We start from the raw sequence: 113,163 nt of genomic DNA on the forward strand, positions 1-113,163 counted from the left end.
GAGCAGAGGACTTTGCAAACCATCGACAACCCGTTCGGCACGAGGTTGTCACCCATGTCTTAGGTACACGATGTTACCTATGTCTTCGGTATGGACAGAGAGAAAATGGTACGGTTGGTGGGAATCGAACCTACGACCTCAGGTGCCACAAACCTGCGCTCTAACCAACTGAGCTACAACCGCACAAACAGCGTCCAGGACGCTGTAGGGGGTCACATACGAGCACTCGGCGTTTTTTTCAAGCCCTTTTCGACATGGACAAAAAAAGACCGGAGCAAAGCCCCGGCCCTTTCATTTCAATGATGCGGATTGCCCCGGATCAGGCGACCTTCAGCGAGGACATGGCCTTGTCGGCGGCTTCCTTGCCCTGCTTGGTAACAGTCTCGGCAACCTTCTTGGCGGCTTCCTGCATGGCCTTCGCCTGCTCGACCGTCACCTCGGCTTGCTTGCGCAGGAAGGCGGTCTGGAGTTCGACGAGTTCGGCAACCGACTTCACGCCGAGCAGCGCTTCCATATGGGAAAGCGACATGTCGGCATTGGTCCGCAGGGCCTCGATGGCCTTGAGGCCGAGTTCGACGGTGCCGGCCTGGGCGGTCTGCATCGTGTTCTCGACGGTCTTGCTGGCTTCCTCGGCGGCAGTCTTCATCTTGGCGTAGGCGTCCTTCGACTGCGCAGCACCCTTTTCGGCGAAGTCGCGGAAAGTCTCGGTGAACTTCGACGGGTCGAAAGCCGAGAAGGAGAAGACGTCGCTCTTGTTTGCATTTGCCATTTCGATGCACTCCTGTGTTGGGACGTTTAAGGCGCCCGAATGGATTGGATGATCCTTATATAGCACCTCTTCTTGTGCATTGCAACATTATTGTGCGTCGCACAATTGTCGGAACGGTTAACCGTGTTTTCCGAAAGCCCTGTGCCGTGCTGGACCCTCGCGGCACCCGGAGATATTAAGAATCTGTTAATTGCCGAATAACGCGGCGGTTGCTAATTTGGGTCTATCATGCCTGTTCAGCAGTACCCGTTCATCGACGTCGCCGTGCACGAGAGTGTCCGCGGGCGGTTTGCGCGCGGCGAAGCCCTGGTGCTGTTTTCCGCCGGGCTCGAGCAGGTGCTCTGGGCGAACGGCGCGGGCGCGCGCTTCTTCGGCAACGGTTCGATCTACGATTTCCTCGACCAGGGCCCCGACCGCGGCGACCTCGCCTTCCGCCAGATCGAATCGACCGCGCGGCAGTTGCAGAAGGTCGGCGACCAGCGTTCGCTGCTTCTCCGGCTGACCCAGGGTTTTCAGCGCGTTCCCGTTCAGGCGGCCGCCGAGATGGTCGAGATCCGCTCGGGCGAGCCGGTGGTGCTGCTCGCAATACCGCCGACAGGCCGACGACCGAGTGTCGACGAGTGCGCGAGCGAGATGCTGACCGGGCTCGACGATCCGGACACGCATATGGCGATGCTAGCCGCCGACGGCCGGATCATTGCCGCCTCGCCCGCCTTTTCCGGCCTGTCGATCACCCCGCAGACCGCGCGCACTTTGGTGGCACTCGTCGATGCCGACCGTGACCGGCTGGTGAAGCGACCGATCCCGACCGGCCGCGGTTATCTGCCGGCAGCAATCGGCAAGGTCGCCGATGAGCCGGCGCTCTACCTCCTCTTCGCGGTGGAGACGATCCTCGGCAATCTCGATCCGAGCGGTGGCTTTGAAGAGCCGGCCGCCGAAGTGGCAGCGCCCGAGGAGCCGCAGGTCGAGGATGCCGCCGCCGATTACGGCGCGGTCGTGGACGCGATCGGCGATATCGAGGAGATCGAGACGCCGCCCGAGGTCCTGACGCCCGAAGCCGAAACGACAGAGACAAAAGAGGTCGCAGTGGAGGAGACTGCCCCTGCTGCCGCTGCGACGCCGGAATTTCCGACCGAGCAGACCACGACAGCCGCCGAGGCGGCGGTCGAGGAGGAAGAGCCGCAGCAAAAGGCGGAATTGCCGATGCCGGCTGAAGCGCCTGCCGTTTCCGAACCGGAGGTCTCCACGACGGGGGCAACATCGGACCGTGACTTCGCCTATCGTCCGAGCAGCCGGGCCTCGCGCTTCGTCTGGAAGATCGACGCCGAAGGTCGTTTCAGCGAAGTCTCGAAGGAGTTTGCCGAAGCCGTAGGGCCGCATTCGGCGGCCATCGAAGGGCGGACCTTCGTCGAGGTCGCGCAGACGTTCAACCTCGATCCGGAGGGAAAGATCGCCGACCTCCTGAAGCGTCGCGACACATGGTCCGGGCGCACCGTTTTCTGGCCGGTGGAAGGCACGACCTTGCGTGTGCCCGTCGACCTCGCTGCGCTCCCGACCTATGACCGCAACCGCGATTTCGACGGTTTCCGCGGCTTCGGCATCGTGCGACTGGCGGACGCCATCGTCGACGCCGCCGGCACCGGTCTGGCGCTCGGGGCGCCCTCCGAAGACGTCTCGCCGGCGACCGGAGAGCCCGCCGCAGAGCCTCCTGAAGCCGCAGCAGCGGAGCCGTCGCAGACCTCCGTCCCGGCAGAAACCGCAGCAGAACAAGAGGAACGGCCACGTCCGGAAAGCGAGCCGCCGGCGCTTCTCATCTCCGAAACGCCCGGCAAGCGGCATTCCGACAAGGTGGTGCAGCTCGAAGAACGACGTGCGCGCGGCCGCGACGGCCTCACCCCGGTCGAGCAAGCGGCCTTCCGCGAAATCGCCCGTCGGCTCGAGGCGAGCGGCCTGATCGGCGCGGAAACGCCGCAACAGGAAGAAACACGCGACGGCGCTGCGGAGCCGCCAGTCGCCGAGCCCGGTCAGCCCGAGCCGGAGACCCCGGTGTCTGAAACGGAAGAGCAGACCGCTGCTGTCACGGAGATGCCCGCTGAATCCACCCCGGCTCAGCCGGCGGAGGAACTCTCGCCGACTGCATCTACTGCCTTGCCGCGCAGCCGACGCGACATCGGGCTTTCGCCCGACGTCATCGACCTGATGCCGGTGGCACTGCTCGTCCATGTCGGCGACCGGCTGATTCACGCCAATCCCGAATTCCTGAACCTCACGGGCTACAGCTCTCTGGAAGCGCTGGCAGAGGCCGGCGGCCTCGACGCGCTGCTTCAGCGCCAGGAGCTGGAAGGTGCCGCCGAGCAGGCAAGCGGCATGGTGGTGGTGCGCGCCGACGACCAGTTGGTGCCGGTCACCGCACGCCTGCAATCGGTGCGGTGGGAACAGTCGAGTGCGCTCCTGCTTGCTCTCATCCCCACCGAAGCTCCGGTGAAGGCAGCACGGCCCCCTGTCCAGCTCACCGTCGTCGAGCCGGCGCCGAAGCCCGCCGACGAGAACCATGCGCTGAAGGCGGAAATCGAGGAACTGCGCGCCATACTCGAAACGGCGACCGACGGCGTCGTCGTGCTCAGTCCCGAGGGCGACATCCGCTCGATGAACCGTGCGGCAAGCGCCCTCTTCAACTTCGACGAGGCGGAGACCCGAGGCAAACCCTTCGTGATGCTCTTCGCCCATGAGAGCCAGAAGGCGGTTCTCGACTATCTGGCGGGTCTCGCCGGACATGGCGTCGCAAGCGTGCTGAACGACGGGCGCGAGGTGATCGGCCGCGAGGCGTCCGGCGGGTTCCTGCCGCTGTTCATGACCATCGGCAAGCTCGCCGCCTCGAACGGCTATTGCGCCGTCATCCGCGATATCACGCAATGGAAGCGGACCGAGGAGGAGCTGCGCAACGCCAAACGCGCTGCCGAGACCGCCAATACCCACAAGAGCGACTTCCTCGCACGCGTCAGCCACGAGATCCGCACGCCGCTCAACGCCATCATCGGCTTTGCCGACATGATGGCCGGCGAGCGCTTCGGCCCGATCGGCCATCCGCGCTATACCGAATACGCCAACGACATCGTTCGCTCCGGCCGCCACGTGCTCGACATCGTCAATGACCTCCTCGACATCTCCAAGATCGAGGCGGGTGAAATGGAGCTCGACTTCGAGGCCGTCGGCCTGAACGAAGCCGTTGCGTCTGCCGTTTCGCTTGTTCAGCCGCAGGCGAACACGCAGCGCGTGATCATCCGCACTGCCCTGTCGCAGTCGGTGCCGAACGTGGTCGCCGACCTTCGTTCGATCAAGCAGATCGTGCTCAACATCCTGGCGAATGCCATCCGCTTCACCCCGTCGGGCGGACAGATCATCGTGTCGACCTCCTACGAGAGCAACGGCAGCGTTGTCCTGCGCATCCGCGACACCGGCATCGGGATGTCGCGCACCGAACTCGAGATGGCGATGAAGCCGTTCCGGCAGGTCGCCGCGGGCGGGCGCGGCCGCAGCGACGGAACCGGGCTCGGCCTGCCGCTGACCAAGGCAATGGTCGACGCCAACCGGGCGAGCTTCGCGATCCACTCGGCACCGAACGAGGGCACGCTCGTCGAGATCACCTTCCCCTCGCCGCGCGTCCTGGCGAACTGACGCCGCGCGCGGCGGCAATGCCGCCGGTTCCCTTCCTAGCCCGTTTCAGCTAGATGGTCGTTGTGGGCGCCCGTCACGGGCGAGGCATCTGGTATCGGAGACGAAGGACTTGTCGGTCGAAACGCCCGAAGCAGCGACAGGATATGCAAGACCGGCGCAAGGCCGCGTCGGGGTTGCAGCCGTCTCGGCGATCATCGCCGCGGTCGTCGTGACCATGCCGATCGTCGCGATCTTCGTGATCGGGCTCGGCGGCGGCGGCGACTGGCAGCACATGCTGACCAATGTCGTGCCGCGGGCGACCGGCCGCACACTGGCATTGCTTGCCGCCACCGGCGTCTTCACCGGCATTTTCGGGATCGGAACCGCCTGGCTTGTCGCCTCCTGCGATTTCCCGCTGCGGCGCCTTCTCTCCTCCGCACTGGTGCTGCCGCTCGCCATCCCCTCCTATCTCGCGGCCTACGCCTTCGGCGAATTCCTCGATTTCACCGGGCCGGTACAGGGCGCCTATCGCGCGCTCTTCGGATTCCAGTCGGCTCGTGACTACAGCTTTCCCGACATACGCTCGCTCGGCGGGGCCGTGCTGGTGATGTCGGCGGTTCTCTACCCTTACGTCTATCTCGCCTGCCGCTCGATGTTCGTCATGCAGGGCCGCGCCGCGGCCGACGTTGCGCGCACCCTCGGCGCGGGACCGCTCAGGGTCTTCACCCGCGTGCAGATCCCCATGGCACGGCCGGCGATCATCGTCGGGCTGACGCTCGTCATGATGGAGACGCTGAACGATATCGGCGCGGTCGAATACCTCGGCGTCAACACGCTCACTTTCTCGATCTACGACACCTGGCTCAACCGGGGCAGCCTTTCGGGCGCGGCGCAGATCGCCTGTGTCATGCTTGTCTTCGTCGTCGGCCTGCTGGTCGTCGAGCGTCGCGCCCGGCGCCTGCAGCGCTTCTCGTCCAACAAGACGACGGCGGTCGTTCCCGACGCCGTGCGCCTGACGCTCACGGGCGCCCGAAGATGGGCCGCGACCGTCTTCTGCAGCATCCCCGTCCTCGTGGGTTTCGTCACGCCGGTCGCCGTTCTCTCCGCCTTCGCGCTCCGCCGTCTCGACGATTTCGCCGATGCGCGCCTCCTGAAGGCGCTCGGCCACTCGATACTGGTGTCCTCCGCCGCCGCGATCGTGACGATCCTGCTCGCCTTCATGCTCGCCTATGCATCGCGGACCGAACGCACAGCGCTGACGGCGGGCGCAAGCCGCCTCGCCTCGCTCGGCTACGGCGTGCCGGGCACGATCCTCGGCATGGGCGTGCTGATCCCGCTCGCCGCGATCGACAACGCGGTCGACGGCGCGCTGCGCTCAACGTTTGGCATCTCGACGGGCCTGCTGCTTTCCGGAACCGGCTTTGCGATCGTCTATGCTGCGACGGTGCGCTTCCTCACCATGGCGGAGGGGACGATCGACGCCGGCTTCCACAAGCTCTCGCCGCACCTCGACATGGCGGCGCGGGCGCTCGGGCGCACACGTTTCCAGGCTTTGAAGGAAGTGCTGCTGCCCAACATGCGGCCGGCGGTGCTGACGGCCGCGCTTCTCGTCTTCATCGAGACGATGAAGGAGTTGTCGGCGACGATCCTGCTCCGGCCCTTCAACTTCAACACGCTGGCGACCCTCGTCTACGAGGATGCCTCGCGGGCCAAGGTGCAGGACGCTTCCGTCGCCGCGCTCATCATCATCGTCGCCGGGTTGATCCCGGTCGTGCTCGTCTCGCGCTCGCTCGAGAACCGGGGCTGAGCGCCCCGGTCACGCGAGACGATCAGGACTTGAGCTCTGCAAGATCAGCGAAAAGGTCGAGCGCTTCCGGATTGGCGAGCGCCTCCTTGTTCTTGACTGGCCGACCGTGCACGACGTCACGCACGGCGAGCTCGACGATCTTGCCGGACTTCGTCCGCGGGATGTCGGAAACGGCGATCACCTTGGCCGGCACGTGCCGCGGCGAGGCGCCGGTGCGAATGCGGTTCTTCACTTTCTTCACCAGGTCCTCGTCGAGGCTGACACCGGTCGCGAGCCTGAGGAACAGCACGACACGCACGTCGTCGTCCCAGTCCTGCCCGATGCAGAGCGCCTCGACCACCTCTTCCAGCTGTTCGATCTGGTTGTAGATCTCCGCCGTGCCGATGCGCACGCCGCCCGGGTTGAGCGTGGCGTCCGAACGCCCGTGAATGATGATGCCGTCATGGCTCGTCCACTCGGCGAAATCGCCGTGGCACCAGACGTTGTCGAAGCGCTCGAAATATGCGGCGCGGTACTTCACCCCGTCCGGATCGTTCCAGAACATCACCGGCATCGACGGGAAGGCCCTGGTGCAGACCAGCTCGCCCTTCTCGCCGCGCACCGGCTTGCCCTCGTCGTCCCATACGTCGACGGCGAGGCCGAGCCCCGGTCCCTGGATTTCGCCGCGCCAGACGGGTTTGAGCGGATTGCCGAGGACGAAGCAGGAGACGATGTCGGTGCCGCCGGAGATCGAAGCGAGATGGATGTCGGACTTGATGCCCTCGTAAACGAAGGAAAAGCCCTCGGGTGAGAGCGGCGATCCGGTCGAGGTCATCAGCCGCAGCGACGACAGGTCGTGGGTGGTCTTCGACGTAAAGCCCCCCTTGCGCACAGCGTCGATGTATTTGGCGGACGTCCCAAAAATCGCAAACTTCTCGGCTTGCGCATAGTCGAAGAGGACGTTGCCGTCCGGATAGAAGGGCGAACCGTCGTAAAGGCAGAGGGTGGCGCCCGAGGCGAGACCCGAAACGAGCCAGTTCCACATCATCCAGCCGCAGGTGGTGAAGTAGAAGAGCTTCTCACCGGCGCGTAGACCGCAATGGAAGCGCTGCTCCTTCAGGTGCTGCAGAAGCGTCCCGCCGGCCGAGTGCACGATGCATTTCGGAATGCCGGTGGTGCCGGAGGAAAAGAGGATATAGAGCGGATGGGAGAATGGCAGCCGTACGTATTCGACGGCCCTTGCTTCATAAGGCGTCACGAAGTCGGCAAGCGTCCTGCCGTTCGAAAGCCCGTCTGCGAGGCCGACTGCATCGCCCGCATAGGGAACGACCACGACCGGGCACCCGAGCTTCGCGGCGACCGCACGCACCTTGTCGGCGACATCCTGTTTCTTGCCGTTGTACCAATAGCCGTCGCAGCAGATGAAGAGCTTCGGCTCGATCTGACCGAAGCGGTCCAGCACGCCCTGCTCGCCGAAGTCCGGGGAACAGGAAGACCAGATCGCCCCGAGGGAGGCCGCGGCGAGCATCAGCGCCACCGTCTCCGGCATGTTCGGCATCATCGCGGCGATACGATCGCCCTCCCCGATGCCGAGGCTCCGGAAGGCCTGTTGCAGGCGCGAAACCGTCGATCGCAACCGGTCCCAGGACCAGCGGTCTTCCGTCTTGTCTTCGCCACGGAAGATGATGGCATCGCCCTCGCCCGTCAGCGGCAGCAGGTTCTCGGCGAAATTGAGCCTGGCATCCGGGAAGAAGCGGGCTTCGAGCATGTCGTCGCCATCGACGAGCATGCGCTCCCCCTTCTCGCCCTTGACGTCGCAATAGTCCCAAACGGCCGACCAGAAGGCACCGCGGTCCGCGATCGACCAGTCGTAGAACGCGTCATAGTCGCGGAAATCGCGTCCCGTGCGTTCACCGCACCAGTGCATGAAATGATAAAGGGGGGTCGACTTTCGGAATTCCTCAGACGGCGACCAAAGCGGCATTTCGTGTTGCATGGTGTACTCCTCACGTCCTTTGCCTGTATAGCAGTTTGCACCGCAATATAAAGAGCGCAGGTGCAGCAGCCGGGTGAATTGCCACCGCCCGGCATTTGCGATATCCGCGGTCGAGACGCCGCATCGCCAAAGCGGCGGAACGGGCTTACATTCGAACATGACCGACGAACGGAACAAGAGCGTGCCCAGGAAGAGAACCAGGCAGAAGCGGAAGACGGAACGGCTCCTGCAATGGGGCCTCGTCGCCGTCCTCACCGTCCTTTCGGTCTATCTCGTCTCCCGCCTCGCCGCCCCCTATCTCGTGTCGAGCAGCCTCGTTCGATCAGCCCTGGAACGGGCCGTCGCCGAATGGACCGGGCACACCGTCCACATCAAGGGCGCTCCGGAAATCTCCTTCTTCCCCGAACCGCGGATCACCCTCAATGCCGTGCGGATCAGCAAGCCGACCGCAGAGGGCGAGAAGGTGCTCGCCGAAATCGAACGGCTATCCGCCTCTTTCGGCTTGCTCGACGCGGTTCGTGGCTCTCCGGAATTTCGCGAGTTCCGTCTGGGGCACCCCCGCGTCTTCGTCGAGCGCGACCAGCAGGCGCGGCTCGACTGGGCGAGCGAGGGGCGTCTCAGCAGCGCGGTGAAGAGCGTTCGTCCGCGCGAGGGCGGACACCAGACACTGGACGCCGACGCCGACGCCGAGGTCGGCTCCGTGACGGTCGAGGAGGGTAGCATCGCAATCCATGACCAGGCCTCGCGACGAACCTTCGTCGTCGACGGCATCTTGGCCGACGTCTCGTGGCCGCGGCTTTCCTCCGCGCTCACCGCCTATGTGACGCTCAGGACCGGGGGCCGCGAGGCCCGGCTGGATCTCTCGACGCCGCAACCGCTGCTGCTCTTCGGCGGGCGCGAGGCGTCAATCGGACTTGACTGGACCTCGCCGATCCTGACCGCCTCCTTCGACGGACGGGCAAGTCTCGCCGGCGACGATCTGGTTTCCGGCGCCATGAAAGCCAGCAGTCGCGACGTCAAATCGCTTGCCGCCCTGAGCGGCGTGCACCTGCCGGGGATCGAGACGGCGCAAACCGCGAGCGTTTCCGCCGAACTCGTCAGGACCGGCCGCGACCTGCGCTTCGACCAGCTGGAACTCACGGTCGACGACGCCCATGCGACCGGGATACTGGAACTCTCGCCGCCGGAGAGCGGGCGGCGTCGGCTCTCCGGCACGCTCGCCTTCGACCGCATCGACGTGACCCGCCTGCTCGACGCCTTTTCCCAGAAGGATGCCTCCGGCGAAACACCCCCGCGCCAGCTCGATTTCGATCTGTCTCTTTCGGCCGGCCAAGCGCGGCTCGCGCCATTCACGATCGAGAATATCGCCGCAAGCCTGCTCGCCACACGCGACAAGATTCGGTTCGACATTGCCGACGGCACCTTCGCGAGTGGTCGGCTGCAGGCGCGGCTCGACGGTGCCGGCCCGAGTTTTGCCGGCGGCGGAACACTGCAGCTTTCGCTCGCCGACGCGGACTTGTCGGATCTTGCCGAACGCCTCGCGGTCAAGGGGCCGCTGCCAGACGGTCGCGGCTCGCTCGAACTCGCCCTCAAGGCCGACCGTCCTATATGGACGGCAGGCCCCTCCGGCATCGACGGCACGATACGAGTTGCAGCCAGCGCCGGCACCTTGCGTGGCGTCGACACCGCGGCACTGCGTCGCCTCGCCGGAGAAAAGCCCTTCTTCCACCTCAGCGAGGCAATCGGCGCCGACCTGCCCTTCGACACACTGGTCTTCGCAGCGCACTTCTCCGCAGGATCGGCGACGATCGACGAGGCGCGGCTCAAGGGGTCGTCGGACGACCTGCAGCTGTCCGGCATCATTCCCTATGCGAGCCAGGGGCTTGCGCTTTCAGCCACTCTCTCGCCGCCGGCCACTGCCGGGGACGCGGCGGCACCGCCGCTTCGCTTCTTCATCGGCGGTTCCTGGCCCGATCCCGTGATGTCGCCTGCGCCGTAAGGAACGCCGTCAGGCCTGGGTCGCGGCGACGTGCTCGTCGCGCAGGCGCTGCAACTCGCGCTGTTTGGTGGTGATCGAGGCGATGATGACGCCGATGGTCACGACGCCAATGAGGATGGTGCAGACGGCGTTGATCTCCGGCGTGACCCCGAGGCGAACCTGCGAATAAATCTTGATCGGCAGGGTCGTCGCTCCTGGCCCGGTCGTGAAGCTCGATATGACCAGATCATCGAGCGACAGCGTGAAGGCGAGCATCCAGCCGGAAACGACGGCCGGCATGATGAGCGGCAGCGTGATCCTGAAGAAGGTTCGGACCGGCGGGCAGCCGAGGTCGAGCGCCGCCTCCTCGAGGCTGCGGTCGAAGGTCAGGAGCCGCGACTGCACGACGATCGCCACGTAGCACATGGTGAAAGTGACATGGGCGAGCGTCAGCGTCAGCATGCCGCGATCGAGGCCAACCGCCACGAAAAGCAGAAGCAGCGACAGGCCGGTGATCACCTCCGGCATGACGAGCGGCGCGTAGACCATGCCGGAAAACAGCATCCGTCCCGGAAACCGGCCGTAGCGCACCAGCGCCAGTGCCGCCAGCGTACCGAGTACGGTGCCCAGCGTGGCGCTGATCAGGCCGACGCGGATCGTCACCCAGGCGGCATCGAGCAGGCCCTGGTTCTGCCAGAGTGCACCGTACCATTTGAGCGAGAAACCGCCCCAGACGGTGACGAGCTTCGATTCGTTGAAGGAATAGATGATGAGAATGACAATCGGGAGATAGAGGAAGGCGAACCCGATGGTGAGGACGGTGGCGTCGAACTTGCCCGGTTTCATGGCGTCACCTCACACCTTCTGCTGCTGGTTCTGGAAGATCATGATGGGAATGACCAGCAGCAGCAGCAGCACTACGGCGACCGCGGAGGCGAGCGGCCAGTCGCGATTGCCGAAGAACTCCGTCCAGAGTGTCTTGCCGATCATCAGCGTATTCGGGCCACCGAGCAGGTCCGGGATGACGAACTCGCCTGTGATCGGGATGAAGCAGATCATCGAGCCGGCGATCACGCCGGGGATCGACAGCGGGAAGGTGATGCGCCAGAAGGCCTTCCACGGCGGGCATCCGAGGTCGCTTGCCGCCTCCAGGAGCGTGCCGTCGAGCTTTTCGAGCGCCGAATAGAGCGGTAGCACCATGAAGGGCAGATAGGAATAGACGATGCCGATGAAGATCGCCGTCTCGGTGCGGAAGATCTGCACCTGCTGGTCCGGTCCATAGATGTGCAGAGCCTGCAGCACGAGCGTCAAAAGCCCCTCCGGCTTGAGAATGCCGATCCAGGCGTAGACGCGGATCAGGAACGAGGTCCAGAAGGGCAGGATGACGAGCATCAGCAGCGTCGGCCGGATGGTGACGGAGGCCCGCGCCATGCCGAGCGCGATCGGATAACCGATCAGGAGCAGAAGAAAGGTGGAAATCACCGCGATCCGCAGGGACGACAGATAGGCGCTGTAATAGAGCGGATCCTCGGTGAGGAAGAAGTAATTCTCGAGATCGAGCTGCGAGACGAAGTCGCGGAGCGCGGAAAAGCCCTCGAACACGGGGACGTAGGGCGGCATCGCGATCGCAGTGTCGGAGAGCGATATCTTCACGACGATCAAGAAGGGTGCGAGAAAGAAAAGCGCCATCCACACATACGGAACGAAAACGACGAGCCAGCGTGCCGGGCTTGCCTTGGGGAGTGATATCTCTTCTTCCATCGTTCTCTCCTCAGCGCGTCAGCACGAGGCCGGCATCGGCCGGCCACGTCAGCCACACCATGTCGCCGTAGGTGATCGGCCGGTCGACGAGACGGGAGATATTGGCCTGCGCGGCGCGGAAGGTGCGCCCGTCCTCCAGCTTGACGACGAAGACCGAAAAGTCGCCGAGATAGCCGATGTCCCAGACCTCGCCGTAAAGCGCATTGGTCGCGGTCTCCTCCGGAGTGTCCAGCGAGATGCGCACCTTTTCGGGACGAACCGCGAAAGCGACACTCGCGCCGGGCGCCACGTCGCATTGCTGCTCCACCACGGCCGTGAAGCTTCCGTAGGAGACCCTGGCCACTTCGCTGCCGTTGCGGCCGTCGTTCGTGCGGCCTTCGAAGGTGCCCTCGACGATGTTGATGTCCCCGATGAAATCGGCGACGTAGCGGCTGTTCGGTGCCTCGTAGATCTCGGCCGGCGTCGCCACCTGCACGATGACGCCCTTGTCCATGACGGCGATGCGGTCGGACACCGTCATCGCCTCTTCCTGGTCGTGGGTGACGATCAGGAAGGTGAGGCCGAGCGTCGTCTGGATGTCGATGAGCTCGAACTGCGTCTCCTCGCGCAGCTTGCGGTCGAGCGCGCCGAGCGGCTCGTCGAGCAGCAGCACCTTCGGACGCTTGGCGAGCGAACGGGCGAGCGCCACACGCTGGCGCTGGCCGCCCGAAAGCTGGTTCGGCTTGCGCTTGGCGAACTGCTCGAGCTTGACGAGCTTCAGCATCTCCTGGACGCGCGCGTCAATCTCGCCTTTCGGCAATTTGTCCTGTTCGAGCCCGAACGCGATGTTCTTCTCGACGGTCATGTGCGGGAAGAGCGCGTAGGACTGGAACATCATGTTGGTCGGGCGGCGGTAGGGCGGAACGCCGGAGATGTCCTTGCCCTGCAACAGGATTCGTCCCTCGGTGGGGTCTTCGAAGCCCGCCAGCATGCGCATGAGCGTGGTCTTGCCGCATCCCGAAGGCCCAAGCAGCGAGAAGAACTCCCGCTCGTAGATGTCTAGAGTGAGATTGCTCACCGCCGTGAAGTCACCGAAGCGCTTGGTGACGTTTTCGAAGCGGATGAAGGGCACCGCATTCGGATCGGTCCATGGTGAGAATTTACGTTTTACCGGCCCCAGAGACTTCGCCATTGCCCGACCCAAATTCCTGAAAAATACCCGATTAACCCGTGAAAACGACACCGGGCGCGTCGATGCGCGCCCGGTCAGTTCGCCTGCGGGTCAGTTGCCCGTTTTTATCTGTGTCCAGACCCGGTTGAGGACACGCTGTTCCTTGGGGCCATAGGGCGAGATGGTGAAGAGCTTCTTCATCGTCTCCGGATCGGGATAGACGGAGGGATTCTTGAAGACGCTCTCGTCGAGCAGGGGCTGTGAGGCAAGGTTGCCGTTCGCATACTGCACGTAGTTGGACGCCTTGGCGATAACGTCGGGCTTCATCAGGAAGTTGATGAACTCGTGGGCTTCTTCGACGTTCTGGGCGTCCGCCGGGATCGCCAGGTTGTCGAACCACATATAGGTGCCTTGCTTCGGGATGACGTATTCGATGTGGACGCCGTTGTTGGCCTCCTCGGCGCGGGCCTTGGCCTGCAGGACGTCGCCGGACCAGCCGATGGTCATGCATATGTCGCCGTTGGCGAGGTCATCGATATAGGAAGAGGAGTTGAAGGTCTTCACCGACGGACGGATGTCCATATAGACCTTGCCGCCCTCTTCGAGCTCGGCCGCATCCTTGCTGTCCGGGTTCTTGCCGACATAGTTGAGCGCGATCGCGAAGGTCTCGTCCGAGGCGTCGAGGATGTTGATGCCGCAGGATTTCAGCTTCTCGGCATTCTCCGGCTTGAAGAGAACGTCGAAGCTGTCGACCGGCACGTCGCCGAGCGCGGCCTTCACCTTGTCGACATTGTAGCCGATGCCGGTGGTGCCCCACATGTAGTTGACGGCGTATTCGTTGCCGGGGTCGTACTTGGCCAGGCGCTCCATGACTTCCGGCCACATGTTCTTCAAGTTCGGCAGCTTCGACTTGTCGAGCTTCTGGAAGACGCCCGCCTGGATCTGGCGCGCGAGGAAGGGAGCAGTCGGAACGACGACGTCGTAACCCGAGCCACCGGCAAGCAGCTTGGTTTCGAGCAGTTCGTTGCTGTCGAACACGTCGTAGACGACCTTGATGCCGGTCTCCTTGGTGAATTCTTCCAGCACCGACTCGTCGATGTAGTCCGACCAGTTGTAGACGTGAACCACACGGTCTTCTGCATTTGCGGCAGCCGCAAACAGCAGCGTCGCCATGGCTACGGACGCCAAACGAGTGAAATCGGATATCATAATATCTCCTGTCTTTTATTCCCCGGGTGGGCGAACGCCCCTCGTTATTCTTTGTTTTTTTGGCAGACTAGAAAGGAAATCGACGGGCGACAAGGGGAAAAAGCTATATCGGCAAGAAGGCGTCGTTCACTGGAAGTCGAAGGCAGAGAGCCCGGTCACCATTTCGTCCAGGCCGAGCGGACGTGTCACCGGAGGCTCGGCGCGGGCGAGACAACCCTGCCTCTCGCAGAGCCGGCACACCGTACCGACGGCAACCGGCGGCAGGCCGCCGGCGACCGTCTGCCCATAGACCACTTCGTCGCGATAGGCGATGTCGCAGCCGAGCAGCAGCGCCGTACGCCGGACCCGCTCGTTGAATCCCGCCTGCGGCCCGTCGAGGGTTCGCGAGACCGTCAGGAAGCCGGTGCCGTCGGGCATTTCCACATGGTCGACGAGGATCTGCGCGGGCTGGGCGAAGGCGGCATGAATGTTGAGCTTGGGGCAGCCGCCGCCGAACTTCGCCTGCGGAAAGCCACTCGCGCCCGCCTTGCGGAAGCGATGGCCGGCATTGTCGACCTCGAGCATGAAAAAGGGGATGCCTGCAGCACCCGGGCGCTGCAGCATCGTCAGCCGGTTCGCCACCTGTTCGTAGGAGACGGAAAAGCGGGAGCGCAGGACATCGACGTCATATCGGGCACGCTGCGCAGCCGAAAGAAAGGCACCGTAAGGCATGATGAGCGCATGGGCGGCATAACGGGCGAGCTCGAAGCGGCCGAGACGCTTCGCCTCGCCGGTCGAGAAGGAGAGCCCTTCCAGCTCGGCAAGGATCTCCTCTCCGAGCGCCAGCAGACAGACCTCCATGGCGATTTCCCGCAACTGGTCGAAAGGCGACAGCCGCTCGGACAGGAAGAGACGCATCGAATGCCGGTCGTAGCGCCGACGCAGATTGGGCATCGCATGGATCGGCAGTGCGCGCACGACGATGCCATGCTTGGCGCGAAGCCAGTTTTTCAGCGCGACGACGAGATCGTCGCCAGCAGAGAGGCCGAGCCCGGCGTGGAAGGCCTCCGCCGCATCCTCGATCCGCGCAAAGAAGTTCGGCCGCTTCTCGAAGGTCTCGCGCACCTCGTCGATCGGTAGCCGCGTACCGGAAAGCGAGGTTGCATGGCCCTCGCGAGCCAGAAGCTCGGCGAGGTCGGTCAGCCGGCTCGCCTGCTCGCGATAGGCCCGGTAGAGCTTTATCACGCCGTTCGCGGCGTTTGGTGCGGCCTCGGCCACCTCGATGAGTTCCTGGTCGCCCGGCACCTCGCCGGCGAGCAATGGATCGGCAAAGACCTCGCGCAACTGGCTCGCGGTGCCGCCGGCCTCCCCCTGCAATTCATCGAGATCGACCTTGTAGACGGCCGCGAGCTTCAGCAGCAGCTGCACCGTCAGTGGGCGCTGGTTGCGCTCGATGAGGTTCAGGTAGGAGGGCGAGATTTCCAGCGCCTCGGCCATGGCCGTCTGAGTGAGGCCGAGACCGTTGCGGATACGCCGGACCCTCGGACCTGCAAAGATCTTGTGCTCCGCCATTTTACATACCTTTACAGAACGAGGCCGATCCAACGCCTCAGAGCTCTTTTACTGTTTTTACAATTTTACAGCGTCGCATTGTCAAACGCAAGACATTCTAACCTCTTTCATCCTGTTGTTTTCTCGAATTTTCTGGCCGTTTTTTGCGCCGCACTGTAAATATCGTCACATCAAGAGCGAGGAGCCGCGAACCAGGAAATCGGGCTTCTTGAGCACCGGAGCAAAAGGGAGTTTTCTATGACTGATTTTTACAATCTCGTTCCGAGCGCACCGAAGGACCGCTATGACGGTATCCAGCGCCCGTATACGCCCGAAGACGTCAAGCGCCTGCGCGGCTCGGTCGAGATCAAGTATTCGCTCGCCGAAATGGGCGCGAACCGGTTGTGGAAGCTGATCAACGAAGAACCCTTCGTCAATGCGCTCGGTGCGCTCTCCGGTAACCAGGCCATGCAGATGGTTCGCGCCGGCCTGAAGGCCATCTACCTCTCCGGCTGGCAGGTCGCCGCCGACGCCAACACCGCGTCCGCCATGTATCCGGACCAGTCGCTCTATCCGGCGAACGCCGCACCGGAACTTGCACGCCGCATCAACCGCACGCTGCAGCGCGCCGACCAGATCGAAACCCAGGAAGGCAAGGGCCTTTCGGTCGACACCTGGTTCGCGCCGATCGTCGCCGATGCGGAAGCAGGCTTCGGCGGTCCGCTCAACGCATTCGAAATCATGAAGGCCTTCATCGAGGCGGGCGCTGCCGGCGTTCACTTCGAGGACCAGCTCGCATCGGAAAAGAAGTGCGGCCATCTCGGCGGCAAGGTTCTGATCCCGACCGCCGCACACATCCGCAACCTGACCGCTGCCCGCCTTGCCGCCGACGTCATGGGGGTTCCGACGCTGATCGTCGCCCGCACCGACGCGGAAGCCGCAAAGCTGCTGACCTCGGACATCGATGAGCGTGATAAGCCCTTCGTCGACTACGATGCCGGCCGCACGGCGGAAGGCTTCTATCAGGTCAAGAACGGCATCGAGCCCTGCATCGCACGCGCGATCGCCTATGCGCCTTACTGCGACCTGATCTGGATGGAAACCGGCAAGCCGGACCTCGAACAGGCCCGCAAGTTCGCCGAGGCCGTGCAGAAGGCGCATCCGGGCAAGAAGCTCGCCTACAACTGCTCGCCGTCGTTCAACTGGAAGAAGAACCTCGACGACGCGACGATCGCCAAGTTCCAGAAGGAGCTGGGTGCGATGGGCTACAAGTTCCAGTTCATCACACTCGCCGGCTTCCACCAGTTGAACTTCGGCATGTTCGAACTCGCCCGCGGCTACAAGGATCGCCAGATGGCGGCCTATTCGGAGCTGCAGCAGGCGGAATTTGCGGCCGAGGTCAACGGCTACACGGCGACCAAGCACCAGCGCGAAGTCGGCACCGGCTACTTCGACGCCGTCTCGCTCGCCATCACCGCCGGCCAGTCTTCGACGACGGCGATGAAGGAATCGACCGAAACCGAGCAGTTCAAGCCGGCGGCTGAATAGTGCCTTACCCTCCCCTTGAGGGGGAGGGTCGGACCAGAGGTCCGGGGTGGGGTGAACGGAGCAAATCACCCCCACCCGTAGCTTCGCTACGACCTCCCCCCTCAAGGGGGAGGTTTCAAGAACCCCGCATTATAAGAGGAGAAATGCAATGACACCCCAGACCCGAGTCAAGGAACGCGCAGAAGAACAGGCATCGGCCATGACCGCCGAGCAACAGGCAATGATCCGCATGGTCGCGAATGACCTGCACCGCCTGAACCAATCCGTCATGAAGGCCGTCGACGCCGGCGTATCCGTCGAGCTCGTCCGCTCGGCACGCCATCACGGCGGCGACGGCAACTGGGGTGACCTGCTGATCCCGGTCATCGTTACTCAGGGCCGCAACGCCGCCTGAGACGAGATATCCCAACCCGGCGCCCGATGGGTGCCGGAACTTGCCCGCGCGAGCCCCGGCCGGAGGAAATCCGGGGACCTGCGCGGGCTTATTTTTGTGCGGTGACGCGATCAGGCCGCCGGGCGGACCGCCCGGTGATCCTGTTGCCGGCCATCGATGCGGAACTGCTGGACGAGAGCCAGCAACGCATCTGCCTCGGAGGCGAGCTGGCTGCTTGCCGCACTCGTCTCCTCGACCATCGCGGCGTTCTGCTGGGTCATCTGGTCCATCTGGTTGACAGCGTCATTGACCTCCGCGAGCGCCGCCGACTGGTCCTGGCTGCCGCGAGCAATCACCTCGACGTGCTGGCTGATGGTCGTGATCTGTTCGCCGATGCGCGCGAGCACGTCGCCCGTCTGCTGGACGAGACGCGAGCCGCCGCCGACTTCGGCGGCAGCAGTGTTGATCAGGTCCTTGATCTCCTTTGCCGCCACGCCCGAGCGTTGGGCGAGCTCGCGCACCTCCTGGGCGACGACGGCAAAGCCCTTGCCAGCGTCCCCGGCGCGGGCCGCCTCGATGCCGGCATTGAGCGCAAGCAGGTTCGTCTGGAAAGCGATGTCCTCGATCACGTCGATGATCTGCTCGATCTTCTGCGAGGCATTCTCGATCCGGCCCATGGCCGAGATCGCATTCCCGACCACCTCGGCCGAATCCTCGGCGCTGCTGCGGGTCGCAACCACGATCGCGTTCGCCTCGCGGGCCCGTTCGGCCGAGGAGCGCACGGTCACCGTGATCTCGTCGACGGCCGCCGCCGTCTCTTCCAGCGAGGCGGCCTGTGCTTCGGTCCGACGCGACAGCTCCGCTGCGGACTGCGACATCTGCTGACCGTTGCCCTGGATGAGGGAAACGTTGGTGATGATCGTGCCGATCGTATCCTGAAGACGGGTCAGTGAGCGATTGAAGTCGTTGCGCAGGTCCTCGAGCCGGCCGACGAAGGGTGTCTCGATCGTCGCCGAGATATCACCATCGGCGAGCCGACCGAGACCGGCGGCAAGCGCGTTGACGGCAAACTCGATCTGCCGGTCGATCTCCTGCTTTTCGAGATCGTTGCGCTGCCGTTCGGCCTCCGCCGCGGCACGCTCCTGTTCGCTTTCCGCCTCGATGCGGATCTTGGCAAGCGCATTCTCCTTGAAGACGCCGAGCGCACGGGCCATCTCGCCGATCTCGTCGGCGCGGGCGTCGCCATTCACACCGGCATCGAGATCGCCGGCGGCGAGCCGGCGCATGGCCGCGGTGATCTGGGTGATCGGCCCCTTGAACGTGACGACGAGGCCGATGCCGGCAAAGATCGCGATCAGCACGCCGAGGATCGTCGCGCTCGCCGAGATGCGGTTCGCCTTGTCGCGTTCACTTCCCGCCGCCTCGCGTTGCAGGGCGGCAAAGGCGGTGAGGTTCGACCAGATCCCGTCGATATCGCTTGCGGCCGCCTTGAAGGACTCGGCGCGCTTCACCGCGAGCCCGACAAGGTCGCCGGCGCGCGTGGCAATCGAGTCGGCGAGCGGCAACAGAGCAGCGACCTTTTCATGGGCATCCTTGGCGACTGCGGGATCGGCGATGAGTCCATCGGCGTCCGCACGCAGACCGTCGAGCGCGGTCTTCAGGCGCGAAAGGTTCTCCTCCTGCGGCGCTCCAAGGAAGCGGGAGGCTCGGGAATCCACGGTATTGACCGCATCGGCGAGCGTCTGGGTCGCCGCAAGCAGCGCCGTCGCCTCGGCCATCGGCCGGTCGAGCGTACCGAAGACGCGCGTCGCCTCGCGGGATTTCACGGTCGAGGCGCCCTGCAGCTTGATGCCGGCCGGACGCAGAAGATTGATCGCCCGGTCGACGACACCGATGGTTCCGTCGTTGACGACGCCGAGATCGAGCTGTTTCTTCACCACGCCGATGCTGTCGGCGATCGCATTGCCGAGCGCGGCCTGGTCGACCGGCAGGACACTCGTAATGTCCGCGCTCGCGGTGGCGAGGTCGCCGAATTCCTTCTTGATCAGGTCCATCTTCTCCTGCGGCGTCGTCAGCGTGTTGTAAGCGGTGACGATCTTGGAGATGAGGGACGCTCCACGGTTGAGCTTCTCCGCCTGCCGCAGCAGGCCCTTGGCTTTCGCCTCGTCGGCGGCAAGCGCCTCGCGCACGGTCGTCGCATATTTGATGAGTTCGCCGCGGGCAGCCATCAGTGCGGCGAGATCGTCTTCAAGTCCGGCGTGCAGAGTGACCTCGTCCTGGTGCAGGCTCCAGAGGTCCGCCGCCTTGACGCCGATCGCGTCGGTGCCGGCGATCGCCGCATCCATCTCCGTCTGGCCTTCAAGCCCTGCGAGGTTCGCATGGGTGTCCTTGAGCGCGGCCGACTGCGCTTTGATGTCGTCCTCGAGAGCCGCCCTGGTCTCGTCGTTCGTCTCCTGCAGGAAGGTCGTCATCGAGACATAGACCTTCTTGAACCCGCTCAGCGTCTGGAGGACGGTGTTGGATATATCCATACGGCCCTGGAGCATGTTCGAGGCATAGAGGCCGGTGAGCCCCACCGCCGAAATGCTCAGCACGAACGGAAAGATGAAGACGAGAACCTTGGTCTGGATCTTGAAACGCGCCAGCAGACGGTCAACCAGCATCAGCCTTACCCCACATGAGTTGTCGTGTTCGATCAAAGTGAACGGACCTGACTTGAGCCCTTGAAGAAGCTTCTCTCACGGGGAACTAAAAAAAACCTGAATGGAATACTACTAAAGCAAGGGTGCAAATGTACGGAACGTCCGCCTGCAAACGCGACGCCGACCTGAGCGGCCCGCGTCCACGATGCCTCAGGCCAGCGGGCGCTTGCCGCAGAAGAGTTCCTCGTGCGCCTTCAAGAGCCGCGACAGACGGTCGGCGACCGTCCGGATCTCGCGCCGGTGACGGTCGTCGTTGTTCATCACGATCCATTGGCGGTGGCGCAGTTCGGCGATTTCGGGCCCGGCCCGTTCGAGCTTCGGCTCCAGATCGCCGACGAAGCACGGCAGAACGGCAATCCCCGCCCCGGCAAGCGCAAGGTCGCGCAGCGAGCGGGGACGGTTGACGGTCACCACGATATTCTCGGCCTTGTTCTCATGCGGCCAGCGCAGATAGGCGGAGATCGCGTTTTCGGTATCCACCGCCAGCCAGCGGGCAGGCCCGTGATCTACGGTGTTGCGCGCCCGGTAGGGGGCGTAGGCGACCGTGCCCGCCGGGATCTTGGCGAGGTTCAGTTCTTCCGGCTCGAAGGCGCGAATGCCGATGTCGCATTCGCGGTGCGCCAGCGCCGCCCGCTGCTCGGCGATGTGGATATCGATGCGGAACGGATCGCGCTCGGTAAGCAGGGCCGGGAAGTTCTCGCTGACGAGCCATGCAATCCAGGTCCCAGCTGCCAGCCTGACCAGCGCGGGAGCCGCGGCCTCCTCGCGCCAGACTTCGACGCGGCGGGCCGCGACCTCCATCTCGCCCAGGTGTTCGAGGAGCTGCCGTCCATCGCCGGTGAGCCCGTAGCCGGCCTGACTGCGCACGAAGAGCGGACGGCCGATGCGACGCTCGAACTCGATCATCCGCCGGCCGATGGTCGCCGGGCTCAACCCGGTCTCAATGGCCGCGCCGGAAAGACCGCCATGGCGAGCAACGAGCAGGAAAATCTGGTAGGCGTCCCAGGATGGGCTTTTCATGACTGAAAAACCTAATGCATTTCTGTCGGTTCATAAAGCAAATTTGGCAGCATAAATAGCTGGATGTGTTTCACCCGAAGGAGATGCATCCATGTATGAATTCGCAGGATTGCTGCTCGTCCGCCTGCTGTCTTCGCGACCAGTGCCGCGGCGGCCGACGCTCGCAGAGGAAGACGCCTATTATGCGCGCTATGGTGAGGTTCCGTGGCACAGGGCGCGCAAGATCTTCGCCCGGCTATCCGGCCGAGCGAAACCGCCCGTCGCAGATTGTGAGGGAAAGGCCAGCCGCTGCGAGGCCGTCGCGCCGGCGATGCCGTATTGCCTAAAGGGCGAGTACGGCGAAGACTGTCAGGATGCAGCAGGCGGCAAAGCCGAGGGCGGCCGTGCGCCGAAGAAGAACACGGCGATCGTCCTGCGTCCGGGCAATGGCGATTGCACGTGCTCTGCGATTTGACTGTCTCATCATTGCTACCCCACGAATACTGTTGAGCAACCTAGTTCACGGGTGTCGCGGTTCGCCACTCGACAAGATGTCGCAACGACGATCGTCGTATCCCGTCGGACGAGCATGCGCCCGCCCCGTTAACAAGTGCTGAAAAAGCCTATCACACGCTCTCGCCGGCGGCATGGCCGGAGGCCCAGGCCCACTGGAAGTTATAGCCGCCGAGCCAGCCGGTGACATCGACGCATTCGCCGACGAAATAGAGCCCCGGCACACGCTTCGCCATCATTGTCTTCGAGTCGAGTTCAGCCGTGTCGATGCCGCCGAGAGTCACCTCCGCCGTGCGGTAACCTTCCGAGCCGGCCGGCTTTATCGGCCAGCCATGGAGGAATGCGGCAAGCGCCTCCAGCGCCTTGTCGGACAAGTCGGCGAGCGGCTTTTCGATCTTCTGCCGCTCGGCGACATATTGGGCGAGCCGCTTCGGCAAGTGCTGCGCCAGAACGGTCTGCACGGCCTGACGTCCGTTCTCCTTCTTCGCGGCTTTCAGCACCGCGGCAAAATCCACATCCGGCTCGAGCGAAAGCGTGATCTCGTCGCCCTCGCGCCAACAGCTGGAGATCTGCAGGACGGCCGGGCCGGACAGGCCACGATGGGTGAAGAGCAGCGCCTCCCGGAACGCAGTCTTGCCGTGCCGTACCTCGGCATCGACGGAAACGCCGGCGAGCGGCGAAAGCTCGGCAAGCAGCGCCGGATCGAGCGTGAGCGGGACGAGACCGGGGCGCGTCTCGGTCACCGTGACGTCGAAGTCAGCGGCGACGCGGTAGGCAAATCCCGTCGCCCCCATCTTCGGTATCGACTTGCCGCCGGTTGCGATCACCACGGAAGCGGCGCGGATTTCTCCGTCCGTCGTTTGCAGGCGAAAGCCGCCCTCACCCTTTTCGACCGCGGAAATCTCGACGCCAAGCCGCAGTTCCACACCCGCCGCCCGCATCTCGTCGAGCAGCATACGGATGATGTCCTTGGCACTGTCGTCGCAGAAGAGCTGGCCGAGCGTCTTTTCGTGCCAGGCGATGCCATGGCGATCGACCATCGCGACGAAATCGGCGGGCGTGAAGCGGGCGAGTGCGGATTTGGCGAAATGCGGATTGGCCGAGAGAAAGTTCTTCGGCCCGGCATGAATGTTCGTGAAGTTGCAGCGGCCGCCGCCCGAAATGCGAATCTTCTCCCCCGGCGCGCTGGCATGATCGAGCACCACAACCCGGCGGCCGCGTTTGCCCGCGACGATCGCGCACATCATGCCCGCGGCGCCGGCTCCTATGACAGCAACATCAAATATACGTGCCAAGTCCCGGCCCCCGTAACAAAGAAGACCTGTGTTTTCGATCGGCGCCGCAAAGTCAACGTCGTTTCCCCCCTCGCCAATTCGCGAAGTCCGGTTATGATGGCGCCATCAACAACCCAACCGGTGAGACATGCCTGCAAAGAAAACAATGCTCAGACCCCATGGCGCGGCATCGAAGAAGGCAAGCATTCCCCCGGACATCCAGTCGACCCGCGGCGTGAAGACGTGGAAGGATGCCACGGCCTGGCTCCGCGCCCGCGGCATCGAGGACATCGAATGCATCACGCCGGACCTCGCGGGCGTGCCGCGCGGCAAGATGATGCCGACCTCGAAGTTCACCGGCGATACGTCGCTCGCCCTGCCCTCGGCCCTCTACCGCCACACGATTTCCGGCGAGTATCCGGAAGAGAGCGGCCAGTTCCGTTATGAGCCGCGCGACAGCGACCTCAAGCTCGTGCCCGACCTCTCGACCCTCTCGGTCGTCCCGTGGGAAACCGATCCGACTGCACAGGTCATCTGCGATGTCGTCGGTTCGAACGGCGACCAGGTTTCCTATACGCCGCGCAACGTCCTGAAGAACGTCATGCGGCTCTACGAGGAAAAAGGCTGGCGTCCCGTCGTGGCACCAGAGATCGAGTTCTATCTGGTCGCCATGAACGACGACCCCGACTATCCGCTGCATCCGCCGAAGGGCCGGTCGGGCCGGTCGATCCTCGGCGGTCAGGGTTATTCGATCGCCGGGATCAACGAGTTCGATGAGCTGATCGACGACATCTACCACTTCTCCGAAAAGCAGGGGCTGGAGATCGACACCCTCATTCACGAGGAAGGTCCGGCCCAGCTCGAGATCAACCTGCGCCACGGCGATCCGATCGAACTCGCCGACCAGGTCTTCCTGTTCAAGCGCACGATCCGCGAGGCGGCGCTGAAGCACGGCATCTATGCGACCTTCATGGCCAAGCCCATGCAGGGACAGCCGGGTTCGGCCATGCACATCCACCAGTCCGTCGTGGACATGGAGACAGGCAAGAACATCTTCTCCAATCCGGACGGATCGGCGTCGAAGGAATTCTTCCATTTCATCGGCGGCATGCAGGCCTTCGTGCCGAAGGCCCTCGTCATGATGGCACCCTATGTGAACTCCTATCGTCGCCTGACGCCAGACATGTCGGCGCCGGTCAACAATGCCTGGGGCTACGACAACCGCACCACGGCCTTCCGCGTGCCGGTGTCGAATGCCGCCGCCCGCCGTGTCGAAAACCGCCTGCCGAGTTCGGACGCCAACCCCTATCTCGCGCTGGCCGCCTCGCTCGCCGCCGGCTATCTCGGCATCGTCAGGGGCGCGGAACCGACGGAAGCGTCCGAAGGCACCGCGAATGAAGGTTCGGTCGAGCTGCCGCGCGGGCTGCTCGAAGCCGTGTCGCTGATGGAATCCGAACCGGCGCTCGGCGAGGTGCTCGGCGAGGAGTTCATCGGGCTCTATGCCGGAGTGAAGCGCGGCGAGTTCGAGACTTTCATGCAGGTGATCAGCCCGTGGGAACGTGAATTCCTGCTGTTGAACGTGTGAGGGCGCCCATGACCTGGCAAAGCCCGATCGCGCCGGGGATTTCCTGGTACCAGGCGACCGTCGGCGAGCGTCCCGAATATCCGGCGCTCGACGGCTCGACCATGGCCGACGTCGCCATTGTCGGCGGCGGTTATACCGGCCTGCAGGCAGCCTATACGCTCGCCAAGGGCGGGGTCTCGGTCGTGCTGATCGAGGCCAGCCGGATCGGCGACGGGGCGTCTGGCCGCAACGGCGGCCAGTTGGGCACCGGCCAGCGCGCCTATCCTGACGAACTCGAAGCCGAACTCGGCTACCAACGGTCGAAGGCACTGTTCGACCTTGCCGAACACGCGAAGAAATACCTCCTCGATTTCGCCGCCGAACACCAGATCGACATGGAGTTCATGCCGGGGCAGATGAACGTCGCCCACAAACCGGGGCACGAGAAGGAGTACCGGCACACCGCGGAGATTGCCGCGACGCGCTACGGCTACCCGCATCTGCGGTTCATGGATGCGAAAGAAACTGCCGAACGCCTCGGCTCCAGCCATTACCACTATGGCGTCCATGACAGCGGCACGGGCCATATCCACCCGCTGAAGCTGGTGGTCGGGCTTGCACGCGCGGCAAGCGCTGCAGGCGCCGCGATCCACGAGATGACGGCGGCGATCGCGATCCGTCAGGCCGGGGGCAAGACGCTCATCGACACGCCGAAGGGAACGATCACCGCAAACCGCGTGCTGATCGCCACCAATGCCTATATCGGCAACCTCGAACCGGTCACCGCGGCGCACGTCATGCCGATCCGCTCCTTTATCGGGGCGACCGCGCCGCTCGAGAAATTCCCGACCGTCATTCCCGGCGGCGAGTCCGTCGCCGACTCCCGTTTCGTCGTGCGATATTTCCGCAAATCCCGCGATGGCCGGCTGCTCTTCGGCGGACGCGAGGCCTATACGGCGGACGCGCCGCGGGACATTTCTGCCCATATCCGCCGGCAGATCGCCGAGATCTATCCGGAACTGAGCACGATCGAGATCACCCATGGCTGGGGCGGCTCGGTCGGCATCACCATGCCGCGCAAGCCGTTCGTTCGCGAGGTGATGCCGGGCGTCACCTCGATCGGTGGCTATTCCGGCCACGGCGTCATGTTGTCGAACTACTGTGGCAAGCTCTATGGCGAGATGGTGCTTGGCCGTTCGTCGGAACTCGAATACCTGCGGGACCTGAAAATCCGGCCATTCCCGGGCGGTCCGCCGTTCCGCAGCCCGCTGCTCTTCCTTGCGCTTACGTGGTATGCGTTGAGGGACAGGTTCTGAACTTTTCGCGATCAGGCGCGAAATCGGCATCGGCCCACTGGCTTTTTTAAATCGATTAGATTAGAAACGCACCAACGTTTCCGACTGAGAGATGCCTCGCATGAGCAGCCAGATTATCCCCGTTGAGCCCTTTGACTACGTCGTCTTCGGCGGCACCGGCGACCTTGCCGAACGCAAGCTTCTGCCGGCGCTCTATCACCGGCAGCTCGCCGGCCAGCTGACCGAACCGACCCGCATCATCGGCGCGTCACGTACGCCGCTCTCCGACGACGACTACCGCAAGTTCGCGGAGAACGCGCTCAAGGAGCATCTGCGTCAGGGCGAATACGACGACGCCGAGGTCGCGAAGTTCTGTGCACGCATCTTCTACGTCCCGGTCGACGCGAAGTCGCCGGAGGGGTGGGACCGACTGAAGACGCTGCTCGACGACGGCAAGGACATCGTGCGAGCCTTCTATCTCGCCGTCTCGCCGTCGATCTTCGGCGACATCGCCGACAAGATCCGTGATTTCGACCTCATCACCAAGTCCACCCGCATCGTCGTCGAAAAGCCGATCGGTCGCGACCTCGCCTCGGCACAGGTGCTGAACGACACGATCGGCAAGGTCTTCAAGGAAGAACAGATCTTCCGCATCGACCACTATCTCGGCAAAGAGACGGTGCAGAACCTGATGGCGCTCAGGTTTGCCAACGCCCTCTACGAGCCGCTCTGGAATTCGGCCCATATCGACCACGTGCAGATCACGGTCGCGGAGTCGGTCGGCCTCGAAGGCCGCGTCAGCTACTACGACAAGGCCGGTGCGCTTCGCGACATGGTGCAGAACCACATCCTGCAGCTTCTCTGCCTGGTGGCCATGGAAGCGCCGAACTCGATGGACGCGGAAGCCGTCCGCGACGAGAAGCTCAAGGTGCTGCGCTCGCTGAAGCCGATCGACCCTTCGAACGTCGAGCGCCTGACGGTGCGTGGCCAATACAAGGCCGGCGCCTCCGCCGGCGGTCCGGTCAAAGGCTATACCGAGGAACTCGAAGGCCCCTCCGACACGGAAACCTTCGTCGCCATCAAGGCCGAGATCGGCAACTGGCGCTGGGCCGGCGTGCCTTTCTATCTGCGCACCGGCAAGCGGCTCGCGACCCGCATGTCGGAAATCGTCATCACCTTCAAGCCGATCCCGCATTCGATTTTCGGCGATGCCGCCGGCCGCATCGAGGCGAACAAGCTCGTCATCCGCCTGCAGCCGGACGAAGGCGTCAAGCAGTGGCTGATGATCAAAGATCCGGGACCGGGCGGCATGCGCCTGCGCCACGTCTCGCTCGACATGAGCTTTGCGCAGGCCTTCGACGTGCGCAATCCGGACGCCTACGAGCGCCTGCTGATGGACGTCATCCGCTCCAACCAGACGCTGTTCATGCGTCGCGACGAGGTCGAGGCCGCCTGGCGGTGGGTCGATCCGATCCTGACCGCCTGGGAGGAAACCGGGCAGAAGACGCAGGGCTACACGGCCGGCACCTGGGGCCCGAGCCAGGCGATCGCGCTCATCGAGCGTGACGGCCGTACCTGGCATGAGATCGAGTAGGCGCCATGGCCATGAAGGAAAACATCTTCGAAAACGGCGCCGCACTCGCGGCAGCGCTTGCCGCCACGGTCGCCGCCGCCCTTTCGGCGGCGGTCGCCGCGCGCGGGAAAGCCTCGATCGCCGTCTCCGGCGGATCGACGCCGAAGGCCTTCTTCGACGCCCTCTCGCGCGAGGCGATCGACTGGGAGAAGGTCACAGTGACCCTCGTCGACGAGCGCTTCGTGCCCGCCGACAATCCGCGCTCCAACCACCTCCTGGTCGCGACGCATCTCTTGAAGAACGCCGCGGCAAACGCGCGCGTCCTGCCGCTCTTCAGCCCTGCGGCCTCGGCGGAAGAAGCCGCCGAACGCGCGAGCGAAGCGGCGGCCATGCTCGCGCAGCCCTTCGACGTCGTCGTGCTCGGCATGGGCAATGACGGCCACACCGCCTCCTTCTTCCCCGGCGGCAACCATCTTGCGGAAGCGCTTGACCTCTCGCTGCCGCGGCGGGTGATGACCATGGAGGCCGAAGGTGCCGGCGAGACCCGCCTCACCTTCTCCTTCTCCAGCCTTCAGGATGCCCGGCTTCTGGTGCTTCATATCGAAGGCGCGGAGAAGAAGGCCGTGCTCCAAAAGGCGCTCGCCGGAACGGACGAGGCCGAAATGCCGGTTCGTGCGGTTCTCAATCGCGCCGCCTCGCCCGTCGAGATATACTGGGCGCCCTGACGCCCTCCTTGTCGCGTCCGCACCGCCGGCAGCCCGACTGCCGGCCGGGCCGGCGCCGAGATGAGCCCGAACGGGCGTGCGATCTTCCCTTCGCGGTCCGTTCACCCGAACAGACAGGATGACATCCATGACCGCCGACAAACGCATCGAAGCCATCACCAGGCGAATCGTCGAACGCTCGAAGCCGAGCCGCGAGCGCTATCTCGACCGCGTCCGCAGCCAGATCGCCAAGGGCGTCCACCGCTCCGTGCTCTCCTGCGGCAATCTCGCCCACGGCTTCGCCGCATGCGCGCCGTCGGAGAAGGCGGATCTTGCCGGCGACACCGTGCCCAATCTCGGGATCATCACCTCGTACAACGACATGCTGTCGGCACATCAGCCGTTCGAGACCTTCCCCGCAATCATCCGCGACGCCGCGCGCGAAGCCGGCGGCGTGGCGCAGGTGGCCGGCGGCGTTCCGGCCATGTGCGACGGCGTCACCCAGGGCCAGCCCGGCATGGAGCTCTCGCTTTTCTCCCGCGACCTGATCGCCATGGCGACGGCCGTCGGCCTCTCGCACAACATGTTCGATGCGGCGGTCTATCTCGGCATCTGCGACAAGATCGTCCCCGGCCTGGCGATCGCAGCGCTGACCTTCGGCCACCTGCCGGCCGTCTTCATTCCCGCCGGGCCGATGACCAGCGGCCTGCCGAACGACGAGAAGTCGCGCATCCGCCAGCTCTATGCCGAAGGCAAGGTCGGCCGCGCCGAACTCCTGGAGGCGGAATCGAAATCCTATCACGGCCCCGGCACCTGCACCTTCTACGGCACGGCAAACTCCAACCAGATGCTGATGGAGATCATGGGCCTGCACATGCCGGGCGCCTCCTTCGTCAACCCCAACACGCCGCTCAGGGACGCGCTGACCCGGGAGGCCGCCAAGCGGGCGCTCGCCATCACCGCACTCGGCAACGCGTTCACGCCGGTCGGCGAGATGATCGACGAACGCTCGATCGTCAACGGCGTCGTCGGGCTGCATGCAACCGGCGGCTCCACCAACCACACCATGCACCTCGTTGCGATGGCGCGCGCCGCCGGTATCGAGCTGACCTGGCAGGACATCTCCGATCTCTCCGACATCGTGCCGCTTCTCGCCCGCGTCTACCCGAATGGCCTCGCCGACGTGAACCATTTCCATGCCGCCGGCGGCATGGGCTTCCTCATCAAGGAACTCCTGAAGGGCGGTCTCCTGCATGAGGATGTCCGCACCGTCTACGGCCACGGGCTTGCCGCCTACACCGTCGAGGCAAGGCTTGCGGAGGACGGAACCGTTCAACGCGAGGCAGCTCCCGAGAAGAGCGTCGACCCGAAGGTGCTCACCGCGATCGAAACACCGTTCCAGCCGACCGGTGGCCTCAAGATGCTCACCGGCAATCTCGGCAAGTCGGTGATAAAGATCTCCGCCGTCAAGCCCGAGCGGCACGTGATCGTGGCCCCGGCGATCGTCTTCCACGACCAGCAGGAGCTGCAGGACGCCTTCAAGGCGGGCAAGCTCGACCGCGACTTCGTCGCCGTCGTCCGCTTCCAGGGCCCGCGCGCGAACGGCATGCCGGAATTGCATCGTCTCACCCCCCCGCTCGGTGTGCTGCAGGACCGCGGCCACAAGGTGGCGCTCGTCACCGACGGGCGGATGTCCGGCGCTTCGGGAAAGGTGCCGGCGGCGATCCACGTGACGCCGGAGGCGAGCAACGGCGGACCGATCGCCAGGATCCGCAACGGCGACATGATCCGGCTGGACGCGGTCACCGGGACGCTGGAAGTGATGGTGGACGCGGCCGAGTTCGACGCCCGCCCGGCGGTTACGGTCGATCTTTCCGAGAACGAATTCGGTCTCGGCCGCGAACTCTTCGCCACCTTCCGCCGCACAGCCGGCCCCGCCGACCAGGGCGCCAGCGTCCTCTACTGACCGGAAACGCGACACCCTCTCCTCCAGACGGAGGAGAGGGTGCTGTCTGCCGGGCCTCGTACTGCCCGCTTCCAAATGGTCCTATTCGGCCAGCGCGACCGCCGGCGGCCGGACGCCGACCATGATCGTCAGGCCCGCCACAAGAAGGGCGAGGCTGCTCGCCGAAAAAACACCGGCAGCGCCGGACACGTCAAAGATCACGCCGCCGGTGGCAGCGCCGAGTGCGATCGAGAACTGGATCGCCGCGACCAGCAACCCGCCTGCCGTCTCCGCCTGATCCGGCACCGCACGGGTGAGCCAGGTGGTCCAGGCGACCGGCACAGCGCCGAAAGCAAGCCCCCAGAGCGCGACCACGGAGACATCGACAACCGCGCTCTGGCCGAAACCGACGAGAGACATGGCGAGAACGGCAAGCAGCAGCGGCGCTGCGGTCAACGTCATGCGCAGGCTGCGCCCCAGCAACGGTCCCGCAAGCAACGTTCCCAGGAAATTGGCGAGCCCGAAACCCAGCAAGATACCGGAAACAGCGCTGATGCCTGCATCCGTGACCTCTTCGAGGAAGGGACGCAGATAGGTGAAAAAGGCGAAATGGCCGGCGAAGACCAGCGTGACGCTTGCCATGGCAAGCCCGATACCCGGCCGTGCCAATACCTCCACGAGCGTCGACAGACGCGTGCTGCTAGTTGGCTGCATCGACGGGAGCGTGATGAACTGCACGACAAGCGCCAGGCCACCAAGCCCCGCAGCGAGAAAGAAGACGCTCCGCCAGCCGGCCAGATCTCCGAGGAAACTGCCGAGCGGTGCGGCGAGGATCGTCGCCGCCGAGACGCCACTGAACATGATCGAGAGTGCCCGCGGGATGAAGACCGGCGGCACCAGCCGCATGGTCACCGCCGCCGACATGGTCCAGAAGCCGCCGAGCGCCACTCCCAGCAGCACCCGGCCGAGAAGCAGCATCGTCAGGCCGGGAGCCAGTGCGACGAGGAGGTTCGACGCTGCCAGCAATATCGAAAAGAAAAGCAGGAGGTGGCGCCGGTCGGCACGCCGCGCTGCGGCGGTAATCAGAAGGCTGGCGGCAAAACCGACGACCGCGGTCGCGGTCACCGCCTGCCCGGCTGTCCCTTCGCTGATGCCGAGTTCGGCGGCGATCGGCGTCAACAGGCTCGCCGGCAGGAATTCCGCGGTCACAAGACCGAAGACGCCGAGCGCCATGGAGATGACGGCGGGCCAGACCGGCGCTTGCGGTCCGCCGGCGCCCCGGTCGCGGTTGGTCGTGGAAGTCATCAGTTTGTCCTTTCGCGATGGGAGGAGTTACATGGCAAGAAGCTAGGCTGGACTCTCCGGACTTTCTATGCCACATAGTCCGTTATGCTTGATCGAAAGTCCGACAATCCAACACCGTCCGGCTTACTCGACACGGACCTCGTCAGCGAGTTACTGCTCGGCATGCGGCTCGTAGGCGTCGACTACCGCCGCATGGAGCTCTCGCCACCCTTCGCCTATGCCTTCGGCGAAGGAGACAGCCGCGCCAAATTCCTGTTCGTGGCGCGTGGGTCGATTGCGCTGCGGGCACCGAGCGGCTTACTTCATGAAATGAAGGCGGGCGATGCGGCGCTTCTGCCGCGCGGTGGCCTGCACCTGATCGGTTCGTCGCCGGACATCTCCCGGCCCTGCACCGAGCTCGCCTCGTTGCGGCGGGAGCCTCTCTGCTCGATGGTGAGCGACATCAGGGCCTGCGACGAGAGCGCCTGCAGCGAGAAGGAGCGCGTCCTGATCTTCTCCGCCTGCATGGATTTCGATCTCGGCAGCATGCATCCGCTCGTGGCGCTGATGCCCGAGGTCATGCGGGTGGGCACGATCATGGTGCGCTATCCGGAAATCCTGCCGATGCTGGAGGCGATGGCACGGGAGGTCAGCCAGGGCCGCGCCGGCTATGCGGGCATCCTCGCCCGCCTCGCAGACGTGGTCGCTGCCTCCATCGTCCGGGCATGGGTGGAATGCGGCTGTGGCGACGCGACCGGCTGGATCGCCGCGCTACGCGATCCGCGTCTCGGGCGCGTGCTGGTCGCCCTTCATCGCGAGCCGGGTCGCGACTGGACGCTTGCGGAACTGGCGAAGCTCATGGGCGCATCACGCTCCGTCTTCGCCGAGCGTTTCCTTGCGGTCACGGGCGTGACGCCCGTGCGCTACCTGACGGAGCTTCGCATGCGGCTTGCCGCCCAGTGGATCAGCCGCGACCGCATGCCGATCGAGACCGCCGCCCATCGTCTGGGCTACGGCTCGCAGGCGGCCTTCTCGCGGGCATTCAAACGGGTAACCGGACGACCGCCCGGCGCACTCGCCGGCGAGGCAAGGCAGGAACGGTCCCCCACTGCGATGTAGTGCCACCACGATCACCCGGCCGACGAGGCGAGAAACACCTTTCCGGCGGTAATACAACGGCAATCTTCCGGACGGATGTTGATATCCCACACAGGACGGCGAGCCTTTGACGGGAGAGAAATGCGCATACTGATCGTCGAAGATGACCCAGACCTCTCCTTGTGGCTCCAAGCGAAGCTCACCGCTGCCATGGGTACGGTCGACACCGTCGCATCGATCGAGGCGGCGCTCGCCGCCCTTGCCGTCGCACCCTTCGAGCTCGTCATCCTCGACCGCCGTCTTCCAGACGGCGACGGCGTCACGCTTCTTGCGGAGCTGAGAAGGCTTCGGCCCCGTCCCGGCACGGTGATGCTGACGGCGCTCGACGATCCGCAGGAGATCGCCGCCGCACTCGATGGCGGCGCGGACGACTACGTCAGCAAGCCCTTCGAACCCACCGAACTGATCGCCAGGGCACGTGCCGTGCTCAGACGCTGCTCGTGGGATCAGGGGGCCGCCATTCATGCCGGCAATATCCGCTTCGACGTCGGCGAACGTTCGGCCTTTTGCGATGGTGTGCCGATGGTGTTGCCGCGTCGCGAACTGGCGATCCTCGAACTGCTCGTCCGTCGGCTCGGGCGCGTCGTCCTTCGCGAGACACTCGACAATGCCGTCTATAGTTTCGATGACGAGATCCAGTCGAACGCACTCGACTCCCACGTCAGTCGCCTCCGTCGCAAGCTGCGTGACGCCGGCTCCTCCGTTTCGGTGCGGGCGATCCGTGGCGTCGGCTACATGATGAGCGCCGATGACCCTGAATAGATCGATCGCGTTCCGTGCCGCCGCGCTGATGATTGCCACGACCTTTGTCACCCTGCTCGCGGTCGGCGTCGCCCTTGCGACCCTCGGACGCAACAGCCAACCATCCGCCGACCCCGCGAACGCACTCATCACGGCGATTGCCGATGCCGTCACCCACGACGCCGGCGATCACCTCACAATCGCCAGGACCACGGCTCTCGACAAAATGCGACAGGACTACCCCTCGATCTGGTACGAGGTTTCTGACGGCGACGAGATCGTCAGCCGTGGCGCCGCCGCGGCGCAAAGCATCGCGGGCGCGAGCGGAGCGAAAGAGCCGACCAATACGCTCGCCCTCGACATGACGATCGGCAAACGCTGGCCGGACGGGTTCGAGGCAACGCGAGACACTGCGATCGGACCCGTATCGATCACCATCGGCGGCCTGCCGCTGGAGCGTCTGCCCTTTGCCTCCGAGGCGCTTGCTTTCAGTGCCCTGTTCTCTGTCCCGCTGCTCGTGATTCTGGCAGCAGCCGCAATTGCCGCGATCGCCATCGTTCCCCGGCTCATTGCGCGCCCCGTTCGGCTGGTCGCCGGCGCCGCCGAGGCGATCGACGGCGTGCCGAACGGCCGGCGCCTGCCCGACGAAAACACACCGCGGGAGCTCGCACCACTCGTATCGGCCTTCAACCGCGCGCTGGAGCGGATCGATCTCGCCGCCGAGGCACAGCGGTCCTTCCTCGCCAATGCCGCACACGAACTGCGCACGCCGCTTGCGGTGTTGCGCTCCCATCTCGATGACATCCCACACGGCAGCGCGCGAATGCGGCTCATCGCCGATGTGCATCACATGTCCGAGATCGTCACCATGCTGTTGCAGATGGCACGGCTGACCGGCGAACCGCTGAAGCCGGAGAAGGTCGACCTCGTCTCGCTCTGCCGTTTGATCGTCGCCGAGGAAGCGCCGGCCGCCCTCGACGAAGGAGAAGAGATCGAGTTCTTCGCCGCCCGACCGTCCGTCATGATCAACGGATCGTCCGCGGCAATCAGGACTGCCGTCGTCAACCTGTTACGCAACGCGGTGCGGCACGCCCGTTCGACGGCGCCGATCACCGTCGAAGTGTTGAGTCCTGCTTGCGTGCGCGTCGTCGATCATGGTCGCGGCATTGACCCGGCCATGCGCGAGGAGATCGTCAAGCCATTCGTGCGCGACAATCCCCTTCGGGAGGGCGTCGGGCTCGGTCTGGCTATCGTCGCCCAGGTCGCGGCGTTGCATGACGGCACGCTCGAGATCGGGGAAACCCCGGGCGGCGGAGCCACGTTCCAACTCGTCTTCCGGCCACTCCCGGCGATTGCCCCGCCTCCCCTGCACGAGAAACAGCCGCAGCCCTCCTAGTCCGTAATGTAGGGGTAACGGGCCGCCTCCAGAAAACGCGGGACCGTCGCGGCACGAGGCTCATCCCCTTGTCTCCGCGATGCTCCGGGCCGGAAAATGCCCGCCCTCACCATCTGGAGATCAGTACCGATGCACCGTTCATATTCCTTGCCGCTCATCCTCGCCGCCACGCTCTTTTCGGCGGAGCTCCATGCGGCGGATCTCGCCTACGAACCGCAGCCCTCATCCATGGAAGTCGACGATTACGTCGCGGCAAAGCCGTTCGACTGGACGCGCATCTACGCCGGTATCCACGGGGGCTACGCCCACAACGACTTCACCGGCACCACCGGAGACAATAGCGGTTTCGTCGGCGGTGCGCAGATCGGCGCCGACATGCATCTAGGCACCATGGTCCTGGGTGCAGAACTCGAAGGCACCTATCTCGGCGGCAAGGGATCCCGACTGAAGTCCAATCACGATACAAAGGTCAATCAGACATCGATCCTTGCCGTCAAAGGCCGCGTCGGCGCGGCCATGGACCGCACCCTCGTCTACGGTACCGCGGGGCTCGCCGTTTCGAAAATCGACGTCGACGGTGCCAATTCCGATCACGGCAGCTGGAAGGCCGGCTATCTGGTGGGCGCCGGCATCGAGCATGCCTTCACGGACCGGATGTCACTGCGCGCCGAGTACAACTACCTCGGACTTGCGAAGGATTACGAAGTCGGCAGGAGCGGTAACGTCGACCTGCGCAATCACGTCTTCAAAGCCGGCATCAATTACCGCTTCTAGAGGTCAACTGATGCGGCGGCACGAGCCGCCGCATCAGAGCATTGCCATGTAGCGGTTGAGGTCGGCCATGCGCGGCACGACGATCAGGGTCTTGACCTCGCCGCGCTTGAAGGCCTTCAGGAAGCGATTGTAGTCGTTGAACACGACGCAGCCGGAGGAATCGCCCCGTACCCTCAGCAGATAGGTGTGGGTGAGAAAGCCGTCACGGCCATACATCTTGGCGTCGCCGACCGGGGTCATGCGGATCGCCTCGACCCCGTGGAAGCGGGACTCGCGCATGCGCAGGCTGTAGACGTTCGGCGGCGTCGAGCCGCGCATCTTCACATGGACGTATTTCGGATTGTCTCGGTAGGAACCGCGGCCGGAATGGGCTTCGAGCTTCTCGCCGTTCGGCATGTGAACAATGCCGGCGGAGATGTCGTAGACGGCGATCCGGCTACCGCGGCCTGGAAGCTGCGCCTTGCGGCCGAAGATCGACGGACGGTCCTCATCTTCCTCGATGATCGACTTCGAAGGCTTGGCATAGGTGAGGAGCGGCGACTTCGCCGGCTTGTCCTCCGGTTTGGGGTCTTGCTCGACTTCGGCCTTCGCGGCAGGCGCGGCAATCCGCGGGCGCACCGCGGGCAAAGGCCCGTCTTCCGGAAGGGCGTCGTCGATCTCCTCGCCGCCGGCAAGCACCTCGTCGAAGGCATCCTCGACGAGCGCGCTGTCGACCGTCTCGCGCGCCGAGGTGGGTGCGGCATAGGCGAGCGCAGTCGCCGCACCGTTCGAGGCGGGAATCGAGCCGGTGGTCAGTTCGTCGTTCGTAGAGGCTGCAGAGGCCGTCATCTGCGCCTTGGCGAACGTCGCCTGCTCCTTCTCGAGTTCGGCCGCAAGAGCAAGCCTCGCCACGCGCTCGCCATCCGCGCGGGCCAGCGCCTTCTTCAGAACCGCCAGCGCCTGCTCATCGGGGGAGACACCGGCCCGCGACCAGGCGAGCCGGTCGGACTTGTCGACGGACGTGAGGCTCATCTCATCGGGAAGGACAGCGAATTCGGCATCGTCGGTGCTGGCGACCGCCGCGGCGATCCGCATCTTGGCCGCCTCGATGACGGCCGGCGGCGCCGGCGGACGAGAGGTCTTGGAAGACGGGCTGGCGACGAGCGAGGGATCGTGGAGCGCCAGTGCCAGGCCGGCCCTGGTGCCGTGCCGGTAGACGACATCGCCGGAGCCACCCATGGTGTGGACGGTCGCAATGACCGCCGAGGTCCAGAGCGCGGTCACCACGCCGGCGCCGAGCAGCCCTGCCACAACGAGAGACTTGCGGGACACACCGCCTCTTAGTGAGGCACTGTTCTGCTGACGACGCAACTGGGTCAGGGACGACATACTCTTACTCGCTACCGGACACAAAACTCATCCGCCGCTCCTGCCCAGCAACTTTGCCGAATTGATGATCCGGTTATGGCCAAAGAGGGGCGACGCCTTTCGGACAAGCTAAACTATGAAGAAAGTTGGTAACCAAGAGGTTTACGCGCTGCGAAGAAGTGTGCCCCGGCGGCCGGAGAGCCGCAGGATGGGTCCGGGAATGGAGCCGCCGATACCGGCAAACAGAAAGGCCGCGCACAGGCGCGGCCTCGTATTCGTTTGCCATTGCATCCGTTTCAGCGGAAGACGGTTCTCACCAGGAACGGATGTCGAGCACCTTGTCGCGATGGGCGGGATGGGTCGAGAAGACGAAGATGCGATCGAGTTCCTTCTCCGTAAGCAGGCGAAGGAAACGCACTTCGATCGTGTCGTTGACGAAGACCTTCATCAGGACACAGCCGATCTTTGATATCCGCGCATCGGGAATATCGAGGTAGAACTGTTGCGGCAGCGTGTACTGGGTGAGCAGTGCGAGGATGGCGCTGCTGCGGGAAATCCTGATGACGTCGCAGCGCCGCGCCGCCATGTGCATGACGCCCTTTTCGGTATACTCGATGCGTGCCGCATTGCGGGTGTCTTCCATGCGGAACCGCCCTTCGCGGTCGTACATGAAAGATTCCTCCCTCTGCAGGTAGTTCGTGCCACCCGAAAAGCTTCCCATCTCGGTTCCCCTTCCACATCGTCTGAAGGAAAAGTAGCTCTTCGAGATTTAACAGAACGTGACATCACGAAGGCCCAGACCTGCGTTCCGTGCGGGTTCTGTATCATGGCAAACGAGAGGTTAAGGACCTGTGGTCAACCCTTGTAATAGCTGCGCCCGCTCTCATCGAAGAGATGCAGTTTCACCCGGTCCGCGGCAAAGCGCAGCGTCGCACCCTTCTTGACGTCGGCCACGCCCGGCAGCTTGACCGTGATCGGTTCGTCCTCGACCGGGCCATCGACATAGAGGAGGGTCACTTCGCCGAGCGCCTCGACGAGACTGACGGTGCCCTCGAAGAGCTGGTTGTCGCCGTTGGCGATGCTGAGATCCTCCGGCCGCACACCGAAGCTCGCCTTCTTTCCCTTGTCAGTGGCCGGCGTCTCGATGTCCACCGAAACGGTGCTGCCATCCTTGAGTGCGATCGTCGTCGTCTTGCCGGTTTCGACGATCGTTGCAGGCATGATGTTCATCGCCGGCGAGCCGATGAACTGCGCGACGAAAAGGTTGGCAGGGTGCTCGTAAAGCTCGAGCGGCGCGCCGACCTGCTCGATACGGCCGGCCGAGAGCACGACGATGCGGTCGGCAAGCGTCATCGCCTCGACCTGGTCGTGGGTGACGTAGATCATCGTCGTGTCCGGCATGCTCTCGTTGAGCTTGGCGATCTCGATGCGGGTCGCCACGCGCAGTGCCGCATCGAGGTTCGACAGAGGCTCGTCGAAGAGGAAGACCTTGGGGTCCCGGCAGATCGCCCGGCCGATCGCGACGCGCTGGCGCTGGCCGCCGGAGAGCGCCTTCGGCAGCCGGTCGAGATATGGGCCGAGCTGCAAAATGTCGGCGGCGGCACGCACCCGGCGGTCGATCTCGTCGCGGGCGAGCCCGGCGATCCGCATCCCGAAGGCCATGTTGTCGTAGACCGTCATGTGCGGATAGAGCGCATAGGACTGGAAGACCATGGCGATGCCGCGCTTCGAGGGCGGAACGTCGTTGACGATCTGACCGTCGATGAGGAGTTCGCCGGAGGTCACATCCTCCAGCCCGGCGATCATGCGCAACAGGGTCGACTTGCCGCAACCCGAGGGCCCGACGAAGACGATGAACTCGCCCTGCTTGATCTCCAGGTCGATGCCGTGAAGGACTTTGACCTGCCCGTAATTCTTGCGGATATCCTTCAGAACGAGACCTGCCATGTTCTCCCCTCTCGTTGTCAGCCACGACGCGCGAAAAACGCGCCCCAGGCCGGAAGCTTGATCTTGTCACCAACGACTTCGACTGCAAAGCCGTGCCCTTCGAGGGCCGTCCACCGGCCGGCGGGCATCGTCAGCGTCGCCGGTTCCGCGCTCATGTTGAACGCGCAGAGGACGGTTTCGTCGCCGAGAACGCGGCTGTAGACGAGTGCCGTCGCGTCGACCGTGTGGAACTCGATCGCGCCCTTGACGAGCGCCGGATGGCCACGTCGGAAGGCGAGGAAGCGACGGTACTGCTCGAGCACGGAATCCTCCCTGCCCTCCTGCACGCTCACCGCGTTCAGAACATGCTCGACCGGGATCGGCAGCCAGGTCTTCGCGGCGGTGGAGAAACCCGCCTGGGCGGCGAGATTGTCCCAGACCATCGGCGTGCGGCAGCCGTCGCGTCCCTTGAACTCCGGCCAGAACTCGATGCCGTAAGGATCCTGCAGGTCCTCAAAGGCAATGTCGGCTTCGGTGAGCCCCAGTTCCTCGCCCTGGTAGATGCAGACCGAGCCGCGCTGGGTCATCAGGATTGCCGCCATCAGCTTGGCAAAGGCGGTACGGTCAGCGACGCCAGCACCCCAGCGGCTCACATGGCGGACCACGTCGTGGTTGGAGAAGGCCCAGCAAGCCCAGCCCTCCGGCGCGGCTGCGGCGAAGGCCTTCTGGGTCTCGGCGATCACCTTCGGGGTCAACGGCTCGGGAGCCAGGAACTCAAAGGCATAGCACATCTGCATCTTGTCGTTGCCGGACGTGTACTGGCCGACGATCTCCAGCCCGTACTGGCTGTCGCCCACCTCGCCGACGGCCGCGATCGCCGGATACTCCTCGAGCAGCGCACGGAAACGCTTCAGGAATTCGAGGTTTTCCGGCTGGTTCTTGTCGTGGAGGTGATCCTGGAAGTTATAGGGATTGACCGCCGGCGCGGTGGAGGCGTTGCGCCGTTCCGGCGCAAGCGGCGGGTTGTCGCGCAAAAGCCTGTCGTGGAAGTAGAAATTGATCGTGTCGAGCCGGAAGCCGTCCACACCTCGCTGCAGCCAGAAGCGCGTGGCGTCGAGCACCGCATCCTGGACCTGCGGATTGTGCATGTTGAGGTCCGGCTGCGAGGTCAGGAAGTTGTGCATGAAATACTGCATGCGGGTCGGGTCCCACTGCCAGGCGGACCCGCCGAAGATCGAGAGCCAGTTGTTCGGCGGCGTGCCGTCCGGCTTCGGATCGGACCAGACATACCAGTCGGATTTTGCATTGATGCGGCTCGAACGGCTTTCGACGAACCACGGATGCTGGTCGGACGTATGCGAGATGACGAGGTCGATCATGACCCTGATCCCGAGGCGATGGGCCTCGGCGATCATCGCGTCGAAATCGGCCAGCGATCCGAACATCGGATCGACGTCGGTGTAGTTCGAAACGTCGTAGCCGAAATCCTTCATCGGCGAGGTGAAGAAGGGAGAGATCCAGATGGCGTCGGCGCCCAGTCCCGCGATGTGCGGCAGACGCGCGGTGATCCCCTTGAGATCACCGATGCCGTCGCCGTTGGAGTCCTGGTAGGAGCGCGGATAGATCTGGTAGATCACCGCGCCGCGCCACCAGTCCTTGTCGGGCGAAAGCGTCGCCTCAGTCATTGCTGTCATGTTTCTTCCTTCTGGGTTGTACATTTCGGCCGCCGCCGATCAGCCGCCCTTGACCGAACCTGCCAGCAGGCCACGGACGAGGTAGCGCTGCATCGCAAAGAAGACGGCCAACGGCACAGCCATGGAAACGAAGGCCGCCGTCGCGAGGATTTCCCAGTTGCCGCCGCGGGTTCCGAGAAGCTCGACGATCTGGTTGGTCATGACGGTGGTTTCCCCGGTGGCGTCGATCAGGAAAACCTTGGCCACCAGAAGATCGTTCCAGGTCCACAGGAACTGGAAGATCGCGAAGGACGCGAGCGCTGGAAACGAAAGCGGCAGGATGATGCGCGTGAAGATCTGGAAGTCGGTAGCGCCGTCCACCTTCGCGCATTCGATGATGTCGCGCGGCAGGCCGACCATGTAGTTGCGGAGCAGGTAGATCGCGAGCGGCAGGCCGAACCCGGTGTGGGCGAGCCAGACGCCGAGATAGCCCTTGCCGATGCCGATGGCGAGATGCAGCCTGAGAAGCGGGATGAGCGCGAGCTGCAGCGGAACGACAAGCAAGGCGACAACGGCGGCGATCAGCAGGGCGCGGCCTGGAAACTCCATCCACGCGAGCGCATAGGCGGCAAAGGCCGCGATCAGAATCGGGATGACCGTGGCCGGAATCGTCACCGTCAGCGTGTTGAAGAAGGCATTCGCCATAGAATCGGTCGTCGAACCGGAGAGAAGCACGTGCCGGTAGTTGTCCAGCGTAAACTTCGGAGGCACCGTCGCGGTCACGAAGAGACGCGGGGGCCGGCTTCCGGTGAATTCGGCATTGCTCTCGATGCGATAATCACCGTTCGCCTGAAGGGTGACACGGCCGCTCTCGCCGAGATCGGCGGTATCGCCCGGCGCATACTGGCCGATAGCGCGCGAGGACGTTCCCCAGGCCGATATGTTCATCTCGGCGGAGGCTTTGTTGTCGGCGAGAATATTGCCCGAAAGGACGTAGAGGCTCCCCTCCTGCTTCTGCGCAGAAGGCGCGGCCGCGCGCAGGACAAGGTTTTGCTCCTGAGGGAACAGGGAACTCCACCAGCCGCTGGTCGCGATCTGATCCGCGGTGCGGAAGGAGGAGATGAAGAGGCCGGCCGTCGGCAACAGCCAGAGGACCACCAGAACGAGAACCGAGATGTGGACCGCCCATACGAGGCCGGATTTCTTGCCTGCGATCGATGCCATTGTTCCAGCCCCTCGCTCAGCGCATTTCTTTGCGCGCGTTGTAGACGTTCCAGACCAGGATCGGCAGCACCAGGAGCATGATGACGATGGCGCTCGCCGAACCGACGCCCCAGTCATTGGCGCGGAACAGCTTGTCGTACATGTAGTTGGCGAGAACCTGTGTCTCCCACTGGCCGTTGGTCATGGCATAGACGATGTCGAAGATCTTCAGGACGACCAGCGTGATCGTGGTCCAGACGACGACCACCGTGCCCATGATCTGCGGTACCTTGATCTTGAAGAAGATCTCGAAATCGTTGGCACCGTCGATGACCGCCGCCTCGACGGTCTCTTCCGGTATCCCGCGCAGGGCTGCCGAGAGGATCACCATGGCAAAGCCGGTCTGAATCCAGATCAACACGACCATCAGAAAGAAACTGTTCCAGAAGGAAATGGTGAGCCAGGTCTGGGGCTGCCCGTAGGGAAAATCGAAGGCGAAGACCGAGTAGACCGAATGGAGGGAAAGATAGCAGAGCCACGCGCCGGCGCCGGTGATCGCCAGGCGAACCGGCACGCCTTGCCAGGAGCTTCCGCCGTGGTAGCCGACTCCCCAGACGAGCGGGCGAAGCGCCTGGTAGATGCCGTAGGCGACGAAGGCCGCAAACGCGAGCAGGATCAGCGCCGGCAGAAGACGCAGCACGAGGAAGGAACCCCAGCCTCCGTAGAAGGAAAGCCAGAGGGCGTTCAGGATACCGATCTGCTCCTGCCCGGCGGCACGCGTGTCATAGACCAGCTTGAAAATGACCGAGGCGCCGACAAAGGAAATCGCCATCGGCATGAAGATCAGGGACTTCGCGAGACTGCCCCATGAGATACGGTCAGTCAGCTGGGCGGCGAGAAGGCCGAAGGCGGTGGATGCGGCCGGCACCACGATCAGCCAGAGCATGTTGTTGCTGATGGCTTCCCAGAACTTCGATTCGTTCACCATTCGCTGATAGTTGGCGAACCCCACGAACGCGCCGCCGGCGCTGCGATCGGTGAGCGACAGCCACAGCGTCGCGAAGACGGGGTAGGCGAGATAAAGGCCGAGCGCGAAAAGAGCGGGAAACAGGAACAGCCACGGCCGAACCATATTGGCCCGATTGATGTTGCGCCCGGCGCTCGGGCCTGCCGCGGGGAAAAGAACACGGTCGAGGAAAACGTTCGACAGGTAGAAATAGGCGACACAACCACCGACACCGATGACGATCGTAACCAGAGCCTGCAATGCTGGATGCATGATGTCCTCCCCCGATGCTTGCCGTCCGGCTGCGCGGCTCTCCCGGGGCGCAACGCCCCGGGAGAACCGTCAGCAGCATTCGTCTCCGTAACGCTTACTTTATGGCGTCCCAGGACTTCTGGATGGACGCGGCGACATCTTCGGCGGACTTGCCACCGACATAGTCGACCATGCCGGTCCAGAAGCTGCCGGCGCCGACGGCACCCGGCATCAGGTCGGAAGCGTCGAAGCGGAAGGTGGTCGCCTGCAGCAGGATGTCGTTCATCTTGCGGACGGTCGGATCGGTGAAGACCTCGGTGTTGACCTTCTTGTAGGGGGTCAGGAAGCCCTTCTGCGCCATCCAGATTTCATGGGCAATCGGCGACTTCAGGAACTCGATGAAGGCGCGGGCAGCCTTGCTGTCCTTGGTGATGGTGAAGGTCGTACCGGCCCCGAGAACGGGATTGCCGAGATTTTTGTCGGCATAGGCCGGGAAGTAGAAGAAGTCGACATCCTGACCGACGACCGTGCCTTCGGGGAAGAAGGACGGGATAAAGGAGGCCTGGCGATGCATGTAGCACTGCGGGGGCGATGAGAAGAGGCCCTTCGGGCTGTCACGGAAATCCGTGGAGGCGACGGCTGCCGTGCCCCCGGCTACGAACTTGTCGTTCTTGGCGAACCAGCCGAACTCGTTGATCGCGTTGATGACAATCGGGTCGTTGAACTTCATCTCGTTGGAAACCCACTTGTCGTAGTTCTCCGGCGAGGTGGTGCGCAGCATCAGATCTTCGACCCAGTCCGTCGCCGGCCAGCCCGTGGCCGCGCCCGAACCGAGACCGATGCACCACGGCGTGCCGCCGTCGGCGACGATCTTCTCGGTCAACGCCTTCAGTTCCTCCATCGTCTTCGGCACTTCATAGCCGGCATCCTGGAAATTCTCCGGAGAATACCAGACGAGCGACTTCAGGTCGGTCTTGAAGGGAAAGCCGTAGAAATGCTTGGCACTGTCCTTGCCGGCATAGGTGCCGAGGTCGACCCAGGACTGACCGGCCGCATAGTTGTCCTTGAGCCAAGTAGCGTTGTCGTCGCCGAGATCGGTCAGGAAGCCGCGCTTTGCCATGTCGGACGCCAGGCCGGGCTGCGGGAAGATCGCGATGTTCGGAGCCGAACCGGCTTCGAGGTCGACGACGATCTGCTGCTCGAAGCTGTCGGAACCGGTGTAACGCACGTCGGCGCCTGTCGCCTCGGCAAAATAGGCAAGAACACTCTCGACCAGCTGCTGGTCGGGGCCGAGCCAAGGCCCGAAAATGGTGATCTGCTCGCCCTTGAGCTGCGTCTTCTTCAGCTCCTCGTAGCTCGCCCAGTTGAACTTGCTGTCTTCGCCGGGCTTGAACTTCAGCTCCGCAGCACCGGCGGACACGGCAGTCAGGGCGAGTACGGCAACGCCCAAAGTAAAGGCCTTCTTCATGTGATCTTACCTCCCATCACACTCTCCGTCGAATGAGTCGACGGGCCAAATTGTCAATAAGCGGGTCATTCAAAGCGCTTTGGCTTCTCAGTCATTTCACTTTGCGGGAAAAAGAGTCAAGCTCTTTTCGTCACGTCGGCCCTGGATGCCGCGTGCTTTCGCGATCACTCAAACAACGCAAGATTGCCTTTTTATTTTCTTGTTGTCAGCCCCCGGGCTGCTGCTAAATAGGCCGAGCGCCCCAAAGGAGCCGGCGCCCAGGAGGAGTGGCGGACCGTGAACCTCAAGCAATTGTCGGAACTTCTCGGCCTGTCGCAGACGACGATCAGCCGGGCGATCAACGGCTATCCGGAGGTCAACGAGGAAACGCGAAAGCGCGTGCTCAAGGCAGCCGAAGAGACCGGCTATCGCCCAAACCGTGCCGCGCAGCGCCTTGCGACCGGGCGAGCCGGGTCGATCGGCCTCGTGATGCCGGCCGCTCCCGGACACGCCTCCGACGTGCATTTCGGAGAGTTCCTGTCCGGCATCGGCGAAGAAGCGCTGAAGCACGATTTCCATTTCGTCATCATGCCTTCCCATCCGCGGGAGGAAGAACAGGCGATCCGCTGGCTGGTGGCGAGCGGTAGCGTCGACGGCTACTATCTCGCCTACATGCGCGAGAAAGATCCCCGCATCGCCATGGCGAAGTCGCTGCACGTACCCTTCCTGATCCACGGACGTTCACACGGCCTGCAGGACGACTATCCCTATCTCGACGTCGACAACGAGGGTGCGTTCCGCGATGCGACCGACCTTCTGCTCGATCTCGGCCACCGGCGGATCGCACTTCTCAACGGCCCGCGGGATCTGGATTTCGCCATTCGCCGCAAACTGGGCACCAAGGCGGCGCTCAAGGCGCGTGGCCTGTCGCTCGACCCCGCCCTCACCCACCACACCGCGATGACCGACGAACAGGGCTTCCGGCAGATGTCGGCGCTGCTGCAGGAAAAGGACCCTCCGACCGCAGTACTCTGCGCCAGTACCGTGCTGGCGCTCGGCGCCGTCAGAGCCATCAATCTCGCCGGCCTCCGGCTCGGGTACGATATCTCGCTCGTCGCCCATGACGACGTTCTGCCGCTTCTCAAGCCGGAAAATTTCACGGTCCCGCTGACGACCACCCGTTCATCGCTGAGGGCTGCCGGCATTCGCATAGCCGAGCGGCTGATCGCGCAGATCAAGCGGACGGAACCACAGCCCGCGGAGCAGGAACTCTGGAAGGCGGACCTCGTCATCCGCGCATCGACCGGACCGGCCCCGCGCTGAGCGGACCGGCCCCGGCGGGATCGCCGTCAGAATTTCGGCGCCGGCTTGCCTTCCGCCCGGTAGGCGGCGATGACCGTATTCGCCATCAGCATGGCGATCGTCATCGGACCGACACCGCCGGGAACCGGCGAGATAGCACCGGCGACAGGCGCGCATTCCGGGAAGGCGACGTCGCCGACGAGCCGTGTCCTGCCCTCGCCCCGCTCCGGTGCAGCGATGCGATTGATGCCGACGTCGATCACCGTCGCACCCGGTTTCACCCAGTCTGCCTTGACCATCTCGGGCCGGCCGACCGCGGCCACCAGGATATCGGCGTTGCGGGCAAGTGCCGGGAGGTCACGGCTGCGCGAATGGCCGATGGTGACGGTGGCATTGGCGGCGAGCAGGAGCTGCGCCATCGGCTTGCCGAAGAGATTGGAGCGGCCGATCACCAGCGCGTTGAGACCGGAGAGGTCGCGGCCGTGGATCGACCGGACGAGGATCATCGCCCCGGCCGGCGTGCAGGAGACGAGACCGGTCTCGCTGTCTCCCGTCGCAAGCTTGCCGGCATTGACGACATGCAGGCCGTCGACGTCCTTTTCGGGCAGGATCGACTGGATGACCTTTTCCGAATCGAGGTGCTTCGGGAGCGGCAGCTGGACGAGCACACCGTCGACCGACGGATCGGCATTGAGTTCCGCCACGAGCGCCAACAGCGCCTCCTGCGTCGTCTCCTCCGGGAGCGTATGCTGAACGGAGGTGAATCCGCACTCCTTCGCCATCCGGCTCTTGGAGGCCACGTAAGTCTGGCTCGCCGGGTCAGTGCCGACCAGGACAACTGCCAGTCCCGGCCTCCTGCCGGTATCCTTTTCCAGATCCGCGGCCGCTTTCGTCACTGCCTCGATGACCGAAGCTGCCGCCTTCTTGCCGTCAATAACCGTGGTCACGCTCATCCCCTCACGTTGGTTTGCTGCCGGCAAAGCTAGCGTCCGGGACGTAGCGCCGTTTGCCTGTGCCCGCCCTATGGTGTCAAAAAACGGCAATTGCAAGCGGAAACCAAGCGTGCCGGGCCGCGGGGACGCAAGCCAGAGACTGCTCCGGGTCACGACCTGTGATCGCGGCGCCCGGCAATCTTGTGCTGCATGACCCTCAGGAGGAAGACCGGAATGCCGACGACATAGCGGTACCAGAGACGCTTCGGCTCGATCCAGAGGCGATAAGCCCATTCCCATCGCAGCCGCCGCACCCACTCCGGTGCACGCGGAACCCGTCCGGCAAGGAAATCGAAGAGCGCGCCGACACCGATGACGACGCGGGCATGTTCCGGGGCGATGTTCCGGCCGATCCACTTTTCCTGCAGCGGTGTTCCCATGGCGACCAGCAGCACGTCGACCTTCGCCGCGGCCAGTTTTTCCAGCACCGCCGCACTGTCGTTCTTGTCGAAGAAGCCGTCGGCGATCTCGATGATCTCATGCCAGGGGCTGTGTTCCCGCAGCCGCGCCGCGGCCTTCGACAGAACGTCCGGATGGCCACCGATGAGGCCGACACGCTTGCCCACGGCCATATAGGTGAGAAGGGCGGGCACGAAGTCGGTTCCGTTGAGGTTTGCGGCAAACGGCACGCCGTTGAACGACTTCGACGCGATATCCATGCCGATCCCGTCCGGCAGGACGAGGCGCCCCTCGAGCACCCTGCGGTATTCCTCGTCGGCCAGCATGATGTTGGCGTTGTTCGCGTTGAGGAAGAATATCTGGGTCTGGCCGGAGGGCGAAGAAGCGAGATCGCTCACAAGGGCGAGCGCCTCCTGCCAGCTCATGTCGCAGACCGGGAATCCGAAAACCGTGCGATGCTGCGAGCAGGTTGTCTTCGTCGCGGCAGACGTCATTTCAAGCCCGCTCCGGCCCGGCCGCGGGAATACCGTTCGAAACCTCGGAAGGGAAACGCATCAGGCGACGGCATCGGACTCAGGCTCCGGGAGAACAATCGGAATTCCCTTAGCAGCTGAATATCACATTGCGCTTAAGAAAATCAGTCAAATGCACAGCGCCACATTAACCGCGCATTCCGCATTGGCCGAGGCGACTGCCCCGCGGAAGGATCGGAGGCCCTATGGACGACACGACGCGAAGCCGGTCGGCGCCGTCAGTGGGTGGCCGGATCCTGAACCTTCACACCTTCGACGATCTTGACGGGTGCGGCGGTCGGGCTCTTGGGCGCCTCGCTGGTGGCGCGGACATCTTCTTTCGACAGGTAGTCGAGCTGTTCGACGAGGACCTCGTCGACGAGGCCGTCTCCCAGCCGCTTGTTGATGTCGGCCTTTATCGCCTCACGGAACGCTGCGAGGTCGAAGGACTGGGTATCGGCGAGATCGACCATCTTGTTGCCGACGAGCAGCGTGAACAACTCATCGGTCATCACCTCGGTCATCGGCAGATTGGCGCCCTTGAGCTTCTCCTTGTTCACCATGAAGGAAATGCGCCCGAGGAAATAGCCTTTGACGCCTCCGCTGGCGATCATCGGAACCGTGATCGACTCTCCGCGGACAAGCTCCGTCGGCACTTTGGCGTCGGCTTCGGGTGCGGCGACGGGCGCCGTCGCCATGCGAACGGAGAAGAAGACCGCTCCGAGCGTGATGATGCAAACCCACAATCCGGCGAAGACGAGTTTGACCATCAGTTTTCGCTGTACCGGAACTGTTCCTGGGAGTAGGTGCCGTCAGCGTCGGCATCCCTGACTGCACCTTTGAGGAGATCGGCGACCGCGCGGACGGCGTGAAGGTGGGCCTCGACGCGCTGTGCGTTCAGGTCAAGCTTCTTCTTCAGGCTGTGCATCTGCTCGATGTAGCCCGCCGCCAGGTCGCGCGGATCGGAGTCGCGGCAGAGCATGGTGAGTTCGTAAAGGCAGCGACTCTTGTGCGCATTGGAAACCTTGAGGTCGAACTCCGGATCCTTGCCGATGCGCTGGTTCTCGTTGTCGATGATCATTTCAAGACGGCCGAGAACCGTCTTGATGCGGTAGTCGCTAGAGGTGACTTCCATTTAGAGCCCCAGATCCTGATTGTTATGCGCTGTGTTTTTCGGTTTCCGAGACGCCGAGCGTTCGTCGCTCGAGATCGGTCACCATGCTGAGAGCAACACTGCGGTCCTTCTCGTCGACGGCGGCGTTGACGACGCCCTTCGAACGGTGCCGCGCGAGTTCCTGCGAATACATCTGGTCGGCGATGCCGATACCGCCGTTTTCCGAGAGCACCCCGCCGATCTGCTCGGCCATCATGCTCTTCCACATCTCACCGGCATTGCCCTTGCCGTAGACGGCTTCCGCATCCGTCGGCAGCATGGACTTCACGAAGTTCTGCAGGACCACCGACTCGAAGTCGCGGTAGACCTTCGGCGTTTCGTCGTGTCCGGTCTTCTGCACGTTGCCGAGACCGGCCTTCGATGCAGCGCCGTCCAGGATGTCGACCGCCGCTCCGAAACCCGCCCCCTTCTCCGCAAGGCTGGTCGCGGCGAAGGCTGCCCGGTTCGCCTTCAGACGAGCCTGCGCCGCCTGTACGTCCAGAGGGTCGGCTGCCTGGACGACATCCAGAACGAGATCGCTCGGAGGTGAGATTGCCACGTGATCGTCCTCATTGCTTGTTCGCGGGGACTATCACTCCTGAAGCTTGCTGGAGGCTGGCGTCGCGTAGCGCATGTCGACGAGGTCGTAGATGGCGTTGTCGTCGGCCTCGCGATCCTCGTCCAGCCGGGCGTCTCGCCTGTTCTCCTCCAGGCGGTCGCCCTTCACACGCTCCCTGACGACCTTGGCCTCCTGCGCCTGCTGGATGCCGGCAAGCTGCTTCTCCATGTTCGCCAGGCGGTCGAAGCGTTCCGCATAGTTCTGGGCAAAAAGCCGATGAACGGGGTCGAGCGACCCGATGGCATCCATCACCGTGTGCATCGAGGCCACGACTTCGTCCCGCTGCCGGGCCGTATTGGAAAGGTCGCTCTCGGCCATGCGCTCCATGTGGCGCTGGACGGAGACGAGGCGGGCGAGCTTTTCCGATTTTCTGGTCGGTCCCATATCCCCGCCCCTATCCCAGGAATATGACTGCGAATTGCCCGGCGAACTGGCTGACCAGCGCGGCTATCGCGAAATAGAGGAGGAAGAGGCCGCCGATGATGAGGTAAGGCAGCGAAATGAAGTAGATGGGGATCTGCGGGGCGAGCTTGTTGATGAGACCGACGGAGAAGTTGAACATCAGCCCGAAAATGATGAAGGGGCTTGCCAGCCGCAGCATGAGATAGAACGTCGTGCCGAGGGTATCCGTCAGCGAAATCAACATTTTCTGCGCATCCGGGAAGACGCCAAGCGGCATCAGTCCGTAGGAATCGACGAGTGCGCGCAACACCGTGTGATGGAAGTCCATCACGAAGAGCAGCATGAGCCCCGCGAAGCTGATCATGTTGGTCAGCTGGTTCTCGCTGTTGTCCTCGAGGATGTCCGCGCCGCCCGGCGCATTGAAGCCGATCGACATCGAGATCGCCGATCCTGCAAATTGCAGGCCGAGGACGAAGAGCCGCGGGATCATTCCGTACATCGCGCCGACCAGGACCTCGCCGGCGACGATGCCGATGTAGCCGTAGCCGGCCGAGTGCACCTTGGGATAGATGCTGTCCCAGAGAACCGGCAGGATGGCGAGCGACACGGCAAGCGAAATGAAGAGCCGGATTTGAGGGGCGACCCTTGCCGACGAGAAACCGGGGAGAACCATCAGGCACGTCCCGATGCGGCAGAAGGCCGCAAACAGGGCGAGCACGGTCCCCTCGGGGTCGGTTATCATGAAATGGAGCCCAGTATCTTGATTTCGATGCCCTTGGCGAGTTCGACATGCGACAGAACCGGCAAGGTCGCGAAGAGGCGTTCGATGATCATGCGGACATAGGAGCGCGTTTCCGGAGACGTGACAAGCACGAAGGGCATGCCGCGGTCCATGAATTCACGGATTACTTTGCTCGCCTGCTCGCTGAATTCTTCCAGGCTGCGCGGATCGATGTCGAATTCGACAATCTCGCCCTTGGCATCACGCTTCAGTGCCTGGTGGAAAACGAGGTCCCATTTGCTGCCGAGCCGCAGCACCCGCAGCACGCCGTTGTCGGCGAGATCGCCGCAGAGCTGCTGGGCCATGCGCACGCGGACATGCTCGACGATCTGTTCGGTCTTGCGGACATGGGGAGCGAGTTCCGCAACGGCCTCCAGAATGAGGTGCAGGTTTCGGATCGACACACGTTCGGCCAGCAGAAGCTTCAGCACCGCCTGCAGTCCCGAGTACGACATGTGCGACGAACAGATCTCGTCCGCGAGCTTCTTGTATTCCGGATCGAGCCGGTCGATCAGTATCTTGACGTCCTTGTAGGAGAGAAGCTGCGGCAGGTTGTTCCGGATCACTTCGCTCAGGTGCGTCAGCACGACGGAGACGTTGTCGATCGGGTGGAAGCCTTCGCGTTTGAGGTCTTCGGTAAACGCTTCCAGAACGGAAACCGCCGGCATGCCGAAAGCCGGCTCCCGGATTTCATCACCCGGCACCTTCGGTTTGCGGCCGGAGCCGGTGATGACCAGCACTTCCCCGACCCGAAGCTGGTTGGAGGCGACTGTCGTGCCATGGATGCGGATCTGATAGGCCTTTTCCGGGATGGCGATATCGTCGGAGACCTTGATCTCGGGAACGACAAAACCGTACTGGCTCGCGAACTTTCGGCGCATCTTGCCGACGCGGAAAGCGAGTTCCTGGTGAGCGCCGAGCAGCCGGGTCGAAACGAGCTTGCCGAGCGCCAGCTCGATCTCGGCGGTCTTCAGCACCGACTTGACCGAGTCCTTCTCGGCCTCCTTGGTCTGGATGACCTTCTTCTCCTCCTGCTCACGCTTCAGCTTGTTCTCCGCTTCGATCTGGCGCGGAATGAACCAGCTGCCGAAGGCCATGATGCCGCCGAGCGCAAGGAAGGGCACCAACGGCAGGCCGGGAATGATCGACAGCAGCACCATCAGGGCCGCCGCAACGGACAAGGCGCGTGGGTATCCGCTGAGCTGGTTGACGACGGCCTGATCGGTTGAGCCGGGCGTTCCTCCGCGCGACACGAGAAGGCCGGCGGCAAGCGAGACGATGAGCGCCGGCACCTGCGACACGATACCGTCGCCGACCGACAGCTTCACGAAGACGTCTGCGGCTTGGCCGATTTCCATGCCGTGGCGGAAGTAGCCGATAACGATGCCGCCGAAAATGTTGATGGCGGTGATGATGAGGCCGGCGATGGCGTCACCGCGGACGAACTTGGAAGCACCGTCCATGGCGCCGAAGAACGAGCTTTCCTGCTCGAGTTCGTGGCGGCGGCGCTGGGCTTCCTTCTCGTCGATGATGCCAGCCGACAAGTCGGCGTCGATCGACATCTGCTTGCCGGGAATGGCATCCAGGGTAAAGCGGGCGCCGACTTCCGCGATGCGCGTGGCGCCCTTGGTGATGACGATGAAGTTGACCGTCACCAGGATCATGAACACGATCAGACCGATGACGAAGTCGCCAGACATCACGAGGCTCGAGAAGCCGGCGATGACACCGCCGGCAGCCGTGTGCCCTTCATTTCCGTGAGAAAGGATGACGCGGGTCGTCGCGATGTTGAGCGACAGCCGGATCATTGTCGAAATGAGCAGAATGGTCGGGAAGGACGAGAAATCGAGGGGCCGCTGTATCCACAACGAAACCATGAGGATGAGAACGGAAAAGGCGATCGAGAAGGCCAGTCCCATGTCGATCAGGAATGGCGGAATCGGCAGGAACAGGATGCAGAGAATGCCCACGATGCCGAGGGCGAAGCCGACGTCGCGGCCGTTTGGGCTCACCTTCGGAAGGGGGACTGCAGTGGGTTGTGCCATAACTCGTTCCGTCTCTTCATGAGAAGGCGGCCGAAGGCTGGACGCAGTCGGCCGTATTCACATGAAGGCTTAGGAGACGAAGCTTGCGCGAGGGTGGCAGAGCAGACGGAGCGCCCGCCTAGAAACCCGACTGCACGCGCGAGAAGACAAGATTCGAAAAGAGGGCGATCTGGCCGCCGACGAAAGGCGCGCTGATGCCGATCACGATGAGGATCGTGACGATCTTCGGAACGAAGGTGAGCGTCATTTCCTGAACCTGGGTGAGCGCCTGGATCAGGGCGATCACCACGCCGACGATCATCGCCGCGAGCACGGCGGGACCTGATGCCACAAGCACCGTCCACACCGCGGCCTGCATGATGTCCAGGGCGTCGGCCTCATTCATCGAGCGGGAATCCCTCTTCCTGGCGCGGGAATCACATCCCGCGCGTCCTCATGCAGAGGTATCAGCACCGTCCCCCGACGTCGAGGGCTTGCCGACCGTCACGCCGACCGTGATCGGGACTTCCTTCCCGTCGGTCGTGGTCGCAACCATCGTGTCGGCATAGACGCGGACCGACTCGATGATGCCGGTGGTCTTGCCGTCGGCACTGGTGATCGTCTGGCCGATGTAGTTCGAGGCGGCATTCAGCGCATCACCGGTGATCAGCGTTTCCAGCTTGGCATTGGTCTGGATCGTCTGTTCGACCTGCGAGAAGGTGGCGAGCTGCGCGATCTGCTCCGTCGCATCCATCGGATCGGTCGGATCCTGGTTCTGCATCTGCGCAATCAGCAGCTTCAGGAAGGAGTTGTAGTCGAGCGAGGCTGCAGCCGCGGCATCCGACGCCGACTTGTCGTTCGTCCCCGTGGTCTTGGTGGTCGACGCCGCATTGTTTGTGCCGGCCGCCGCGTTTACGCCGCTTACCGCCATGGTGCCATCTCCTTGCTAATCTGCTCCACCGTCGCCGGCGCGATCTCCTGGTTGTTGAGGATGCGATCCTCGATCGGATAGAGGCCACGGATCGCCTTCAGGGCATCGAAGGCACGGCCGGAGGTAACCATGCCGTCGACCCGCTTGAGTTCGGCCAGAACCTCGTCGTTCTGGAAGCAGGCGAGCAGCATGGTGATCGACTTGCGGAACATGGCCATCGATTGTTCGCGGCCCTCCGGGTTGATCAGCATCATCTGTGCGATGAAGTAGAGCTGCCGAAGCGGAGTGGTGGCGTCTTCCGGCTGCAGGACGTGATTTTCGAGCAGGAAGGTAACGTCGTTGAGGAACTCCAGCGCGACCTTGCGGTCGACACGCAGCACTGCGCCGTTGATGAAGATGCGTTCCCCGGATTTGAGAGAGATGCGCAGTGTACTTTTCATTTCAGTCCATCCCTGATGATGGTTGTCACGTCGATTACGCTCTGGAAATTGTTGGACTCGCGCTTCCTGATCCGATCACATTCCTTCAAGATCCAGATGGCTATGGAAATCAGGTTGGCGCGCAGCTCCGCTCCGAGCTCGTTCTCGGGCTGCTTCAAGTCCTCTATGAGGCGGATCCAGACCCGGCGGGTATAGAAGAGCGCCTCGATGGCATTGCGGGAATACTCTTCGTCATCGCGTGCCTTCTCGAGCAACTCGATCGATCGCGACAGCGCCTGCCGTTCACGGTCCTTGGCGTTCGAGACGTCATCTTCCATGATCTCGGCATATGTGAACTGATACATTCAACTGTCCTTCATAGTCATGGCTTCCCTTTGATCATCAAAGGTAGTTCACGAGACTCAACTGCTGGATCTTGGAGGTCAGGGTGTAGGATGCCTCTGCGAGCGACAGGAGATTGTTGACCCGCGTCGAGGCTTCGTATGCATCGACCTCCACCCGGTCCGCCTTTGTCGTATCGAGAATGTTGATCTGGATCTGAAGCGACGTATTGGCCTTTTTCACCCGACTCTGGGAAAGGCCAAGCTGCGTGCGCTGTTCGTTCAACCCGGCGGTAGCCTTGCTGATGTATGCGATTGCCTTGTCGGTGACGACCGAACGCACGCTTTCATCGAGGTTCTGGCCGAGCAGTTCTTTCGCAACCACGGCAGCGAGCGCGAAATAGCGCATCCCGTTCTCGTTGGCGCTGGTCGAGGTCTCTACGACTTCGCTCTGGCTGATGCGGCTCGTCATCACCGCATCCGCGGCGCTCGACCAGTCGGTCGTCCAGCCCGCTCCGGTATACATAGGCTCGATCACGTTGGTGATGAAGTCGTCCATCTCGGCGGCGGTCTTCGGCGCCGACCACGGATAGGCGGCATAGGCCGCATCGAAGGAGGCCTTCGCCGCCGAACCGGCGTCATACTCGGCGAGCGGCTGCACGTCGGTATTCACGCCCGAGAACAGGTACTCGCCGCTGAACGACGTGTTGGCCAGATTGGTGAAGTTCGACAACACGTTCGAGACGGTGTTGACGGCCACGTCGATGGTGGTCGTCGTGCCGGACTGACCAAGCGCGATCAAGGCGTCCTGCATTTCCTGCGCGGAGGTCGCCATCTGGTTGAGCGCTTCCTGCGAAGCATCCAGACGTTGGGTGACGATCGCGTTGGTGTCGATCATCGAGTGCAAACGCATGCTGTCACGGGTCAGGTCGAGAACCCTGGACGTTTCGCTGCCGATGGAGGCTCCGACATCGGCATACATGCCGGTCGTTACCTCTTGCTGCGCCTTGATGAGTTCGGCCTGTGCCTGACGGATCGTCAGGCGCATCGAAGTCTGGATGGAGAGGTTCGAAACGTTGCTCGTCGACATCAGATTATCCCGCCATGTCCAGGACCGCCTTCAGCATGGAATCGATGGTCGACACCAGCTTGGCAGAAGCCTTGTAGGATTGCTCGACATCCAGCAGCAGCGACAGTTCCTCGTCGAGGCTGACGCCGGTCTTGGACGAATAGACCTGGAACGCTCTTTCATAGAGAGCAGTCTTGTTGTCGGTTGCCGTCGTGGCGTTCGCCCGCATCTCTTCGAGCCAGCCGATGGAGTCCGTCGAGAAGGTCAGAAGACCGGACGACGTATCCAGTCCGGCCGAGGGATCGAACGGCCGCGACGTGCTGAGATTCTCGACATAGGTGAGCAGCAGGTCGGAGTAGCCACTCCCTCCTGTGGTGTTCTTGACGTAGGCCGCGCCATTGATGCCGCCGTCGCGCAGCAAGGTCGGATCGCCACCGGACGACGTCACGAGCGCGCTGTTGATGGTGATGGAGGCGGCAAGTCCGGGAACGACGGTGCCCGACGCAGGCACGGTGCCGGTCGGCCAGGTGAACAGGCCCGGCAGCGGATTGGCCCCGCCGGCATCGGCTTCCTGGAACGCTTCGATCAGGCCCCGCGCGACTTCGTCGAGCTGGTTCTGGAAGGTAGGCGCAACATCGTCGCGCAATTGCAGAAGCGCGGCGAGCGAGCCTTCCGCGCTGCTATTGCCGCCGACACCGGCTTCCACCGCAACGCCGTCGATGTAGACGGCATTGCCGGTGACAGTCGCCGAATAAGTATAGGTGCGGCTGAAGGAGACAGAGCGCGGAATGGTCTCGAAGAGGGTCGTCCCATCCGCCGTATAAAGGGCGATGTCGTTGTTTTCCCTCATGACAACGGAGACACCGACGATACCCGATATCTCCTTCAGGATCGTTTCCCGGGTGTCGAGCGCGTTGTTCGGATCACTGCCGGTCGCTGTCGCCTGGACCACAGTATCGTTGGCCGTCTTGAAGTCGGCGAGCAGCCGGTTGAGTTCGGCGACCTGCGACTCGAGCTCCGCATCGGCGTCCGCCCGCAGGTTCTGAACGGTGCCCGACACGCGGTTCAGCGAGTTCGCCACGTCGAGAGCGTCGGTTACAACGGTCTGGGCAAGGGCGAGCTGGCCCGGCGATGCCGCGAAGGCCTGGAGGCTGCTCTGCAGCGTCGACATGTAGGTCGAGGGAGCGAGTTCGTACTCGTTGCCCCCGAGGCTCGATTTCAGAGTCTCCAGACCGTCGAGAAGGGTGCTCTGCGCCTTCGACTGTGAGTTGGCGCTGACCGTCTGAAAGAGCAGCGCCAGCTGCTGATTGCGCTGCGTAACAACGGTGGAGGCACCGAAAATGGTATTGGTTACGACCGCCGAACGACGCACATAGTTTTCGTTGCCGTCATTGGCAATGTTCGTCGAAATAACGGAGGACTGATCCCCCATATTCCGGAACGCTGCCTTAGTCGTGTTGATTGCAGACGTGAGCGACATTGGCTAGCCGAACCTTACATTATCTCTTCAGGTTGACGAGGACGTCCATCAACTCGGAGCCGGTCTGGAACACCTTGGAGTTGGCCGTGTAGTTACGCTGCGATTCGATCATCGCGGTGAGTTCTTCGGCGACATCGACGTTGGAGTCCTCCAGCGCACCCGACAGGATCGTGCCGAACCCGGCCGAACCGGCATAGCCCATGACGATCACGCCGGAGTCGTTGCTCTGCGAATAGAGATTGCCCGCGACGGGCGTCAGATTGTCCGGGCTCTGCACGGTCGCAAGGGCGACACGGTAGCGCGGCCGCAAGTCGCCGTTGTCATAGACCACCGAGACCACACCATCCTTGTCGATCTCGTAGCCGACCACTTCGCTGGCCGCATTGCCGTTGATCTTGGCCCCGGTCTCGACCGAGAAGTCCGCCGCCAGCTGCGTTGAGCCGGAGATATCGATCGCGATCGCGCCCATGTTGGCACCGTCGACAGCAAACCCCGCGGTGGTCAACGATAGCGGAGACGTGAGTTTCCCATCGGCGTCGAAGTTGAGGGTCGTCGAGGGAATGACCGTGGTGACTGGCGGGCCTGCATAACTCGCCTCGACCGTCCAGGTATTCGCCGCGGTCTTGGTGTAGGTGAACTCGAGCAGGCGGCTGTTGCCCTGGCTGTCATAGGCGACCAGCGAGGTAGACTTGCTATAGCCTGCCGCCTCGCCGGACGGCAGGTTCACGTTGAGCTTGCCCTCGGTGGAGGCAGTGGCCGAGATCGAGGCCGACGACAGATTGACCGGCGTCAGGCCTTCGAAGCCGTTGACGACGATCGTCGGATCCGCGCTCGAGGAGTACTCGTAGCCCATCAGCGTGTATCCGGCCGCGTTGCGCAACGTGCCGTCGTCCATGACTTCGAAAGAACCGGCACGGGTCAGGTATTCGACGCCGTCGCCGCCGCTGACGATGAAGAAGCCGTTGCCCTTGACGGCGAGGTCGGTCTCCGAGGTCGTATAGCTGAACGTGCCCTGATCCGAGATTGAGTAGCGGATATCGGTTTCGACACCACCCGAGTTGTAGGCGCCGCCGGTGGCGGGCAGGATCATGGAGGAGAACTGGACCGAGGCCTTCTTGTAGCCCACGGTGCTCGAGTTCGCGATATTCTCGGCCACCGTTCCGAGACGGTTGGCCTGGGCATTCATTCCGGACACGCCGGTTCGCATGGTACCGTAAAGGCTCATGAAACTTCCTCGTTTCTATCGTCTTTGGGAGAGTAGGAGACGGGCCTTGCGTGAAGCTGTCTGGAACGCCGAAACCGATTGATCGAGATCATGGACGGTGAGCCGGGACACCGAAGACCCGGTCACCCGCTTAGCTCCAATCGATGCAGTAGCCGAGGAAACGCTTCGAATCGACAGGATCGAAGCCGAGCTTCTTGCGCAGCTTTTTGCGCAGCTTGCTGATGTGGCTTTCGACGACGTTCTCTTCAACTTCCTCGTCGAAGATGCCGTAGATCGCGTTGAATATCTGCGACTTCGAAACGCGGCGCCCGCGATTGAGGACGAGGTATTCGAGGATGCGCCGCTCGCGCCGCGGCAGCGGGAATACTTCGCCGTCGATCTCCGGATCACGGCCATCGTTGAAGACCCGGATCGGACCGATCTCCGTGTAGTTGCTGATCGCCCGCAGCCGGCGCCGGATGGCCGCCGCCCGGGCGAGAATTTCCCGCGGATGCACGGGCTTGCGCACGACATCGTCGACGCCGCAATCAAACAGTGCAAGCGTCGCCTCCAGCGAGGGCTGGTCGCTCACGGCGATAACCGGGGCCTGGGTGCGATCACGGATCGCCCGCGGCAGGTCCATCGTCTGGTCCCCCTGTCCCAGGAGAAAGGCCTCCACCGCCGCAATGTCCCCGTCCGCAGCCGTATTCACCCATTCGCCGAATTCCGCCGGGTCGAACCCCGTCGATGGAATTCCTTCTCGCCCGAAAAGGGAGGTGTATCCCTCCTTCACGAGCTCACGCTCATCAACCACTACGATCATTCGTCCGCCTCCGAATCAGTGTGGGTACTTCGATGCACTATGGGTACGAATCGGAGGAATCGGGGACAACTGCTTAATGTTAACGATAGATATTAATAGTTGATTAAGGATCGGGTACTGATTTGAGCTACATCTAGTGGCTACGGGCCGAAGGAGACACTAATCTCTCGTGGATAATTTCGACAATGGTTAACAAGGCTCTTGCCCGACATAATTCGCCAAAATCCGGCCACATTACCGCCAAATCCTGTGGATCGAATTGAAATTCAACTTTTAGTTGTTTGTACGTCGCAGAAGTTCCGCGCGTTTACGGTCCATTTTCCGTAGCCGGTGGCGACCAGATTGGCGATGACGCGACAGACGTAACGCTTCTGCGCGGGGTCGTTGTCGGGGCCGGCGTGATAGCGTGCGACCGCCATCGTCCAGGTGTCATGACGTCCATGCAGACGCAACAGAAATCGTGCCGCGTAATCGACATTCTGGCGAGGATCGAACATCGCTTCCACCGAGGAAAAATTCTCCAGATGGAAGTGCTGGTTGATCTGCATGCAGCCGACGTCGATGAGCTTAGCACCTTGCCGGCGCGCTTCCATGAAGGCATTGATCGCCTCGCTGCGACTGTCGAAAAACAGAGGCTTGCCCTCGACGTTCAGCGCGTAGGGCTGCAGCGAGCCACGGCGCCCCGTCTCCGTCAGACCGACCGAGTAAAGGATGCCTTCCGGGATGGCGTAGCGGGCCGCAGCCTGCTGGATCTCGCGTTCGCAGGCACCCGACGAAGCGCGGCTCTCAGAGGTAAACGTGGTCAGGACGAGCGCCGCCAGGGACGGCACCGCCACTATTGCCAGCCGTTTCAGCCAGGCCTGCCTCATTTCCGATCCTTCCTCTGCCATCATCGTCACCGCGCGTGCTGCCGAACACCTCCTGCCGTGCACCACCTCCGGCGCTCTGTCCGCCGCCCTGCTGTGCCTGCTGGCCACCCTGCTGCCACTGCGGAGCACCCTGACCACCGTCACCACCTGCTGTCCGTTCAGCCGAAGGAGCGATGCTGACGTGGACGTGGTCGATCGTCAGTCCCTGTGCCCGCAGCGCCTTCAGGATGTCACCCTGGTCGTCGCTGAGCTGGCGGAGGGCGGCATGGCTCTCCACGGTGAGGTGAACCGTCAGTTCATCACCCTTGAGGCGCAAGTTCGCCGTCACACTTCCGAGCTCGATAGGCGTCATCTGGATCTTCAGCGTGTGAACCGCCTTCGCGCCACCTGCTGCGGCCGCGGCGTTCGCAAGTTCTGCGGCAGGCTGCATAGCCTGCAGCCACTCTCCGTCACCGGCGAGCGTCGCGGCGATATTGGCCGCATTGGAGGTCGAGGCGGGAGCAAGATAGCGGCGAGCGTCCAATACCGCGACCGTCTGTGCACCGTCGGCCGCTGCCGTGCCGGCCTCGTAGGCGGCCGCGTCCCCGGACTCGCTCACCCGCATCGTCAGCGACTGCCCCTTCCCGTCGGGGCGCGCGAAGCGGAACGTGCGATCCGCGTCGGACTCGGATGGAGCGACAGCCTCCATGGGCTGTCCGTCGAGAGAGGTGTCGCGGATCGCCTGACCCGCCGAGGCGGGTCTCGTATCGAAGACAGGGATCATCGTGTCCTTGCCTCCGGCGGATCGATCCGATCGCTCCTTCTCCGCTCCTGCCAGTTCCGCATCCACCGGAATGCCCGGTGCCGTGCCGTTGAGCAGGGATAGCACTTCGCCGACATCCGTGGCCGGGACATCAACGGCGTTCTCGACCGCCTGATCGGTCTCGGCGTCGGCGACCTCCCGTCCGATCGCAGATCGAGCCCCCCGTGCCACCGGCTTGTCGGCTTCCGCGCCGCGACGTCCCGTCCCCTCTCCGCGCCCCGAAGGCATCTCATGCGAGGTTTTCGCTACCCCGGATGTTGTCTTCACAATCCCGGATGTTCGCGCCAGTAAAGCCGCGCTCGCGTCCTTGCCGTCGTGGTCCCGGGCCTTCGCCGGCGTCCGTGCATCCGCGTCCTCCGGGACTTCTTCCTCTATGGCAGGTGTGTCGCCATCGGAACGACTCCGCAAGTTCCTTGCCGAAATATCGATCCTCGGTGCCGGACGCTCATCATCGACCGGTGCCTTGTCGCTTCGTCGTTCGGCGCCCTCCAGCGCCTCCGAGAAGCCGCCATCGGCAGATCGAGTGGAAGCAATCGTACTGCCTGCCCTGCCCGTGGCATCAGGCAAGGGGCTCGTTCCTGTGACACCGATATCGATCATTTCACTGCGCCTCTTCTTGTAACAGGCTGTCAATTTCCTGAAGTCTGGAACGTCCGGATGAGACGAAATCCCGAAACTGCGGATCCATGGCGATCTCATCGGCCTTCGTCTTGGCAGGAGCCGTCTTCTTGGCGACGGTTTCGGATGCAGGCACCTCGCCCGGAAACTGCAGAGGCTCTCCCTGCTCCGGCGTGGCCATGGCTTCGACTGCCGCCGCTGGAGCATCGGCAGGCTGCGGGGACGAGCCTTCCTGGGCCGGCTGGCTCAGGATTTCGCGTGCAACCGCCTCGGCAGCGGCGCGCAAGGCCCGATCTGCCGGCGAGAGATCCTTTTCCGGTATACTGGCGAGAGCGTCGACGGCCGAAAGGATGTCGGAGGTTGGAACCTCGGCAAGACCTCCGTACAGGCGGGCCAGCGTGTCGGCACCTTCCGCCGTGCCGGAAAGCGCCTTGGCACGCTCGGCGGCCAGACCTGCGAGCTGGTTCTTGCCGCGGACCGCCGCAGCCCTCGCGATCCTCAGGTAGATCTCGCGCGCCCGATCCTTGTCCATGTATCCGAACGTCGCGCTCACGTCGTCGGCGTTGAGGAGCTCATACCGCTCGACGACGAGCCGCACGAACAGATCGGCGAACTGGCTGGCATAGGGAGAATGGAGAAAGCGACGCGCGTAGCGGTTCGCGTAGGTCGCCGCCTTGGGAACGTCACCGGCCTCGATGGCGATGGCGACCGAACGACGAAGCGCCGCCTCCTCCACGATCGTACCAGGCGCAGTCAACCGCGCCCAGTCATAGAACTTCAGGGCACCCTTGGGATTGGTCGAAATAGTCACATTGCCGGCGACAAGGGCAAGATAGGGAACGATCTTGCTGTCTTTGTACTCCCACACAAGTTCACCGAGGGATTTGGCGATCAGTGTCCCCTTCCCCGCGAGATACTTGCGCAGCGCGTCTGTGACGCGATTGTCGAAGTTGCCGTCGACGTCCCTCGCCACGAGATATTCCAGCGTCTGTGGATTGCCGCCACTCATGGCGTAGATCAGGGCCGCATCGACATTGTCGGTGCTCTCGAAGACGGAAGCGTCGGCCTGCCGCAGGCGCTTGTCGATCGTCTCGAGCATAAAGCGCTGTATTTCACCAGCCGAATGGTCTCCGAGGACGACCGAATCCTGCACAAACTGCAGTGAACGCAGCATCTTGTAGGGCGCAATCGTCTCCAGGTCCTCCGAACGCACCTGCCCCGGGCCCGAAAGACCCAGGACGGCGAGTGCAGAACCAAAAAGGAAGCGCCTCAAACTTGCCATCCGACTATCCTTGGCCCGCTTGAATCAGGATCTCGATGCGACGGTTGGCATCGGCGAGCGGATCGTCCGGCACCTGAAGGCGCCGGTCGGCGAACCCCGATACCTGCTGGACCCGCCCTTCCGGAAGACCGCCGCGCAGCAGCATATAGTAGGCGCTGTGAGCGCGCGCCATCGAGAGCCGCCAGTTGTCGTTGTCCGTTCCCTTGAACTGACGACCGTCGGTGTGGCCGCGAATGACGATCGAGCCGGGCCGCTGCTGCAGGAGCTTGCCGATCTTCTCCATGGCGACGACCATCTCCTTGCGCGGGACGGCGGAGCCGACATTGAACATGGGCGCGTCGAGCTGGTCCGAGATCGTCACCAGCAAGCCACCTTCGGACGGTTTGACGACGAGGCCCTCGGCAAGCTTACCGCTCGCGCCGCCGATGGCCTTCTCGATCTCATCTCTGAGCTCGGTTGCCGCCTTCTCCGGAGCGGGGTCGGCCTTCGCGTCCGCCTTCTTGCTTTCTCCCTCGGCAGGTTTCGCCTCCTCCGTCGCAGTCTCCGGCCGTGTCTCCTTGGGGTCGAGAGCCGCAATCTGGTCCTTGGCCGGGTCTCGCGGTGGCTCCGCTGCCTGCGCGGTGTCAGACGCCGGCTGGCCGTCCTGCCTGGCCGCCTGGACCTGCTGGCTCCAGAAGTCCGGATCGAAGGGATCGCGATAGGCCTCCCCGCCGGAAGCGCCGGTCGAGGGACCGGAATCGCCTGCACCACCCTCGCCCTTGGCGCTGACATTCGCCTGCTGTCCGACCTCCTGGGCGATCTCGGCCAGCACCGAATAGGGGTTCTCGAAGAAATCGGCCTCGGAATAGTTCTGCTGGTCGCCCGCTGTCGCCGTCTGGTCCTCGCCGGTCGCCGCCGCGGCACCCACGGTGTTCTGCTGGTCCTCGACCTGCGAACGTTCCTTCTTCTTTTCCCCGTCCGCCTGGTCCACGGGCTTCTTCACGCCTTTTTCGGTCGGCTTCTCGTCGGCGAGCTTGATCGGATTGAAATAGCTCGCGACGGAGGCCTTGGTCTCCTCGTTGGCGGCATTGACGAGCCACATCACGAGAAAGAACGCCATCATCGCGGTCATGAAGTCGGCATAGGCGATCTTCCACGCACCGCCGTGATGGCCGTCGTGGTCACCGCCACCGTGGCGCTTGATGATCACGACCTCATTCTTGCCGTGGTGATGGTTTTCGCTATCACTCATCCCAGCACTTTCTTCAGGCTAGCCGTCCAGGCCGATATACGCGTAACCAGCGCGGTGCCGCCGACATCGGCGGTGAGATCGAGATCCTCCGCCTCGACATGGTGCAGCAATTGCGCATTCTCTCCGAGCGCCTCCTTCAGCATCTCGAAGAGGGCAGCCGGGCCGCTGACGACGATCGCGCCGGCCTCTCCGGAGAGAATCGCGGTCGACAGCTGTTCGGCGAGATCCTTTACCGCGTTCGCCACCACCTGTTCGGAGAGGAAGGGAGCGACGGCCACCGCCGCCTGCTCGCTGACGGCGAGGGCGATCTGCCCCGCCGTGCGATTCAGGCCATCCGCAAGCATTCTGGCAATCTCCGCTTCGAACTTCTGGCGCACGGCGTCCAGGGCACGAGCGTGCTCCTCGACGAGCGCCTGACGCTCGGCGTCAAGCTTCTCGCGCAAGTCCCGCCCTGCGGCCTCGTAGCCCTCCGCATAGGCCGCGCGACGCTCGGCGTCGAGATCGACCGGCTCCGGTATCGGGGCCGCGAAATCGATATCGAAGGTCGGCTCCTGTTCCGGAAAGGTCATTCCCTGCGCACCCGGCGCACCGGCAGCGGGCTGGGAGAAGTCCTTGAGGTAGCGGGCTAGCGGCAGGCTCATGCGCGGCACGCTCCGGCAGCTCGCCCCGACGGGCCTGTTCCCGTCATGCCCCGCCCAGCGAACAAACTCTGACTGCGTTTCATCCTGACTACCACCGCGGTTTCCGCTGCCGGGCCGCCGACCAATCCCTTGCAGGCAGAGGCTCCCGGAGTTTGACGTATTCGCCTCGACGCTAAGCATCCAAACTTGTGCGAGGATGAATGGCCCGAGGTCCATCCGTGCGCCGGGACCCTGCGTCCGACCGCAACGCGTTCAACGAGAGCAAAGCGCGCTCACTTGAAGAGAGTCAGGATGTTCTGCGCATTGGTGTTGGCGATCGAAAGCGCCTGAATGCCGAGCTGCTGCTGCGTCTGCAGTGCCTTGAGCCGCGTCGACTCCTCATTCATGTCGGCATCGACCAGGCGCCCCACACCCTTGTCGATCACGTCCATCAGGTTGGAGACGAACTGTTCCTGCATGTCGATGCGCTTGGTGATCGCACCGAGGGTGGAGGCGGAATTCGTCAGCTGCTCGAGCAGGTCCGAGACGACGCTGATCATGTCGTCCATGACCGCATCCGTGGTGGTGCCGTCGATCTTGATTTCCGTGCCGGTGGCGGGCGACGTCGAGCCGACGTCGAGGAGAAAGTAGTTGCGCGCGACCCCGCTCGGGCTGGCCGTCAGCGCATCGGCGTCGACATCCCTGGTCAGGATGCCGCGCGCCGCGTCGACGGTATCGACCAGCACCGACTGGCTGGTGTCGAAGTCAAGCGTGGTCACCTGAACCGTTCCGTCCGTCGCGCGAACGAAGGAGGAGACGACCTGTTTGGTGCCGAGTGCCGCGGAATTCGTGTTGTAGAGCCAGTTCTGTCCCGAGAAGGACGCGGACTGGGTGGTGGAGACGAGCTGATTCTTGAGCTCCGTCATCTCGGCATTGATCTTGGTCTTGTCGACACCGGGCTCCCTGGCAGCGACGAGCTTCGCCTTGATCTCGCTCATGACGTGGATGACGTTGTCGAGCGCCGTGTAGGCCGTATCCACCGTCGCCGCACCGAGCCCGAGCGCGTCCGACACCGTCGAGAGCGAGGAATTGTCCGACCGCATCGTCGTGGCGATGGACCAGTAGGCGGCATTGTCGGCGGCCGTTTCCACGCGATAACCAGAGGACACGCGGCGTTGCGTGGTCTCCATGTTGTTGTCGATCGCGCGGAGAGTCTGAAGTGCCGCCATAGCGGCAGCATTGGTCAGAATACTGGTCATCGAGGGTGCCCTGTTCGCATCATGGGACATCCGGCGCCAAGCCGGCGGCGACAGGCGGGCATCATGCTGGCGGAACCTGACCCGGAACCGCCCCGTCACCTGTTAACAAATCGTTAACGGGGACATTTAACAAAGACTTAACATGATTAGCAAGGGTTGTAGAGCCGAAGGACCGCGAAAACGAAAAGGCGGCAAGCCTCGCGCAAGGTAACAACGCAAAAGGCCGCGCCCCGAGGGGCGCGGCCGGTCCGTTCGACTGATCCTTTCCGCGATTAGCGGAAGAGCGTCAGGATGTTCTGCGACGAGGAGTTGGCGATCGACAGCGACTGGACGGCGAGCTGCTGCTGGGTCTGCAGTGCCTTCAGGCGGGTCGATTCCTCGTTCAGGTCGGCGTCGACGAGACGGCCAACACCCTTGTCGATGGAGTCCGTCAGGCTGGCGACGAATTCCGTCTGCATGTCAATGCGCATGCCGAGCGAACCGAGCTGGGCAGCGGCGCTGGTCATCGACTTCAGAGCGGTGTCGACCATCGACAGCAAGCCCGCGAGCTCGGTAGCGGTCGTGGTGTTGTCGATCGTGAAGGTGTCGACCGACATGGCAGTCGACGCGGCGGTGTCGGCCGTGTTGATCTGCCACTCGTTACCACCGGCGTCGGTCGCGAAGACTTCCTGCGTTGCGTTGACGGCCGCGTTCTGTTCGGTAGCGGCAACCCAGGTGTCCGAACCGATCTTGACGAAGCCCACACCGGCGCCGGCGCCGTCGGAGGCCACTGTCCAGGCAATGCTGCCGCCAGCATCGAAACCACCGGCCGCGGCAGTCACGGCTGCGCTGACCTGCGCCGTCGTGTAGGACTTCAGGTTGTGCGAGGTCGTGACGCCACCGTCGTTGACGTTGACGACGACGCCGTCGCCGGCAATGTTGGTGGTCTGGTCGAGCAGACCGGTGTTGCCGTTGGTATCGAACAGGACGTTCGATGTGGTCAGCGTGTAGTCGACCTTCTTGACCGAGACGGCGCCCGAAGAGTCGCGGACGAAGGAAGCAACGACGCTCTTGTTGACGTCTGACGACAAGGCGCCCGTAAGCTTCGCCTGCAGCCAGTTTTCGCCCGAGAAGGAGGCCGCTTCGGCGATCGAGGTCAGCTGGTCCTGGAGCTGGGTGATTTCTTCCTGGATCTTTGTCTTGTCGACGCCGTCTTCGGTGGCGGCGGTCAGCTTGGCCTTGATGTCCTTGACAACGTCGATGGCCGAATTCATGCCGGAATAGGCGGTGTCGACCTTGGCAGCGCCGAGACCGAGGGCGTCCTGAACGGCCGACAGGGCCATGTTGTCGGAACGCATGGTGGTTGCGATCGACCAGTAGGCGGCGTTGTCAGACGCAGAGCCGACGCGCAGGCCCGAAGACACCGCCGACTGGGTCTGTTCGAGGCCGGACTCGATGGAACGAAGGGTCGAAAGTGCGGCCATCGCCGCGACGTTGGTGAGAATGCTGGTCATTTAGGTTGTGCCCCTTGGCGACTGGAAATTTGACAGGGACATTCCGGAAATCCACCGGGAACGGGTGTTTTGCTTCATGCATGTCAACGTCGCAGAATCTGCGGTCAACCTCCCGTTCGATGGTTGTAGACTATGCGGGTGTAGTTAACGGGAAGTGAAATAAACGAATTAAATCGGATAAAAGATTAGCGATACTTTGCAATACTTGCTTAACTAAAGTTACTCATTTCTTAACGCGCACCAAATGCAAAGGCCGCGTTCTTTCGAACGCGGCCTCTGTCATTCTCAGGCTGCACAGACGGCGCCTCCGCCACCTGTTCAGGAAACTATCACTTGAAGAGGGTCAGAATGTTCTGAGACGCCGTGTTGGCGATCGACAGCGACTGGACGGCGAGCTGCTGCTGGGTCTGCAGCGCCTTCAGTCGAGTCGATTCCTCGTTCATGTCGGCGTCGACGAGACGGCCGACACCCTTGTCGATGGAGTCCGTCAGGCTGGCGACGAACTCCTGCTGCATGTCGATACGCATGCCGATCGAGCCGAGCTGGGCAGCAGCACTGGTCATGCTTTCGAGAGCAGTGTCGACCATCGACAGCAGACCCGCGATCTGGGTGCTCGTTGTGGTGTTATCGATGGTGAAGGTATCGACCGACATCGCCGTGGACGCGGCGGCGGCTGCGGTGTCAATCTGCCATTCGAAGGTGCTCGCGTCGGTCGCGAAAACTTCCTGCGTGGAGTTGACGGCCGCGTTCTGTTCGGTAGCCGCAACCCAAGTGTCCGAACCGATCTTGACAAAGCCCACACCCGCACCCGCACCGTCACCCGCAACCGTCCAGGCAATGCTACCGCCGACGTCGAAGGCGCCGCCCGCCCCCGTGACAGCCGTACTGACCTCGGCCGTCGTATACTTGACGACGTTGTAGGATCCGGTGACACCAGCGATGTTCACGTTGACGACGACGCCGTCGCCGGCGATGTTGGTGGTCTGGTCGAGGATGCCGGTGTTGCCGTTGGTGTCGAAGAGCACGTTGGTGCTGTCGAGCGTGTAGTCGACCTTCTTGACCGAGACGGCGCCCGAGGAATCGCGGACGAAGGAAGCGACGACGCTCTTGTTTATGTCAGACGACAAGGCGCCCGTAAGCTTCGCCTGAAGCCAGTTCTCGCCCGAGAAGGACGCGGCCTCGGCAACACTGCGCAACTGGTCCTGAAGCTGCGAGATTTCTTCCTGGATCTTGGTCTTGTCGACGCCGTCTTCGCTGGCGGCAGTGAGCTTGGCCTTGATTTCCTTGACGACGTCGATGGCCGAGTTCATGCCGGAATAGGCCGTGTCGATCTTGGCGGCGCCGAGACCGAGGGCGTCCTGAACCGCCGACAGGGCCATATTGTCCGAACGCATGGTGGTCGCGATCGACCAGTAAGCCGCATTGTCCGATGCACCGCCGACGCGAAGGCCCGAGGAGACGCGCGCCTGGGTCTGCTCCATGTTGGAGTCGATGGAACGAAGAGTCTGGAGGGCGGCCATGGCCGCGACGTTGGTCAGAATGCTGGTCATTGAGAAAGTTGCCCCTTGGTTGGCGGAGTATGAAAAAGGGACATTCCGGTCGCGCCGGGAACGACGGTCAGCATCATGCCTGCTAACAGGTTATTAGGGAGTGTTAACCCGTCGTTGCGATGCTTCCATCTAGCTTAAACATGGTTAACAACTGCTAAACGCGAGTTGACAAAAAACATGCCGCGCCCCGGGGGGCGCGGCATGCTCGAAGTTTCAGGAATGTCGGGAAACCCCGGTAATCCAGCCGATCAGCGGAACAGCGACAGGACGTTCTGCGACGACGAGTTGGCGATCGACAGCGACTGAATGGCGAGCTGCTGCTGCGTCTGCAGTGCCTTCAGGCGGGTCGATTCCTCGTTCAGGTCGGCGTCGACGAGACGGCCGATGCCCTTGTCGATCGAATCGGTCAGGTTGGAGATGAACTCTTCCTGGATACCGATTCGCGAGTTCAGCGAGCCGAGCTGGGAGGCGGCACTGGTCATTGACTTCAGAGCAGTGTCGACCATCGACAGCAGGCCCGAAAGCTCGGTAGCAGTCGTGGTGTTGTCGATCGTGAAGGTGTCGACCGACATGGCAGTCGACGCGGCGGTGTCGGCCGTGTTGATCTGCCACTCGTTAGTGCTTGCGTCGGTCGCGAAGACTTCCTGCGTTGCGTTGACAGCCGAATTCTGTTCGATAGCGGCAACCCAAGTGTCGTCGGCGATCTTGACGTAGCCGACACCGGCACCGGCGCCGTCGGAAGCCGTGGTCCAGGCGATCTTGCCACCGGCATCGAAGCCACCGCTCGCGGCGGTCACGGCCGCGCTGACCTGCGCCGTCGTGTAGGACTTCAGGTTGTGCGAGGTCGTGACGCCACCGTCGTTGACGTTGACGACGACGCCGTCGCCGGCGATGTTGGTGGTCTGGTCGAGGATACCGGTGTTGCCGTTGGTATCGAACAGGACGTTCGACGCGCTCAGCGTATAGTCGACCTTCTTGACCGATACTGCGCCGGAAGCATCACGGACGAAGGAAGCCACGACGCCCTTGGCCGTGTCGGCGGCAACGCCACCGGTGAGCTTGGCCTGCAGCCAGTTCTCGCCCGAGAACGAAGCTGCTTCGGCGATCGAGCCCAGCTGACCCTGGAGCTGGGTGATTTCTTCCTGGATCTTGGTCTTGTCGACGCCGTTTTCGGTGGCGGCGGTCAGCTTGGCCTTGATTTCCTTGACGACGTCGATCGCGGCGTTCATGCCGGAATAGGCCGTGTCGACCTTGGCGGCGCCGAGACCGAGGGCGTCCTGGACAGCCGACAGCGAGGCGTTGTCAGACCGCATGGTGGTCGCGATCGACCAGTAGGCGGCGTTGTCAGACGCAGAGCCGACGCGCAGACCCGAGGAAATGCGGGACTGGGTGTCGTCCAGGCTGGCGGAGATGGAACGGAGGGTGGACAGCGCAGCCATTGCACTGCCGTTGGTAAGAATACTGCTCATAGAGGTGTCCCCTTGGAAACTCGATACGTTGGAGGGACATGCCGGATTACCTACCGGCAGAGGCGGACGACGTCATGTCAATTAATCTTCGTTTGAATTAATCCGTCTCTGGAGCAGCATCAAACAGCACGGATTTTAACGTCGTCTGAACCGGACTGGTTAAGAAAGTGTTATACGGCACTTTTCCGGCCCTTAACGGGGCTTTTCGCGCAAGCATATGAAAAATATATGTTATTTTTCCGATTCAGCCTTGGCGACGAAACGAGCTCGTTAACCGGCGGCTCGGGCCACGGCTAGGAAAACGACCGGACGAGGCTGCCCACAAGGAGATTCCAGCCGTCGATCAGAACGAAAAAGAGAATCTTGAACGGCAGTGAAATCGAGGTCGGCGGCAGCATCATCATGCCCATGGCCATCGTGATCGTGGCAACGATCATGTCGATGACGAGGAACGGCAGCACGATCAGGAAGCCGATCTCGAAGCCTCGCCGGATCTCCGACAGCATGAAGGCGGGAACGAGAACGCGGTAATCGACCTTGTCGCCGGTGATCGCCGTCTGGCCACGTTCGTTGGCGATGTCGACAAAGAGCTTCAGATCCTTGTCGCGCGTGTTCGCGGCCATGAACGTGCGGAACGGTTCGGCGATGCGCTGGACGGCCTCGGCCTCGGTCACCTGGTTATCCAGCAGCGGCTGGACGCCATCCCGCCAGGAACGGTCCATCGTCGGCGCCATGACGTAGAAGGTCATGAACAGCGCCATGCTTGTCAGGATCATGTTGGAGGGGGTCGTCGCGAGCCCCATTCCAGAGCGCAGGATCGAGAAGGCGATCACGAAGCGGGGAAAGCTGGTGACCATGATCAGGATGCCGGGAGCGACGGACAGAACCGTCAGCAGCCCGAAGGTGCGGATGATCCACGCCGCGACCGAACCATCGATCGGCGCGTTCAGCAGATTGGTCGGAAGCTGCTGCGCGTGCGCGAGCTCCGGCACCGTCGTCATGACGGCAAGCAAGATGAGGTATCGAATCATTCGATCACGAAGGTCCTGAACATTACCTTCGATACCCGCCCTTCCGAGCGAAGGTCAACACGCTCCTCGATGTCGTCCCGCAGATACTGAAAGCCTCGCGGGCCTTCCACCTGCTGCAGAGACACGGTGCGCATATAGGCAAGGATGTCCTGGTGGATCTGTTCGGCGAGCGCTGCGTCGGGAGCGCCCTTGAACATGAGAGCGACTTCGAGACGAATCCAGCTCTCGGAGGGATAAGCGAGGTTCGTGGTGATCGGCTCGAGCTGCACGACACCGTTCGCCTCCGTCGCGATACGGGCGAGGCCTTCTTCCGCCTTGCCGCCGTGTGCGCCCGCCTTCGCTTCCTCCGCCGCCGCGGACTCCTGGGAAGCCTTGATGTCGGGTGCAATCATGGTGCCGACCAGCCAACCGCCACCGCCGCCCGCCACCGTGAGCAGCGCGATCGCCGCAATCATCAGCATGAGCGGCGACTTCTTCTTTGCTTCCGTTTCTTCCGCTTCTTCCATGATCCCCGCACCCGCTTCGGTTCGTTGGCCCATCACCGTCAGATCGGCGAGAACAGATCGACGACCTGCTGGCCGACGGGCGGCTGCTGTACCTCCGTCAGACGACCACGTCCGCCATAGGAGATCCGGGCCTCGGCGATGCGGTCGTAGGAAATGGTGTTGTCCGCATCGACATCCTGCGGCCGGACGATACCGGCGACGTTGAGGATACGGATCTCATGGTTGACGCGCACCTCTTGTGAGCCGCTGATCAAAAGGTTTCCGTTCTCGAGAATCCCTGTGACGACCGCGGCGACGAGAAGCGTCAGCTTCTCCGACCGTTCCGTCGAGCCCTTGCCAGCCGTGCTGGTATCGGAGCCGGACGACAGATCACCGGTGGTCACCGGCGGCGTCCAGCCGAAGAGGTCGGCCTGGGTCGACCACTTCATCCCGCTCGAATTGGTGCGGCTACGGTCCGTTTGGTTGTTGAACGAGGCCTTGTCGTTGATCTGGATGTTCACCGTCAGGATGTCGCCGACGTTGATCGCGCGCGAATCCTTGAAGAGTGCAGCCTGGGAGTCGCTCCAGAGCGAATAGCCGCTGGCCACCTGACGCGGCTGTTTCGGATAGAGCGCCATCTGTGGCGTCTGGCTGTAGCGCAGGCCACTGCCGATCGGGCTCATCGACGGCGCGTTGCCGATCTCTTTCAATGTCTGGCTCTGGCAACCGGCCAGGAACAAGACAGCCAGGACGGCAGGAAAACGCTTCGTCATGAGGGGTCCCTCGAGGTGGTAGGATCGGCGGCGCTCGACATCACTCCCGCAACGATGGCGGCCTTCTCGGCATTCATCTCGCTCAGGATCTGGCTCGACTGACGCGCCGGCAGCTTCATGACGATGGCCGCTGCCAGAACGGGGTCGATCTTTTCGAGCTGAGGAGCGGCTGCGTCCGCCTTCATGTTCTTGTAGATTTCGACAAGATTGACCTCGGCCTGCTGCATGAAATCATTGCGGCGCTTCAGCCAGTCTTCGTATTCGGCCTTACGCTGTTCAAGGACGCCGATGCGCTGGTCGACCTCTGCCTGCAGCTTTTCGAGTTCCTGCTTCTGCAGCAGATAGCGCTGATCGCGCGCCGGATCGGCGATGCTGGTGCAGAACTGCTGGATTTCCTGCTGCGTCGCTCCGCCGGCCGGCGGGGCAAGGGCGGCAACGTCCTCTGCAACAGCTGTGCCCACGGGAACGGCAGCCAGGAACGCCGCAAGGGTGGCGGTTCCGGCGAGCGAGAAACGGATTTTGCAGTCGATTCGATCCATCATTGCAGGACGAGCTCCGCCTGAAGTGCGCCGGCCGACTTGATCCCCTGGAGGATCGCGATGATGCCGTCGGGCTTGACACCGATATTGTTCAGTCCGCTGACGAGGGTTCGCAGGTCCGGTCCGTCGACGATGGCGATCGGGCCGCCGTCCTTTTGGGCGAGGATGTCCGTTTGCGGTTGCACCGCCGTTTTGCCGTTCGAGAACGGCAGCGGCTGTATGATCTGCGGTGTCTCCGTAACCTGGACGGTGAGCGTCCCGTAGCTTACGGCCACCTTCGAAACACGGACCTCGGCGCCGATCACGATGGTGCCGGTGCGTTCATTGATGACGACCTTGGCCGGTGAATCCGTTTCGACGACGAGATTTTCGATCTCTGCCATCAACCGGGCAAGATCGGCCTGACGCGGCTTCTGGACGACGACTTCCTGGGAATCGCGCGCTTCTGCGATGGGTCCACCGTAGCGCGATCCCGCGTAGGCGTTCACCGTCTCGGAAATCCGGATCGCGGTGGTGAAGTCGGGATTTCTCAGCTGCAGAACGAGATTGACAGAGTCCTTGAACTTTGACGGAAGCTCGCGCTCGATGATCGCGCCATTCGGCACGCGGCCCGATGTCGTGACGCCCTCGGTGACACTCGCCGCCTGGCCTTGAGCATTGAAGCCGGAGACGATCACAGAGCCTTGCGAGACGGCATAGATCTGGCCGTCGGCACCGGTGAGCGAGGTCATCACCAGCGTACCGCCGCGCAGGGAGGAGGCATCGCCGAGCGAACTTACCGTCGCATCGATCCGGCTGCCTGGGCTCGCGAAGGGCGGGAGCGTGGCCGTCACCATGACCGCGGCGATGTTCTTGGCATTCGACTGGCCGCCCTGCGTCGAGATTCCGAGGTTCTGCAGCATCGCCCGCAGGGACTGCTCGGTGAAGGGTGAGGAGCGCAGGCTGTCGCCGGTTCCCTGGAGGCCGACCACGAGGCCGTAGCCGATCAGCTGGTTGTCACGTCCCGACTGCAGCGACGCGATGTCCTTGATGCGCGACGCTGTGGCGGCACTCGCGCCGGAGGCGCAGGCCAGGCCGAGAAACAAGCTGAGCAGTGCCAGCGCGCCTTTCCGTAGCAAACTCATTTCGCCATCACCTGTACCGTACCATCCGCCATCACCGTGCCGCTGACGATTGCACCGGAATCGATGTTGCGAACCTTGATGACGTCGCCGACACCGGCATCTGTCAGGGGTGTTCCGGATGCAGAGATCACCAGATTGCCGATCGCGAACGTCAGACGGACGCTGCTGCCGCGCTTGATCGCGTAAGCCTCCCGCAATCCGGACAAGGGGATCGTCCGGCCCTGCAGCAGGGTTCGCTTCGTGACCATGCCGATCACCTGGCCGACCGAGCTCGCATAGCCGCCGGCCAGATTGGGATTCGTGACCCTCACTTCCTCGACCTGCGATGCGGAGATTGTCTCGCCGGGATAGATCGTCTGCATCGGCACGACAGCGTAGCCGTCCTTCGCCACGGCCGGCAGGGTCTGACCGAATACGAAGGATGCGACGACCGCAAACGGGGCCATCGCTCTTGCGTATCTGGTGATCCGGCGAAACCTCATGTTTGCCTGCCTCCTGCCTACTTCAGGTTCTTGCTGACGATCTGTGCCATCTCGTCGGCGGTCTGGATGACCTTCGAGTTCATCTCGTAGGCTCGCTGGGCGGAGATCATGTCGGTGATCTCCCTGACCGAATCGACGTTCGACGATTCCAGGTAGCGTTGCTTCAGATAGGCAAAGCCCGGGTCTTCGGGCGCACCGACGATCGGTTCGCCGGAGGCCGCGGTCTGCGCGAAGAGGTTGTCGCCGAGCGGCTTCAGGCCGGCTTCATTGACGAAGTTGGCAATCGTGAGCTGCCCGAGTTCGGTGAAGTCGTTGCTGTTGCCGATGCGCGCGGAAACCATGCCGGTACGGCTGATGACCACTTCACTTGCGTTTTCCGGAACGGTGATCGCCGGCGATACGGCATAGCCGTCGATGGTCACCAGCTGGCCATCGGCATTGGTGTTGAACGCTCCCGACCGGCTGTAGAGGATCGCGCCGTCTGGCGCCTCGATCTGGAACCAGCCGCGGCCGACCAGCGCGACGTCGAGATCGTTCGAGGTCTGCGCGAGCTCGCCCTGGGTATGGATGTTGCGAACCGCGGCAGTCTGCACGCCGAGACCGATATTGGCACCCTCCGGTACGATCGCCTGGTTGGCGCGGTTGGCTACGCCCTGGGTGCGCTCCGTCTGATACAGAAGGTCGGCGAACTCGGCCCGGGCCCGCTTGTAGCCGGTCGTATTGATGTTGGCGATGTTGTTGGCGATGACCTCGAGATTGGTCTGCTGTGCATCCATGCCGGTGGCCGCGATGGCAAGCGCTCTCATGTGTCCGTCCTTGATCCGCTAGATCTGCATCTTGGTGATTTCGAGATAGGCCGTGACGATCTTGTCGCGCAGCGCGATCGCAGTCTGCAGCGACTGTTCCGCAGCGAGCACGGCGTCGACGACCTCGCGGGTGTTGGCCGTACCCTTGATGCCCTCGAAGGAGGTGACTTCCGCCTGCTTCAGATTGTTGACGGCATCGGTGGCCAAGCTGCCCAGCACACCGGCAAAACTCAGACCGGTTGCGGCACCCGGGGTGACGCCATCAGACGGTCCCACGGAGGTGGAGGCGGACTCACCGGCGAAAAATCCGAGTCCGGAGGAACGGGAAAGCGAAGTTACGTCTTCAGTCTTCTCAATCATTGCGAAGCTTTCAGCAGGTTGATGGTCGAGGAGATCAGGTCACGCGTCTGCTTGACCGTCTGCAGATTCGCCTCGTAGGTGCGGTTGGCCTCGCGCATGTCGGCCATTTCGATCAGGACATTGACATTCGGCATCTTGACGTAGCCGCGCTCGTCCGCAGCGGGATTGCCGGGATCGAACTCCCGGATGAAATCGGAATCGTCCTCGCCAAGTCTCTTCACCGCCACGAGATCGGCACCGCTCACCTTGTCTAGCTCGGCCCCGAAAGTGACCGTCTTGCGCCGATAAGGCTCCGCACCGGGCGTATCGCCCGTCGAACGCGCATTGGCGATGTTTTCCGAGACGACACGCAGACGGGTGGACTGGGCTTCCAGCCCACTGCCGGCGATCTTGAGGGCGGCTGACAGCGGATCCATGGCTTACCTCTTAACAGTCATCAGCATCATGCGATGAAAGGATGTGACGAGAGCCGTGTTGAGCTGATGCTGGCGACCGATTTCGCCCGCCTTGGTCAACTCGTCAGCCAGCGCGACGCTGTTGCCGGACTCAAGAACGCCGATCTCCTGGTTGAGAGCGGCTTCACGGACCTCCACGTCGTCACCGTACTCGCTCGCGGCGAGATGACCGGGATTGGTCCTCGCCATGCGTGGCACCGTCTCGTCCAGCACCGCGCTGAAGGGGGTAACCTCCCTGGCGCGATAGTCGGGGGTGTTGGCATTGGCGATGTTGCTGGCAACGACCTCCTGGCGAATGGAAAGCCATTCGGCTTGCCTGGAGGCCAAAGCGAACAACTGGATAGGCTGCATAGGCTTCACTCCGTCATTTTCTGGATGTGAACCTACGCACGTAATCTTGCGTGGGACTTACGGGTAGACGAACGTCAATCGGGCTCGTAGACGGCGCCCGTGGAGCTGACGATGACCCACTTGCCGTCGCGCTGTTCCAGCGTTGCGACGCGACTGTTGTCGGGGAGAATCGAGCCGACCCGCACGATATACATGCCGGAATTATCCTCGATCAGTGCCCGGCCGTTGGCGACATGCAGCAGACGGAAGCCACTTTTGCCGGGGAACGGTTGCTGCTCTTTCAGTTCCTTTCCGGCCGCGTTTTCCTTGCCGATCTTGGAGACCGTCGCCGTCACCAGCGGGTCGGTCTTCGGCCAGTTGAGCTTCGGTCCGTTGTCGTCCTTGTCGACCATCGCGAGGGGCGAGACACTGAAGACGTTGCGACCAGGCGTTTCCGGCAGGTCGCGCGTATGATCCATTTCCGCGACGCGGATACCGAACTTCTCTTCGTTGAAGAAGACGTACCAAGGGAAGAATGCGGCCGCGCAGGCGAGGGCGACCCCCGTCACGGCGAGAACGCGGTCGGTGGTCGACATCGCGCGCGAAGCCTGCGGCTTTGGGGACACTGTCCGTTCGTCGGTATCGAAGTCGGTCACGACTATCCCCTCATTTTTCCGATGGCGGCCGGCGCCGGCTGCGTCGCCGCCTGCTTCAAGGCGTTGGCAAGATCGGCGTAGGCATCCATTGCCGGCCTGTCGGCGGGCGTCTGCTTCAGAACCTCGTAGATCACCGGCACCTGCTTGATCGCCATGTCGAGATCAGGATCGCTGCCGGCGCGATATCCCCCGATCAGGCGCAGGTCGCGGGTTTCCTCGAAGCGGTGGATGAGCGTCTTCAGGCGGGAGACCAGTTTCTCCTGATCGTCGCTCCAGGCCTTGCGCGCAAGGCGCGAGATCGAGGCGAGCGGATTGATCGGCGGATAGCGCCCCTCTTCCGCCAGCGAGCGGTCGAGCACGATATGGCCGTCGAGAATGCCGCGCGTCGAATCGGCGATCGGGTCGTTGTGATTGTCACCGTCGACAAGAATCGAAATGATGGCGGTGATCGTTCCCGAACCCTCGGTGCCGGGACCTGCCCGTTCCAGGAGGCGCGGCAACTCGGTAAACACCGAGGCGGGGTAGCCGCGCGCAACAGGCGGCTCGCCGGCGGCCATCGCCACCTCGCGGATCGCATGGGCGAAGCGGGTAACGCTGTCGACGATGAAGAGTACGTTTTCACCGCGGTCGCGGAAGTGTTCGGCGATCGTCATGGCCGCGAGCGGTGCCATCTTGCGCAGCATCGGGCTCTCGTCGCTGGTGGCGATGACCGCCACCGACTTCTTCATGTTCGGACCAAGCGTATCCTCGATGAACTCACGCACCTCGCGTCCACGTTCACCGACGAGCGCGATCACGACCTTGTCGAAGGCGTCGGCCCGGGCGAGCATCGACAGAAGCGTCGACTTGCCCACGCCAGACCCGGCAAAGATGCCGAGGCGCTGGCCGAAGCACAGGGGTGAGAAGATGTCGATCGCCCGGACGCCGGTGCGAAACCCCTGTTCCACGCGCCGCCGTGCCATGGATGGCGGCGCGCTGTTGGAGACCGGACGGCGCAGCAGGCCGGGCGTGAGCGGCCCGCGTCCGTCGATCGGCTCGCCGAGCGCGTTGATCGTGCGACCGCACCAGCTGTCGTCGGGAGCAATTCTGAAGGCGCCCTTGCGAATGACGAGATCATGGATGCCGATCGGCTCGCCCGGTTCGATCGGGCAGACATAGGCGACGTCAGGCTCCACCCGCACCACCTCTCCGAGGTGGATTCCGGTCGGGCTGCGATGGGCGACGAATTCACCGAGCCTCACGTGCCGCGAAAGTCCCGCCACCGTGTAATGGCCGGCGGCGATCGTGCGCACACGGCCTCCGTGGGTCACCGAAAACGCGGGATCTGCATAGCGCGCCGCCAGGCCTGCGAGCTGGGTCAGCTTGCCGGAAAGGGCGAATTCAGCGGAGACGGGTTCAGACATGGCTCAGCGACCTCAGCTCGATCCGCCGAGCGTCTTGATCGCATCGTTCAGCGAGCTCTCGCTGTCGCGCATCAGCGAACTGACGCTCTCGAACGCACGATTGACCTGGATGAGCTGGGTAATTTCGCTGATGCCGTTGACGTTGGAATTTTCGAGGTAACCCTGCACCACGGAGATCTGGTTGTTGTCGACGACGGGTTGCGGCTGGTCGACCGTGGTGATGCCGCTGTTCTCATAGCGCACGAACCCCTTGGTGACATCGGCAGAAAAAACGCCGAGGACGGCGACCTGGCGGCCATCCTGGAGAATTTTGCCGTCCTGCCCGACTGTCGGCGGACCGCCGGCACGATTGAGCTGGATCGGTGCGCCGCCGGCGTCGAGAACCGGATAACCGCGCAAGGATACGAGTTCCCCCGTCTCCTTGATGGTAAACCGCCCGTCGCGGGTCAGGACCTGCCCTGCCGGCGTGTCGATCGCAAACCAAGCATCGCCCTTGATCGCGAAGTCCAGCTCGTTGCCTGTGTGCTGCAATTCGCCGGCTCGCGTCGAGAGATAGTCGTTACCCTGCGAGACGAAGGCAATCTTGGCATTGAGATCGTTATGGGTCCGGCTGAGGACCTCGTCGAATTTGACCTCGGTGCCGCGGAAGCCGACGGTGTTCACATTGGCAATATTGTCAGCGATGGTCGTGAGGCGCCGTTCGAGGGCGACCTGGGACGACAGGGCAACATAGAGTCCCGACTGCACTTAGCTGCCTCCGAGCTTGAGAGAGTTGATCGAGATGAGCAGATCCGGCGAGATGCCGTATCCGGACGAGGAGCCGAACACCGCGAGCGGGTCGTAGCTCTCGGACGGATGTTGCAGCTCCCACATGGCGGTGAACCGTTCGAGGAAGAGACCCGTCTTCTCCGGGTCCTGGAAGTCCTTGATGTCGATCATGCGGCCGATGGTGGCGGCCTGCTGGTCGATATCGGAGCCAGCGAACTCTTCCGGCAGGCCGAGCGCCGTGCGAACCACTTGAGAGAGCGCGTCATCGGCGAGGATGTCCATGGCCGAGGATATCTTCGGAGCGGTCCGCTCGAAGTAGAGCGCCAGCCGCACGCCCGTATTTTCGGCACCGGCCTGCTCCTCGAGCGTCTGGCGCATGTATTTGTCGACGACCCCCTGCTGGGCTTTGGTGAACGCGGTCGCAGCCGCACCCTGTTCGGCGAAGTTCAGCGACTTGACGAGCTCCGAATAACGGCTGTCGGCAAGCTGATTGGCGAAGGCTTCCTTGTCGGCAACACCCTCGGTCAGCACCTTGCGGATGAAGGCCTTTGCATAAGCCATATCCTCGAGGCCGTGCGCCTTCAGGGCATAATTGTACAGGCGGCTGTCGCCCATGAAGTCGTCGATGGACTTTATGTCGCCGATCCTGGACAGGTAATACTCGGTCTCGCGGGAGACATCCGGGGCCTTCGCCACGCGGTCGAGGGACCTGGTGATATCCCGGGTGATTAGCTGGTAGCTCGCATAAGTTGTCGTCACGGTCTTTTCCGCCTCTTGTGGACAATCGGGTCAGGCGTCCGTTATCGCCCTTCTTGCGGCAAAAGGCTTGTGCGAAGCTTTCTCTAGGTTCACAAACCGTGAAACCCGCGGCATTCAGCCTCACGCAAGGCAAGGCCCCTATCGCTAGACCCGAAAATAACTGTCACCGCGGGCGCGATATGAACATCATAATCGGACTTGTTATCACTTTTGGCTGTATCCTCGGCGGCTATATGGCCATGGGCGGACATGTCAACGTCCTCATTCAGCCCTTTGAGCTCATGATCATCGGCGGTGCGGGTCTCGGCGGCTTCATTATGGCCAATCCCATAAAGGTCGTGAAGGACTCCGGAAAATCCACGGCCGAGGTGCTGAAGAACGCGGTTCCGAAGGAACGAGACTATCTCGACGTTCTGGGGGTCCTCTATTCTCTGATGCGCGACCTGAGAACAAAGTCCCGCAACGAGATCGAAGCGCACATCGACAATCCCGACGAATCGACGATCTTTCAGGCGGCTCCTTCCGTTTTGAAGAACAAGGATCTTACTGCCTTCATCTGCGACTACGTCCGACTGATCATCATCGGGAACGCCCGCTCCCACGAGATCGAAGCGCTGATGGACGAGGAAATCAACACCATCCTTCACGACAAGATGAAGCCCTACAACGCGATCACGGTCATGGGCGACAGTTTCCCGGCCATCGGTATCGTCGCGGCCGTTCTCGGGGTCATCAAGGCGATGGGCAAGATCAACGAATCACCGGAGGTTCTCGGCGGCCTGATCGGCGCCGCACTCGTCGGTACGATGCTCGGGATCGTCCTCTCCTATTGCATCTGCAACCCGCTCGCCGCCCAGATCAAGACTGTCCGAACCAAGCAGCATCGCCTCTACATCATCGTCAAGCAGACGCTGCTCGCCTACATGAACGGCTCGGTACCGCAGGTCGCGCTCGAATATGGACGCAAGACAATCTCCTCGCATGAGCGTCCGTCCATCGACGCCGTCGAGCAGGAAATGATGAATCCCGGCGGCGAGAACAAGGCGGCGGCATGACGATGGTGATGACCGAGAACAAGCCGGAGTCGGCAATGGATCAGGCTTTGCTCGCGCGCCTCACCGGGGGCTTGGGCGACAGGAAGACCGTCGAGAAACTCTGCAGCGATTTCGGCCACCTTTTCACGGAACTCCTGCTGGACGTCCTGCAGAGCGAAACCGGCCTCCAGGTCGACGTTCATTACAACGGCCACGAAGCCGGCCTGATGAGCGAACTCATCGCCGAACTCGGCGACAACGTTGTGCTGGCGGACGGATCGCTGCGCAACTGGAGCCCCAATTTCGTCATCGGCTGCGGCAACGCCTTCGTCGTCACCCTGATGGAGAACCTGCTGGGAGCGCTCCCGGAAACGATCGAGGAGCCGATCCAGCGTCCTCTCTCACGCATTGAGCTCGATCTGTCCGTCATGGTGATCGGCAAGATCGCCAACGTCCTGCGCTCGGGCATCGAGGTTCCCGGTTCCTTCGAACCGCAACTCGAACGCCCGCACAACGCCGAAGACCGCCCGAAACCGGAGGAGGATCACGTCGACGAGTACGGCGCTGTCGTCAAGATGGGTATCGAACTCGGCCCCGTCGCCTCCGAATTCTACGTGGTCATCCCGCAGAAGGCCCTGCTGAAGACCGTGGTCACGGTACCGAAGTCGCGGAGCCAGGCGGGCCAGAGCCGCAAGGAATGGGCCGAGCAGATGGCCGAGCAGGTTCGCCGTTCGCAGGTGAAACTGCAGGCACGAATTCAGCTGCAGCCGCTGACCCTCGATACGATTTCCCGCCTGGCGGTGGGCGACGTGATCGCGTTTCAGGATCGTGGCGACGTCATGGTCGACGTCAGCGCCAACGGCAAGAATCTCTATCGCTGCGAGTTCGGGCGGGCGGGTGAACACTACACGGTACGCGTCAAGGACAACGTCAGCAGCGAAGACGAAATCCTGAGACATCTCATGGGCTAGCACATCAACGCTTCACCAAGGCAGGCTGAGGCAAGTTTCGACAGGAATTATGACTGCATGGCTACTAAGAAAACACCTGTACCCGATGAAGACGCACTGTCCATGGTGACGTCCGACGCCGCCTTCGACCAGGCGGTCGACGACCTGCGCGGCGTCCTGAAGAGTGATTCGGAAGGCACACTGCCCGATTTCGGCAGCGACTTTTCCGCCTCGCCGATGGACACGGCCGATCTTTCCGCATTCGAATCGGACCTCGGCGGTTTTCCTGCCGCCGCCCCGGCCGCAGTGAGCGATTTCGGGACTGACGCGTTCGGCACCGATGCATTCGGCGGCGGGTTCGATGAGCCGTCGACGGTATCCTCGCAACAGCCCGGCAGCGCCCTGACGGCCAACTTCGATCTCATCATGGACATTCCCATTGATGTCGAAGTCATCCTGGGCGCGAGCAAGATGCCGGTTGCCGGCCTCATGAATCTCGAGGAAGGGGCGATCATCACCCTGGACAAGAAGATCGGTGAGCCGGTCGACATCACGGTGAACGGCCGACGCATCGCGCGTGGCGAAATCACCGTGCTCGAAAACGATGACACCCGCTTCGGCGTCAAGCTGATCGAAGTGATGGGTAGCAAGACGACCTGACCCATGACGGGCCAGAGAGGAAGAAGACCATGATGGACTTTGACGACTTCGGCAGTAACCTACCTGGAACACCCCTTTCCCAGGCGGACAAGGCTGCGGCCGTCCTGCTGGCGATGGGCAAGGGCGTCGCCGGCAAGCTGCTGAAGTACTTCACCCAGGCCGAACTGCAGACCATCATCGCGTCCGCGCAGACGCTGCGCTCCATTCCACCGGACGAACTCAACCTGTTGGTCAACGAGTTCGAGGACCTTTTCACCGAAGGTGCCGGCCTGATGGACAACGCCAAGGCGATCGAGAGCATTCTCGAGGAGGGACTGACCCCCGAGGAGGTGGATGGGCTGCTCGGACGGCGTACGGCGTTCCAGGCCTACGAGGAATCGATCTGGGACCAGCTGCAGGATGCCGACCCCGATTTCATCGCCAAGTTCCTGATGCGGGAGCATCCGCAGACAGTCGCCTATATCCTCTCGATGCTGCCGTCTTCTTTTGGCGCCAAGGTTCTCCTGAAGCTGCCGGAAAGCCGTCGCGCCGACGTCATGAACCGCACCGTCAACCTGAAAAACGTCAGCCAGAAGGCCGCTCAGATCATCGAGAACCGCGTGCACGAACTGATCTCGGAGATCGAGGCGGAGCGCAATTCGGTGGGTTCGGCAAAGGTCGCGGACCTGATGAACGAGCTCGACAAGCCCCAGGTCGACACCCTCCTCAACTCGCTGGAGACGATCAGCAAGTCGGCGGTCGAGAAGGTGCGGCCGAAGATCTTCCTCTTCGAGGATCTGCTCGCCATGCCGCAGCGCAGCCGCGTGCTGCTCCTCAACGACGTCTCCGGAGACGTGCTGACGATGGCGCTGCGCGGCGCATCAATGGAAATCCGCGAATGCGTTCTTTCCGCGATCAGCCCGCGTCAGCGCCGCATGATCGAATCCGATCTGGCGACCGGCACCACCGGCATCAATCCGCGCGAGATCGCGATCGCCCGGCGTGCCGTCGCGCAGGAGGCGATCCGGCTTGCCAATTCCGGTCAGATCCAGCTCAAGGAAACGGAAGGCGATGCCACGCAGGCCGCCTGAGGCGGCTTGCTGTTGAAAAACCTGTCGCCCGCCCACGTCCCGATTGAACGGGATCGGGCGGGCAGCTAGCCTCGCCCATCCCGACAGACACGCGCCCAGCAAATCCGGCGCCGCCTCGAAGGGCATTGCCGAACAAGGACAGCGGGCTTGTCTGACGAACAGGACAAAGAAAGCAAAACAGAAGCCCCGACCGAGAAGAAGCGGCGGGACGCCGCGGAAAAAGGCAATCTGCCTTCGTCACGCGAAATTCCGATCTTCGCGTCGGCTCTCGCCTTTTATCTCTATTCCGTGTTCTTTCTTCCGAAGGCGATGGGTCGCCTGGGTGAGACACTGCGGGATCTCTTCGAGCAACCCGACCAGTGGCGCGTCTTCACCGCAACCGACGTCGTCTCGCTCTTCGTCCACCTCGGGTGGGAAGCGGGCGCCCTGCTCTTTCCGGCGATGGCCCTCTTCATGGTCTTCGGCATCACGTCGAACGTCGTCCAGAACATGCCCTCGTTCGTGCTGGAGCGTATTCGTCCACAAATGTCGCGGATTTCGCCAGCCAAGGGATGGGAGCGCCTGTTCGGTCTACGCGGCCTCGTCGAATTCGGAAAATCCGTCTTCAAGATCGTCATTGTATCGGCCATCATGGTGATGGCGCTGCGCTCGGAGTATTTCGGCGCCCTCGACGCGATGTTCTCCGACCCACAAGTGATTCTCGTGAAGTTCGCTGCGATCCTGAAGAAGATGATGATCATCATCGTTCTGGCGACGGCAATCCTCGCGATCAGCGACTACGCCTGGACGCGCTACCACTGGTTCACCCAGCTGAAGATGACGAAGCAGGAAGTCAAGGACGAACTCAAGCAGTCGCAAGGCGACCCGATCGTGAAATCGCGGCAGCGCTCGATTGCACGGGACCGGGCGCGCCGCCGCATGATCGCCAATGTGCCGCGCGCGACGCTCGTGATCACCAACCCGACTCACTACGCGGTGGCCCTGCGGTATGTGCGCGAGGAGAACGACGCTCCCGTCGTCATCGCAAAGGGACAGGACCTGGTCGCCCTCAAGATCCGCGAGATCGCCCAGGCGCACGATATCCCCATTTTTGAGGACCCGCCGCTTGCTCGCTCCATGTTTGCGCAAGTCTCGATAGATAGTGTCATTCCGTCGATATTCTACAAGGCCGTCGCGGAACTCGTTCACCGGGTCTACGCGGCAAAGGCCAGGAAAACGCGGGTACGCTAATCGCGATGAAGAAATGCCCCTATACCAGCCAGCGCGAAAAGATCGTCGCGGAAGCGATCAGCCCTGTTGCATCGGAGCTTCGGCTGCTCGACGCGGCCGACCTGATCTCACTGCTGCGCTTCGAGCTCTATGGCAACATCGCCGACCTGGTCTCCTCGGCGGCCGAACTCTATTTCCATCCCGGAACGGTCAACTTCGGCGCCGGCGGGGAGTATAGGCTGGAATGGGGCGGCCCCCCGGAGGTCGTACTCGACCTCGAAATCAAGCCTCGCGACGTGACCGTCTATGCGCAGCTGACCCTGACCCACGATCACGCCGGCCTCGAGATCTGCCATGTGGCTTTCCACAATCCGTTGGGCAGCCCGGAAGAGAACACACGCCTGCTCCGCGACAGCCTCCAGGCGGCTCGCTTCTGCAACGCCGGCGTCTCCCCGCACTACACCTGAACCGTCGCGACGATGAGCTCGTCGCCCGGACTACGTGATGTAGCCGAGGCGGATTGCCTTCGCGATCGCCTGGATGCGATTGACCGAATCGAGCTTGATCGTCGCCGACCCGAGATAGGCATTGACTGTGTGCACGGAGAGGCGAAGCGCCTCCGCGATCTCTTCGCTGATGCGACCATCCCCCGCAAGCTGCAGACAGGCGATCTCGCGATCGCTCAGTGATTCGGCGGGCTGCGTGCGTCGTTCGTCCAGCGACAGCAGGTCCGTCATCACTTTGCAGCAACGGGAATGGATGTCGATGATCCGCTCCCCGGCAATATCGATGCCGCCGGTGACGGCGAAGAGGACGTATCCGTTGCCCGAAGCACCGAGCCGAACGGGGAAGGCGATACCGGAATAGGGCAGCACGCGCGGCTGTAGTTGGTCCACGAAGACGGAAAAATCCGACGTGTCGGCCCAACTCGAATCGCCGACCGCATTCCAGCTGAGCGGCAACAGAGAACTCTCGAGGTGCGACAGCAGGGTGCTTCCGTAATGGACGAGGAAGCCGTCGAGGCCTGCCGGCACCATCATCGACCAGTTGTCGAGCTGCGCGACGAGCTTGCGTTTGCCGGGCAGACCGGAGCCGGCGATCTTGAGCACGGCGAAGCCGTTGGCACCGAGGCTCTTCTGCAGCGCGGTGAGCTTCGGGAATATCTCCGAGCGCACGTTGATCTGGCGCGAGTGTCCGGCCTGGGTTTTCGCAGAGGGGAGCGAGCCTTGTGGGTATTTCATCGGCCCGTCCCTATACGAGGTTATTGCGCACGGCATACGCAATCGCCTCGGACCGCGTCTTGGTCGCGGTCTTGCGCATGACACTCGTGATGTAGTTGTTAATGGTATTGCGCGAAATGCCGAGGATGGTGGCGATCTCGTCGCTGGTCTTGCCTTCGGCAATCCAGAAGAGGCATTCGATCTCCCGTTCCGTCAGTTCGAATTCGCGGTCCGCCCGCTGCCCTCGACCGGCGGAGAGGCTTACGCAGTAACCGCAGAGCAGGCCGACCTCTCGCAGCCGTTCCGGCGACAGCACGATATCATCTTCATAAAGGAACATCAGCGACAGCCGCGTGCGACCGACGTTGAAGGTCAGCGCGCAATACTCCCGGCTTAGCCCCCTCGGAGCGTCGGCGTCGTCCGGAAGAAGTGCAAACCGCGGCTGCAGAAGAGAAAGGCATTTCTCAAGCTCGGTAGTGCGGGAATAGCTCGCTGCGAATTCGCGCTCAAGGCGGCGCACGAGATCGAAGGGCCAATTGGAGCAGACGACGAAATCGAGGCCTTGCTCCTGGACGAGATCGAAACGGGCAAGCAGGAAATGGTTTGCCCCGACATAGTCGGACAGAAGGTGCAGACTGCGCCCGATGCTGCCGCCCTGCGCAACCGCCATCAGCTTCTGAAGAAGCTGCTCCTTGCTTTGAGGTCTGGCCGGGTCGTCCATGATGGACATGGTTCGGTCTTTCTCCTTCCGAACCGCCCTAACCAACTCCGTGTCCATTGTGTTTCCCCCTTTCCGGGATGAAACGGCCTCGATGTACACCCCTTCTATCTCCGAGAGGCCGCCCTCTCCCGGTGATTCGCTTGATCGATTCGCCAGCCCGACGAATCACGACAATGATAGAAGATAAATACCGCCAAACCCAAACGCGCACGCAGCGATTCCCCAACTTGACGAGAGTTGCATATACAAATCGTCACAAATGTCGCACCCCGGCGGAGGATGGTACGACAAAGCCGCGCCGGGATGCCGGCGCGGCTGATTTCGTCCAGACTTTTCGGCTCGTCAGGCGGCCTTGTCGACGGCCCACTTGCGAAGGATCTTGGCGGCGCGTTCCTCGCTGATCTCGACCATGCGGGAGAGACGCCGCTCGGGACCTTCCTTGACGCGCCGGTTGAAACCGCCGTTCGGATCGTCGCCCATGGTGAGCAGATCGTCGGTGCTGTCGAAACCGAAGTCCGCGCCGAAGCCATCCATGAGGGCACCACCGCCGACCGCCGGCGAGAAGTCGGGCAGCTCGAGACCGGCCGCCTCCTCGCTTGCGCCGGCCAGGGCCGCCGTACCACCGCCGACCGAGCGGACCATCGGGCGGATACCCATCCAGACGATCAGGAAGGCGACGGCGACGAATGCCAGCGAGTTGATGATGCCGCCGATGTTGCGGCTCAGCATTTCCATGATGCCGGGGCCGGTGGCCGATTCTTCGAGGAGTTGATTCTCGAGGAAGTCCATGGCGGTCAGGGTGACGACGTCGCCGCGGCCGGTATCGAGGCCGGCTGCAGAGCTGACGATCTTCTGCATTTCCGCAAGATAGGCGTCGATCTTCGCCTGGTCGGCCGGCTCGCCGATCATCTTGGCGATGCGACCCTTATTAACAACAACCGCGACGGACACCTTCTCGATCGTATAGCTGTTGCGGACGGTCGCGACCGTCTTGCTGTTGATCTCGTAGTTGGTCTGCTCTTCCTTCTTGTCCTGCTGGTCGGACGACTCCGGTCCGCCGGCGCCGCCCTGAACATCCGCCTGGGGAAGGTTCTGTTCCACAGTCGCGGCGCTATCCGGCTGGCGCTGCTGGGATTTCTGGTTCTCCTTGACGACGCGGATGGACCGTTCGACGCGCGATTCCGGGTCGTAGATCGTCTCCTGAATCTGCTGGGTGTCGGTGTTGATCTGGGCCGTTACGCTCGAACGGAAATTGTCCATGCCGAGGAAGGGCGCGAGCGCCTTGTCGATGTTCGACTCGATCTCCTGCTGGACCGTCTGGACGACACCGATCGAACGGTTGGCCGGACCGCCCATTTCGTCACCGGATGCGAGGAGCTGCCCGGTCGAGTCGAGGATCGTGACGTCCTCGACGTCGAGGCCGGGCACCGCGGAGGCGACGAGGTGGCGAATCGAGGCAGCGGCCTTGCGGCCGGCTTCGTTGCCCGCGCGGATCATCACCGACGCCGTCGGCTTCTGCTCGCCGCGGCGGAAATTGCCGACGTCCGGAAGCACGATGTGAACCCGCGCTGCGGCGATGCCGTTGATCTGCTGAATGGTGCGGGCGACCTCGCCTTCGAGGGCACGGACCCGGGTCACTTCCTGCATGAAGGACGTGAGGCCGAGAGAGCCGACATTATCGAACAGTTCATAGCCCGCGTTGGCGCTGTTGGGCAGTCCGTGCTCGGCCAAGAGCAGTCGGGCCTTGCTGGTCATGCCGGTCGGAACCTTGATCGACTGTCCGTCGGTGCCAACCTCGAAATCGATGCCGGCCTCCGCGAGGGCGATGCTGACCTGATTGAGATCGGTCGCTTCGAGCCCGGTGTAGAGGGTCTCGTAAGCCGGCTTGTTAACAAAGAGTGCTGCGGCGATGATGATTGCGATGGAAACAGCGCCGACCCCCGCCAGGGTCAACAGCTTGGTCTGGCCAAGCGACGCCAGATTCTTAAAGATCTGAAGTGATTGATTTAACAGATTCATTCTGTCTCGCGCCATCAACTGAAGGAACTGGGACGCATTGCCCTCTTGCGAGACATTAGGAACTGAAACTTGTGCGAGCGTTTCGCGCTACGACGAAAAGGCCGCTCGCGAACGAGCGGCCCCGAAATTCGTGCCTATGCTGTGCAGCGGCCAAATGCCACGTCGGATCAGAAGAAGTCGAAGTCCCCTGCGGCCTTGCCGAGCGGCTGCGAGTGACCGTGGCGGATGCCCGCCCCGAGCGCCTTCTGCATTTCGGCAAGCTTCACGAGACTGAGCGCTGTCGTCATGTCGACGACCCACCCGTCTGGAATCGAACCCGTGATCGTGTCGATGAACTCCGCGAGCCCGCGCGTCTTCTGGACGGCGAGATCGATACCCTGGAGCACCTTGAGGGCATCCGGGTGCTCGAGCACCTGTGCGCCACCGAGTTCCAGAAGTTGCGGTTCTATACGCTCGATGAGATACGCGACGTCGTGCAGTTCGGTAACGACCCGCATCAGGACTTGCGGCAATGCTTCTTCCACGATCTTTGTCCCCCTGTATTCCTTTTCGTGCCGGCGGTATTCAGAAGAACTCGATGGAGCTCTCCACCGCCTTCGGCGTGAAGACCGGTTTCTGCTCGAGAGCGACGGTCCTCTGGGTCTCGGCGCCGGTCAGCGGATACTGCCTGGCTCTTCCGCTTACCGGCCAGAATTCGAGCTTGCGGCCGTGCTCCCCGCCCGTTGAGGAGCCGACGACCTTGATACCTTCGTCCTTCAGGAACTGCATGGCAAAGGCTGCGTTCTGTTCGCCGACATTCGAGAACGTCGCAATGGTCTTCGCACCCCCGAAGACCTTCGCCTCGATGCGGTCGCGCCGCGCACCCTGCTTCAGCAGACCGTTGATGAGAAGCTCCATCAGATGGACCCCGTAACGGGTGGCGTCGCCGCCTCCCGCCCCCGCGGTCGCCGAACCCGGCAGCAGGAAGTGGTTCATTCCCCCCACGCCTGCAAACGGATCCCGCAGACATGCAGCTACGCACGAACCAAGAATGGTAGAGAGCACAATATTCGGATCGGATACGACCTTGTATTCGCCCTGAATAATGTGAACGCGCCTAGCTGCACTGTCGTCTGTCATTTCAGGGCTCCGAAGACCGCCTCGATCGCAGCCTTCATCTTCTCGATGGTAAAGGGCTTGGCGAGAACGTTGTTTGCGCCGAGCTGAGCAGCCTTCTGAACAAGCGCACGGTCGCCCTGAGCCGTCAGGATGATGAACGCCGCCTTCTTCGTGTTCGGATTGCTGCGCACCGCGTGCAGCAGGCCGAGACCATCCATCTTCGGCATGTTGAAGTCGGAAATGACGAGATGATGGGGCTGCTGCTCCATGATCTTCATTCCCTGTTCGCCGTCGCCGGCGGCCGTGATCTGCTTGAAGCCGAGCTGCGTCAGGGCATCGCTCAACAACAAGCGGCTCGTTACCTGATCGTCGACGATCAGAACTTTGATTTTCTCAGCTAGTGACATGTTCGATACCTTCTTTCCGGGCAGCAGTAAGTTTGAGAATTTCTTCGCCGATCGCCGCAAGCGGCAATTGGCGTTCAACGGCACCGAGTTCGTGGGCGACCCTCGGCATGCCATAGACGACGCAGGATTTTTCGTCCTGTCCGATCGTGCGCGCGCCCGCATGGCGCATCTTGAGGAGGCCCGCGGCCCCGTCACGGCCCATTCCGGTCAGGATGACCCCGACTGCGCTGCGGCCTGCAAGCTCGGCAACCGAATCGAACAGGACGTCGACCGAGGGGCGATGGCCGTTGACCGGCGGCCGCTCCACCAGGCGGCAACAGGGTGCGGTGGCATTGGCCACCTGCAGGTGGCGTTCGCCGCCGGGAGCGAGATAGACCTTGCCGATCTCGAGGCGGGCACCGTCGGTCGCCTCTTCGACCACCGGCTCGCAAAGGCGGTTCAGCCGTTCCGCGAAGCTCTTCGTGAAGGTCGGCGGCATGTGCTGCGTGATGACCGTCGGCGGACAATTGCGCGGAAACTTCTGGAGGACCGTGATCAGGGCTTCGACGCCGCCCGTGGACGAACCGATCGCGACGATCTTGCGACCGACCCGGAAATCCGACGTCGGAACGGCGCGGCTCGCAGGCGGTTCGCTCCGCGGCACGCGGTTGTAGCGATGCTGCGAACGGGCGGCGGCCTTCACTTTCTCCGCCAGGTCTCCGAAGGGATCAGCCTCGCCGGGCATCGGCTTGCCGACGCAATCAAAGGCTCCGATCTCCAGCGCGGCAAGCGTCGCTTCGGCGCCCCGGTGGGTCATGGTCGAAACCATGATAACCGGCATCGGCCGAAGCGTCATGATCTTTTCCAGGAACTCGAGACCGTTCATGTTCGGCATCTCGATGTCGAGCGTGACCACGTCCGGATTGAGCTGCTTGATCGCGGCACGCGCCTCCATTGCGTCCCCCGCCTGGCCGACGACGTCGACGTCCGGATCGGAATTGAGGATCGCGCTGATCAGCCCCCGCATGGTCGGGCTGTCGTCGACGACGAGAACGCGGGCGGGTGCACTCACAGCTTGCGCCCTCCCGTTTTTCCGACAAAGCGGTAGGTGGTGATGCCGGTGTTGTCGAAATAGGCCTTCGCGTCGCCGGACACGCGCTCGGAATGGCCGATGTAGAGATGGCCGCCTTCCGGCAGAAGATCGGCGAAGCGCGACCAGATGCGCATCTGCGTCGGCTCATCGAAGTAGATGACGACGTTGCGGCAGAAGATGACGTCGAACTTGCCCTTGAATGGCCACTGGGACATCAGGTTTAGTTCGTTGTAGGTGATCAGGCGCTTCAGGCGGTCGTCCACCTGGAACTTGCGGCGGCCGCCGATTTCAACTTCCTTGAACCACTGCTTGCGTATGGTCGGCGAGACGGTTTCCAAAGCCTGCTCGTCGTAGGCACCCTGACGGGCGATCGCCAGGATCTTCGGATCGATATCGGTCGCGAGGATCTTGAAGTCGTAGTCGAGCACGTTCGGGAAGGCCTGGAATACCGTGAGGGCGATCGAATAGGGCTCCTGGCCGTCCGAGCTCGCGGCTGACCAGATGCGGACGCGGCCGCCCGCCTTGGCGCGGGCTATCAGGCCCGGCAAAACCTCGTCACGCAGATGCTCGAAATGGTGGTTCTCGCGGAAGAACCGGGTGAAGTTGGTCGTCAGGTGCGACAGCATCTCCCGGCGCTCGTGCGCACCCTCGGGAGAGGACACCAACGCGCAATACTCGCGGAAGCCACTGAGGCCGAGATTGCGGATGTGCTTCGACAGACGCGAGTAGACGAGCGAGGCCTTCGAGTCGTTGAGAGCGATCCCGGCATCGGCATAGATCATCGCGGCGATGTCGTTCAGGTCTCGCCGGGTCAGCGGATATTCCCCGCTGGCGAGAATCTCGTCGTCGGATGGTCTGTGGTATGCGGCACTCGCGGGAATCATGCAGCCTCGCTTTCGGTTTCGGGGAAGAGGCCTTCCAGCTCGATCAGGCAGATCATGCGCTTGTCGATCGCGAGAATTCCGCGAGCATACTGCTTCTCTTGATCGGTGGAGATCTCAGGCGTCGGCTGAATGTTCTCGTCGGTGACGGTCAGGATGTCGGAGACGGCCTCGACCAGAAGCCCGACCGTCTTGGTGCGGACCTGGGCGACGATGATCACATGCCTCGCCGTCGGCTCCGCCTGCCCGAGGCCGAGCCGGAAGGAAAGATCTACGATCGGCAGCACCGCGCCGCGCAGGTTGATGACACCCATGACGAACGGCGGCGCATGCGGTAGCGGCGTGGCCTGCGTCCAGCCGCGGATCTCGCGAACCGACATGATGTTCACGCAAAATTCCTGATCGCCGATGCGGAAGGCGATGAGCTCCCGGCTACCTTGGACAAGATTTTTGATCGCGTACGACATGAAACTAACCTGCGACTGCTAATGACATTTCCGGTTTCAGGGATTGGCCGCGGGAAGCGGCGACGACGGCGTCGACGTCAAGGATGAGGGCAACCCGGCCGTCGCCGAGGATGGTGGCTGCGGCGATGCCCGGAACGTGCGTGTAGTTCGCTTCGAGCGACTTGATGACCACCTGACGCTGGCCCTGGATGGCATCGACCATCAGGGCGCGCTGACCGCCGCCCTCCGATTCCACCAGCAGGGCGACGCCTTCGACCGGATTGGCCTGGGTGCCGCGGAAGTTGAGGATGCGGCCGACGTCCACCAGCGGGCAGAAGCTGTCGCGGATGGAAATCAGGCGCTGATTGGACCCGAAGGAATGGATGTTCTGCGCCTCCGGCTGGAGGGTTTCGACGATCGCCGTCAGCGGTACCACCAGCGTCTGGCCGGCGACGGTGACAACCATGCCGTCGAGAACGGCCAGCGTCAGCGGCAGGCTCATGGTGAAGGTGGAACCATGGCCCGGCTTCGAGCTGATGGAGATGCGACCGCCAAGGGCCTGGATCGAGCGCTTCACGACGTCCATGCCGACGCCGCGGCCGGAGATGTCGGAGATCTTGTCGGCGGTCGAGAAGCCCGGCATGAAGATCAGGTTGTCGATTTCCTCGTCGGAAAGGTTAGCATCGGCGGCAATCAGATCGTTGTCGATGGCCTTCTGGCGAACGCGCTCGCGGTTGATGCCGGCGCCGTCGTCAACCAGTTCGATGACGATGCGGCCGGAGCGATGCTTCGCAGTCAGCTTGACCGTACCTTCCGGGTTCTTGCCGGCGGCGACGCGTTTCTCCGGCGTCTCGATGCCGTGGTCGACGGCATTGCGGATCATATGGGTCAGGGGCTCGGCGAGCTTGTCGATGACGGTCTTGTCGACTTCGGTGTTTTCCCCTTCCGTGATGAGGCGGATCTGCTTGCCGACCATGTCGGCAACCTCGCGCACGATGCGGGACATGCGCTGGAAGACCGGCTTCACCGGCTGCGCGCGGATCGCCATCACCGAATCCTGGATCTCGCGAGTGAGTTGCTGCAACTCCTCGAGACCCATGTTGATGGTGGTGTTGCCGTTGGTATCGTTCTCGATCACGCTCTGCGAGAGCATGGCCTGATTGATGACGAGCTCTCCAACCAGGTTGATGAGGCGATCGACGCGGTCGAGGTCGACGCGGATCGTCTGCCCGGCTGCAGCGTTCTGCGCCGCGTTCGCGGCGGCTGCCGCGGCGGCAGGTGCGGCTGCCGGCGCTTCCTTCTTTTCCTGCCGGGCGGAGGCACCTGCCATATGCATGACATTGGACGCGGTCTCTGCCGCGGCAACGGCTGCAGCGACATCGCTTTCGCGAGTGTTTGCCTCCGAGACGCCACCATCATCCAGCAGCGAAAGATCGAAGGGAACCGGAACCATCGGAGGCTCTTCACCCGTCGGGACAGCCTCTTCCGTCTGCGCCTTCACCTCGAGGTCACAATCCCATTCGGCAAACTCGAAGACGGTCCGGATCGCATCCTCGCCCTTGTCGGTCGAGAGCTCGATGTTCCAGCTGAAATAGGCATCTTCCGGATCCATCTCGTCGAGCTGCGGAAGAGCATCCATGTCGCAATGAATGCTCATCTCGCCGAGACGGGAGAGATCGCGCAGCAGCAATGCCGCGTCGTTGCCCTTGGAGTAGAGATCGCGACGCGGCTTGAACGTGATCGCGAAGCGCGGCAGTGCCGGTTCATCATCGAAGGTATCGAAGGAGAACGGGATCGGCTGGAATCCGCTGTCGTCGGTCGGCGCCACGGCAGCAGGTGCCGGAGTCGGTGCCGGCGCGGCAGCCACGGGAGCGGCCGCGGGCGCCGCCTCGCCGTTCGCAAGTGCCTCCAGTTCGCGGACGAGGCCGGCGCTACGTGCGCCGTCGACGCTGCCGCCGTCGCGGGCGGCGTTGGTAAGGTCGGCGAGCACGTCGGCGGCCCGCAGCATCACCTTCAGCACCTCATGCGTCGGCTCGAGCTTGTTGGATCGAACGCAATCGAGGGTCGTCTCGAAGACGTGAGCGAAGGACACGAGGTCGTCCAGGCCGAAAGCGCCCGCACCGCCCTTGATCGAATGCACGGCCCGGAACACGGCGTTCACCGTTTCCGGATCGCGGTCCCCGTCATTCATCTTGAGAAGACCGGACTCCAGTTCCGCGAGCTGTTCCTCGCATTCCTGGAAGAAGATCTCTTTGATTTCGTTCATATCCATCGGAGGAATTCCCGCTTAGGCAGTTACACGTTCAATCGCATCGATCAGCTTGGTGGGATCGAACGGCTTCACGATCCAGCCGGTGGCACCGGCCTGACGTGCACGGTTCTTCTTCTCCGCGTCGCTTTCGGTCGTGAGCACCAGAATCGGCACCGCACGATATTTCTCGTTGCGGCGGACGCCTTCGATGAAGCCGAAGCCGTCAAGGCGCGGCATGTTGATGTCGGTGACGATCACGTCGGGGTTGGCCTCCTCCAGGATTTCGAGGCCTTCGACGCCGTCTTCCGCCTGTACGGTTTCGAAGCCGGCATTGTTGAGTGTCACGAGCAGCATGTTGCGGATGGTCCTGGAGTCATCCACCGTCAGTACTTTCTTCTTCATTGCCGAATCTCCTCAGCGAGCAGGTGGTCTGCATTCACGCCAATCAGTTGAAGGGTCTTCAGGAAGGCCTCCGACGCCTTCACGAACGTGAAAGGCTTCTTGTCGGCGCCCCACGCATTCGCTCCCGCCATCAGCACCTGCACGCATTGCGCTCCGACGCGCTTGACTTGCGATGCATCGATGTCGAGCCCGCTGCCGCGCAGGTCCATGAGACTGCTCTTCAGGGCCGAAGCCTCGTTGAGGTCCAGCACCTCGGCCAGCTTCAAGCTCTTGTTTGCGCCTTTCCGTGTTGCCATCAGTTCTTTCCTCGTGTTTCGGAGAGGTCGATGTCCCGCCTGGGAAGCCCGCTCGCGGAAGCCGGAAACGGCACCCCGCGGGCCCTTTCGCCCGTCCGAATTCCCCTTGTGTAATGGAAGGTGGTAAACAATCCCCTCAACCTCCCCAGCCGCCGATCTGCATCGGGACATCGAGCCCGAATGCGCCCTCAGTCTCCTCGATGTCCGTGTTCGCTGCGGCGGGCAGACGACCCGCCGAAACGACGCCGGCCGACTGGCGCCGATCGTCCGAAACGACCGCGGAGCTCCTGCGCCGGCGCTCGTAGTGGAACTCACGAACCGTCCGACCGAGCTCCACGATCAGGTTGTGCAGATCATCCGCGCCTTCGCTCGAACGACGGGCGAGCTCGGCGCTGGCGTTCACCTCGCCGACGAGACCGGAGACGTCTCCGGCAAGACCGTGAAGACCGTCCGCCTGAGCCGTCGACCGGCGAGCGATCTCCCCGACCGTTTCGCTGATCCCGCCGACTTCGCCTGCGATGCTGCCGATGGCGTCCTGCGTATGGGCGACGATCTTTACGCCCGCATTGACCTGCGCCTTGGTGGTGGCGACCAGCGTCTTGATCTCGCGGGCGGCGTCGGCCGAGCGCTGCGCAAGCGCACGGACCTCCTGGGCAACGACGGCAAAGCCGCGTCCGCTGTCACCGGCGCGCGCCGCCTCTATTCCGGCATTGAGGGCGAGAAGGTTGGTCTGAAAGGCGATCTCGTCGATCGCGCCGATGATGCGGCCGATCTGTTCGGCCGAGGTCTCGATGTCCGCCATGGCCGCAATGGCACGTCCTGCGACTTCGCCGCTGCCCTCGACGGAACGACGGGCCGCGGCAACCGCTGTCTCTGCAGCCCTCGTCTGCTCGGCCGTGGTACGCGCTTCGCTCAACAGGGCCTGCAGCGTGGCGGCGGCCTCCTGCAGATCGCCCGAATGCTGACCTGCCCGTCCGGCGAACTCGGACGAGGCCGACACGACGCTAGCAAGGGCGGTCTCGGCGGACCGCGCCCTCTCGTCCGAGGCGATCAGCGCTGCCTGCACCTGTTCGAGCGCTGCGTTGAGATCGCGGGCCAGGTCCGCATAGGCCTCCGGCACCTCACCGGTAACGCGCTGGTCGAGATCCCGATCGGCAAAGGCACGGATTGTCGGACCGAAGATCGTGTCGACATCGGAACGTTCGCGGTCGCGCAGTTCGGTGAGCTCGCGGTGATGACGAAGCCGCAGTTCGTTGAAGCGCAACGAGACGGCGATCTCGACATCGACCATGACGACACGCACCAGCACGTCGACGAGTTCGGCGAGTTCACGGGCGCGCTTGCGTCCGGACGGCATGAAGCCCGAGCCTGCGATCTCCTCGAGAACGCCGCCGATCAGGTGTTCGAGCACGACGGCGTGGCCGGCGACATGCCAACGGGGATCAAGCCCCATCTTGCTTTCGCTGTCAGAGAGAACCTTGACGCGCTCCGCATAAAGGCCATCGAAGCGGGCGTCCGTCAGAACATCCCAATGGGAGGCAAGAAGATCATGCAGGCGTTCGAGCTGCCGCTCGCTCGTGAAATTCCGGGCCGCATCCGGAAACGTCTGGTAACGCTGGAAGACGTCGCGAAGCCCCTTCTTCATGCTTTCGTCGAGCAGCGGGCGATGCCGCCTCAGCTGCTCGCAGTCCGCCTGTTCGAGCCCGGCAAAGCGCAACCTGTCGCGCAGGCTGCCGCCCTGCGCTCCCGCTGTCCGATCTGCCGGCGAAACCTGCGCCAAGACAATATTCCTCGTTCATGTCCGGCATGCGACCGGACGGACTGAAATGGTCCCGGGATGTCTCGAGTGTCTGCGGACTCACGCCACGTCAAGGAAGAGCGGGCTTTCGCCCGGCGCCCACCGAAGACTGTCCCCTGAACTGCTTCAATGAAAAAACATACCGGACTGAGACCGGTACGACGGGCTGGCGTCATGCCTCGAAGGGATTCACGAGCAGCGGAATCCCATTCCGACGTATCGACCAATCTTTATGGTTAATTGGTTGCCCGAAGGTTAACGAAATCCTTCCGCGGCTTCGACCGGGCAGAAACCGGGCACTTCGCGAGCATGTCGACCCGCGCGGATACCGCGCTGGCAGGAACAAAAGCGGCAAGCCCGCATTTCGCCCCTATCGAGACGGAGGATTTGTCTTGGCAGCGTCGGCGATCAGTTTTCAGGTCATGAAGCACTGCGATGTCGCCTTCTTGCGGCCCGGACTCGTGACGGAGATCGAATGCCGCGGCTGGACGCCGGGCGCCCATCTGCGGCATGCTGCCGTCCGCGGTCCGCGGGAAAACAAGGCGACGCGCGAAGTGGTGCAGGAAACGACAGCCGAGAACGCGAAAGACATGCCGCCGAAGTGCAGCGTGGCACTCACCCATGCCGACCGCATCTACTGGCCGGAGGCCGGCATCACCAAGGCGAAGCTCGCCGATTATTATCTCAAAGTCTGGCCGCTGGTGGCGCCCTTCATTGTCCACCGGCCGCTGGCACTGCTCCGCTGTCCGGAGGGTATTTCCGGGGCCTGCTTCTTTCAGAAACACGCCTGGCGGGGCATGAGCAAGGCGATCAGGCAAGTCGACGATCCCAAGGAACGCGGCGACGAACACTACGTCGCAATCGACGATCTCGACGGCCTGTTCGGGCTGGTGCAGGGCGGCGTGCTGGAAATCCACCCCTGGGGATCGACGCTCGACGCCTGGGAGAAACCCGACATGGTCAACATGGACCTCGATCCGGGACCGGATGTCTCATGGGAAAGCGTGATCGAAGCGGCGCAGGAGGTGCGCGGCAGGCTTGCGGACATGGGACTCACCGGTTTCGTCAAGACTACCGGCGGCAAGGGCCTGCACGTCGTCGCGCCGCTGAAGCCGAAGACCGAATGGCCCGCGGTGAAGGCGGCGATGAAGGCGATCGCCGAGGCCATGGCGTCGGACTCGCCGGAGCGCTACGTCGCGACCGTGTCGAAGGCGAAGCGCAAGGGCAAGATTCTCGTCGACTATCTGCGCAACGGTCGCGGCGCTACCGCAGTCGCGCCCTACTCTCCTCGCGCCCGTGAAGGCGCACCGGTCTCCATGCCGCTCACCTGGGAGGAACTGACAGCCACGATCGGCCCGGCACATTTCACCATCGCAAATATCGGTAGCCGACTGGCTCAGCTTGCTGCCGATCCATGGAAGGATTTCCGGGCCGCACAAGCCGTCCTCAGCTACTGATAGCCTTTCCAGGAAGTGCACCGGGGCACGTGATCCCCCCTTCTACACGTTCCCGTCGCCCTGATGCAGGCGACGGGGGGCAGTCTTTTCAAGAAGCAAGAAGGACATTAATTGCTCGGCGTCTGCTGACCCTGGGTTTGGCCTTCAGTGCCGGTCGATGGCGGCGGAGTGGTGGTTTGGTCGGCCGGGGCGGCCGGAGCCGTCTGCTGGGTCGCAGGCGCCTGTTCGGTCGTCGTCGACTTTTTGCTCTCGTCGCTGCAGGCGGCGAGGAATATAAGTCCGAAGGCAAGAACAATCGTCTTCTTCATGGTCGTTGATACTCCGTTCAACACGTGAAATCATTGCCCCCGCAATTTGTTCCTTCTGCGGCAAAGCAACGAATTGGTGTGGGAGACCGCAAGACCCATGAAAGAACTGACACGTCAGGATATCGAAGGGCGTCTGAACGCCCATCGCGAGCTTCTGGTCACTATCCTTTCCCTGTTGATGAAGGAGCCGGCAGGCGCGCAAATCATCCGCTATCTCGAGCAGGACGACATGCCGCTCGACGGCGCGGAAGACCCGGGGCTCACCCCGTCCGCCGGCTATGCCCGGGAGGCGGTGATGGCCGACGAGGTGCGTGCCGTGCTCGATGCCGCCCGCGCCCGCGCAGCGGCTTCATGAACACCGGCACACGCAGTCAGCGGCGCACCCGGACTCAATAGTCCGCCAGAGGGGCGTTCACGGCACGCCGCGGTGGCCAGGGATTGTGAAACATCGCCTCCTCGGGAATCGGATGTCCGTGAAAGAGCGCATAGTTCACGTGACCCGGCGCGCATTCCGCTTCTGAAATGTAGTCGAGGATGAGGTGCAGCCAGTGTTCGCAGGCGGAAACGTCGGGATCAATCGTTCCGTCGAGTGTGACTTCCGTCGGAACCAGCACGTCGGTGTGATAGAGAGCCCCGTAGACACGCTGCGAATAGTCGTCGGGCACGTAGCGAGGCAGTTTCGGTAGCCTCCGCCGTCTTTCCAGCGCGCGAGGATCGTCTTCGCGATTGTGCCAGCTGCAGCTCGACATAGCGTCATGACCGATACCGCCATTGCCGATCGACCGGACGGCAGTCTCCATGACCCTGTCGATCGCCTCTGTCAGCGACCCGGAAAGACCACGTTTCACCAGAGAATTCGCCCAATGCCCGGGGCTATTGACCGAGATCATCAGCCCACCGGGGATTCGCCGATCATGGTTGCGGGTACGATGAGCCGACGGGTAGAAGATATTGATGCCGGCCTTGAAGAGAGCGACGCCTCCATCACGTAGCGGCAGGGATTCTGTGTAGATCACATCCCGCTCGATAGGAGCGTGCTCGACGAGATAGAGATTGGCAATCCGCTCGCAGATCGCCAGCAGTGACGGGCCCGGCTTCAAGAATGCGAGACGCGGACCGTTGAACATAATCAGAAAACCGTGCGCCATCCCCTCGGCAGCATTTTCCTTCCAGGCCCGCCTCGCCCTCTGGATCTTGTCGCGGACATGGTCGTCACCGCGGGCGATTTCGGCCTCGTCAATCCAGCAAACATCGATGCCAATCCCCTGAATGCCGCGTGCACCAAGCCTGCCGAAGAGACATGGCTGGTGGCGCGACGCCCAATTCAGGAAGGCCGCGCAGCGGTCTTCACGGCGTTTCAGCGGGTCGAGCAATTCGGCGTTGGCAGCGTCGATATCGGCACCGAAGCTTGTGCCCGGCTCGTGCCTTTCAGCATGTTCGAGCAGTTCGTGCAAAGATAGTGTTCGAGAATATGTTTCCAGGTCGATCAGCATATCATTCCCCCAAGAAGCCCCTATACATATAAATGACTTGCTCATATAATTTTAAACGTCAAGTAGTAATTTCATGAAATGCCTGCAATGCGCGCAGCGAAATGGCGTTCAATCGCCATAAATCGACAGATACGGCAATTCCTCGCCGCACCATCGGAGAGCGCTTGATATATGATCGCAACATACTTATCATGAGCGGATGACAAAGACATCAAACATGCTCGGCGCACTGGCTATGGTCCTCGCGGACGACATCCGCGAGGCAGTCGACGAGGCTCTTCGAACCACGGGCGAGACGGCGGCGGCGCTGATTATGCTCGGCGCTCATCCGGGCGTTCAGATCGGCGAACTGGCGAGGGCGTTGCGCCTCACCCACAGCGGCGCCGTACGCCTCGTCGACCGGCTGCAGAAGGAAGAGCTCGTCCGGCGCGAGGTGGGCCAGGATTCCCGGACGGTGGTGCTTCGTCTCACGCGGGAAGGAGCCAAACGCCGGCTCGTCGCATTGCGGCAACGGGACCGCGTGCTCGAGCGGGCGCTCGCCCATCTTTCCGACGCCGAGGCCGACGTTCTCGGCCGCTGCCTCGACAAAATGCTGCGCGGCCTGCTGACGAAGAAGGAACACGGCTACCGCTATTGCCGGATGTGCGACGAGGACACCTGCGTGCCGCAGCACTGCCCGGTCGAGGAACGATGGGAGGAACTGTTCGGATGAGCGAAACGCTTGCAACCCCGCTTGCGCCGGCTCCGGGCAAGCGCCGCTGGATCGCCGTTTCCGCGATGATCGGGTCGGCCGCTTGCTGGGGTTTTGCGACCGTCATGTCCCGCGACCTTCTCGACACGATATCGTCAAGTGCGCTGCTGGTCATTCAGCTGACCGCCAGCGTCGCCGCACTTCTGCTCCTCGCCATTCCGAACACGCCTTGGCGATACCGCTCGAGCGGGATCGGCCGCGCCGCGTTGATCGGCATCCTCGAGCCGGGACTGACCTACACGATCGGCCTGGTCGGGCTTTCCCTCACCTCCGCCAACAGCGCCTCCGTGATCAGTGCGTCCGAACCGGTGCTGATCGTGCTGGTGGCGTGGCTGCTTCTGCGCCAGCGTCCGCCACTCGGGCTCATCACCTGTATCGGAATCGCAGTCCTCGGCCTTCTGATGGTATCCGGAGAAGCACTGCTGGAACGCGGACAGGCAAGCTCGGTCGGCGACGGCCTGATCGTGCTCGCGACGCTGTTTGCCGCGAGTTACGTCGTGCTGTCGTCGAAGGTAACCGGAGACTTTCCCGCTGCCACCCTCGCCTCGGCCCAACAGATCGTCGGCCTCGTCTTTGCCGTCAGCGTTTTCCTGATCGTGCAAACCCTTGGCCTCGAACACGGGACAATCGCCTCGCTTTCGCCCGGAATGCTCGCCTATGCGGCGTTCTCGGGCGTCATCCAGTATGCGCTGGCCTTCTGGCTCTACCTCATCGGCCTGCGGTATCTCTCGCCGGCGGCCGCAGGTTTGTGGCTCACCCTCGTACCCATCTTCGGGCTCATCGGCGCCTATGTCTGGCTCCACGAGGTCCCGACGGGACTGATGCTCGCCGGGGCGGCGCTGATCATCGGCGCGGTCGTCATGGGCCGCTCCCACGAATAGGCACGGCCAGACACAGCCGCGCGGGGAACGAGCCACCGGCCCCAGGTCATGCTTCCGCGGCGTCAGCAAAGCGGGCGGCGCGCGGTCGCACGACAAGCCCATTCATCTGAATTCCGCCCGATTTTGGCGGCATGGCGGAAGAGAGCGGCATGCCCCGCCCAGAGGGCCGGCGGCCATTGCAATCTTCGCGAGATTCTGCTGAAGCTTGGCGCAGCCGACCGCGGGAACGTCCGCGATTTCCTAGAATGCCGGGGGGATGAATTGACTGCCACATTGCAAGAGACGCGACGCCCCCTGGTAGCCGCGGCCTTGAGGCAAACCCGAGCCGCCTTCGCCGGCATCGTCGCCCTCAGTGCCGTGACCAACATCCTGATGCTCACCGGGCCGCTCTTCATGATGCAGGTATACGATCGCGTGCTGGCAAGCCGCAGCGTGCCGACGCTGGTGGCGCTCTCGCTGCTCGCCGTCACGCTCTACCTGTTCCAGGCGCTGTTCGAGATCATCCGTTCGCGTATCCTGACGCAGATCGGCCAGCGGCTCGAGGAGGAGCTCGGCAGGCCCGCCTTCGACGCGGTCCTGAAGCTGCCTCTTCGACTTTCGAAAAAGGAAGCCGTTCCACAACCCTTGCGCGATCTGGACCAGCTGCGCGGCTTCATGAGCGGCCAGGGCCCGATCGCGATCGCCGACCTGCCGTGGCTGCCGCTCTATCTCGTCATCCTCTTTCTCTTCCATCCCTATTTCGGCTGGCTCGCCGTCGCGGGTGCCGTCGCGCTGATCGCACTGACGCTCACCAGCGAGGTGAGGCTGCGGGAGCCGATGCGGCTCCTCTCGCTGCTCGCGGCAAGACGCGCCGACTACCTGGAAGCCGGGCGGCGCAACGCCGAGGTTCTGCAGGCAATGGGCATGCGAGACGCCTATGCCGCCCGCTGGGATGCGACCAATGTCGACTTCATCGAGAAACAGCGACGCGCTGGCGACGTTACCAGCGGCTTCTCCGCCGCCTCCAAGATCTTCCGCCTCGCCCTGCAGTCAGGCGTGCTGGCACTCGGTGCGTGGCTTGCCATTCTCCAGCTCGCCTCGCCCGGCGCCATGATCGCCGCCTCCATCCTGACCTCCCGGGCGCTTGCGCCGATCGAGCTGGTGATCGGCCAGTGGCGCGGCTTCGTGAACGCCCGGCAGGCGCGCCGCCGGCTCGAGGACGTTCTGGAAAAGCTGAAAGCCGGCACCATGCCGATGGCCCTGCCCGCCCCGCGCCAGACGATTACCGCAGCCGCGCTTACGATCGTTGCGCCGGGCACGACCGCGATCATCGTCCGCGACATCGGCTTCGAACTCAGGGCTGGCCAGGGCCTCGGGATCATCGGACCGAGCGGCTCGGGCAAGTCGACGCTGGCGCGCGTTCTCGTCGGCGTGTGGCCGGCGGCCCGCGGAACGGTACGCCTCGACGGCGCCGAACTCGCTCAATGGGATCCCGAAGCGCTCGGCTCCTCGGTCGGCTATCTGCCGCAGGACGTCGAACTTTTCGACGGCACGATTGCCGAGAACATCGCCCGTTTTTCTCCGGATGCGAAGGCGGAGGCGATTATCGACGCGGCGACGATGGCCGGCGCCCACAGCCTGATCCTCTCTCTGCCCGACGGCTACGACACGCGCATCGGCGCCGGCGGCGCGATCCTGTCGGCCGGCCAGCGCCAGCGCATAGGGCTTGCCCGCGCCCTCTACCGCACGCCTTTCCTCATCGTTCTCGACGAGCCGAATGCAAGCCTCGACGCCGAAGGGGAAGCTGCCCTCACCAATGCCATCATCGCCGCCCGCAAGGCGGGCTCGGTGGTGATCGTCATCGCTCACCGCCCGAGCGCGCTTGCCGCTGTCGACCATGTTCTCGTGCTCAACGAGGGACGCATGGTCGCCTTCGGCCCGCGCGACGAAGTCCTGCGCAAGACGACGGTCCGCGCCGTTTCGGAGAATTCATGACAGACAGTCCGCGCAAGAGCCGGGCCTCCCGCTCCATCGCCCGTTCCATGACGGTCGCCGCGGTGGCGAGCGCCGTTCTCATCCTCGGGATCGGCGGCTGGGCCGCGACCAGCAAGCTTGCAGGTGCCGTGGTCGCGCCGGGCATGGTGGTGGTCGAAGGCAACGTCAAACTGGTGCAGCACCGCAGCGGCGGTATCGTCGGCGAAATTCACGTCAAGAACGGCTCGCGGGTCGCCGCCGGGGACCTCCTGATCCGCCTCGACGATACGATCACCCGCGCCAACCTCGCGGTGATCACAAAGCAGATCGACCAGCTGACCGCACGTCGCATGCGGCTTGCCGCCGAACGCGACGAGGCGGTGGAGATCACGGTACCCGACGAGCTGAGGGTGCGGCTCTCCGAGCCGGAGGTCGCCGACTACGCAAAGGCCGAGGAGTCGCTGTTCAGGGCTCGCAAGCGTACGCTCGAGGGACAGAAGGCGCAGCTCCGCGAGCGGATCGGCCAGATCCGGCAGGAAACGGACGGTCTCGTTGCACGTCGCGCCGCCAAGGACGACGAGCTGAAGCTCATCGACGAAGAGCTGGCGGGCGTCGTGACGCTGCACGAAAAGCAGCTCACGCCTTTCTCACAGGTCGCCGCACTCCAGCGCGTGAAGGCGCAGCTCGCCGGCGAACGGGGCCAGCTCACCTCGGACATCGCGCGCGCGTCGACACGCATCACCGAAACCGAGCTGCAGATCCTGCAACTCGACCAGGACCGGCGCGCCGAGGTGCTGACGGAGCTCAGGGATATCGACAACAAGCTTGCCGAACTCGCCGAACAGCGGGTCGCCGCCCTCGACGAACTGAAGCGCGTGAACATTCTCGCGCCACAGGCTGGCCTCGTGCACGAGCTTGCGGTGCATACGATCGGCGGCGTAATCACGCCGGGCGAGACCATCATGCAGATCGTTCCGGTGAACGACGCGCTGGTCGTCGAAGCGCGCGTGCGCCCGGCCGACATCGACCAGCTGCATGCCGGCCAGCAGGCGGTGCTGCGCTTTTCCGCCTTCAACCAGCGCACGACACCGGAGATTTTTGGGACGGTCGAGACGATCGGCGCCAATCTGAGCGCCAGCAGGGAGACGGGCGAGACGTGGTACACCGTGCGCATCACGATGCCGCGCGAAGAGGTCGCCCGCCTCGGCGAACTGGTGCTGCAATCGGGCATGCCCGTCGAAGCCTTCATCGAGACCGGCGAACGCACCGCGCTTTCCTACCTGACCAAGCCGCTCGCCGACCAAATCGCCCGCGCCATGCGGGAGGATTGAGGCCGCTAGCAGTGGTTCACGTCGGTCGCGCAATAGTAATTGCCGGGCGTGCCGCAGCAATAGGGCGTTTCATCGCTGCAGTATTCGCCGCTGGCGGCCGGGCATTCATTGCCGGTCGCGACCTCGACGCCCGCCGCTGGGCAGCCGCGGGAAGACACGCTGCCATCCGCGCAGGTCTGGATCGGCCTCTGGTCGGTCGAATAGAAGGCAAGCAGAGGCGCCCCGGACGACCGATCGCCGGCATCTGCCGCCGGAACACCCCCGGCCCCGGCAAGAACGGCAATGGCAAGCATTCGCGCAAAGGGAAAGAACCTGATCATCGAAACCTCCTGCGAAACGAGGCCGATACGATAGGTCTTTATTTCAGATGTTACTACAGTACAAATTCAGGGAGCCGATAAGGCGATATCGGGCGCAACGCGAAATGATCACGTTTGTTTCTGGAATAAAATGGTGCCCGGAGGCGGATTTGAACCACCGACACACGGATTTTCAACAGAACTGGGAGATGTGGCAGCTTAGCTCATTTGGTTGAGTGTCGGTCGCGTAAGGCGCTAAATACCTTACAGCCAGACCAGCCAGCCCGTATCAGGCGATGTCAGGACTAAGCAATCAAGGGCAGCGTCCTCGGCTCCCATAAGACACCCGGTGCGGTTCGGACTGTTAGCTTACCAGCATTTCAGGCAGATATTCGAGAACCCGGCAAAATTATTGTGACAACTGTCCCCTCATTCAACTGTGATTTCAGCCTGAATCTGCCACCATGGAGAGCTACAAATGCTTGAACGATCGACAATCCAAGACCAGTTCCAGTATCAGGATCCTTTATTGCCAAGCTTCCTTGACCATATGCACTTAACACACGTGGAATGTCTGACTCGGCGATGCCTACTCCCGTGTCAGAAATTACGATTTCCAGATCGCCGTATTCATCACATCCACACCTGACGAAAACAGACCCGCCATCTTTGGTAAACTTTACTGAATTCGATAGAATATTCAACAAAATTTGAAGAATACTTGTTTTATCAGCACAGATCTTTTTGCCGCGATCGCCATACTCTTGATAAAGGCACACTCCCTTTAGTTCGGCCCGCCCCGAAAAAATAGCAACAGCATCACCAATCACCGTGTGCACATCGAAAACCTCCTCCTTTAGAGTAAATTTTCCTTCCTCAATTTTTGAAATATCAAGTACAGAATTAAGTATTAAAAGCATGTGCGTGCCAGATTCGTGTATATGAGATACATATGATTTATATCTGTCGCTTTGCATTTCCCCATAGAGGCCATTTTTCATTATTTCAGCATAACCCAGTATGGCATTTAGCGGATTTCTCACTTCGTGACTAATGGACGCGATAAAGCGGGACTTCGCCATATTGGCTTCTTCTGTACGCCTTCGGGCTTCATTGCTCATTTCGTTAGCAACGGCTATCTTCTCATAAGCCGCATAAGCACCTTCAAGATTCGCCGAAAACGCTACATTGATGAAAAACAATGAGATTATCACCACGCCGCAAAATATAGAAAAAAGCAAAAACAGTAAACTTAAATCGATCAAATTAACCTGATAAAACAATACGGCGAAAATAAAAACGCACGACACAAGGACTCCAATGAAAATATAGTTTTTCTTATAGAATTCCATTGCCCTATGAACAAACGGGTTCTTATAAGACTCTATTTCCGCATTTTTATTCCGCTCGCTGTTCAACCGTCATTCCTCCCTAGGAAAAAGGACACGGTATCGCGCAATGCATCAATTGAAACAGGCTTGAGGAGAACGCCGTTGAAAAGAACCCGCGAAGCAGCGAACTCTGGCTGCAATAAATCGTGCGCAGTGACAGCCACAACTGGGATATGCGCCAAATCAGGGTGACTTCGAAGCTCCCGAACAAAACTAATTCCTGTCCCTCCCAGTACGTTAATATCGCTCATAACCAAAAAAAAGCTCTTGTCGATCATCGAAACAGCTCTATCAGCATACGCGGTCTGACTTATATCGACAACGTCTTGGAATAAAGCCATTATAGCGTCTACGTAATACTCCCTATTTCGCACGTGATCTTCAATAATAAGCATTTTTCTTCTATAATTCTGTGTACCTTTCATATGCCGACATCCTTATGTCCCTGGCCAGCATCTGCTTCTCAGAGAGGGAGGTATCAAACTCAAGCAGATACTTCTTGCTCACGCTACTCGATCCAATCACTTTTGATTTAAACAACATCAGATCGTTTTTCAGATCGTGGATACCTTTCGTCATCTCATCACCAACAAGCGAAACCAACTTTTCATGGAGCCGTATAAATGTGTCCACGTCCACCACGATATCTTTAAAGACCCTATGGACCTCATCGCTGTCATCGATCAGACAGACGTATTTAATTCTATCACGTATCCGCTGTATATTTGAAACAACCTCAGATATAGAATTGAATACTTTTTCATTTTGCTGTTCGATTTTTGCCTTTCGCCTTTTTTCATCTTCTCTAGCGCCTTCGAATACAGCCAGTTGCTTGTCAAATTTCCGCTGCTGTGAGCTATTTCTATAGGTCAGCCACGCAGCGAAAAACGAGACCAAAAGTGAGCCTACAGCTGTAATCAGCGCAGCATCTATATTCATCGACCACTGGCTCCCCAAAGGACTATAACGTCAACCCGACCGCCTCAAATCGTACGCAGACACGCGGACGTTGCAACCTTATTGTTGCGTCATGCGAAAGAAACTTACACCGAAGCTGCTCGATAATCTTTCTCCCGCTGAAGACAAGCGGTACGAGATCCGCGACGAATTGGTCAGGGGACTGCTGATCCGCTTGTCGAGGACGGGCGGAAAGGTCTGGTATCTCGCCACCCGCATTGACGGCGTGCTACGGCGCGTCAAGCTGGGGACTTACCCGGTGCTGTCGCTAAAGGACGCTCGCGAAAAGGCGCAATCGCTGCTGCGCGACATCCAACTCGGCACGTTCCAGGTGCGCGACGTTGAGCCAGCACCGAAGGTTTTGACACTCGGCGATGTCATACTCCAGTTCATCACGCGATACACCCAGCGACACACCAAAGACTGGAAAGGAACCGAACGCGTGCTGATGCGCATGAATACGCTGCATGGGCTTAAAATCGACACATCAAGTGCGCCGATGTCATTCGGGAGATCGAACGGCTGCCCCTGTCTTATTAGTAAAAATGGTGCCCGGAGGCGGATTTGAACCACCGACACGCGGATTTTCAATCCGCTGCTCTACCAACTGAGCTATCCGGGCATCAGGCTCGACTTGCAAGCCGCCCGATCCTTTTCGGGATCGGCAGGGGCGTTTTGTCCCCCGGAGCGAGCGCGGTTATAGCATCTTGTTCGGCCATGTCCAGCACCAATCGGCACTTTTTTGACAGCTTCGCTACAAACGCGGAAAAACAAGGTATTCCAATGAGTTCAATGCCGGATCGACGCGGCCTCAGTCGCGGTTTTCGTCATCCGCCCGGGATTCGTCCTCGGCGACCGGGATCGCATAGCTGCCCTTGAGCCAGCGGGAAAGGTCGAGCGTGCGGCAGCGTTCCGAGCAGAAGGGATAGCTCTCGCGGATCGAGGGGTGGCCGCATTCCGGGCAGGGCCGCGTCTTGCGCAAGGGTTCGACCTTGCCCTTGCCGCCGGAGGTGTCTTCCGCCATCGCCTCAGCCCTCCTTCCACGCCGCCTGGACGTCGAAACCTTCGCCCGCCAGAAGCTGCGTGGTTTCGAAGAGCGGCAGCCCGACGACATTGGTATAGGAGCCGACGAGCTTCTGCACGAAGCAGCCGGCCAAGCCCTGAACGGCATAGGCGCCGGCCTTGCCGCGCCACTCGCCGGAGGCGAGATAGGCTTCGATCTCGGCGGTCGACAGCCGCTTGAAGCGGACCTTGGTCTCGATGACCTTGTGGCGGACGGCACCATCGGGCGTGATGAGGCAGATGCCGGTGAACACCCAGTGGCCGCGGCCGGAGAGCAGATGCAGGCAGGAGGCGGCCTCCTCGATGAATTCCGCCTTGGGCAGGATGCGGCGGCCGACGGCGACCACAGTGTCGGCGGCGAGGATGTAGGAGCCGTCCCAGTAAAAATCGCCCTTGACCGCATCATGGGCGGCACGCGCCTTCTCGGTCGACAGCCGGCGCGCCAGCGAACGGGGATGCTCCGCCTTCTTCGGCGTTTCGTCGAGGTCCATGGGCATCAGGCGCGCGGGCTCGATGCCGGCCTGCATCAGCAGGTCGACGCGGCGTGGGGAACCGGAGGCCAGTATCAGCTTCTGTGTCGGATCCATGGGTCCTCGGGCGTCTGCCTGCTTGAAATCGCCCGCTTACTTGAAGCGGTAGGTGATGCGGCCCTTGGTGAGGTCGTAAGGGGTCATCTCAACGAGAACCTTGTCGCCGGCGAGGACGCGGATGCGGTTCTTGCGCATGCGGCCGGCCGTGTGGGCGATGATCTCATGCTCGTTTTCGAGCTTCACGCGGAAGGTGGCATTGGGCAGCAATTCGGTGACGACACCGGGGAATTCAAGGACTTCTTCTTTTGCCATAGAGCGGTTGTCTTTCTGTCTGTTGCTTCAGGTCGTCTGCGACCCTGAAATGTGCGCGGAAACTACACAATCACCGCGGTTTTGTGAACCTTGTAGATCGTGCTTTCGCAATTTGTTTCAATAGATGCTCATTCACCTCAATACGGTCGCCACGAGCTCCTCGCGGATTCGCCGCTCGATGCGGTCGCGCACCTCGCGATAGGCGGCGAGGATTTGCTCGCGCGTCCCGGTGGCGACCGTCGGATCGGGCATCGGCCAGTAGACCACCTCGACCGCCGAGGAGCGGGTGAGCTCGAGGGCCGCGTGATGCGCCTCGGGCGCGAGCGTGACGACGAGATCGAAGAAATCATCCTCGAGTTCGTCCAGCGTCTGCGGCTGGCGCCTGCCGAGCGAAAGGCCGATCTCTTCCAGCACAACGTCGACGAAGGGATCGCGCTCCCCCGACCGGACGCCGGCGGACGCCACGTAGACGCCCTGCGGCAGGAGCTTGCGGGCGATCAGCTCGGCCATCGGGGACCGGATCGCGTTCATGCCGCAGATGAAGAGGATGGCACCCGGCCCCCTCCTCCCGCTGCTCGGCGCCTCCTCCGCCATTGCGGCTACCCCCGCCAATAGAGGACGCAGACCAGGGTGAAGAGCCGACGGGCGGTGTCGAAATCGATCCTGATCTTGCCGGACAACCGGTCCATCAGAGTCTGGGACCCTTCATTGTGGATGCCGCGACGGCCCATATCGATCGCCTCGATCTGGCTTGGGGTGGAGGAGCGGATCGCCTCGTAATAGCTCTCGCAGATCATGAAGTAATCGCGGATGATCCGCCGGAACGGCGTCAGCGAGAGGATATGGGTCGCAACCGCCTCCTCCTTCTCCGTCTTGATGGAGAAGACAAGCTTGCTGTCGACCAGCGACAGATAGAGCTTATAGGGGCCGCCGGGATGGCCAGCCGGCTCGAAGGAATTCTCCTCGATGAGATCGAAGATGGCGACCGCCCGCTCATGCTCGACATCGGGCGTCGAGCGCCCGATCGTTTCGTCGAGGATCACGTCGCAGAGCCGGTAGTCGCCCGTGGCCATCGCTCAGCCTTCGAGATTGAGCCGGATCGCAACCGATCGCGCGTGCGCGTCGAGCCCTTCGCTGCGGGCGAGCGTGATTGCCGCCGGCGCCAGGCTGCGCAACTGCCCGGGCCCGAGCCTCAGGATCGAGGTGCGCTTGACAAAATCAAGCACGGAAAGGCCCGAGGAGAACCGCGCCGAACGGGCGGTCGGCAGGACGTGGTTCGAACCGCCGACATAATCCCCGATCACTTCCGGCGTATGGCGACCGAGGAAGATCGCTCCCGCGTTGCGCACGCCGGCCATCAGCGCGTCCGGATCATCGACGGCGAGTTCGAGATGCTCCGGCGCGATGCGATTGGCGAGCGGCAGGGCTGCCTTCAGGTCCGGCACGAGGATGATGGCGCCGAAATCCGCCCAGCTCGCCGCGGCCGTCTCCGAGCGCGAGAGCGATTTCAGCTGCCGTTCGACGGCGGCCTCGACGGCCTTGGCGAGCGGCAGATCATCGGTGATCAGGATCGACTGGGCACCGCGGTCGTGCTCGGCCTGGGCGAGCAGGTCGGCGGCGAGCCAGTCGGGGTCGTTGTTGGCGTCAGCGATCACTAGCACCTCGGAGGGGCCGGCGATCATGTCGATGCCGACAGCGCCGAAGACCTGCCGCTTGGCTGCAGCCACATAGGCGTTACCGGGGCCGACGATCTTCGCGACCGGGGCGATCATCTCGGTGCCGTAGGCAAGTGCGGCAACAGCCTGTGCGCCGCCGATCCGGTAGATTTCCGTCACGCCCGCGATCCGTGCGGCGGCAAGCACGGTCGGATTGATGTCGCCGCCGGTCGCCGGCACGACGATCACGATGCGCTCGACACCAGCGACCCTGGCCGGCACGGCGTTCATCAGAACCGAGCTCGGATAGCTCGCCGTTCCGCCCGGAACGTAAAGGCCGACGGCCTCGATCGCCGTCCAGCGCGAGCCTAGACCGACGCCGAGCGTGTCCTCGTAGATGTCGTCCTTCGGCATCTGGCGGGCGTGGTGACGCTCGATGCGCTCAGCGGCAAGCTTCAGCGCATCCATGACCTCCGGCTCGACCTTGGCGACCGCCGCCGAAATCTCGTCCTCGGTGACACGCATGCCGATGCTGGAGAAATCGACGCCGTCGAAGCGGAGCGAGTATTCCGCCAGCGCCGCGTCGCCGCGCACCCTGACGTCCTCGATGATGGCACGCACCACGTCGTTGACGTCGGTGGAAACCTCCCGCTTCGTCGTGAGGAAGGCGGCGAACCGTTCCTCAAAACCCTCGGCTCCTTGTTCAAGCCAGATTGCCACGTCCTGCTACCCCTCTCCTGGGCCCGCCCTAGAGCCCGACATCACCCCGGATGACCGGGCTTGCGGGAGGTTTCCCACGCCGCGCCGGTATCTGCAAGCTGCCCTTCAATACATTCAACGTCGAGCGCGATCATGCCGCCGCCGGCAAGCACCAGTTCCAGAACGCCACCCGGTCCCTCACCCTCCTGACGGAAGCGAAGGGCGAGAAGCGAACGGACATCATCGTTCCTCGTCCGGTCGATGCCGGTCGAGCGCACTGCCTCCACCCGTTTGAAGGTGAGGATTGTCCGCCTTCGCTCGAAACTCCTGCGCTTCGGCTCGGTCCGCTCCCAGACGAAACGGTTGGCCACCAGCGAAAACTGGCGTGCGCGCGGCAGATAGGCG

The 113,163-nt window shown here is 62.7% G+C and carries 113 protein-coding genes and 2 tRNA genes (1 of these 115 cut by a window edge); 30 read left to right on the forward strand and 85 right to left on the reverse strand.

The annotated features are described in order from the left end of the window. Positions 1–106: 106 nt before the first annotated feature. Positions 107–183, reverse strand: a tRNA-His gene (locus tag NHF53_RS00040). 136 nt (positions 184–319) lie between these two features. Continuing rightward, on the reverse strand, positions 320–769 hold the full coding sequence (locus NHF53_RS00045; protein WP_114362562.1) for a phasin: 450 nt from the start codon (positions 767–769) through the stop codon (positions 320–322). A gap of 228 nt (positions 770–997) precedes the next feature. Here NHF53_RS00045 and NHF53_RS00050 point away from each other — a divergent pair, with 228 nt between their 5' ends. Continuing rightward, a complete protein-coding gene (locus NHF53_RS00050; protein ID WP_252832570.1) occupies positions 998–4,444 on the forward strand; it encodes an ATP-binding protein in 3,447 nt (1,148 codons plus the stop codon). 214 nt (positions 4,445–4,658) lie between these two features. After that, a complete protein-coding gene (locus NHF53_RS00055) occupies positions 4,659–6,230 on the forward strand; it encodes an iron ABC transporter permease (RefSeq protein WP_252834866.1) in 1,572 nt (523 codons plus the stop codon). A 22-nt stretch (positions 6,231–6,252) separates the two neighbouring features. Here the strand turns inward: NHF53_RS00055 and NHF53_RS00060 are convergent, their stop codons facing one another. Then, positions 6,253–8,205, reverse strand: a complete 1,953-nt coding sequence (locus NHF53_RS00060) for an acetoacetate--CoA ligase (RefSeq protein ID WP_252832572.1) — start codon at positions 8,203–8,205, stop codon at positions 6,253–6,255. 181 nt (positions 8,206–8,386) lie between these two features. On the opposite strand from NHF53_RS00060, the gene NHF53_RS00065 reads away from it, so the two are divergent. Further along, a complete protein-coding gene (locus NHF53_RS00065) occupies positions 8,387–10,204 on the forward strand; it encodes an AsmA-like C-terminal region-containing protein (RefSeq protein WP_252832574.1) in 1,818 nt (605 codons plus the stop codon). Positions 10,205–10,213: 9 nt separating this feature from the next. On the opposite strand, the gene NHF53_RS00070 is transcribed toward NHF53_RS00065, so the two are convergent. From NHF53_RS00070 to NHF53_RS00090, 5 genes are all read right to left on the reverse strand, one after another. Beyond that, positions 10,214–11,029 (reverse strand): ABC transporter permease, encoded by an 816-nt coding sequence (locus NHF53_RS00070; protein ID WP_114362558.1) that lies wholly within the window; start codon positions 11,027–11,029, stop codon positions 10,214–10,216. A 9-nt stretch (positions 11,030–11,038) separates the two neighbouring features. Continuing rightward, the gene (locus NHF53_RS00075) at positions 11,039–11,944 is read right to left on the reverse strand and encodes an ABC transporter permease subunit (RefSeq protein ID WP_252832576.1); all 906 of its coding nucleotides are present in this window, start codon (positions 11,942–11,944) and stop codon (positions 11,039–11,041) included. A gap of 10 nt (positions 11,945–11,954) precedes the next feature. Continuing rightward, positions 11,955–13,115 carry an ABC transporter ATP-binding protein gene (locus NHF53_RS00080; RefSeq protein ID WP_252832577.1) on the reverse strand — a complete coding sequence of 387 codons (1,161 nt, stop codon included), beginning with the start codon at positions 13,113–13,115 and terminating at the stop codon, positions 11,955–11,957. Positions 13,116–13,205: 90 nt separating this feature from the next. Next, positions 13,206–14,267: a polyamine ABC transporter substrate-binding protein gene (locus NHF53_RS00085; protein WP_374591128.1), complete on the reverse strand. Its 1,062-nt coding sequence runs from the start codon at positions 14,265–14,267 to the stop codon at positions 13,206–13,208. 162 nt (positions 14,268–14,429) lie between these two features. Next, entirely contained in the window at positions 14,430–15,854 is a 1,425-nt protein-coding gene (locus tag NHF53_RS00090) for a short-chain fatty acyl-CoA regulator family protein (RefSeq protein ID WP_114362554.1), read from the reverse strand. A gap of 237 nt (positions 15,855–16,091) precedes the next feature. Here NHF53_RS00090 and aceA point away from each other — a divergent pair, with 237 nt between their 5' ends. After that, complete coding sequence (gene aceA / locus NHF53_RS00095) at positions 16,092–17,381, forward strand: isocitrate lyase (protein ID WP_252832580.1); 1,290 nt, start codon at positions 16,092–16,094, stop codon at positions 17,379–17,381. Positions 17,382–17,529: 148 nt separating this feature from the next. Then, positions 17,530–17,775, forward strand: a complete 246-nt coding sequence (locus tag NHF53_RS00100) for a hypothetical protein (RefSeq protein WP_112689055.1) — start codon at positions 17,530–17,532, stop codon at positions 17,773–17,775. 110 nt (positions 17,776–17,885) lie between these two features. On the opposite strand, the gene NHF53_RS00105 is transcribed toward NHF53_RS00100, so the two are convergent. Both NHF53_RS00105 and NHF53_RS00110 read right to left on the reverse strand, forming a co-directional pair. Further along, the gene (locus NHF53_RS00105; protein ID WP_252832582.1) at positions 17,886–20,417 is read right to left on the reverse strand and encodes a methyl-accepting chemotaxis protein; all 2,532 of its coding nucleotides are present in this window, start codon (positions 20,415–20,417) and stop codon (positions 17,886–17,888) included. A 189-nt stretch (positions 20,418–20,606) separates the two neighbouring features. Continuing rightward, positions 20,607–21,476, reverse strand: coding sequence for a LysR family transcriptional regulator (locus NHF53_RS00110; protein ID WP_252832583.1), 870 nt, complete (start codon positions 21,474–21,476; stop codon positions 20,607–20,609). Between the two features lie 91 nt (positions 21,477–21,567). On the opposite strand from NHF53_RS00110, the gene NHF53_RS00115 reads away from it, so the two are divergent. Beyond that, positions 21,568–21,930: a hypothetical protein gene (locus NHF53_RS00115; protein WP_252832584.1), complete on the forward strand. Its 363-nt coding sequence runs from the start codon at positions 21,568–21,570 to the stop codon at positions 21,928–21,930. A 151-nt stretch (positions 21,931–22,081) separates the two neighbouring features. Here the strand turns inward: NHF53_RS00115 and NHF53_RS00120 are convergent, their stop codons facing one another. Continuing rightward, positions 22,082–23,263: an NAD(P)/FAD-dependent oxidoreductase gene (locus NHF53_RS00120; protein ID WP_256481247.1), complete on the reverse strand. Its 1,182-nt coding sequence runs from the start codon at positions 23,261–23,263 to the stop codon at positions 22,082–22,084. 127 nt (positions 23,264–23,390) lie between these two features. Between NHF53_RS00120 and NHF53_RS00125 the strand changes: the two genes are divergently transcribed. The 5 genes from NHF53_RS00125 (at position 23,391) to edd (ending at position 30,344) form a co-directional block, all read left to right on the forward strand. Then, positions 23,391–24,827: a glutamine synthetase family protein gene (locus NHF53_RS00125; protein ID WP_114362548.1), complete on the forward strand. Its 1,437-nt coding sequence runs from the start codon at positions 23,391–23,393 to the stop codon at positions 24,825–24,827. Positions 24,828–24,835: 8 nt separating this feature from the next. Beyond that, positions 24,836–26,122 carry an FAD-binding oxidoreductase gene (locus NHF53_RS00130; protein ID WP_254007809.1) on the forward strand — a complete coding sequence of 429 codons (1,287 nt, stop codon included), beginning with the start codon at positions 24,836–24,838 and terminating at the stop codon, positions 26,120–26,122. 100 nt (positions 26,123–26,222) lie between these two features. After that, positions 26,223–27,695 (forward strand): glucose-6-phosphate dehydrogenase, encoded by a 1,473-nt coding sequence (gene zwf / locus NHF53_RS00135; protein ID WP_252832588.1) that lies wholly within the window; start codon positions 26,223–26,225, stop codon positions 27,693–27,695. A 5-nt stretch (positions 27,696–27,700) separates the two neighbouring features. Further along, a complete protein-coding gene (gene pgl / locus NHF53_RS00140) occupies positions 27,701–28,399 on the forward strand; it encodes a 6-phosphogluconolactonase (RefSeq protein ID WP_252832590.1) in 699 nt (232 codons plus the stop codon). Between the two features lie 127 nt (positions 28,400–28,526). Next, positions 28,527–30,344: a phosphogluconate dehydratase gene (gene edd / locus NHF53_RS00145; protein WP_252832591.1), complete on the forward strand. Its 1,818-nt coding sequence runs from the start codon at positions 28,527–28,529 to the stop codon at positions 30,342–30,344. Positions 30,345–30,425: 81 nt separating this feature from the next. Here edd and NHF53_RS00150 read toward each other — a convergent pair whose 3' ends face one another. After that, complete coding sequence (locus NHF53_RS00150) at positions 30,426–31,628, reverse strand: MFS transporter (RefSeq protein ID WP_252832593.1); 1,203 nt, start codon at positions 31,626–31,628, stop codon at positions 30,426–30,428. Positions 31,629–31,712: 84 nt separating this feature from the next. Between NHF53_RS00150 and NHF53_RS00155 the strand changes: the two genes are divergently transcribed. The 4 genes from NHF53_RS00155 (at position 31,713) to NHF53_RS00170 (ending at position 35,676) form a co-directional block, all read left to right on the forward strand. Continuing rightward, positions 31,713–32,726, forward strand: coding sequence for an AraC family transcriptional regulator (locus NHF53_RS00155; protein ID WP_252832594.1), 1,014 nt, complete (start codon positions 31,713–31,715; stop codon positions 32,724–32,726). Positions 32,727–32,846: 120 nt separating this feature from the next. After that, positions 32,847–33,527: a response regulator transcription factor gene (locus tag NHF53_RS00160; RefSeq protein WP_252832595.1), complete on the forward strand. Its 681-nt coding sequence runs from the start codon at positions 32,847–32,849 to the stop codon at positions 33,525–33,527. After that, positions 33,514–34,902 carry a HAMP domain-containing sensor histidine kinase gene (locus tag NHF53_RS00165; RefSeq protein WP_252832597.1) on the forward strand — a complete coding sequence of 463 codons (1,389 nt, stop codon included), beginning with the start codon at positions 33,514–33,516 and terminating at the stop codon, positions 34,900–34,902. The genes NHF53_RS00160 and NHF53_RS00165 overlap by 14 nt, the downstream gene beginning before the upstream one ends. Before the next feature lie 129 nt (positions 34,903–35,031). Next, complete coding sequence (locus tag NHF53_RS00170) at positions 35,032–35,676, forward strand: outer membrane protein (RefSeq protein ID WP_252832599.1); 645 nt, start codon at positions 35,032–35,034, stop codon at positions 35,674–35,676. A gap of 33 nt (positions 35,677–35,709) precedes the next feature. Here NHF53_RS00170 and NHF53_RS00175 read toward each other — a convergent pair whose 3' ends face one another. The 7 genes from NHF53_RS00175 to NHF53_RS00205 all read right to left on the reverse strand — a co-directional run bounded on the left by NHF53_RS00175 (position 35,710) and on the right by NHF53_RS00205 (position 44,551). Further along, positions 35,710–36,987 (reverse strand): DUF2778 domain-containing protein, encoded by a 1,278-nt coding sequence (locus NHF53_RS00175; protein ID WP_252832600.1) that lies wholly within the window; start codon positions 36,985–36,987, stop codon positions 35,710–35,712. Positions 36,988–37,336: 349 nt separating this feature from the next. After that, the gene (locus tag NHF53_RS00180; RefSeq protein WP_112689027.1) at positions 37,337–37,744 is read right to left on the reverse strand and encodes a hypothetical protein; all 408 of its coding nucleotides are present in this window, start codon (positions 37,742–37,744) and stop codon (positions 37,337–37,339) included. A gap of 134 nt (positions 37,745–37,878) precedes the next feature. Further along, positions 37,879–38,970, reverse strand: a complete 1,092-nt coding sequence (locus NHF53_RS00185) for an ABC transporter ATP-binding protein (RefSeq protein ID WP_252832601.1) — start codon at positions 38,968–38,970, stop codon at positions 37,879–37,881. 17 nt (positions 38,971–38,987) lie between these two features. Further along, positions 38,988–40,643, reverse strand: a complete 1,656-nt coding sequence (locus NHF53_RS00190) for an alpha-glucosidase family protein (protein WP_252832602.1) — start codon at positions 40,641–40,643, stop codon at positions 38,988–38,990. A 39-nt stretch (positions 40,644–40,682) separates the two neighbouring features. After that, positions 40,683–41,846 (reverse strand): carbohydrate ABC transporter permease, encoded by a 1,164-nt coding sequence (locus NHF53_RS00195; protein ID WP_114362539.1) that lies wholly within the window; start codon positions 41,844–41,846, stop codon positions 40,683–40,685. Between the two features lie 16 nt (positions 41,847–41,862). Further along, the gene (locus NHF53_RS00200) at positions 41,863–43,104 is read right to left on the reverse strand and encodes a carbohydrate ABC transporter permease (RefSeq protein WP_252832603.1); all 1,242 of its coding nucleotides are present in this window, start codon (positions 43,102–43,104) and stop codon (positions 41,863–41,865) included. 94 nt (positions 43,105–43,198) lie between these two features. Continuing rightward, on the reverse strand, positions 43,199–44,551 hold the full coding sequence (locus NHF53_RS00205) for an ABC transporter substrate-binding protein (RefSeq protein WP_252832604.1): 1,353 nt from the start codon (positions 44,549–44,551) through the stop codon (positions 43,199–43,201). Positions 44,552–44,827: 276 nt separating this feature from the next. Here NHF53_RS00205 and NHF53_RS00210 point away from each other — a divergent pair, with 276 nt between their 5' ends. Next, entirely contained in the window at positions 44,828–45,853 is a 1,026-nt protein-coding gene (locus NHF53_RS00210; protein ID WP_252832605.1) for a LacI family DNA-binding transcriptional regulator, read from the forward strand. A gap of 26 nt (positions 45,854–45,879) precedes the next feature. Here NHF53_RS00210 and folD read toward each other — a convergent pair whose 3' ends face one another. The 39 genes from folD to NHF53_RS00405 form a co-directional block, all read right to left on the reverse strand. After that, entirely contained in the window at positions 45,880–46,779 is a 900-nt protein-coding gene (gene folD, locus NHF53_RS00215) for a bifunctional methylenetetrahydrofolate dehydrogenase/methenyltetrahydrofolate cyclohydrolase FolD (RefSeq protein ID WP_252832607.1), read from the reverse strand. A 155-nt stretch (positions 46,780–46,934) separates the two neighbouring features. Next, positions 46,935–47,717 (reverse strand): WecB/TagA/CpsF family glycosyltransferase, encoded by a 783-nt coding sequence (locus tag NHF53_RS00220; protein ID WP_252832608.1) that lies wholly within the window; start codon positions 47,715–47,717, stop codon positions 46,935–46,937. Between the two features lie 257 nt (positions 47,718–47,974). After that, entirely contained in the window at positions 47,975–48,505 is a 531-nt protein-coding gene (locus NHF53_RS00225; protein ID WP_252832610.1) for a flagellar basal body-associated FliL family protein, read from the reverse strand. After that, positions 48,505–48,870, reverse strand: coding sequence for a hypothetical protein (locus NHF53_RS00230; RefSeq protein WP_112689009.1), 366 nt, complete (start codon positions 48,868–48,870; stop codon positions 48,505–48,507). The genes NHF53_RS00225 and NHF53_RS00230 overlap by 1 nt, the downstream gene beginning before the upstream one ends. Before the next feature lie 22 nt (positions 48,871–48,892). Continuing rightward, entirely contained in the window at positions 48,893–49,447 is a 555-nt protein-coding gene (locus NHF53_RS00235) for a rod-binding protein (RefSeq protein ID WP_114362533.1), read from the reverse strand. 33 nt (positions 49,448–49,480) lie between these two features. Further along, positions 49,481–49,891 (reverse strand): hypothetical protein, encoded by a 411-nt coding sequence (locus NHF53_RS00240; protein WP_252832612.1) that lies wholly within the window; start codon positions 49,889–49,891, stop codon positions 49,481–49,483. A gap of 10 nt (positions 49,892–49,901) precedes the next feature. Continuing rightward, entirely contained in the window at positions 49,902–50,651 is a 750-nt protein-coding gene (fliR, locus tag NHF53_RS00245) for a flagellar biosynthetic protein FliR (RefSeq protein WP_114362531.1), read from the reverse strand. Then, complete coding sequence (flhA, locus tag NHF53_RS00250) at positions 50,648–52,735, reverse strand: flagellar biosynthesis protein FlhA (RefSeq protein WP_114362530.1); 2,088 nt, start codon at positions 52,733–52,735, stop codon at positions 50,648–50,650. The genes fliR and flhA overlap by 4 nt, the downstream gene beginning before the upstream one ends. Positions 52,736–52,853: 118 nt before the next feature. Continuing rightward, on the reverse strand, positions 52,854–53,120 hold the full coding sequence (gene fliQ, locus NHF53_RS00255; RefSeq protein ID WP_112688999.1) for a flagellar biosynthesis protein FliQ: 267 nt from the start codon (positions 53,118–53,120) through the stop codon (positions 52,854–52,856). A gap of 48 nt (positions 53,121–53,168) precedes the next feature. Beyond that, positions 53,169–53,645, reverse strand: coding sequence for a flagellar hook assembly protein FlgD (gene flgD, locus NHF53_RS00260; RefSeq protein WP_252832614.1), 477 nt, complete (start codon positions 53,643–53,645; stop codon positions 53,169–53,171). Further along, entirely contained in the window at positions 53,636–54,085 is a 450-nt protein-coding gene (gene flbT / locus NHF53_RS00265) for a flagellar biosynthesis repressor FlbT (protein ID WP_112688995.1), read from the reverse strand. Before flbT ends, flgD begins: the two co-directional genes overlap by 10 nt. Continuing rightward, positions 54,082–54,429, reverse strand: a complete 348-nt coding sequence (gene flaF, locus NHF53_RS00270; RefSeq protein WP_114362528.1) for a flagellar biosynthesis regulator FlaF — start codon at positions 54,427–54,429, stop codon at positions 54,082–54,084. Before flaF ends, flbT begins: the two co-directional genes overlap by 4 nt. Positions 54,430–54,466: 37 nt before the next feature. After that, complete coding sequence (locus NHF53_RS00275) at positions 54,467–55,495, reverse strand: flagellar hook-associated family protein (RefSeq protein WP_252832615.1); 1,029 nt, start codon at positions 55,493–55,495, stop codon at positions 54,467–54,469. Between the two features lie 4 nt (positions 55,496–55,499). After that, positions 55,500–56,954: a flagellar hook-associated protein FlgK gene (gene flgK, locus NHF53_RS00280; RefSeq protein ID WP_252832616.1), complete on the reverse strand. Its 1,455-nt coding sequence runs from the start codon at positions 56,952–56,954 to the stop codon at positions 55,500–55,502. 19 nt (positions 56,955–56,973) lie between these two features. Further along, a complete protein-coding gene (locus NHF53_RS00285) occupies positions 56,974–58,179 on the reverse strand; it encodes a flagellar hook protein FlgE (RefSeq protein ID WP_252832618.1) in 1,206 nt (401 codons plus the stop codon). A gap of 130 nt (positions 58,180–58,309) precedes the next feature. After that, positions 58,310–58,981, reverse strand: a complete 672-nt coding sequence (gene rem / locus NHF53_RS00290; protein WP_114362524.1) for a transcriptional activator Rem — start codon at positions 58,979–58,981, stop codon at positions 58,310–58,312. A gap of 266 nt (positions 58,982–59,247) precedes the next feature. Then, on the reverse strand, positions 59,248–59,850 hold the full coding sequence (locus NHF53_RS00295) for a transglycosylase SLT domain-containing protein (RefSeq protein WP_252832620.1): 603 nt from the start codon (positions 59,848–59,850) through the stop codon (positions 59,248–59,250). Further along, positions 59,768–61,219, reverse strand: coding sequence for a flagellar hook-length control protein FliK (locus NHF53_RS00300; RefSeq protein ID WP_252832621.1), 1,452 nt, complete (start codon positions 61,217–61,219; stop codon positions 59,768–59,770). The genes NHF53_RS00295 and NHF53_RS00300 overlap by 83 nt, the downstream gene beginning before the upstream one ends. A 34-nt stretch (positions 61,220–61,253) precedes the next feature. After that, positions 61,254–62,552 carry a chemotaxis protein MotC gene (gene motC / locus NHF53_RS00305; RefSeq protein ID WP_252832623.1) on the reverse strand — a complete coding sequence of 433 codons (1,299 nt, stop codon included), beginning with the start codon at positions 62,550–62,552 and terminating at the stop codon, positions 61,254–61,256. A gap of 4 nt (positions 62,553–62,556) precedes the next feature. Continuing rightward, on the reverse strand, positions 62,557–63,783 hold the full coding sequence (locus NHF53_RS00310) for a MotB family protein (RefSeq protein WP_252832624.1): 1,227 nt from the start codon (positions 63,781–63,783) through the stop codon (positions 62,557–62,559). Continuing rightward, a complete protein-coding gene (locus tag NHF53_RS00315) occupies positions 63,780–64,424 on the reverse strand; it encodes a GTPase (protein WP_252832626.1) in 645 nt (214 codons plus the stop codon). The genes NHF53_RS00310 and NHF53_RS00315 overlap by 4 nt, the downstream gene beginning before the upstream one ends. A gap of 272 nt (positions 64,425–64,696) precedes the next feature. Beyond that, positions 64,697–65,662: a flagellin gene (locus tag NHF53_RS00320; protein ID WP_252832628.1), complete on the reverse strand. Its 966-nt coding sequence runs from the start codon at positions 65,660–65,662 to the stop codon at positions 64,697–64,699. A 272-nt stretch (positions 65,663–65,934) separates the two neighbouring features. Next, positions 65,935–67,155, reverse strand: coding sequence for a flagellin (locus tag NHF53_RS00325; protein WP_252832629.1), 1,221 nt, complete (start codon positions 67,153–67,155; stop codon positions 65,935–65,937). A gap of 329 nt (positions 67,156–67,484) precedes the next feature. Beyond that, positions 67,485–68,705 carry a flagellin gene (locus NHF53_RS00330; protein ID WP_252832630.1) on the reverse strand — a complete coding sequence of 407 codons (1,221 nt, stop codon included), beginning with the start codon at positions 68,703–68,705 and terminating at the stop codon, positions 67,485–67,487. Positions 68,706–68,953: 248 nt separating this feature from the next. Beyond that, on the reverse strand, positions 68,954–70,174 hold the full coding sequence (locus NHF53_RS00335; RefSeq protein WP_252832633.1) for a flagellin: 1,221 nt from the start codon (positions 70,172–70,174) through the stop codon (positions 68,954–68,956). Positions 70,175–70,467: 293 nt separating this feature from the next. Then, a complete protein-coding gene (gene fliP, locus NHF53_RS00340; protein ID WP_112688971.1) occupies positions 70,468–71,205 on the reverse strand; it encodes a flagellar type III secretion system pore protein FliP in 738 nt (245 codons plus the stop codon). Then, positions 71,202–71,711: a flagellar basal body-associated FliL family protein gene (locus NHF53_RS00345; protein ID WP_252832635.1), complete on the reverse strand. Its 510-nt coding sequence runs from the start codon at positions 71,709–71,711 to the stop codon at positions 71,202–71,204. Before NHF53_RS00345 ends, fliP begins: the two co-directional genes overlap by 4 nt. A gap of 38 nt (positions 71,712–71,749) precedes the next feature. Continuing rightward, a complete protein-coding gene (flgH, locus tag NHF53_RS00350) occupies positions 71,750–72,463 on the reverse strand; it encodes a flagellar basal body L-ring protein FlgH (protein WP_252832636.1) in 714 nt (237 codons plus the stop codon). Next, a complete protein-coding gene (locus NHF53_RS00355; protein ID WP_374590970.1) occupies positions 72,460–73,005 on the reverse strand; it encodes a MotE family protein in 546 nt (181 codons plus the stop codon). Before NHF53_RS00355 ends, flgH begins: the two co-directional genes overlap by 4 nt. Then, positions 73,002–74,096, reverse strand: a complete 1,095-nt coding sequence (locus tag NHF53_RS00360; protein ID WP_308218658.1) for a flagellar basal body P-ring protein FlgI — start codon at positions 74,094–74,096, stop codon at positions 73,002–73,004. The genes NHF53_RS00355 and NHF53_RS00360 overlap by 4 nt, the downstream gene beginning before the upstream one ends. Before the next feature lie 26 nt (positions 74,097–74,122). Then, the gene (flgA, locus tag NHF53_RS00365) at positions 74,123–74,608 is read right to left on the reverse strand and encodes a flagellar basal body P-ring formation chaperone FlgA (protein ID WP_252832638.1); all 486 of its coding nucleotides are present in this window, start codon (positions 74,606–74,608) and stop codon (positions 74,123–74,125) included. A gap of 17 nt (positions 74,609–74,625) precedes the next feature. Then, positions 74,626–75,414, reverse strand: coding sequence for a flagellar basal-body rod protein FlgG (gene flgG / locus NHF53_RS00370; RefSeq protein ID WP_252832639.1), 789 nt, complete (start codon positions 75,412–75,414; stop codon positions 74,626–74,628). An 18-nt stretch (positions 75,415–75,432) separates the two neighbouring features. After that, a complete protein-coding gene (locus tag NHF53_RS00375; RefSeq protein WP_112688963.1) occupies positions 75,433–75,774 on the reverse strand; it encodes a flagellar hook-basal body complex protein FliE in 342 nt (113 codons plus the stop codon). Beyond that, entirely contained in the window at positions 75,771–76,190 is a 420-nt protein-coding gene (gene flgC, locus NHF53_RS00380) for a flagellar basal body rod protein FlgC (RefSeq protein WP_114362512.1), read from the reverse strand. Before flgC ends, NHF53_RS00375 begins: the two co-directional genes overlap by 4 nt. 3 nt (positions 76,191–76,193) lie before the next feature. Further along, positions 76,194–76,580 carry a flagellar basal body rod protein FlgB gene (gene flgB / locus NHF53_RS00385; protein WP_114362511.1) on the reverse strand — a complete coding sequence of 129 codons (387 nt, stop codon included), beginning with the start codon at positions 76,578–76,580 and terminating at the stop codon, positions 76,194–76,196. Positions 76,581–76,654: 74 nt separating this feature from the next. Next, on the reverse strand, positions 76,655–77,215 hold the full coding sequence (locus NHF53_RS00390) for a flagellar protein (protein WP_114362510.1): 561 nt from the start codon (positions 77,213–77,215) through the stop codon (positions 76,655–76,657). Between the two features lie 2 nt (positions 77,216–77,217). Further along, positions 77,218–78,618: a flagellar protein export ATPase FliI gene (gene fliI, locus NHF53_RS00395; protein ID WP_252832641.1), complete on the reverse strand. Its 1,401-nt coding sequence runs from the start codon at positions 78,616–78,618 to the stop codon at positions 77,218–77,220. A 12-nt stretch (positions 78,619–78,630) separates the two neighbouring features. Beyond that, entirely contained in the window at positions 78,631–79,365 is a 735-nt protein-coding gene (flgF, locus tag NHF53_RS00400; RefSeq protein ID WP_252832643.1) for a flagellar basal-body rod protein FlgF, read from the reverse strand. After that, positions 79,366–80,145 carry a DUF1217 domain-containing protein gene (locus tag NHF53_RS00405; RefSeq protein ID WP_114362507.1) on the reverse strand — a complete coding sequence of 260 codons (780 nt, stop codon included), beginning with the start codon at positions 80,143–80,145 and terminating at the stop codon, positions 79,366–79,368. Between the two features lie 179 nt (positions 80,146–80,324). Between NHF53_RS00405 and motA the strand changes: the two genes are divergently transcribed. From motA to NHF53_RS00435, 6 genes are all read left to right on the forward strand, one after another. Beyond that, entirely contained in the window at positions 80,325–81,200 is an 876-nt protein-coding gene (motA, locus tag NHF53_RS00410; RefSeq protein ID WP_114362506.1) for a flagellar motor stator protein MotA, read from the forward strand. A 35-nt stretch (positions 81,201–81,235) separates the two neighbouring features. Then, entirely contained in the window at positions 81,236–82,150 is a 915-nt protein-coding gene (locus tag NHF53_RS00415; protein WP_252832644.1) for a FliM/FliN family flagellar motor switch protein, read from the forward strand. Positions 82,151–82,207: 57 nt separating this feature from the next. Continuing rightward, entirely contained in the window at positions 82,208–82,789 is a 582-nt protein-coding gene (gene fliN / locus NHF53_RS00420; RefSeq protein ID WP_114362504.1) for a flagellar motor switch protein FliN, read from the forward strand. A 29-nt stretch (positions 82,790–82,818) separates the two neighbouring features. After that, on the forward strand, positions 82,819–83,859 hold the full coding sequence (fliG, locus tag NHF53_RS00425; protein WP_114362503.1) for a flagellar motor switch protein FliG: 1,041 nt from the start codon (positions 82,819–82,821) through the stop codon (positions 83,857–83,859). Between the two features lie 147 nt (positions 83,860–84,006). Further along, positions 84,007–85,089 carry a flagellar biosynthesis protein FlhB gene (gene flhB / locus NHF53_RS00430; RefSeq protein ID WP_114362502.1) on the forward strand — a complete coding sequence of 361 codons (1,083 nt, stop codon included), beginning with the start codon at positions 84,007–84,009 and terminating at the stop codon, positions 85,087–85,089. 5 nt (positions 85,090–85,094) lie between these two features. Beyond that, positions 85,095–85,535, forward strand: a complete 441-nt coding sequence (locus tag NHF53_RS00435; RefSeq protein ID WP_112688941.1) for a hypothetical protein — start codon at positions 85,095–85,097, stop codon at positions 85,533–85,535. Between the two features lie 30 nt (positions 85,536–85,565). Here NHF53_RS00435 and visR read toward each other — a convergent pair whose 3' ends face one another. The 13 genes from visR to NHF53_RS00500 form a co-directional block, all read right to left on the reverse strand. Then, on the reverse strand, positions 85,566–86,309 hold the full coding sequence (gene visR, locus NHF53_RS00440) for a transcriptional regulator VisR (protein WP_252832646.1): 744 nt from the start codon (positions 86,307–86,309) through the stop codon (positions 85,566–85,568). Between the two features lie 10 nt (positions 86,310–86,319). Further along, positions 86,320–87,066, reverse strand: coding sequence for a transcriptional regulator VisN (gene visN / locus NHF53_RS00445; protein ID WP_114362500.1), 747 nt, complete (start codon positions 87,064–87,066; stop codon positions 86,320–86,322). A gap of 285 nt (positions 87,067–87,351) precedes the next feature. Then, positions 87,352–89,028 (reverse strand): flagellar basal-body MS-ring/collar protein FliF, encoded by a 1,677-nt coding sequence (gene fliF, locus NHF53_RS00450; protein ID WP_252832648.1) that lies wholly within the window; start codon positions 89,026–89,028, stop codon positions 87,352–87,354. A gap of 167 nt (positions 89,029–89,195) precedes the next feature. After that, positions 89,196–89,525, reverse strand: coding sequence for a hypothetical protein (locus NHF53_RS00455; RefSeq protein ID WP_114362498.1), 330 nt, complete (start codon positions 89,523–89,525; stop codon positions 89,196–89,198). 67 nt (positions 89,526–89,592) lie between these two features. Further along, positions 89,593–90,147 carry a chemoreceptor glutamine deamidase CheD gene (gene cheD / locus NHF53_RS00460; RefSeq protein ID WP_114362497.1) on the reverse strand — a complete coding sequence of 185 codons (555 nt, stop codon included), beginning with the start codon at positions 90,145–90,147 and terminating at the stop codon, positions 89,593–89,595. Beyond that, complete coding sequence (locus NHF53_RS00465) at positions 90,144–90,533, reverse strand: response regulator (protein WP_112688929.1); 390 nt, start codon at positions 90,531–90,533, stop codon at positions 90,144–90,146. Before NHF53_RS00465 ends, cheD begins: the two co-directional genes overlap by 4 nt. Then, a complete protein-coding gene (gene cheB, locus NHF53_RS00470; protein ID WP_252832649.1) occupies positions 90,520–91,584 on the reverse strand; it encodes a protein-glutamate O-methylesterase CheB in 1,065 nt (354 codons plus the stop codon). The genes NHF53_RS00465 and cheB overlap by 14 nt, the downstream gene beginning before the upstream one ends. Beyond that, positions 91,581–92,489: a protein-glutamate O-methyltransferase CheR gene (cheR, locus tag NHF53_RS00475; protein WP_252832650.1), complete on the reverse strand. Its 909-nt coding sequence runs from the start codon at positions 92,487–92,489 to the stop codon at positions 91,581–91,583. Before cheR ends, cheB begins: the two co-directional genes overlap by 4 nt. Then, positions 92,486–92,953, reverse strand: a complete 468-nt coding sequence (locus NHF53_RS00480; RefSeq protein ID WP_114362494.1) for a chemotaxis protein CheW — start codon at positions 92,951–92,953, stop codon at positions 92,486–92,488. Before NHF53_RS00480 ends, cheR begins: the two co-directional genes overlap by 4 nt. Positions 92,954–92,957: 4 nt before the next feature. Continuing rightward, the gene (locus NHF53_RS00485) at positions 92,958–95,204 is read right to left on the reverse strand and encodes a chemotaxis protein CheA (protein WP_252832651.1); all 2,247 of its coding nucleotides are present in this window, start codon (positions 95,202–95,204) and stop codon (positions 92,958–92,960) included. A 15-nt stretch (positions 95,205–95,219) separates the two neighbouring features. Further along, positions 95,220–95,585, reverse strand: coding sequence for a chemotaxis response regulator CheY1 (gene cheY1 / locus NHF53_RS00490; protein ID WP_112688919.1), 366 nt, complete (start codon positions 95,583–95,585; stop codon positions 95,220–95,222). Next, the gene (locus NHF53_RS00495) at positions 95,582–95,881 is read right to left on the reverse strand and encodes an STAS domain-containing protein (RefSeq protein ID WP_252832652.1); all 300 of its coding nucleotides are present in this window, start codon (positions 95,879–95,881) and stop codon (positions 95,582–95,584) included. The genes cheY1 and NHF53_RS00495 overlap by 4 nt, the downstream gene beginning before the upstream one ends. Before the next feature lie 136 nt (positions 95,882–96,017). Next, positions 96,018–97,661 (reverse strand): globin-coupled sensor protein, encoded by a 1,644-nt coding sequence (locus NHF53_RS00500; protein ID WP_252832653.1) that lies wholly within the window; start codon positions 97,659–97,661, stop codon positions 96,018–96,020. Positions 97,662–98,071: 410 nt separating this feature from the next. Here NHF53_RS00500 and ligD point away from each other — a divergent pair, with 410 nt between their 5' ends. Next, positions 98,072–99,136, forward strand: a complete 1,065-nt coding sequence (gene ligD / locus NHF53_RS00505) for a DNA ligase D (protein WP_308218614.1) — start codon at positions 98,072–98,074, stop codon at positions 99,134–99,136. Between the two features lie 107 nt (positions 99,137–99,243). On the opposite strand, the gene NHF53_RS00510 is transcribed toward ligD, so the two are convergent. Continuing rightward, positions 99,244–99,444 carry a membrane lipoprotein lipid attachment site-containing protein gene (locus NHF53_RS00510; RefSeq protein WP_114362489.1) on the reverse strand — a complete coding sequence of 67 codons (201 nt, stop codon included), beginning with the start codon at positions 99,442–99,444 and terminating at the stop codon, positions 99,244–99,246. A 97-nt stretch (positions 99,445–99,541) separates the two neighbouring features. On the opposite strand from NHF53_RS00510, the gene NHF53_RS00515 reads away from it, so the two are divergent. After that, positions 99,542–99,799 carry a hypothetical protein gene (locus tag NHF53_RS00515; protein ID WP_114362488.1) on the forward strand — a complete coding sequence of 86 codons (258 nt, stop codon included), beginning with the start codon at positions 99,542–99,544 and terminating at the stop codon, positions 99,797–99,799. A gap of 34 nt (positions 99,800–99,833) precedes the next feature. Here the strand turns inward: NHF53_RS00515 and NHF53_RS00520 are convergent, their stop codons facing one another. Continuing rightward, positions 99,834–100,592, reverse strand: a complete 759-nt coding sequence (locus NHF53_RS00520) for a hypothetical protein (RefSeq protein WP_252832655.1) — start codon at positions 100,590–100,592, stop codon at positions 99,834–99,836. A 57-nt stretch (positions 100,593–100,649) separates the two neighbouring features. On the opposite strand from NHF53_RS00520, the gene NHF53_RS00525 reads away from it, so the two are divergent. The 5 genes from NHF53_RS00525 to NHF53_RS00545 all read left to right on the forward strand — a co-directional run bounded on the left by NHF53_RS00525 (position 100,650) and on the right by NHF53_RS00545 (position 105,853). Continuing rightward, entirely contained in the window at positions 100,650–100,904 is a 255-nt protein-coding gene (locus NHF53_RS00525; RefSeq protein WP_252832656.1) for a hypothetical protein, read from the forward strand. 232 nt (positions 100,905–101,136) lie between these two features. Next, positions 101,137–101,649 carry a MarR family winged helix-turn-helix transcriptional regulator gene (locus NHF53_RS00530; protein WP_252832658.1) on the forward strand — a complete coding sequence of 171 codons (513 nt, stop codon included), beginning with the start codon at positions 101,137–101,139 and terminating at the stop codon, positions 101,647–101,649. Beyond that, positions 101,646–102,569 carry a DMT family transporter gene (locus NHF53_RS00535; RefSeq protein ID WP_252832660.1) on the forward strand — a complete coding sequence of 308 codons (924 nt, stop codon included), beginning with the start codon at positions 101,646–101,648 and terminating at the stop codon, positions 102,567–102,569. Before NHF53_RS00530 ends, NHF53_RS00535 begins: the two co-directional genes overlap by 4 nt. Before the next feature lie 309 nt (positions 102,570–102,878). After that, a complete protein-coding gene (locus NHF53_RS00540; RefSeq protein WP_252832662.1) occupies positions 102,879–104,543 on the forward strand; it encodes a type I secretion system permease/ATPase in 1,665 nt (554 codons plus the stop codon). After that, positions 104,540–105,853, forward strand: a complete 1,314-nt coding sequence (locus NHF53_RS00545; protein ID WP_252832664.1) for an HlyD family type I secretion periplasmic adaptor subunit — start codon at positions 104,540–104,542, stop codon at positions 105,851–105,853. The genes NHF53_RS00540 and NHF53_RS00545 overlap by 4 nt, the downstream gene beginning before the upstream one ends. Positions 105,854–105,858: 5 nt before the next feature. On the opposite strand, the gene NHF53_RS00550 is transcribed toward NHF53_RS00545, so the two are convergent. The 4 genes from NHF53_RS00550 to NHF53_RS00565 form a co-directional block, all read right to left on the reverse strand. After that, positions 105,859–106,173, reverse strand: coding sequence for a hypothetical protein (locus tag NHF53_RS00550; RefSeq protein WP_252832665.1), 315 nt, complete (start codon positions 106,171–106,173; stop codon positions 105,859–105,861). A 359-nt stretch (positions 106,174–106,532) separates the two neighbouring features. Continuing rightward, positions 106,533–107,570 (reverse strand): HAMP domain-containing sensor histidine kinase, encoded by a 1,038-nt coding sequence (locus tag NHF53_RS00555; protein ID WP_252832667.1) that lies wholly within the window; start codon positions 107,568–107,570, stop codon positions 106,533–106,535. Next, entirely contained in the window at positions 107,567–107,968 is a 402-nt protein-coding gene (locus NHF53_RS00560) for a two-component system response regulator (protein WP_252832668.1), read from the reverse strand. The genes NHF53_RS00555 and NHF53_RS00560 overlap by 4 nt, the downstream gene beginning before the upstream one ends. Continuing rightward, positions 107,946–108,482, reverse strand: a complete 537-nt coding sequence (locus tag NHF53_RS00565; RefSeq protein WP_252832670.1) for a hypothetical protein — start codon at positions 108,480–108,482, stop codon at positions 107,946–107,948. Before NHF53_RS00565 ends, NHF53_RS00560 begins: the two co-directional genes overlap by 23 nt. A 91-nt stretch (positions 108,483–108,573) precedes the next feature. Between NHF53_RS00565 and NHF53_RS00570 the strand changes: the two genes are divergently transcribed. Then, positions 108,574–109,068: an Arm DNA-binding domain-containing protein gene (locus NHF53_RS00570; protein WP_252832672.1), complete on the forward strand. Its 495-nt coding sequence runs from the start codon at positions 108,574–108,576 to the stop codon at positions 109,066–109,068. Here the strand turns inward: NHF53_RS00570 and NHF53_RS00575 are convergent. The 8 genes from NHF53_RS00575 to NHF53_RS00610 all read right to left on the reverse strand — a co-directional run. Further along, positions 109,047–109,122 (reverse strand) — tRNA-Phe (locus tag NHF53_RS00575). The genes NHF53_RS00570 and NHF53_RS00575 overlap by 22 nt on opposite strands. Before the next feature lie 189 nt (positions 109,123–109,311). Continuing rightward, positions 109,312–109,524, reverse strand: coding sequence for a DNA gyrase inhibitor YacG (gene yacG, locus NHF53_RS00580; protein WP_252832673.1), 213 nt, complete (start codon positions 109,522–109,524; stop codon positions 109,312–109,314). Between the two features lie 4 nt (positions 109,525–109,528). Continuing rightward, the gene (locus tag NHF53_RS00585) at positions 109,529–110,149 is read right to left on the reverse strand and encodes a Maf-like protein (protein ID WP_112685402.1); all 621 of its coding nucleotides are present in this window, start codon (positions 110,147–110,149) and stop codon (positions 109,529–109,531) included. 36 nt (positions 110,150–110,185) lie between these two features. Continuing rightward, positions 110,186–110,404 (reverse strand): translation initiation factor IF-1, encoded by a 219-nt coding sequence (gene infA, locus NHF53_RS00590; RefSeq protein WP_004435948.1) that lies wholly within the window; start codon positions 110,402–110,404, stop codon positions 110,186–110,188. Positions 110,405–110,536: 132 nt separating this feature from the next. Beyond that, positions 110,537–110,998 (reverse strand): low molecular weight phosphatase family protein, encoded by a 462-nt coding sequence (locus tag NHF53_RS00595; protein WP_252832675.1) that lies wholly within the window; start codon positions 110,996–110,998, stop codon positions 110,537–110,539. 5 nt (positions 110,999–111,003) lie between these two features. Beyond that, positions 111,004–111,477, reverse strand: coding sequence for a UPF0262 family protein (locus NHF53_RS00600; RefSeq protein WP_252832676.1), 474 nt, complete (start codon positions 111,475–111,477; stop codon positions 111,004–111,006). A gap of 3 nt (positions 111,478–111,480) precedes the next feature. Beyond that, entirely contained in the window at positions 111,481–112,779 is a 1,299-nt protein-coding gene (gene hisD, locus NHF53_RS00605; protein ID WP_252832678.1) for a histidinol dehydrogenase, read from the reverse strand. A gap of 41 nt (positions 112,780–112,820) precedes the next feature. Continuing rightward, positions 112,821–113,163, reverse strand: the 3' portion of a protein-coding gene (locus NHF53_RS00610) for a DUF2948 family protein (protein WP_252832679.1). 92 nt of this gene lie beyond the right edge of the window; only the last 343 of its 435 coding nucleotides appear in the window; the start codon falls outside the window, past its right edge; its stop codon occupies positions 112,821–112,823.

The sequence above is a fragment of the Ciceribacter sp. RN22 genome (assembly GCF_024054295.1).
Classification (GTDB): Bacteria; Pseudomonadota; Alphaproteobacteria; order Rhizobiales; family Rhizobiaceae; genus Allorhizobium; species Allorhizobium lividum.

What these genes read in the sequence shown, in the direction of transcription:
- NHF53_RS00345 (WP_252832635.1), bottom strand. Translation starts at nt 71,711, where the DNA reads ATGGAAGAAGCGGAAGAAACGGAAGCAAAGAAGAAGTCGCCGCTCATG.
- NHF53_RS00105 (WP_252832582.1), bottom strand. Translation starts at nt 20,417, where the DNA reads ATGCTGGTTGACCGTCTGCTGGCGCGTTTCAAGATCCAGACCAAGGTT.
- NHF53_RS00435 (WP_112688941.1), top strand. Translation starts at nt 85,095, where the DNA reads ATGAAGAAATGCCCCTATACCAGCCAGCGCGAAAAGATCGTCGCGGAA.
- infA (WP_004435948.1), bottom strand. Translation starts at nt 110,404, where the DNA reads ATGGCAAAAGAAGAAGTCCTTGAATTCCCCGGTGTCGTCACCGAATTG.
- fliI (WP_252832641.1), bottom strand. Translation starts at nt 78,618, where the DNA reads ATGTCTGAACCCGTCTCCGCTGAATTCGCCCTTTCCGGCAAGCTGACC.
- motA (WP_114362506.1), top strand. Translation starts at nt 80,325, where the DNA reads ATGAACATCATAATCGGACTTGTTATCACTTTTGGCTGTATCCTCGGC.
- NHF53_RS00050 (WP_252832570.1), top strand. Translation starts at nt 998, where the DNA reads ATGCCTGTTCAGCAGTACCCGTTCATCGACGTCGCCGTGCACGAGAGT.
- NHF53_RS00190 (WP_252832602.1), bottom strand. Translation starts at nt 40,643, where the DNA reads ATGACAGCAATGACTGAGGCGACGCTTTCGCCCGACAAGGACTGGTGG.
- NHF53_RS00070 (WP_114362558.1), bottom strand. Translation starts at nt 11,029, where the DNA reads ATGAAACCGGGCAAGTTCGACGCCACCGTCCTCACCATCGGGTTCGCC.
- NHF53_RS00355 (WP_374590970.1), bottom strand. Translation starts at nt 73,005, where the DNA reads ATGATGGATCGAATCGACTGCAAAATCCGTTTCTCGCTCGCCGGAACC.
- NHF53_RS00205 (WP_252832604.1), bottom strand. Translation starts at nt 44,551, where the DNA reads ATGAAGAAGGCCTTTACTTTGGGCGTTGCCGTACTCGCCCTGACTGCC.
- flgD (WP_252832614.1), bottom strand. Translation starts at nt 53,645, where the DNA reads ATGGCGGTAAGCGGCGTAAACGCGGCGGCCGGCACAAACAATGCGGCG.
- motC (WP_252832623.1), bottom strand. Translation starts at nt 62,552, where the DNA reads ATGGCAAGTTTGAGGCGCTTCCTTTTTGGTTCTGCACTCGCCGTCCTG.
- NHF53_RS00335 (WP_252832633.1), bottom strand. Translation starts at nt 70,174, where the DNA reads ATGAGCAGTATTCTTACCAACGGCAGTGCAATGGCTGCGCTGTCCACC.
- flgH (WP_252832636.1), bottom strand. Translation starts at nt 72,463, where the DNA reads ATGACGAAGCGTTTTCCTGCCGTCCTGGCTGTCTTGTTCCTGGCCGGT.
- NHF53_RS00545 (WP_252832664.1), top strand. Translation starts at nt 104,540, where the DNA reads ATGACAGACAGTCCGCGCAAGAGCCGGGCCTCCCGCTCCATCGCCCGT.
- NHF53_RS00520 (WP_252832655.1), bottom strand. Translation starts at nt 100,592, where the DNA reads ATGGCGCACGGTTTTCTGATTATGTTCAACGGTCCGCGTCTCGCATTC.
- NHF53_RS00275 (WP_252832615.1), bottom strand. Translation starts at nt 55,495, where the DNA reads ATGTCGACGAGCAACGTTTCGAACCTCTCCATCCAGACTTCGATGCGC.
- flgB (WP_114362511.1), bottom strand. Translation starts at nt 76,580, where the DNA reads ATGCAGCCTATCCAGTTGTTCGCTTTGGCCTCCAGGCAAGCCGAATGG.
- NHF53_RS00510 (WP_114362489.1), bottom strand. Translation starts at nt 99,444, where the DNA reads ATGAAGAAGACGATTGTTCTTGCCTTCGGACTTATATTCCTCGCCGCC.
- NHF53_RS00170 (WP_252832599.1), top strand. Translation starts at nt 35,032, where the DNA reads ATGCACCGTTCATATTCCTTGCCGCTCATCCTCGCCGCCACGCTCTTT.
- NHF53_RS00165 (WP_252832597.1), top strand. Translation starts at nt 33,514, where the DNA reads ATGACCCTGAATAGATCGATCGCGTTCCGTGCCGCCGCGCTGATGATT.
- NHF53_RS00515 (WP_114362488.1), top strand. Translation starts at nt 99,542, where the DNA reads ATGAAAGAACTGACACGTCAGGATATCGAAGGGCGTCTGAACGCCCAT.
- NHF53_RS00570 (WP_252832672.1), top strand. Translation starts at nt 108,574, where the DNA reads ATGCGAAAGAAACTTACACCGAAGCTGCTCGATAATCTTTCTCCCGCT.
- NHF53_RS00055 (WP_252834866.1), top strand. Translation starts at nt 4,659, where the DNA reads ATGCCGATCGTCGCGATCTTCGTGATCGGGCTCGGCGGCGGCGGCGAC.
- NHF53_RS00455 (WP_114362498.1), bottom strand. Translation starts at nt 89,525, where the DNA reads ATGCGGGTCGTTACCGAACTGCACGACGTCGCGTATCTCATCGAGCGT.
- NHF53_RS00310 (WP_252832624.1), bottom strand. Translation starts at nt 63,783, where the DNA reads ATGAGTGATAGCGAAAACCATCACCACGGCAAGAATGAGGTCGTGATC.
- NHF53_RS00595 (WP_252832675.1), bottom strand. Translation starts at nt 110,998, where the DNA reads ATGGCGGAGGAGGCGCCGAGCAGCGGGAGGAGGGGGCCGGGTGCCATC.
- flgG (WP_252832639.1), bottom strand. Translation starts at nt 75,414, where the DNA reads ATGAGAGCGCTTGCCATCGCGGCCACCGGCATGGATGCACAGCAGACC.
- cheY1 (WP_112688919.1), bottom strand. Translation starts at nt 95,585, where the DNA reads ATGAAGAAGAAAGTACTGACGGTGGATGACTCCAGGACCATCCGCAAC.
- NHF53_RS00315 (WP_252832626.1), bottom strand. Translation starts at nt 64,424, where the DNA reads ATGAGCCTGCCGCTAGCCCGCTACCTCAAGGACTTCTCCCAGCCCGCT.
- fliG (WP_114362503.1), top strand. Translation starts at nt 82,819, where the DNA reads ATGATGGACTTTGACGACTTCGGCAGTAACCTACCTGGAACACCCCTT.
- NHF53_RS00185 (WP_252832601.1), bottom strand. Translation starts at nt 38,970, where the DNA reads ATGGCAGGTCTCGTTCTGAAGGATATCCGCAAGAATTACGGGCAGGTC.
- fliP (WP_112688971.1), bottom strand. Translation starts at nt 71,205, where the DNA reads ATGATTCGATACCTCATCTTGCTTGCCGTCATGACGACGGTGCCGGAG.
- NHF53_RS00415 (WP_252832644.1), top strand. Translation starts at nt 81,236, where the DNA reads ATGGATCAGGCTTTGCTCGCGCGCCTCACCGGGGGCTTGGGCGACAGG.
- flhA (WP_114362530.1), bottom strand. Translation starts at nt 52,735, where the DNA reads ATGGCACAACCCACTGCAGTCCCCCTTCCGAAGGTGAGCCCAAACGGC.
- aceA (WP_252832580.1), top strand. Translation starts at nt 16,092, where the DNA reads ATGACTGATTTTTACAATCTCGTTCCGAGCGCACCGAAGGACCGCTAT.
- fliF (WP_252832648.1), bottom strand. Translation starts at nt 89,028, where the DNA reads ATGAATCTGTTAAATCAATCACTTCAGATCTTTAAGAATCTGGCGTCG.
- NHF53_RS00115 (WP_252832584.1), top strand. Translation starts at nt 21,568, where the DNA reads ATGTATGAATTCGCAGGATTGCTGCTCGTCCGCCTGCTGTCTTCGCGA.
- NHF53_RS00180 (WP_112689027.1), bottom strand. Translation starts at nt 37,744, where the DNA reads ATGGGAAGCTTTTCGGGTGGCACGAACTACCTGCAGAGGGAGGAATCT.
- flgA (WP_252832638.1), bottom strand. Translation starts at nt 74,608, where the DNA reads ATGAGGTTTCGCCGGATCACCAGATACGCAAGAGCGATGGCCCCGTTT.
- pgl (WP_252832590.1), top strand. Translation starts at nt 27,701, where the DNA reads ATGGCCATGAAGGAAAACATCTTCGAAAACGGCGCCGCACTCGCGGCA.
- NHF53_RS00485 (WP_252832651.1), bottom strand. Translation starts at nt 95,204, where the DNA reads ATGGATATGAACGAAATCAAAGAGATCTTCTTCCAGGAATGCGAGGAA.
- fliQ (WP_112688999.1), bottom strand. Translation starts at nt 53,120, where the DNA reads ATGAATGAGGCCGACGCCCTGGACATCATGCAGGCCGCGGTGTGGACG.
- NHF53_RS00330 (WP_252832630.1), bottom strand. Translation starts at nt 68,705, where the DNA reads ATGACCAGCATTCTGACCAACGTCGCGGCCATGGCCGCCCTCCAGACT.
- NHF53_RS00075 (WP_252832576.1), bottom strand. Translation starts at nt 11,944, where the DNA reads ATGGAAGAAGAGATATCACTCCCCAAGGCAAGCCCGGCACGCTGGCTC.
- fliN (WP_114362504.1), top strand. Translation starts at nt 82,208, where the DNA reads ATGGCTACTAAGAAAACACCTGTACCCGATGAAGACGCACTGTCCATG.
- NHF53_RS00600 (WP_252832676.1), bottom strand. Translation starts at nt 111,477, where the DNA reads ATGGCCACGGGCGACTACCGGCTCTGCGACGTGATCCTCGACGAAACG.
- visN (WP_114362500.1), bottom strand. Translation starts at nt 87,066, where the DNA reads ATGGACACGGAGTTGGTTAGGGCGGTTCGGAAGGAGAAAGACCGAACC.
- NHF53_RS00565 (WP_252832670.1), bottom strand. Translation starts at nt 108,482, where the DNA reads ATGAATATAGATGCTGCGCTGATTACAGCTGTAGGCTCACTTTTGGTC.
- flgK (WP_252832616.1), bottom strand. Translation starts at nt 56,954, where the DNA reads ATGTCGCTCACGTCTGCAATCAACACGACTAAGGCAGCGTTCCGGAAT.
- NHF53_RS00295 (WP_252832620.1), bottom strand. Translation starts at nt 59,850, where the DNA reads ATGAGGCAGGCCTGGCTGAAACGGCTGGCAATAGTGGCGGTGCCGTCC.
- NHF53_RS00110 (WP_252832583.1), bottom strand. Translation starts at nt 21,476, where the DNA reads ATGAAAAGCCCATCCTGGGACGCCTACCAGATTTTCCTGCTCGTTGCT.
- cheD (WP_114362497.1), bottom strand. Translation starts at nt 90,147, where the DNA reads ATGACAGACGACAGTGCAGCTAGGCGCGTTCACATTATTCAGGGCGAA.
- NHF53_RS00550 (WP_252832665.1), bottom strand. Translation starts at nt 106,173, where the DNA reads ATGATCAGGTTCTTTCCCTTTGCGCGAATGCTTGCCATTGCCGTTCTT.
- NHF53_RS00495 (WP_252832652.1), bottom strand. Translation starts at nt 95,881, where the DNA reads ATGGCAACACGGAAAGGCGCAAACAAGAGCTTGAAGCTGGCCGAGGTG.
- NHF53_RS00375 (WP_112688963.1), bottom strand. Translation starts at nt 75,774, where the DNA reads ATGATTGAGAAGACTGAAGACGTAACTTCGCTTTCCCGTTCCTCCGGA.
- NHF53_RS00100 (WP_112689055.1), top strand. Translation starts at nt 17,530, where the DNA reads ATGACACCCCAGACCCGAGTCAAGGAACGCGCAGAAGAACAGGCATCG.
- NHF53_RS00060 (WP_252832572.1), bottom strand. Translation starts at nt 8,205, where the DNA reads ATGCAACACGAAATGCCGCTTTGGTCGCCGTCTGAGGAATTCCGAAAG.
- NHF53_RS00325 (WP_252832629.1), bottom strand. Translation starts at nt 67,155, where the DNA reads ATGACCAGCATTCTCACCAACGTCGCGGCGATGGCCGCACTTTCGACC.
- NHF53_RS00535 (WP_252832660.1), top strand. Translation starts at nt 101,646, where the DNA reads ATGAGCGAAACGCTTGCAACCCCGCTTGCGCCGGCTCCGGGCAAGCGC.
- NHF53_RS00090 (WP_114362554.1), bottom strand. Translation starts at nt 15,854, where the DNA reads ATGGCGGAGCACAAGATCTTTGCAGGTCCGAGGGTCCGGCGTATCCGC.
- flgC (WP_114362512.1), bottom strand. Translation starts at nt 76,190, where the DNA reads ATGGATCCGCTGTCAGCCGCCCTCAAGATCGCCGGCAGTGGGCTGGAA.
- NHF53_RS00285 (WP_252832618.1), bottom strand. Translation starts at nt 58,179, where the DNA reads ATGAGCCTTTACGGTACCATGCGAACCGGCGTGTCCGGAATGAATGCC.
- NHF53_RS00465 (WP_112688929.1), bottom strand. Translation starts at nt 90,533, where the DNA reads ATGTCACTAGCTGAGAAAATCAAAGTTCTGATCGTCGACGATCAGGTA.
- NHF53_RS00160 (WP_252832595.1), top strand. Translation starts at nt 32,847, where the DNA reads ATGCGCATACTGATCGTCGAAGATGACCCAGACCTCTCCTTGTGGCTC.
- NHF53_RS00155 (WP_252832594.1), top strand. Translation starts at nt 31,713, where the DNA reads ATGCTTGATCGAAAGTCCGACAATCCAACACCGTCCGGCTTACTCGAC.
- NHF53_RS00320 (WP_252832628.1), bottom strand. Translation starts at nt 65,662, where the DNA reads ATGACCAGTATTCTGACCAATGCTGCCGCTATGGCGGCACTTCAGACT.
- NHF53_RS00200 (WP_252832603.1), bottom strand. Translation starts at nt 43,104, where the DNA reads ATGCATCCAGCATTGCAGGCTCTGGTTACGATCGTCATCGGTGTCGGT.
- fliR (WP_114362531.1), bottom strand. Translation starts at nt 50,651, where the DNA reads ATGATAACCGACCCCGAGGGGACCGTGCTCGCCCTGTTTGCGGCCTTC.
- NHF53_RS00220 (WP_252832608.1), bottom strand. Translation starts at nt 47,717, where the DNA reads ATGACGTCTGCCGCGACGAAGACAACCTGCTCGCAGCATCGCACGGTT.
- flaF (WP_114362528.1), bottom strand. Translation starts at nt 54,429, where the DNA reads ATGTATCAGTTCACATATGCCGAGATCATGGAAGATGACGTCTCGAAC.
- NHF53_RS00530 (WP_252832658.1), top strand. Translation starts at nt 101,137, where the DNA reads ATGACAAAGACATCAAACATGCTCGGCGCACTGGCTATGGTCCTCGCG.
- visR (WP_252832646.1), bottom strand. Translation starts at nt 86,309, where the DNA reads ATGAAATACCCACAAGGCTCGCTCCCCTCTGCGAAAACCCAGGCCGGA.
- NHF53_RS00230 (WP_112689009.1), bottom strand. Translation starts at nt 48,870, where the DNA reads ATGGAAGTCACCTCTAGCGACTACCGCATCAAGACGGTTCTCGGCCGT.
- NHF53_RS00225 (WP_252832610.1), bottom strand. Translation starts at nt 48,505, where the DNA reads ATGGTCAAACTCGTCTTCGCCGGATTGTGGGTTTGCATCATCACGCTC.
- NHF53_RS00585 (WP_112685402.1), bottom strand. Translation starts at nt 110,149, where the DNA reads ATGGATCCGACACAGAAGCTGATACTGGCCTCCGGTTCCCCACGCCGC.
- rem (WP_114362524.1), bottom strand. Translation starts at nt 58,981, where the DNA reads ATGATCGTAGTGGTTGATGAGCGTGAGCTCGTGAAGGAGGGATACACC.
- NHF53_RS00195 (WP_114362539.1), bottom strand. Translation starts at nt 41,846, where the DNA reads ATGGCATCGATCGCAGGCAAGAAATCCGGCCTCGTATGGGCGGTCCAC.
- NHF53_RS00085 (WP_374591128.1), bottom strand. Translation starts at nt 14,267, where the DNA reads ATGGCGACGCTGCTGTTTGCGGCTGCCGCAAATGCAGAAGACCGTGTG.
- NHF53_RS00125 (WP_114362548.1), top strand. Translation starts at nt 23,391, where the DNA reads ATGCCTGCAAAGAAAACAATGCTCAGACCCCATGGCGCGGCATCGAAG.
- flbT (WP_112688995.1), bottom strand. Translation starts at nt 54,085, where the DNA reads ATGAAAAGTACACTGCGCATCTCTCTCAAATCCGGGGAACGCATCTTC.
- NHF53_RS00240 (WP_252832612.1), bottom strand. Translation starts at nt 49,891, where the DNA reads ATGGGACCGACCAGAAAATCGGAAAAGCTCGCCCGCCTCGTCTCCGTC.
- zwf (WP_252832588.1), top strand. Translation starts at nt 26,223, where the DNA reads ATGAGCAGCCAGATTATCCCCGTTGAGCCCTTTGACTACGTCGTCTTC.
- NHF53_RS00080 (WP_252832577.1), bottom strand. Translation starts at nt 13,115, where the DNA reads ATGGCGAAGTCTCTGGGGCCGGTAAAACGTAAATTCTCACCATGGACC.
- NHF53_RS00525 (WP_252832656.1), top strand. Translation starts at nt 100,650, where the DNA reads ATGGTCGTCACCGCGGGCGATTTCGGCCTCGTCAATCCAGCAAACATC.
- edd (WP_252832591.1), top strand. Translation starts at nt 28,527, where the DNA reads ATGACCGCCGACAAACGCATCGAAGCCATCACCAGGCGAATCGTCGAA.
- NHF53_RS00560 (WP_252832668.1), bottom strand. Translation starts at nt 107,968, where the DNA reads ATGAAAGGTACACAGAATTATAGAAGAAAAATGCTTATTATTGAAGAT.
- NHF53_RS00480 (WP_114362494.1), bottom strand. Translation starts at nt 92,953, where the DNA reads ATGTCGTACGCGATCAAAAATCTTGTCCAAGGTAGCCGGGAGCTCATC.
- NHF53_RS00130 (WP_254007809.1), top strand. Translation starts at nt 24,836, where the DNA reads ATGACCTGGCAAAGCCCGATCGCGCCGGGGATTTCCTGGTACCAGGCG.
- NHF53_RS00150 (WP_252832593.1), bottom strand. Translation starts at nt 31,628, where the DNA reads ATGACTTCCACGACCAACCGCGACCGGGGCGCCGGCGGACCGCAAGCG.
- yacG (WP_252832673.1), bottom strand. Translation starts at nt 109,524, where the DNA reads ATGGCGGAAGACACCTCCGGCGGCAAGGGCAAGGTCGAACCCTTGCGC.
- NHF53_RS00045 (WP_114362562.1), bottom strand. Translation starts at nt 769, where the DNA reads ATGGCAAATGCAAACAAGAGCGACGTCTTCTCCTTCTCGGCTTTCGAC.
- cheR (WP_252832650.1), bottom strand. Translation starts at nt 92,489, where the DNA reads ATGATTCCCGCGAGTGCCGCATACCACAGACCATCCGACGACGAGATT.